At 59.6% G+C, this 115,343-nt stretch carries 96 protein-coding genes and 1 riboswitch (1 of these 97 running past the window's edge); of the genes, 85 read left to right on the forward strand and 11 right to left on the reverse strand.

Annotated elements, in window-relative coordinates; genetic code table 11:
* Nucleotides 1-618: 618 nt before the first annotated feature.
* Entirely contained in the window at nucleotides 619-1,812 is a 1,194-nt protein-coding gene (locus EXY20_RS16185) for an aminotransferase-like domain-containing protein (RefSeq protein WP_135552973.1), read from the reverse strand.
* Between the two features lie 288 nt (nucleotides 1,813-2,100).
* On the opposite strand from EXY20_RS16185, the gene leuB reads away from it, so the two are divergent.
* From leuB to gcvH, 9 genes are all read left to right on the forward strand, one after another.
* The gene (leuB, locus tag EXY20_RS16190; protein WP_135552975.1) at nucleotides 2,101-3,180 is read left to right on the forward strand and encodes a 3-isopropylmalate dehydrogenase; all 1,080 of its coding nucleotides are present in this window, start codon (nucleotides 2,101-2,103) and stop codon (nucleotides 3,178-3,180) included.
* Nucleotides 3,181-3,500: 320 nt separating this feature from the next.
* A complete protein-coding gene (locus EXY20_RS16195; protein WP_135552977.1) occupies nucleotides 3,501-4,433 on the forward strand; it encodes an ABC transporter permease in 933 nt (310 codons plus the stop codon).
* An 87-nt stretch (nucleotides 4,434-4,520) separates the two neighbouring features.
* Nucleotides 4,521-5,396 (forward strand): carbohydrate ABC transporter permease, encoded by an 876-nt coding sequence (locus tag EXY20_RS16200; RefSeq protein WP_135552979.1) that lies wholly within the window; start codon nucleotides 4,521-4,523, stop codon nucleotides 5,394-5,396.
* Between the two features lie 43 nt (nucleotides 5,397-5,439).
* Nucleotides 5,440-7,005: an extracellular solute-binding protein gene (locus tag EXY20_RS16205; RefSeq protein ID WP_135552981.1), complete on the forward strand. Its 1,566-nt coding sequence runs from the start codon at nucleotides 5,440-5,442 to the stop codon at nucleotides 7,003-7,005.
* A gap of 28 nt (nucleotides 7,006-7,033) precedes the next feature.
* Nucleotides 7,034-8,161 (forward strand): exo-alpha-sialidase, encoded by a 1,128-nt coding sequence (locus EXY20_RS16210; RefSeq protein ID WP_135552984.1) that lies wholly within the window; start codon nucleotides 7,034-7,036, stop codon nucleotides 8,159-8,161.
* 165 nt (nucleotides 8,162-8,326) lie between these two features.
* Nucleotides 8,327-10,666 (forward strand): helix-turn-helix domain-containing protein, encoded by a 2,340-nt coding sequence (locus EXY20_RS16215; RefSeq protein WP_167859283.1) that lies wholly within the window; start codon nucleotides 8,327-8,329, stop codon nucleotides 10,664-10,666.
* 55 nt (nucleotides 10,667-10,721) lie between these two features.
* Complete coding sequence (locus EXY20_RS16220; RefSeq protein WP_135552989.1) at nucleotides 10,722-11,609, forward strand: phytanoyl-CoA dioxygenase family protein; 888 nt, start codon at nucleotides 10,722-10,724, stop codon at nucleotides 11,607-11,609.
* Between the two features lie 29 nt (nucleotides 11,610-11,638).
* Nucleotides 11,639-12,541 (forward strand): phytanoyl-CoA dioxygenase family protein, encoded by a 903-nt coding sequence (locus EXY20_RS16225; protein WP_167859284.1) that lies wholly within the window; start codon nucleotides 11,639-11,641, stop codon nucleotides 12,539-12,541.
* Nucleotides 12,542-12,696: 155 nt separating this feature from the next.
* Nucleotides 12,697-13,080 (forward strand): glycine cleavage system protein GcvH, encoded by a 384-nt coding sequence (gcvH, locus tag EXY20_RS16230; RefSeq protein ID WP_135552993.1) that lies wholly within the window; start codon nucleotides 12,697-12,699, stop codon nucleotides 13,078-13,080.
* 81 nt (nucleotides 13,081-13,161) lie between these two features.
* Here gcvH and EXY20_RS16235 read toward each other — a convergent pair whose 3' ends face one another.
* A complete protein-coding gene (locus EXY20_RS16235; RefSeq protein ID WP_135552995.1) occupies nucleotides 13,162-15,162 on the reverse strand; it encodes a glycoside hydrolase family 15 protein in 2,001 nt (666 codons plus the stop codon).
* Nucleotides 15,163-15,356: 194 nt separating this feature from the next.
* Between EXY20_RS16235 and EXY20_RS16240 the strand changes: the two genes are divergently transcribed.
* The 5 genes from EXY20_RS16240 to EXY20_RS16260 all read left to right on the forward strand — a co-directional run bounded on the left by EXY20_RS16240 (nucleotide 15,357) and on the right by EXY20_RS16260 (nucleotide 19,819).
* Nucleotides 15,357-15,785: a hypothetical protein gene (locus tag EXY20_RS16240; RefSeq protein WP_135552997.1), complete on the forward strand. Its 429-nt coding sequence runs from the start codon at nucleotides 15,357-15,359 to the stop codon at nucleotides 15,783-15,785.
* A gap of 146 nt (nucleotides 15,786-15,931) precedes the next feature.
* The gene (locus EXY20_RS16245; protein WP_135552999.1) at nucleotides 15,932-16,219 is read left to right on the forward strand and encodes a hypothetical protein; all 288 of its coding nucleotides are present in this window, start codon (nucleotides 15,932-15,934) and stop codon (nucleotides 16,217-16,219) included.
* Nucleotides 16,220-16,295: 76 nt separating this feature from the next.
* Nucleotides 16,296-17,096 carry an RNA polymerase sigma factor SigI gene (gene sigI / locus EXY20_RS16250; protein ID WP_207671285.1) on the forward strand — a complete coding sequence of 267 codons (801 nt, stop codon included), beginning with the start codon at nucleotides 16,296-16,298 and terminating at the stop codon, nucleotides 17,094-17,096.
* Nucleotides 17,093-18,616: an anti-sigma factor domain-containing protein gene (locus EXY20_RS16255; protein ID WP_135553003.1), complete on the forward strand. Its 1,524-nt coding sequence runs from the start codon at nucleotides 17,093-17,095 to the stop codon at nucleotides 18,614-18,616. The genes sigI and EXY20_RS16255 overlap by 4 nt, the downstream gene beginning before the upstream one ends.
* 174 nt (nucleotides 18,617-18,790) lie before the next feature.
* On the forward strand, nucleotides 18,791-19,819 hold the full coding sequence (locus EXY20_RS16260; protein WP_135553005.1) for an aldo/keto reductase: 1,029 nt from the start codon (nucleotides 18,791-18,793) through the stop codon (nucleotides 19,817-19,819).
* Nucleotides 19,820-19,870: 51 nt separating this feature from the next.
* Here the strand turns inward: EXY20_RS16260 and EXY20_RS16265 are convergent, their stop codons facing one another.
* Nucleotides 19,871-20,431, reverse strand: coding sequence for a hypothetical protein (locus EXY20_RS16265; protein WP_135553007.1), 561 nt, complete (start codon nucleotides 20,429-20,431; stop codon nucleotides 19,871-19,873).
* A gap of 108 nt (nucleotides 20,432-20,539) precedes the next feature.
* Here EXY20_RS16265 and EXY20_RS16270 point away from each other — a divergent pair, with 108 nt between their 5' ends.
* Complete coding sequence (locus EXY20_RS16270; protein WP_167859285.1) at nucleotides 20,540-21,145, forward strand: sulfite oxidase-like oxidoreductase; 606 nt, start codon at nucleotides 20,540-20,542, stop codon at nucleotides 21,143-21,145.
* 77 nt (nucleotides 21,146-21,222) lie between these two features.
* Here EXY20_RS16270 and EXY20_RS16275 read toward each other — a convergent pair whose 3' ends face one another.
* Both EXY20_RS16275 and EXY20_RS16280 read right to left on the reverse strand, forming a co-directional pair.
* Nucleotides 21,223-21,597: a VOC family protein gene (locus EXY20_RS16275; protein ID WP_135553011.1), complete on the reverse strand. Its 375-nt coding sequence runs from the start codon at nucleotides 21,595-21,597 to the stop codon at nucleotides 21,223-21,225.
* Nucleotides 21,598-21,922: 325 nt separating this feature from the next.
* On the reverse strand, nucleotides 21,923-22,840 hold the full coding sequence (locus EXY20_RS16280; protein WP_135553013.1) for an aldo/keto reductase: 918 nt from the start codon (nucleotides 22,838-22,840) through the stop codon (nucleotides 21,923-21,925).
* 683 nt (nucleotides 22,841-23,523) lie between these two features.
* Between EXY20_RS16280 and EXY20_RS16285 the strand changes: the two genes are divergently transcribed.
* The 5 genes from EXY20_RS16285 (at nucleotide 23,524) to EXY20_RS16305 (ending at nucleotide 28,553) form a co-directional block, all read left to right on the forward strand.
* Nucleotides 23,524-24,657, forward strand: a complete 1,134-nt coding sequence (locus EXY20_RS16285; RefSeq protein WP_167859286.1) for a sensor histidine kinase — start codon at nucleotides 23,524-23,526, stop codon at nucleotides 24,655-24,657.
* Nucleotides 24,658-24,745: 88 nt separating this feature from the next.
* Entirely contained in the window at nucleotides 24,746-25,417 is a 672-nt protein-coding gene (locus EXY20_RS16290; RefSeq protein ID WP_135553018.1) for a response regulator transcription factor, read from the forward strand.
* 14 nt (nucleotides 25,418-25,431) lie between these two features.
* Nucleotides 25,432-26,721, forward strand: coding sequence for a sensor histidine kinase (locus EXY20_RS16295; RefSeq protein ID WP_135553020.1), 1,290 nt, complete (start codon nucleotides 25,432-25,434; stop codon nucleotides 26,719-26,721).
* A 164-nt stretch (nucleotides 26,722-26,885) separates the two neighbouring features.
* Nucleotides 26,886-27,098 (forward strand): DUF3973 domain-containing protein, encoded by a 213-nt coding sequence (locus tag EXY20_RS16300; RefSeq protein WP_135553022.1) that lies wholly within the window; start codon nucleotides 26,886-26,888, stop codon nucleotides 27,096-27,098.
* A gap of 96 nt (nucleotides 27,099-27,194) precedes the next feature.
* Nucleotides 27,195-28,553 carry a nucleotide sugar dehydrogenase gene (locus EXY20_RS16305; RefSeq protein ID WP_135553024.1) on the forward strand — a complete coding sequence of 453 codons (1,359 nt, stop codon included), beginning with the start codon at nucleotides 27,195-27,197 and terminating at the stop codon, nucleotides 28,551-28,553.
* Between the two features lie 27 nt (nucleotides 28,554-28,580).
* On the opposite strand, the gene EXY20_RS16310 is transcribed toward EXY20_RS16305, so the two are convergent.
* On the reverse strand, nucleotides 28,581-29,312 hold the full coding sequence (locus tag EXY20_RS16310; RefSeq protein ID WP_135553026.1) for a VOC family protein: 732 nt from the start codon (nucleotides 29,310-29,312) through the stop codon (nucleotides 28,581-28,583).
* Entirely contained in the window at nucleotides 29,312-30,094 is a 783-nt protein-coding gene (locus tag EXY20_RS16315; protein WP_207671286.1) for a MerR family transcriptional regulator, read from the reverse strand. Before EXY20_RS16315 ends, EXY20_RS16310 begins: the two co-directional genes overlap by 1 nt.
* Nucleotides 30,095-30,291: 197 nt before the next feature.
* Here EXY20_RS16315 and EXY20_RS16320 point away from each other — a divergent pair, with 197 nt between their 5' ends.
* The 7 genes from EXY20_RS16320 to EXY20_RS16350 all read left to right on the forward strand — a co-directional run bounded on the left by EXY20_RS16320 (nucleotide 30,292) and on the right by EXY20_RS16350 (nucleotide 38,824).
* On the forward strand, nucleotides 30,292-31,770 hold the full coding sequence (locus EXY20_RS16320; RefSeq protein WP_135553028.1) for an ABC transporter substrate-binding protein: 1,479 nt from the start codon (nucleotides 30,292-30,294) through the stop codon (nucleotides 31,768-31,770).
* A complete protein-coding gene (locus tag EXY20_RS16325) occupies nucleotides 31,771-32,550 on the forward strand; it encodes an ABC transporter ATP-binding protein (RefSeq protein ID WP_135553031.1) in 780 nt (259 codons plus the stop codon).
* Nucleotides 32,510-33,571, forward strand: a complete 1,062-nt coding sequence (locus tag EXY20_RS16330; RefSeq protein WP_135553033.1) for an efflux RND transporter periplasmic adaptor subunit — start codon at nucleotides 32,510-32,512, stop codon at nucleotides 33,569-33,571. Before EXY20_RS16325 ends, EXY20_RS16330 begins: the two co-directional genes overlap by 41 nt.
* 5 nt (nucleotides 33,572-33,576) lie before the next feature.
* A complete protein-coding gene (locus EXY20_RS16335) occupies nucleotides 33,577-36,348 on the forward strand; it encodes an ABC transporter permease (RefSeq protein ID WP_167859287.1) in 2,772 nt (923 codons plus the stop codon).
* 36 nt (nucleotides 36,349-36,384) lie between these two features.
* Complete coding sequence (locus EXY20_RS16340) at nucleotides 36,385-37,254, forward strand: ABC transporter ATP-binding protein (protein WP_135553368.1); 870 nt, start codon at nucleotides 36,385-36,387, stop codon at nucleotides 37,252-37,254.
* A gap of 316 nt (nucleotides 37,255-37,570) precedes the next feature.
* Nucleotides 37,571-38,191: a hypothetical protein gene (locus tag EXY20_RS16345; protein ID WP_135553037.1), complete on the forward strand. Its 621-nt coding sequence runs from the start codon at nucleotides 37,571-37,573 to the stop codon at nucleotides 38,189-38,191.
* 402 nt (nucleotides 38,192-38,593) lie between these two features.
* Nucleotides 38,594-38,824, forward strand: a complete 231-nt coding sequence (locus EXY20_RS16350; RefSeq protein ID WP_135553039.1) for a hypothetical protein — start codon at nucleotides 38,594-38,596, stop codon at nucleotides 38,822-38,824.
* A gap of 92 nt (nucleotides 38,825-38,916) precedes the next feature.
* On the opposite strand, the gene EXY20_RS16355 is transcribed toward EXY20_RS16350, so the two are convergent.
* The gene (locus EXY20_RS16355; protein WP_135553041.1) at nucleotides 38,917-39,291 is read right to left on the reverse strand and encodes a helix-turn-helix domain-containing protein; all 375 of its coding nucleotides are present in this window, start codon (nucleotides 39,289-39,291) and stop codon (nucleotides 38,917-38,919) included.
* A 524-nt stretch (nucleotides 39,292-39,815) separates the two neighbouring features.
* Between EXY20_RS16355 and EXY20_RS16360 the strand changes: the two genes are divergently transcribed.
* The 28 genes from EXY20_RS16360 (at nucleotide 39,816) to EXY20_RS16490 (ending at nucleotide 71,097) form a co-directional block, all read left to right on the forward strand.
* Nucleotides 39,816-40,271 (forward strand): hypothetical protein, encoded by a 456-nt coding sequence (locus EXY20_RS16360; RefSeq protein WP_135553043.1) that lies wholly within the window; start codon nucleotides 39,816-39,818, stop codon nucleotides 40,269-40,271.
* The gene (locus EXY20_RS16365; RefSeq protein WP_135553045.1) at nucleotides 40,268-41,572 is read left to right on the forward strand and encodes a glycosyltransferase family 4 protein; all 1,305 of its coding nucleotides are present in this window, start codon (nucleotides 40,268-40,270) and stop codon (nucleotides 41,570-41,572) included. The genes EXY20_RS16360 and EXY20_RS16365 overlap by 4 nt, the downstream gene beginning before the upstream one ends.
* A complete protein-coding gene (locus tag EXY20_RS16370) occupies nucleotides 41,572-41,877 on the forward strand; it encodes a helix-turn-helix domain-containing protein (protein WP_135553047.1) in 306 nt (101 codons plus the stop codon). Before EXY20_RS16365 ends, EXY20_RS16370 begins: the two co-directional genes overlap by 1 nt.
* 82 nt (nucleotides 41,878-41,959) lie before the next feature.
* Nucleotides 41,960-42,715, forward strand: a complete 756-nt coding sequence (locus tag EXY20_RS38990) for a hypothetical protein (protein WP_167859288.1) — start codon at nucleotides 41,960-41,962, stop codon at nucleotides 42,713-42,715.
* Nucleotides 42,712-43,017: a PqqD family protein gene (locus tag EXY20_RS38995; RefSeq protein WP_167859289.1), complete on the forward strand. Its 306-nt coding sequence runs from the start codon at nucleotides 42,712-42,714 to the stop codon at nucleotides 43,015-43,017. The genes EXY20_RS38990 and EXY20_RS38995 overlap by 4 nt, the downstream gene beginning before the upstream one ends.
* Before the next feature lie 96 nt (nucleotides 43,018-43,113).
* Complete coding sequence (locus EXY20_RS16380; RefSeq protein ID WP_135553049.1) at nucleotides 43,114-43,869, forward strand: YveK family protein; 756 nt, start codon at nucleotides 43,114-43,116, stop codon at nucleotides 43,867-43,869.
* The gene (locus EXY20_RS16385; protein ID WP_135553051.1) at nucleotides 43,847-44,527 is read left to right on the forward strand and encodes a CpsD/CapB family tyrosine-protein kinase; all 681 of its coding nucleotides are present in this window, start codon (nucleotides 43,847-43,849) and stop codon (nucleotides 44,525-44,527) included. The genes EXY20_RS16380 and EXY20_RS16385 overlap by 23 nt, the downstream gene beginning before the upstream one ends.
* Before the next feature lie 4 nt (nucleotides 44,528-44,531).
* On the forward strand, nucleotides 44,532-46,451 hold the full coding sequence (locus tag EXY20_RS16390; protein ID WP_135553053.1) for a polysaccharide biosynthesis protein: 1,920 nt from the start codon (nucleotides 44,532-44,534) through the stop codon (nucleotides 46,449-46,451).
* Nucleotides 46,448-47,509 (forward strand): Gfo/Idh/MocA family protein, encoded by a 1,062-nt coding sequence (locus tag EXY20_RS16395; protein ID WP_135553055.1) that lies wholly within the window; start codon nucleotides 46,448-46,450, stop codon nucleotides 47,507-47,509. The genes EXY20_RS16390 and EXY20_RS16395 overlap by 4 nt, the downstream gene beginning before the upstream one ends.
* 14 nt (nucleotides 47,510-47,523) lie before the next feature.
* Nucleotides 47,524-48,684 (forward strand): DegT/DnrJ/EryC1/StrS family aminotransferase, encoded by a 1,161-nt coding sequence (locus EXY20_RS16400; protein ID WP_135553370.1) that lies wholly within the window; start codon nucleotides 47,524-47,526, stop codon nucleotides 48,682-48,684.
* 53 nt (nucleotides 48,685-48,737) lie between these two features.
* Nucleotides 48,738-50,081 carry a nucleotide sugar dehydrogenase gene (locus EXY20_RS16405; RefSeq protein ID WP_407944919.1) on the forward strand — a complete coding sequence of 448 codons (1,344 nt, stop codon included), beginning with the start codon at nucleotides 48,738-48,740 and terminating at the stop codon, nucleotides 50,079-50,081.
* Nucleotides 50,078-51,418 carry an oligosaccharide flippase family protein gene (locus EXY20_RS16410; RefSeq protein WP_135553057.1) on the forward strand — a complete coding sequence of 447 codons (1,341 nt, stop codon included), beginning with the start codon at nucleotides 50,078-50,080 and terminating at the stop codon, nucleotides 51,416-51,418. Before EXY20_RS16405 ends, EXY20_RS16410 begins: the two co-directional genes overlap by 4 nt.
* A gap of 102 nt (nucleotides 51,419-51,520) precedes the next feature.
* Complete coding sequence (locus tag EXY20_RS16415; RefSeq protein WP_135553060.1) at nucleotides 51,521-52,846, forward strand: O-antigen ligase family protein; 1,326 nt, start codon at nucleotides 51,521-51,523, stop codon at nucleotides 52,844-52,846.
* On the forward strand, nucleotides 52,791-53,987 hold the full coding sequence (locus EXY20_RS16420) for a glycosyltransferase (RefSeq protein WP_135553062.1): 1,197 nt from the start codon (nucleotides 52,791-52,793) through the stop codon (nucleotides 53,985-53,987). Before EXY20_RS16415 ends, EXY20_RS16420 begins: the two co-directional genes overlap by 56 nt.
* Nucleotides 53,984-54,961, forward strand: coding sequence for an NAD-dependent epimerase/dehydratase family protein (locus tag EXY20_RS16425; protein WP_135553064.1), 978 nt, complete (start codon nucleotides 53,984-53,986; stop codon nucleotides 54,959-54,961). The genes EXY20_RS16420 and EXY20_RS16425 overlap by 4 nt, the downstream gene beginning before the upstream one ends.
* Nucleotides 54,951-56,138, forward strand: a complete 1,188-nt coding sequence (locus EXY20_RS16430) for a DegT/DnrJ/EryC1/StrS family aminotransferase (protein WP_328592545.1) — start codon at nucleotides 54,951-54,953, stop codon at nucleotides 56,136-56,138. Before EXY20_RS16425 ends, EXY20_RS16430 begins: the two co-directional genes overlap by 11 nt.
* Nucleotides 56,139-56,144: 6 nt before the next feature.
* Entirely contained in the window at nucleotides 56,145-56,813 is a 669-nt protein-coding gene (locus EXY20_RS16435) for a sugar transferase (RefSeq protein WP_135553066.1), read from the forward strand.
* Nucleotides 56,814-57,122: 309 nt separating this feature from the next.
* The gene (locus EXY20_RS16440; protein ID WP_135553068.1) at nucleotides 57,123-57,746 is read left to right on the forward strand and encodes a sugar transferase; all 624 of its coding nucleotides are present in this window, start codon (nucleotides 57,123-57,125) and stop codon (nucleotides 57,744-57,746) included.
* A gap of 12 nt (nucleotides 57,747-57,758) precedes the next feature.
* Entirely contained in the window at nucleotides 57,759-58,859 is a 1,101-nt protein-coding gene (locus tag EXY20_RS16445; RefSeq protein ID WP_167859291.1) for a lipid II:glycine glycyltransferase FemX, read from the forward strand.
* A 56-nt stretch (nucleotides 58,860-58,915) separates the two neighbouring features.
* Nucleotides 58,916-60,094 (forward strand): DegT/DnrJ/EryC1/StrS family aminotransferase, encoded by a 1,179-nt coding sequence (locus EXY20_RS16450; protein WP_328592550.1) that lies wholly within the window; start codon nucleotides 58,916-58,918, stop codon nucleotides 60,092-60,094.
* A gap of 11 nt (nucleotides 60,095-60,105) precedes the next feature.
* Nucleotides 60,106-60,285 carry a hypothetical protein gene (locus EXY20_RS16455; RefSeq protein WP_135553074.1) on the forward strand — a complete coding sequence of 60 codons (180 nt, stop codon included), beginning with the start codon at nucleotides 60,106-60,108 and terminating at the stop codon, nucleotides 60,283-60,285.
* A 19-nt stretch (nucleotides 60,286-60,304) separates the two neighbouring features.
* Nucleotides 60,305-61,432: an acyltransferase family protein gene (locus EXY20_RS16460; RefSeq protein ID WP_135553076.1), complete on the forward strand. Its 1,128-nt coding sequence runs from the start codon at nucleotides 60,305-60,307 to the stop codon at nucleotides 61,430-61,432.
* A gap of 39 nt (nucleotides 61,433-61,471) precedes the next feature.
* The gene (locus tag EXY20_RS39000; RefSeq protein WP_167859292.1) at nucleotides 61,472-63,745 is read left to right on the forward strand and encodes a glycosyltransferase; all 2,274 of its coding nucleotides are present in this window, start codon (nucleotides 61,472-61,474) and stop codon (nucleotides 63,743-63,745) included.
* 58 nt (nucleotides 63,746-63,803) lie between these two features.
* The gene (locus EXY20_RS16470; RefSeq protein ID WP_167859293.1) at nucleotides 63,804-64,865 is read left to right on the forward strand and encodes an acyltransferase family protein; all 1,062 of its coding nucleotides are present in this window, start codon (nucleotides 63,804-63,806) and stop codon (nucleotides 64,863-64,865) included.
* 5 nt (nucleotides 64,866-64,870) lie between these two features.
* A complete protein-coding gene (locus tag EXY20_RS16475) occupies nucleotides 64,871-65,677 on the forward strand; it encodes a polysaccharide deacetylase family protein (RefSeq protein WP_135553082.1) in 807 nt (268 codons plus the stop codon).
* 32 nt (nucleotides 65,678-65,709) lie between these two features.
* Complete coding sequence (locus tag EXY20_RS16480; protein ID WP_135553084.1) at nucleotides 65,710-68,919, forward strand: heparinase II/III domain-containing protein; 3,210 nt, start codon at nucleotides 65,710-65,712, stop codon at nucleotides 68,917-68,919.
* 59 nt (nucleotides 68,920-68,978) lie between these two features.
* Nucleotides 68,979-69,977, forward strand: coding sequence for a hypothetical protein (locus EXY20_RS16485; RefSeq protein WP_135553086.1), 999 nt, complete (start codon nucleotides 68,979-68,981; stop codon nucleotides 69,975-69,977).
* A gap of 304 nt (nucleotides 69,978-70,281) precedes the next feature.
* Complete coding sequence (locus tag EXY20_RS16490) at nucleotides 70,282-71,097, forward strand: GNAT family N-acetyltransferase (RefSeq protein ID WP_167859294.1); 816 nt, start codon at nucleotides 70,282-70,284, stop codon at nucleotides 71,095-71,097.
* Here the strand turns inward: EXY20_RS16490 and EXY20_RS16495 are convergent.
* Nucleotides 71,059-72,165: a GNAT family N-acetyltransferase gene (locus tag EXY20_RS16495; RefSeq protein WP_135553090.1), complete on the reverse strand. Its 1,107-nt coding sequence runs from the start codon at nucleotides 72,163-72,165 to the stop codon at nucleotides 71,059-71,061. The genes EXY20_RS16490 and EXY20_RS16495 overlap by 39 nt on opposite strands.
* A gap of 52 nt (nucleotides 72,166-72,217) precedes the next feature.
* Nucleotides 72,218-72,299, reverse strand: a riboswitch (ZMP/ZTP riboswitch).
* Nucleotides 72,300-72,582: 283 nt separating this feature from the next.
* Between EXY20_RS16495 and EXY20_RS16500 the strand changes: the two genes are divergently transcribed.
* Nucleotides 72,583-78,495, forward strand: coding sequence for an S-layer homology domain-containing protein (locus EXY20_RS16500; RefSeq protein WP_135553092.1), 5,913 nt, complete (start codon nucleotides 72,583-72,585; stop codon nucleotides 78,493-78,495).
* 144 nt (nucleotides 78,496-78,639) lie between these two features.
* Complete coding sequence (locus EXY20_RS16505) at nucleotides 78,640-79,032, forward strand: VOC family protein (RefSeq protein ID WP_135553094.1); 393 nt, start codon at nucleotides 78,640-78,642, stop codon at nucleotides 79,030-79,032.
* A gap of 317 nt (nucleotides 79,033-79,349) precedes the next feature.
* On the opposite strand, the gene EXY20_RS16510 is transcribed toward EXY20_RS16505, so the two are convergent.
* Nucleotides 79,350-80,249: a phosphotransferase gene (locus tag EXY20_RS16510; RefSeq protein WP_167859296.1), complete on the reverse strand. Its 900-nt coding sequence runs from the start codon at nucleotides 80,247-80,249 to the stop codon at nucleotides 79,350-79,352.
* Between the two features lie 922 nt (nucleotides 80,250-81,171).
* On the opposite strand from EXY20_RS16510, the gene EXY20_RS16515 reads away from it, so the two are divergent.
* The 22 genes from EXY20_RS16515 (at nucleotide 81,172) to EXY20_RS16620 (ending at nucleotide 105,721) form a co-directional block, all read left to right on the forward strand.
* Nucleotides 81,172-87,225 (forward strand): WIAG-tail domain, encoded by a 6,054-nt coding sequence (locus tag EXY20_RS16515; protein WP_135553098.1) that lies wholly within the window; start codon nucleotides 81,172-81,174, stop codon nucleotides 87,223-87,225.
* Nucleotides 87,226-87,426: 201 nt separating this feature from the next.
* A complete protein-coding gene (locus tag EXY20_RS16520) occupies nucleotides 87,427-88,176 on the forward strand; it encodes a glycosyltransferase family 2 protein (RefSeq protein WP_235886026.1) in 750 nt (249 codons plus the stop codon).
* A gap of 4 nt (nucleotides 88,177-88,180) precedes the next feature.
* Complete coding sequence (locus tag EXY20_RS16525) at nucleotides 88,181-89,326, forward strand: glycosyltransferase family A protein (RefSeq protein ID WP_135553100.1); 1,146 nt, start codon at nucleotides 88,181-88,183, stop codon at nucleotides 89,324-89,326.
* Nucleotides 89,323-90,072, forward strand: coding sequence for a glycosyltransferase family 2 protein (locus tag EXY20_RS16530; RefSeq protein WP_135553102.1), 750 nt, complete (start codon nucleotides 89,323-89,325; stop codon nucleotides 90,070-90,072). Before EXY20_RS16525 ends, EXY20_RS16530 begins: the two co-directional genes overlap by 4 nt.
* A gap of 38 nt (nucleotides 90,073-90,110) precedes the next feature.
* Nucleotides 90,111-90,854 carry a sugar phosphate nucleotidyltransferase gene (locus EXY20_RS16535; protein ID WP_135553104.1) on the forward strand — a complete coding sequence of 248 codons (744 nt, stop codon included), beginning with the start codon at nucleotides 90,111-90,113 and terminating at the stop codon, nucleotides 90,852-90,854.
* A complete protein-coding gene (locus tag EXY20_RS16540; protein WP_135553106.1) occupies nucleotides 90,839-91,942 on the forward strand; it encodes a CgeB family protein in 1,104 nt (367 codons plus the stop codon). Before EXY20_RS16535 ends, EXY20_RS16540 begins: the two co-directional genes overlap by 16 nt.
* Nucleotides 91,943-91,964: 22 nt before the next feature.
* Nucleotides 91,965-93,158 carry a CgeB family protein gene (locus EXY20_RS16545; RefSeq protein WP_135553108.1) on the forward strand — a complete coding sequence of 398 codons (1,194 nt, stop codon included), beginning with the start codon at nucleotides 91,965-91,967 and terminating at the stop codon, nucleotides 93,156-93,158.
* Nucleotides 93,155-93,499 carry a hypothetical protein gene (locus tag EXY20_RS16550; RefSeq protein ID WP_135553110.1) on the forward strand — a complete coding sequence of 115 codons (345 nt, stop codon included), beginning with the start codon at nucleotides 93,155-93,157 and terminating at the stop codon, nucleotides 93,497-93,499. The genes EXY20_RS16545 and EXY20_RS16550 overlap by 4 nt, the downstream gene beginning before the upstream one ends.
* A gap of 66 nt (nucleotides 93,500-93,565) precedes the next feature.
* Nucleotides 93,566-94,591: a mannose-1-phosphate guanylyltransferase gene (locus tag EXY20_RS16555; RefSeq protein ID WP_135553112.1), complete on the forward strand. Its 1,026-nt coding sequence runs from the start codon at nucleotides 93,566-93,568 to the stop codon at nucleotides 94,589-94,591.
* Nucleotides 94,592-94,610: 19 nt separating this feature from the next.
* Nucleotides 94,611-95,561, forward strand: coding sequence for a GDP-mannose 4,6-dehydratase (locus EXY20_RS16560; protein ID WP_135553114.1), 951 nt, complete (start codon nucleotides 94,611-94,613; stop codon nucleotides 95,559-95,561).
* Between the two features lie 30 nt (nucleotides 95,562-95,591).
* Nucleotides 95,592-97,040, forward strand: coding sequence for a glycosyltransferase (locus EXY20_RS16565; RefSeq protein WP_135553116.1), 1,449 nt, complete (start codon nucleotides 95,592-95,594; stop codon nucleotides 97,038-97,040).
* 104 nt (nucleotides 97,041-97,144) lie between these two features.
* Nucleotides 97,145-97,507, forward strand: coding sequence for a hypothetical protein (locus EXY20_RS16570; protein WP_135553118.1), 363 nt, complete (start codon nucleotides 97,145-97,147; stop codon nucleotides 97,505-97,507).
* A 171-nt stretch (nucleotides 97,508-97,678) separates the two neighbouring features.
* Nucleotides 97,679-98,014, forward strand: a complete 336-nt coding sequence (locus tag EXY20_RS16575) for a hypothetical protein (RefSeq protein WP_135553120.1) — start codon at nucleotides 97,679-97,681, stop codon at nucleotides 98,012-98,014.
* Nucleotides 97,992-98,300 carry a hypothetical protein gene (locus EXY20_RS16580; RefSeq protein ID WP_135553122.1) on the forward strand — a complete coding sequence of 103 codons (309 nt, stop codon included), beginning with the start codon at nucleotides 97,992-97,994 and terminating at the stop codon, nucleotides 98,298-98,300. Before EXY20_RS16575 ends, EXY20_RS16580 begins: the two co-directional genes overlap by 23 nt.
* A complete protein-coding gene (locus EXY20_RS16585) occupies nucleotides 98,290-100,260 on the forward strand; it encodes a motility associated factor glycosyltransferase family protein (RefSeq protein ID WP_135553124.1) in 1,971 nt (656 codons plus the stop codon). The genes EXY20_RS16580 and EXY20_RS16585 overlap by 11 nt, the downstream gene beginning before the upstream one ends.
* 4 nt (nucleotides 100,261-100,264) lie before the next feature.
* On the forward strand, nucleotides 100,265-101,326 hold the full coding sequence (locus tag EXY20_RS16590; RefSeq protein WP_135553126.1) for an N-acetylneuraminate synthase family protein: 1,062 nt from the start codon (nucleotides 100,265-100,267) through the stop codon (nucleotides 101,324-101,326).
* Complete coding sequence (gene neuC, locus EXY20_RS16595; RefSeq protein WP_135553128.1) at nucleotides 101,323-102,591, forward strand: UDP-N-acetylglucosamine 2-epimerase; 1,269 nt, start codon at nucleotides 101,323-101,325, stop codon at nucleotides 102,589-102,591. Before EXY20_RS16590 ends, neuC begins: the two co-directional genes overlap by 4 nt.
* 439 nt (nucleotides 102,592-103,030) lie before the next feature.
* Nucleotides 103,031-103,732, forward strand: a complete 702-nt coding sequence (locus EXY20_RS16600; RefSeq protein ID WP_135553130.1) for an acylneuraminate cytidylyltransferase family protein — start codon at nucleotides 103,031-103,033, stop codon at nucleotides 103,730-103,732.
* Complete coding sequence (locus EXY20_RS16605; protein WP_167859297.1) at nucleotides 103,723-104,655, forward strand: NAD(P)-dependent oxidoreductase; 933 nt, start codon at nucleotides 103,723-103,725, stop codon at nucleotides 104,653-104,655. The genes EXY20_RS16600 and EXY20_RS16605 overlap by 10 nt, the downstream gene beginning before the upstream one ends.
* Nucleotides 104,656-104,753: 98 nt before the next feature.
* On the forward strand, nucleotides 104,754-105,044 hold the full coding sequence (locus EXY20_RS16610; protein ID WP_135553134.1) for a nucleoside-diphosphate sugar epimerase: 291 nt from the start codon (nucleotides 104,754-104,756) through the stop codon (nucleotides 105,042-105,044).
* A 54-nt stretch (nucleotides 105,045-105,098) separates the two neighbouring features.
* Nucleotides 105,099-105,434 carry a restriction endonuclease subunit S gene (locus tag EXY20_RS16615; RefSeq protein WP_135553136.1) on the forward strand — a complete coding sequence of 112 codons (336 nt, stop codon included), beginning with the start codon at nucleotides 105,099-105,101 and terminating at the stop codon, nucleotides 105,432-105,434.
* The gene (locus EXY20_RS16620; RefSeq protein ID WP_135553138.1) at nucleotides 105,431-105,721 is read left to right on the forward strand and encodes a hypothetical protein; all 291 of its coding nucleotides are present in this window, start codon (nucleotides 105,431-105,433) and stop codon (nucleotides 105,719-105,721) included. The genes EXY20_RS16615 and EXY20_RS16620 overlap by 4 nt, the downstream gene beginning before the upstream one ends.
* Nucleotides 105,722-105,736: 15 nt before the next feature.
* Here EXY20_RS16620 and EXY20_RS16625 read toward each other — a convergent pair whose 3' ends face one another.
* Entirely contained in the window at nucleotides 105,737-106,714 is a 978-nt protein-coding gene (locus EXY20_RS16625; RefSeq protein ID WP_135553140.1) for a ketoacyl-ACP synthase III, read from the reverse strand.
* Between the two features lie 183 nt (nucleotides 106,715-106,897).
* Between EXY20_RS16625 and EXY20_RS16630 the strand changes: the two genes are divergently transcribed.
* The 6 genes from EXY20_RS16630 to EXY20_RS16660 form a co-directional block, all read left to right on the forward strand.
* Nucleotides 106,898-109,180, forward strand: a complete 2,283-nt coding sequence (locus EXY20_RS16630; RefSeq protein ID WP_135553142.1) for a helix-turn-helix domain-containing protein — start codon at nucleotides 106,898-106,900, stop codon at nucleotides 109,178-109,180.
* Nucleotides 109,181-109,388: 208 nt separating this feature from the next.
* Nucleotides 109,389-110,285, forward strand: coding sequence for an ABC transporter permease (locus tag EXY20_RS16640; protein WP_135553145.1), 897 nt, complete (start codon nucleotides 109,389-109,391; stop codon nucleotides 110,283-110,285).
* Nucleotides 110,286-110,299: 14 nt separating this feature from the next.
* Nucleotides 110,300-111,190: a carbohydrate ABC transporter permease gene (locus tag EXY20_RS16645; RefSeq protein ID WP_135553147.1), complete on the forward strand. Its 891-nt coding sequence runs from the start codon at nucleotides 110,300-110,302 to the stop codon at nucleotides 111,188-111,190.
* A gap of 31 nt (nucleotides 111,191-111,221) precedes the next feature.
* On the forward strand, nucleotides 111,222-112,934 hold the full coding sequence (locus EXY20_RS16650) for an extracellular solute-binding protein (RefSeq protein WP_167859298.1): 1,713 nt from the start codon (nucleotides 111,222-111,224) through the stop codon (nucleotides 112,932-112,934).
* A 25-nt stretch (nucleotides 112,935-112,959) separates the two neighbouring features.
* The gene (locus EXY20_RS16655; protein ID WP_167859299.1) at nucleotides 112,960-115,107 is read left to right on the forward strand and encodes an FG-GAP-like repeat-containing protein; all 2,148 of its coding nucleotides are present in this window, start codon (nucleotides 112,960-112,962) and stop codon (nucleotides 115,105-115,107) included.
* A gap of 30 nt (nucleotides 115,108-115,137) precedes the next feature.
* A protein-coding gene (locus EXY20_RS16660) for a sulfatase-like hydrolase/transferase (protein ID WP_135553153.1) crosses the window boundary here: on the forward strand, nucleotides 115,138-115,343 show its 5' end (the start). It continues 1,177 nt past the right edge of the window; 206 of the gene's 1,383 nt are visible here — the first part of the coding sequence; the start codon lies at nucleotides 115,138-115,140; its stop codon lies off the right edge, out of view.

Raw genomic sequence — 115,343 nt, forward strand, 5'->3', positions numbered from 1 at the left:
TTGATTACAATCGCACTCGCATCCATTCGTCAATTGGTTACCTCACCCCGCATTTATGCGAAAAAAGGTACTACGAGCAACAGCAGATCGCTTAAATTGTGTGTCTACTTTCTTGACAAAGGTACATTATTCCAATATAAAAGTGAATTGGGCGAATTTTAATGTATTTTTGCACTTAAAAATATCGAACGAGCCTTTCAGATGGCTGTTAAGTGTATTTTTGCGTTTAAGCTACTATCAACCCCCGCCGAGACGCCATTTTTTTGTGCTGGTGCGGAGTCTGGGAAACTGGCGAGCCCTTTCGCCAAATAGCCCATAAAAAATGGCTTATTTGCCCATTTCGGGACGCCGCATCGAAAATAGCCAGTGAAAACACTGGCTATTACGATCAAATAAGACCCATACCGGGCTTTTCAGCCAAATAGCCAGCGATTTCGCTGGCTATTTCCTTGCAGCCGGTCATTTTTGCCGCAATAGCCAACGAAACATGGCTTATTTTCGAAACAGACACGCGACACGGCAAGCGGCAGTGCATCGCGGCGCACCAAGCCAACAGCAAACAAACCCCCGCACCGGCGTCGCCGATCGAGGGCTTGTTTGCAATGCATTACGTTCGCGTTACGCGTTCTGCAGCACTTTCATCGCCGCTGCGAGGCGTTCGACGCCCAGCGTCAGCTGCTCGTCGTTCGCATGCGTGAAGTTGAGCCGCATCGCGTTGTGCTTCGGATTTTCGGCGAAGAAGGTCGCGCCGGGCACGAAAGCGACGCCGTGCTGCACCGCTTCCTTCATCAGCACGTCGGACCGCTGGTGCTCGGGCAGCTGCGCCCACAGGAACATGCCGCCTTTTGGCTCGTTCCAGCGCAGGCCTGCCGCGGCGAGCGGCTTTAGCAGCGTCGTCATCTTCTTCATGCGCGCGCCGTACTCGCGGCGGATGACGCGGATGTGGGCGTCAAGGTCGAAGTGGCTCAGCAGTTGATATAGCGCCAACTGGTCGATCGAGCTCGAATGCAAGTCGGCCGCTTGTTTGGCCCGGGCCATGTGTCGGATGATCGCAGGGTCGCCGATCGCCCAGCCGGTACGAAGAGCCGGAGCGACTGTCTTCGAGAATGTACTCGTATACACGACGGCGCTGCCGTGCGGATGCTCGTCAAGCGACAAAATCGAAGGGAAATGGTCGTCGGCCCCGTACTGCAGCTCGCCGTAAGGATCGTCCTCGATGATCAGCGCGTTGTGCTCGCGGCACAGCTTCAGCAACGACAGGCGGCGCTCCGTGCTCCAAACATAGCCGGTCGGGTTGGAGAACGTCGGCACGACATAGACGAATTTCGGCTGGTGCTGCTTCAATTTGGCGGCGAGGTCTTCCGGGTCCATGCCGTCTTCGTCGCCTTTGACCGAGTGCACAACGGCGCCGGCGGCCTGGAATACTTGCAGTGCGGCCAAATAGGTCGGCTCCTGCACGAGAATCCGGTCGCCCGGATCGATCATGACCCGCGTCAGCAAGTCGATCGCTTGTTGCGAACCGGTGGTGAGAATCATTTCGTTCGGCGTCAAGTTCATGCCTTTGCCGCGCATCCGTTCGCACAGCGCTTCGCGCAGCGGCGTGCAGCCTTCGGTCAGGCCGTACTGGAGCACGCCCTTGCCTTGCGCGAACACGCGGTCATACGCTTCCTGCACCGCTTCCAGCGGGAACAGCTCTTCGGCAGGCAAGCCGCCGGCGAACGAAATAATCGATTTGCCCTGAGTGAGCTTGAGAATGTCCCGGACCGCACTGGATTGAAATTTGTCCATCGCGCTCGAAAATAAATAGTTCACGGCTAACGTCTCCTTAAAACGCGGGCGGGAGCAGCAATAGTTGTCGTCTCGCAGGCGCATGCTGATGTTACTTCTGCCTTGTCTTCCGAATGGCAAGGTTCCGACAGGAGTTTTTCTTATGCCTCTATTGTAGGGCAACGGCGCTTCCGGGACAATGCGAGTTTGTCGATAATTGTTATAGCTTCAGCCTATGAAGGCGATAGATTTCATATCTTTGTGAAATATCGGCGATTGTGGTACAACAAGAGATAGGGATTTAGCCAAGAGCCAATCGGGGAGTGAACATTCATGTCGGAAGTGAAAAAGATAGCGGTAATCGCCGGGGACGGCATCGGACCGGAAGTGGTAGCGGAAGCGGAAAAGGTGTTGCGCAAGACGGAGGAAGTGTTCGGCTATAAATTCGAGACGGAGCACGGCTTGTTCGGAGGCATCGCCATCGATCAGAAAGGCACGCCGCTGCCGCAAGAAACGCTCGACATTTGCAAGCAAGCGGACGCCGTGCTGCTCGGCGCCGTTGGCGGTCCGAAATGGGACAGCAATCCGAAGGAAACGCGTCCGGAAACCGGCTTGCTCGGCATTCGCAAAGCGCTGGGGCTGTTTTCGAACATTCGCCCGGCTTCGATTTTCGATTGTTTGAAGGACGCTTCGACGCTGAAGCCGGAAGTGCTGGACGGCACGGACCTGATCGTCGTGCGCGAGCTGACGGGCGGCATTTACTTCGGCGAAAAGTTCCGTCGCGACGGGGCAAACGGCCAGGAAGCGGTCGATACGTGCGTCTACAATGTCATGGAAGTGGAACGCATCGTCCGTCAGGCGTTCGAAATCGCCCGCGGCCGGCGCAAGAAGCTGACTTCGGTCGACAAGGCGAACGTGCTGGAAACGTCCCGCCTGTGGCGCGAAACGGTCATCCGCATTGCTCCGGACTATCCGGACGTCGAGCTTGAGCACGTGCTCGTCGACAACTGCGCGATGCAGCTGCTGCGCCGTCCGTCGAGCTTCGACGTCATCGTCACCGAAAACATGTTCGGCGACATCCTGAGCGACGAAGCGGCCATGCTGACCGGCTCGATCGGCATGCTCTCCTCCGCGTCGCTGGGCGAAGGCAGCTTCGGCCTGTACGAGCCGGTGCACGGCTCCGCGCCGGACATCGCCGGTCAAGGCATCGCCAACCCGATCGCGACGATCCTCTCCGTCGCCTTGATGTTCCGCTTGACGTTCGGCTATAACGACGCCGCGGAAGCGATCGAACGCGCTGTTAAAGAAGTGCTTGACGCCGGTCACCGCACGGGCGACATCGCGGTCGACAAGAGCAAGGCGATCGGCACGACGGCAATGGGCGACTTGATTATCGCCGCCATCCGCAAGTAAGACGAACTCCCCGGCTGCCGAAGAAGCGCCGGGGAGTTTTTCTGAATTGAAGCATCCAGCGTGTTTGGGCTGCCATGGGGAACGGTGGAAGAAGGAGGGGAAGCAGCTTGTGCTGCACCAAAATGGAAGCGCTTCCAATCAATCTGTCTTAGGCTGGCATTTTTGTGGGAAAGTTGAGCCAAGGGGAAATTTGAGTCATCCTCGGCGAGGGGGAAAAGTGAGGCGTGATGTCGAGAGTTGAGCATTGTAGGCCGCTAACGCGGGTGATACAGTAAAATCGCTTGAACGAAGCTCAGCATAGAGCGAAAGGGGGAGAAGCAATGGCGCAGGCGGTCGTGCCGCATAGCAAAGCCAATCAAATCGGGAGGTCGATTCGCAGAAGCAAACATTATTATGTGATGTTTTTGCTGCCTTTTTTGTATTACGTCATCTTTCACTACGTACCGATGTACGGGGTGATCATCGCCTTTAAAGACTACAGCGTGTTTCAAGGCATCGTTGGCAGTCCCAATGTCGGAGTGAAATATTTTCACAGTTTTCTATCCGATCCTTACTTTTATCACATTTTCAAAAACACGCTCTTGATCGGCATTTACCACATCGTGTTTTCGTTTCCGGCACCGATTGTTCTGGCGCTGCTGTTTAACGAACTGACGCACACCGGAATCAAACGGTTCGTGCAGACGGTCAGCTATTTACCGCATTTTTTGTCCACGGTCGTCGTTGTCGGGATGATCGTCAACTTTCTCGCGTTTGGCGGGATCGTCAATAACGTGCTCGGCTTGATAGGCGTCGAGCCGACCCATTTTCTAATGATTCCCGAGTGGTTCCGCACGATTTATATCAGCTCGGAAATATGGCAAGGCATCGGCTGGGGGGCGATCATTTATTTGGCCGCGCTTACCGCCGTAGATTTGCAGCTGTACGAGGCGGCTACGATCGACGGAGCCAATCGTTGGAAGCAAATGTTGAACATTACGTTGCCCGGCATCGCGCCGACGATTATCATTATGTTCATCTTTAACGCCGGCGCCGTCATGTCGGTATCGTTCGAGAAAATATTGCTTCTTTACAACGGTTCCAATGCCGATACGTCAGATGTCATTCCGCTCTATGTTTACCGGCGCGGGCTCATCTCCAGCGATTTCAGCTATGCGACGGCCGTCGGGCTGTGTAATTCGATCATTGCGCTGTTGTTCCTCGTATCGGCGAACAAGCTGAGTCGCAAAGTAAGCGAAACGAGCCTATGGTAGGCGCATGCTTCCGATGTGAGGTTTTTTAGCTCGCGAAGAAGTCACATCGGGATGTATCGCTAAAAACTCTTAGGAGGAGAGCAACTTATGCACCGCAGAAGCTTCGGCTCGCGCATGTTCGACGGCCTCAATTACGCGTTTATGGCACTGCTCGTTTTCGTGACGCTGTATCCGATTTATTATTTGCTCGTCGTCTCGCTCAGCGACGGCATCGCCGTAAGCAAAGGCGGGGTTTACTTCTGGCCTGTCGGCGCCAATCTGGCGACATACAAGCTGCTGCTCGGCGATCCGTCGATTATAAGGGCTTATGCCAACACGCTGCTGTACACGTCGGTCGGCACGGCGATCAACATCGCTATGACGATATTGTGCGCCTACCCGCTGTCGAAAAAAAACTTTTACGGCCGGTCCGGGTTTACGATCATGATCGTGATCACGATGTTTTTCAGCGGCGGACTCATCCCGGGTTACTTGCTTATCTATAAGCTGGGAATGATCAACACGATGTGGGCGATCGTCGTCCCTGGAGCGATCAGCGCGTGGAACATGTTTATTATGCGCACGTCGTTTCAAGGTATCCCGGCGGAGCTGTTCGAATCGGCGACGATTGACGGGGCGAACGAATGGCGGACGCTGCTGCGCATCGTGATGCCGGTATCCGTGCCGATGATGGCGACGATCGCGATGTTCTACGCAGTGGGTCATTGGAACAGTTATTTCCCGGCGCTCATTTATTTGAACGAGAAGGTGAAGTTCCCGCTGCAAATTTTGCTGCGCAGCATGGTCATCGAAGGTGGCTTGACCACCCAGGCGCAAGAGCTTTCAGGCGCTTATGCGGCTGTGACGGCTACGAACATCAAGTACGCCGTCATCATCGTGGCGATTGCGCCGATTCTCGCCGTGTACCCGTTCATCCAGAAATATTTCGTCAAAGGCGTCATGATCGGTTCGTTAAAAGGGTAGTTGCACTCACATCCGCATGTACGTGTGAATCAGGAGGGGTACGATGAAAACGAAACGCAACTTGGTCATCGCAACGACGCTGCTGGCTTGCTTGGCAGCGACGCTAGTAAGCGGTTGCACCAAAAAAGAGGAAGGCAGATCAGATCAGGCAACGCCTGTGGCTAGCCAACCGACGGCAAAAAAAGAAATGACGCTCAAGCTGCTCCGTCCCGAGCACCAGGCGCAGGCGTTGAAAACCGATACGCCCGTTTTGCGGGAAATCGCGAATAAAACCGGCGTGAAGCTGCAGGTAGAATCGATTCCTTCGACCGGCTATAACGATAAGAAACGCGCTCTGATCGCCACCAACAATATACCCGATATCATTCAAGTGGAAAAGGTGGACTTGGACGAATTTTCCAAAAGCGGCATCTTCCTTGCGGTGTCCGACTATTTGGACCAGATGCCGAACCTCCAGAAGGTCATTACGGACAACCCGGAAATCAAGCGGCTCTATATCGACGGCAAACTGTACGGGTTTCCGATCGCCGTGCAAAATAACTTGCAGTATGCAAAAGCGCTGCTCATTCGCACGGATATTTTGCAAAAGCTGAATCTGGCCGTACCGACGACGTTCGACGAGCTGTATGCGGTGCTCAAGAAGATGAAGGAAGCGTATCCGGACTCGTATCCGTTCTCTTCGAGAGGCCTCGGGGCGTTTCTCGATGCATTCGCGTTCGGTATGGGGGGCGGCCTCGGCATTTATTACGATCCGGATGTTAAGGGCGGCCAGTACGTATACGGCACGAACAAGCCTGAGTTTAAAAAGGTGCTCACTTATTTAAACAAGCTGTATCAAGAGAAGCTGCTCGATCCCGATTTTGCCGTGCTGAACAACCAAACGTGGGGCGAGAAAAACAATACGGGCAAGGCATTTTTCTATTACGACAACAACAGCTTCGCGATCAATTTCAATCAGGCGCTGCAGAAGGATAATCCGCAGGCGAAATTCGATGTCATTCCGTATTTGAAAAACGACTCCGGCAAATCCAGAGGGTATTTGTACCCGCGCGGCTGGCTAACGTTCAATTATGCGATCAGCTCGAAGGTGAAAGATCCCGCCGCCGTAATGAAGTTTTACGATTGGTTGTACAGCCCGGAAGGCGCAGAAATTTCCAACTTCGGCATCCTTGGCGAAACGTACGAGAAGGTGAACGGGGAACCGCGCGTGCTCGATTCGATTATCGCAAAATACAAAAACGCCGCCGATCCGGTACGGACGATGCAGTCCGAGCTGGGCACCGGATATCTCGCGCTATCGCCGCTCGTCGACGAACGGCCGAATACGCAAATATCCGATCCGATTGTGATGAAATGGAGCGAGCAGTTGAAGAAGGATCCGGGCGCATTCGTTTGGCCAGGCGTGAATCCGGGCTTTACGAAGGAAGAAAGCGACAAGCTCAAGGAAATTCAGTCGAAAGTATCGCCAATCGAACAGGATGTGGTCAAGTTCATTATGGGCGCGAAGCAGCTTGGCGAGTTTGACGCGTTCGCCGCATCGTTGGACAAAGCGGGAGTAGCGGATATCGAAAAAATATATAACGACGCATTGGCGCGCGCTGGAAAATAGCGGCGAACGAACAGGAGTGAGGAAACGGGTGAACCGAAATTCGGCAATTGCGAATAGTTACCCGGAAGGCGAGTGGACGAAGCCCGACGTGGAACGAGCGATGATATTTCGTCCTGCGGACGAGCACGATTGGACGTATTCCCACCATGCGCATCTTGCGTTTTATTGCGGCCAATACTATGCGATGTGGTCTAACGGGCGGACAAACGAAGACGATGTCGGGCAACGCGTGCTGATGGCCACATCCGCCGATTTCGTCCGCTGGACGCCGGCGATTCCGCTCGTCGACACGACGATGGGAATTCATAACCCGCTCGTGCTGACCGCAGGAGGATTTCACCAGACAGCGGACAGATTGGTCGCATACGTCGGCCAATACGAATACGAATCCGATAAAGTGGAGAACGGCTCGCGCAAATTTGCGCAGGACACAGGGCATATGAATACTCGATTATTCGCCGTTACGACGACGGACGGGAAACGCTTCAGTGAACCGATCGATCTGGGATTGCCGATCGTACCGAATCACGGGCCGAGTCGTACGGCATCCGGCCGGCTGGTCATGAGCGGCAACATTTCGTATCCGTATACGGACGATCCAACCGGTTTGTCGGGCTGGACGATGGCGGGTATTTATGCGCCGGAACTGGCTGGCGGCATCGTCGACGATTCCGAGTCCATTCACACCGTGCAGAAGCAAATGGGATGGCCGGTCATGTTGTGCGAAGGATCTTACTATGAGACGGACGACCGGGTGCTTCATATGCTGCTGCGCAGCGGCGGCCAGAAGCTGTGGGTGACGGAAAGCCGCGACGACGGCGGGAGCTGGAGCGCGCCGTTCGAGACGCATTTTCCCGACAACAATGCGAAGTTCCACTTCGGCCGGCTCCCGGACGGGCGTTTCTATTATGTCGGCAACCCGGTTCCGAACAGCGGCCGCAATCCGCTCGTGTTATCCGTATCCGCGGACGGCGTCCGCTTCGACCGGCACTATGTGCTGTGCGACGAACGCTGCGAGCGAAAGTATGAAGGCATGTTCAAGGGCGGCGATTACGGGTACCCGCACACGCTCGTGCATGACGGTTATTTGCACGCGATATTCTCTGTGACCAAAGAAGAGATCAGGGCCGTTCGATTGCCGCTGTCCATGCTGTAGTGTGTGTACAAAAACCCGGCTTTTTGAACGACCTCTTGTAGCATCGGGGTTACGGCGCGGCGGGAGCGTGCGCAGGGCTGTGCACAGCCCCGGCGTACCTTCCGGTTGCAATCTTTCGGCCGTATAATGGAGCGTAAGAACGCGCAACCGACGGGGGTAGGCTGCATGGACAAGATGAAGCGTTTCGTTCGATTTATGCCGCGCCTGAAAATGAATAGCCTGTTCGTAAAAATATGGCTTTATTTTTTATCGTTGCTTATCCCGACAATAGTGATCGGGTTCGTCTTTTACTTCAATTTCGTTGACAAAGTCAAGCACGAGTTTGCCGGGAAAATCGCCATTCATCTGCAGTCCGCCGCAAACACGGTCGATATTCATCTGGGGACGATTCAAGGGGTCAATCAAAACTTGCTCGTGAACGAAGTGGTGAACCGGGTGCTCATCCCGAACAGTCAAATGACGATTCAAGAGAAGGCCGAGCTTGTGAAGTTGATCCAGGTCTTGAACAACGCCGGCTCGATCATGAACAATCTGATCGATTTTCTATTTGTTTACGTGGACGGCGAACGCGTCTATACGCCCACGAGCTCGGAGAAGTTTGCCAGTTTTTTTGCGACCAGCTACCGGTATGAACGGTATACTGCGGCAGATTGGCTCGAGAAGCTTCACTCCGAGCAAATGATCGAGATCGTTCCGCAATCGGCTGTCGAGTCTTACGGCGTTCCGCGGAAGCCGGTCGTTCCGTTTATTACGACAGGACTCATCCGGGGCAATAAAGCCGTCGCCGTGGCCAATATTTCCGTCGAGATGGTGCAGGGAGCCCTGCTCGGAAACGACATGTTTCCGGCAACGCGTTTTCTCGTTACGGATGCGGGCGACAACCTCATTATTGCGACAGGCGGTTTGAACGCCGACATTGCCGGAGAGCTGAAGCGCATCCATACGGACAAAGCTGCGGCGGTTGGAAAGGTCGAGATCGGCGGCCAAACGTACATGACGGCTTTTGACCAATCGAACATCTACGGCTGGCAATATTATGCGCTTACACCGGTGAGCGAATTCAACCGCCAGGCGGCGGGCGTTCTGAATCTGATCATCTTGATCTGTTCCGTTCTGCTCGTCATCGGCTTTGCGCTTTCGTTTATTTTTGCGTATCGCATTTACAATCCGATCAAGAAAATCCGCGACGTGCTCGTAGCAAACGAGGGGATGGAGGAAGGCGCCTTCCCGCATTCCGCGAAGAAGAACGCATTGATGGCGCTCGGTGACGGCGTTCATGAGTTGTACCGGGCGAACGAAACGTACCGCAGCAAGCTGACGATCGCAACGCTTAACCGGCTGGAGCATGCGCTGCTGCAACTGCTGCGCGGCAATCGCATCGAAGGCGAGCATGAAGTCGCTGCCCGGTTGAACGAGCATTTCGGCTTCCGCGCAGGCGAATACTTGGTGGGCGCGATTCTATTCGAATTTAAAGCCCCCTTTTACCGGGACATCCAGGACGTCGACCGCTTCGTCATTTTGGGCAAGTTGAAAAAGCTCATCACCGGACTGCTGCGGGAATTCGTCCCCGTATATGTGCTCGAATACGACCGGCAGCAATTCGCCTGCATCGTCAATATGGACGACAATGGCGACGCGGCGCTTACGCGGGCGCTCGACAATTTGATGCGTACGTTCGCGTACGACGCTTTGTTCTGCATTATCCACGTCGGCGTCGGCAGTCGATGCAGCAAGCTTTCCGGCATCGGCAAGTCCTATAATGAAGCGATGACCGCGCTGCACAACAGGGATCAGTCGCTCGATTTTCAAGTGATCGATGCGCAATCGCTCGAGATCGAGCACCGTTTCTACTATTCGTTCGCCGACGAAAACAAAATATGGCATCACTTGAAGAAAGGCGATTTCGCCGAAACGGAAGAAGCGATCCGCGAAGTGCTGCGGCGCAACGAAACGCGCAACGTCTCCCACCGCAACATACACATGCTGCTTGCCGAGTTGTACAATACGTCCTTGCGGTACGCAACCGAACGTGGGATGGACGATCTGTCGTTCGTCACGGAAGAGGAACATCATCTGCTGAGCGGCATTACCGGGCAGACGGCCGATGTCGAAACGAAATTGCAGCTGATTCTCAAGGTGTATCGGCAATTGTCCGGCCACCAGCTTCCGCCGCAAGACAACCGTACGGGGGCTACGGTGTCGTCCATCATTCATTACATTGAGGAAAATTTCGCCACTGATCTGTACCTGGAAAAAATCGCGATGGAAGTAGGTATTTCGTCCAAATACGTGTCGCGGATGTTTAAGGAAAAAACGGGCGTCAACTTGACGGACTACATTAGCATGTATCGCATGACGAAAGCGAAGGAACTGCTCGTGCAAACGAATTTGAGCATCAATGAAATTGCGGAACGAGTCGGTATTTTCAGCAGAGCGACCTTTTTGCGCATATTCAAAAAATTCGAAGGCGTTTCCCCCAACGAATTTCGCAAAAGCAACACGTAAGATCGGGAGAAGGCACGGACGCAATGGCGCGAGGTCGCGCGGAAGGAGGACGGGTATGACAACTATCAAGATCGGCAACAGCGAATTGGAGCTTGGCGGAGCATACGTTACGGAAATGAGGGATTCGAGCGGCGTCCTGCACGATACCAATGAACTGCATCGACGTATGGAGGAAGAGGGCTATTTATTGCTGCGCGGCTTCCATGACCGGAGGAAAGTGCTGGAGGCACGGATGCAAATATTGCGGCGGCTTGAGGAGCAAAACAACCTTGACCTTACCTTTCCGATCGAAGACGGGGTGATTTCCCTGGACAACGGCAATGCATCCTACCGTAAACATACCGCTGAGCTGACATCATTGCTTGAAATCGTAAACGGCGAACCGATCATGAAGTTTTTCGACCGATTTCTCGGCGGCAAGGCGATGACGCTCGATTTCAAATGGACGCGAGCTGTTGGTGCAGGAGAATTCACCGGCGCTCACTACGATGCGGTGTTTATGAGCCGCGGCACGAAAAATTTATATACGGTGTGGACGCCAATCGGGGATATTTCCTATCAAATAGGCGGCTTGTGCGTTTGTCCCGGCTCGCAGCGATGGGAGAAAGTGGTGCAAACGTATGGACAAATGGACTTGGACCGGGACAATATCGACAATGGTTGGTTTTCATCCGATCTTCTCGAAGTTGTAGATAAATATGGTGGAAAATGGGCAACGACCGAATACCGTGCAGGGGATGTGCTTATATTCGGCATGTACATGATGCATGGCTCCTTGACGAATCAAACGAATCAGTATCGGCTGAGCGTCGATACGCGGTATCAACTGGCTGCCGAACCAGTCGACGAACGATGGGTCGGAAACAATCCGATCGGACATACCGCGCCAAGAAGCTTGCCGCCGACCAGCATGGCGGAAGCGAGAAAACGATGGGGCGTGTAAGCATACAATCTATTAGGAGGAAGAAGGAAATGGAGGAAACCAGTAAACGGTTTTATGAGGAGAACGGCTACGTATTGATTAGGCAAGCGGCAACAGACAAAGAGCTGGGGCCGGTGCGCGAACAGATCGGGAAGGTGGTCGATCGCAAAATCAATGCGTTTTATCGGCAAGGGCTCATTACGAACAAGCATGAAGAACTGCCGCTAAGTACGCGCTGGTCCGAGATTAGCAAGCAGCATCCGTCCAAGGAACAGATGTGGGTGAGACAAGTATTCTCCAAAGCGATTTATGATCTGGGCATTCATGATCCTGTCCTCGACGCTGTCGAAACGTTAATCGGAAGCGAAATCAGGTTCAATGGCGATTATCACGTACGCCCGAAAATTCCTCATCATGATCTGACGACGGTGCCCTGGCATCAGGATGCCTACTATTATGGCGGGAAGGAAGCGGGAAATCCGGATTATCCGATTCTCAGCGTATGGATCCCGTTGATTGACGTTGACGAACACAACGGTTGTTTGCAGTTTGTGCCCGGAAGTCACAAATGGGGGTTAACCCCGGAGCTCAATCAAGCGCTGCCGCGTATCGGCGATAAACCGGTCGTTTCGGTCGAGCAGAAGCATGAATTGGATCACCGGGCGATCAGCTTGCGCATGAGCAAGGGTGATATGGTTATTTTCGATAAATTTACGTTCCATCGCTCGTTGCCCAATCTTTCCGACGAAATCCGGTGGAGTGTCGATCTGCGCTACAGTCCGGCAGACCAATCGTTCGCTTGGAGCGGAATGGGCGATGAAATCGACGTGAAATATCCGTCCTGCATCGTTCGCAGCCAAACTCAACCGGATCGGGTATCGAATTGGGAGCAATATGAGAACAAGTTTACATCCACCTGCGACCGATATGACGAGGATGGAGTCGCCAAGTAGAGCGGAATATGGAACATTGACTTCCGCATATCGGCGTGATACGATTTTGGCAGAAAGCTTCGTTCGTGATCCCTCCACCTGCTGTTGCGGGCAGGAGGGTTTTTGTTGCCTATGGAGCGTGATTGCATTTCGGGGATCAGAGAGGAGTCGTTGCGATGGAAACGCCTGTTGAGCTGAAATACAGCGAGCAGCATGTGTGGGTGCGGGTCGAGAACGGCCGCGCCGTGATCGGCGTCACCGATTTCGCCCAGGAGGAATTCGGCGACATCGTTTATGCCGAGCTGCCCGAGTTGAACGACGAGCTGCAGGCAGGCGAGCCGTTCGGCAGCGTCGAATCGATCAAGTCGGTCACCGAACTGTACGCGCCGGTATCCGGCACCGTCGTGCAGATCAACCGTGCGCTGCTGGACAACCCCGGCATCATCAATTTGTCGCCTTATGAGCGGGGCTGGATGGCAATCGTCGAGCTTGCTGCGCCGGAGCAGCTGAACGAGCTGTGGGACGCGCAGCGCTACAATGACAGCTACGGGCACGAATGATCGGTCGGGTCCGCAGGTTTGCCGCCAATAGGCAGGCCCCAAAAAATGCTCCGGCAATCACGCCGGAGCATTCGTTGTTTCTCATTTGACCAACCGGTCGTACTTCTCGACATACTTGCTGACGACAAGCACGAGCGTTGCGTGCGACCACGTCAGCGGCGCCACGGAAAGCGGGCCGCCGCTTTCCGGATCGAGCTGCTCCGGAAGAACGCCGCTTTCCATCGCGTGGCGCACGACCCATTCCAGCGTGCGGCGCGGCGCTGCCAGGTCGGCGCGCGATTTGGCCGCTTCGATCTGCCATTCCGCCACCCACAGCGTGCAGATGATCCACGGGTTGCCGGGAATGCGGTCGATGTCGTTCGAGCGCTGGAAGTAGTAGTCGTTGTGGTAGCGGGCGATGCCCCCGACGTCCGTGCGGATCGCCAGCCCCTCCTGGATCGCCGTCATCGTGCGCACGACGCGGTCGTCGTCGGCCGGCAGCACGCCGAAGGCGAACAAGCCGAACATGCTGCTCTCCAGCGTCATATCCTGTACCCACCGGCCGTCCTGCAAATGCAGGCCGCGCGCAAAACGTCCGATTTCTTCGTTCCATAAATGCTCGATCATGGATGCCTTGATGCTTTCCGCGACTTCCCGGTAGCGGCCGCTGCGCTCGTCGTCGCCGAACAGGCTGGAGAAATTGGCCGCTGCCATCAGCCCGCCATATACGGCGGAGCAGGTGAACGTATAAATGCCGTACCGTTCCTCCCACAAGTCGTAACTCGGCTGCGGCAGCCCCAGTTCGGGCACGATGTAGGTCATCATGAACCGCGCCGCCTGGCGAATGAGCGTGCGATACAACGACTGGGGCAGCTCGATCAGCCCGTGGCGGTCGAAGTCCTGCCACAACGCGAACAGTACGAGCGCCGTTTCGTCCTCCTGGATCGGCAACTGGCTTTGGCCCCCGGCAATATATGGGTGCCAGCTGGAACCGACCGTGCCGTCGGGATTGTATTTATGCTGCAGGTACCCGTCCGGCGTCAGCACGTTGGCGCAAAATTGAAAGAACGGAGCGATCATGCCCTGGTAGCCGGCCATCGACATGGCGTAGGCGATCAGGGCGCCGTCGCGGGGCCACATATAGCTGTAGTGGTCGCGGTTCGATTGCAGGATGTCGGTGTCGTTGGCGGCGATAATGGCGCCGCGGATGTCGGTTTGCGTGCGCACGATGAGCAGGCTGTGCTTGAACAGCGAGATAACCGCATCCGACAAGTCGGCGTAACGGCGCTCCGACTTGTTCACCCAACGCTGCCAATAAATGCGGATCCGGTTCAGCAGCTTCGCCGGATGGCTGTCGAGCACGTAGGAATTGAGCTTCTTCACGTCTTCGAGCGATTTGCCGACGGCCATCCAGTAATACATGGCCTGTTCGCCGCCTTGCGGCACGAGGACGCGGAAGCTGATCGTGCTGTCGACCGAACCTTGCGAGATCGGGTTGCCCATCAAATGGCCGTCCTCCGCGTCCCGCCACGTGCCTTCCGCCTGGTGGAACCGTTTGACGCCGATCGTATACTGGAACATGCCTTCCTGGCCGGACAGGCCGCTGAACATGAAGTAGCTGTCTTTTTTATAATGAAACACGGTATTGTTGTCGGGATAATAGGCGGCGGTATCGCCGACCTCGGACTCATTGATCATCAGGTCCTGGTGGAAAAAAACGCGCACCTCCCGCACGGGCGCAGGCGATTCGGCAGCTGTCTCCTGCGGCCGGCCCGCGCCGGACAAGTCGCGCACGGACACTTTCTTCAAATAAATGTCGTCCCGCTGGTGGATCGCGTCATTGATCGTCAGCTGCAGCTGCATGCCATCGTGGGTGGCGACGATTTCGGTCACCAGCGAGTCTTCCGCGTACGACAAGTCGAACCGCCATGCCGCGTCGCTGAGCCAACTGAACTTGTCCTCGGTCCAGACGCCTACCCGGCAAGGGAAGCCTCCCGCGTGATTGAGTTGCCCCACATAAGGAAAATAAATGTCGCGAATGAACGAATGCTCATCCAGGTTCACCAGAAACTTTCCGTTCCCGATTGCAAAATGGCGCGGCACAAGCAACACTCCCTTCCGTCACTATTCTCTCTACTTGGCGCCCGGGCTGGAAAGCCGCCCTCAGCCCAAACTTATAATATTCGCGCTATTCGCGCAAATCCCTGCCTTGACGAATCCATTAATTGCACGCCGGCGAAAGAGGAATTTCGCTGCCGGGGCGCGAATAAGGTTATGGAAAGAAGGAGGCGATGACGATGAGCTTTTGTTGCGGTGCCAGCATGATCGGGACTTCGGGGACGCTCAAGCATATCAGAACCTACATCCATAATGTGCCGATCCTCTTCTGCCCGGTATGCCACCGGGTGGAGGTACACTATTTGGCGCAGAACGAATACGACATCTTGGCCGATTATGCGCACGGCGACGGCGCCAGCGAAGTCGACTTCGGCGAGTACGTGGACGGCAAGGACAGCCAGGAATTGTACGAGAACTGCGTGAATCACGAGAACGAGGAGCCGCTCGACGTCGTGCATAACCAGATCGACATGGCGCTTGATTTGCTGGCGATTGCATCCGGGCTTGGCGACGAAGAATGGATAGCCCAGTTGAAGCGAAGGCTGCACGTGCTGAGCGAACGGCGCAACAAGCTGATGCACAAAAAAATTTCCGGCGGCGCCAAATAGCCCGCCCCCAAAATCCGCGGCTTCTCGACAAGAGAGCCGCGGATTCGCATTTCCCGCCGCGATGCGACATTCGGCTGTCGTATTGTGGTATAATGGAACCTGTCCCGCAGGGACAGTGTATACATAGCGCCTCTGGAGGGAATCCGATGCCGTTTGTCGCGAGGCAGAAAACGACGAAAGATGTGCTCGCCTGTTCGCAAATCAACCGGTATGACTTTGCGTACTTCGGCTTGAAAGTTTGGGAAGACGCCGAAGAAGCCGCGGCCGAATATGCTTCTTTGCTGCTGGAACAGGGTATGGATGATATATGGGAATGGGAAATTATTGAACTTGACGACAAGCAGATCAGACTCGGCAACGTGAAGCTGAACAACAATCCGCAGAGGCGGCTTAAATGGGACGAACCAGGCCGATGGACGCTCGTTTCGGTCTGAAATAAATCGGGATCGCTTGCGCGCATACCCCCGCAACAACAAGGGATAAAGCGAATCCTATGTGTGAGGTGGAATGGTGTTACTCGTACTGATCAAACGATTCTTGGGAAAAAGTCTGTCACGTGACAATTCCGCAGCCGCCACCCCGGAGTCAATCGTAGTTCGCATTCAGGAGGGCGACCTCCGGCTGCGCAACCAGTTCATCACCGACTATCAGCCATTCGTGGCGAAAGCGGCCAGCCGGTTTTGCCGGCGTTATGTCGATCCCGCGCGGGACGACGAATTCAGCATCGCCTTGTCCGCTTTCAACGAAGCGATCAGCCAGTTTTCGCTGAATGGCGGACGGTCGTTTCTCGGCTTCGCGGAGACGGTGATCCGCCGCCGGCTGATCGATCATTTGCGCAAGGAGCAGCGCTTCTCCGGCCAAGTGCCGTATAGCTCGTTCGACATTCCCGATGAAGAGGACAATATTGTCAATCCGGTCGAAATTCATCAGGCGATCGAGCATTACGAGAAGCAGCAAGGGCTGCAGGAGCGAATGAGCGAAATCGTCGATCTGAGCCGCGTGCTCGCCGAGTTCGATATCCAGTTCGCCGAAATGCCCGAAGTGTCGCCGAAGCATGCCGATTCGCGTTTGCTGCTGCTGACGATCGGCAAGCAGCTGGCGCAGGATGCGCAGCTTATGCGGCAATTGATCGCCAAACGGATGCTGCCGATAAGGGAGCTGCTGGATATGGTTGACGTCTCGCGGAAGACGCTGGAGCGCAACCGCAAATATTTGATTGTCGTGGCGCTTATTTGGCATGGCCCGTATCCGTATTTGCGCGAATATTTGCACCATGCCGATCAGACGGAAGGAAAGGGGGGAGCGCAATGAACAAAGGCATTGTAATGGATGTATCGGCCAAAGGAATCGTGGTGATGACGCCGGAAGGCGGATTCGAACGGATACCGCGCGAAGGCCGTTCGTGCGAGATCGGGGAAGAAATTATATTCGCTCCTCCTTCGGCAAGGCGATTCAAACGATCGACGCTGACGATCTTTTCATCGGCTGTGGCGGCTGTCGTGTTATGCCTCGTGCTGATTGCCGGCATGCCGGCTTCGCCTGCGGACGCGGAAGTCGTCGCTTATATCTCGATCGATATCAATCCGAGCGTTGAGCTTGGCATCGACAAGAACCGGATCGTTCGTGAAATGACCGGTCTCAATGCGGACGGCATCCAGTTGATCGCAAACGTCAAGTTCAAGGGCAAACCGATTGACGAAGTGACGGAAGAACTGCTGGCCGAAGCGGAGAAGACGGTACTCGCCAGCGGCGAGGGCGACATTGTGATTGCCAGCACAGTCGTCAGCGAGGCGGCCGCCGCCAAAGTCGACGACGTTACGCTCAGCGAGCAGTTGAAGCAGCAAGTGACGCAGCATTTGCAGAAGGAGCATCCGGACAATCCGCAGCAGTACGAAGTGACCGCGTTCGCCGCACCTTCCGAAGTGCGGAACGAAGCGAAGAGCCAGGGGCTGTCGACGGGCAAATACACGGTCTATCTGAACGCCAAGGACAACGGTCAGGATGTGAAGAAAGAAGATTTCGTCCGCTCCTCGATCCATTCGATCGCCAAAGACGCCGGCGGCATCGATAAGCTGATGGGTTCGGCGCAAGCGTCGAAAGACAAGATGAAGGAACTGCTGAAGGAAGAGAAGGACGGCACGCTCGACAAAAAACAGCAGCAGAAGCTGGACGAGAAAAAAGCCGACAACGCAAAGAAAAATTCGCCGAGTCCGAGCCGCACGCCGACACCGACGCCGAAGTCAACGCCCAAGGCGACGCCGGCGTCGAACAAGCCGACCGCGACGAAAACGCCGGACAAAACCAACAACGGCAAAAACGACGACAAGAACGACAATGGCAAAAACGACGACAAAAACAACGGCAAAAATGACGACAAGAACAACAATGGTAAGAATGACGACAAGAACAATAACGGCAAAAACGACGACAAGAACGACAATGGCAAAAACGACAACAAGAATGATAACGGCAAAAACGACAACGGCAAGAATGACGACGGCAAAAACGACAACGGCAAGAATGACGACGGCAAGAATGATAACGGTAAAAACGACAACGGCAAGAATGATAACGGTAAAAACGACAACGGCAAAAACGACGATGGCAAGCGGACTCCAACCCCGACGCCGAAATCCGGCGTCGGCGACAAGGACGACGACAAAAAACGCACGCCATCGCCAACACCCAAACCTAAAGTAAGCGACCGTGACGACCGGAACGACAGGAATGACAATCGCAATTCGACATCCGGCGCATCGTTCCAGCTTGGCGGTTTTGGGCAGACGAACGATTGGTTGTCCCGTTTTGACGGCGGAAATCGCCGCCAATAGTTACATAGGCTTGCCTGCAGGCGCTTCGTTAGCCTTCGGCAAGCCGTTTTTTTTCGCCGTCAGCAATTTGTATTCCTGCTTCGCCCGGACACTTTTCCATGCTTATGTGGTAAAATACGTGTAGGTTGCCGGACGGCGCCATGCTGTCGATCAAGCTTGCGGAGGGGAAAAAGCATGTTGGTTCGTCCATTGGGGAGACTGGAAGATAACGTGTCGTCGCTTGGCTTCGGCGCGATGAATTTGCCCGGCGTACCGCTGACTCAGGCGGGCGACGCGCTCAATTACGCGCTCGATCGCGGCATCAACTATATCGATACCGCTGCGGCGTACCGCAATAGCGAAGAAATTATCGGCGAAACGATTTCGCATCGCCGCAGGCAGTTTTTTCTCGCTACGAAAACGAACAAGCGCGATTACGAAAACGCCAAAGCCGAAATTGACCGCAGCCTGCAACGAATGCGTACGGATCAGATCGATTTGCTGCAAATCCATTATGTGAATTACGTAAAGGAGTTCCAGCAAATTATGGCACCGGGCGGCGCCTATGAAGCCGCATTGGAAGCGAAGCGCGAAGGGAAAATACGCTTTATCGGCATTTCCGGCCACCGGCCCGATCTGCTGACCCGATGGATCGCAAAAGGCCATTTCGATCAAGTGCTGTTTCACTTGAATCTGGCCCAGCCGTTTGCATTGGACGAGCTGATTCCGAAGATGCGCGAGATGAATATGGGGCGGGTGGCGATGAAGCCGTTGTCCGGCGGGTTCATCCAGCCGATCGACAAGGCCATTCGTTACCCGTTCAGCCAGGACATTCACGTGATGATATCCGGCATGGTCAGCGTGGATGAAGTGAAGGAAAACATCGCCATGCACGAGCAGCCTGTCGGGAATGGGGAGCGCGAGGAACTGGAGCGGCTGGCCGTTGAACTTGGCGGGCACAATTGCCGCCGCTGCAATTATTGTTCCTGCCCGGTCGGCATCGGAATTCCGGACGTGATGATTTCCAGCAAATTTCGCGAGAAGTTCGGCTTGCTGCCGCGGGGACAACAATTTTACGAGAAGAATCGGGACAAGCTGCTGTCCTGCGCCGACTACGAGCCTTGCCAGGAGCAGCCGCAATGCGAGAAGCTGTGTCCGTATCATCTGCCGATGCAGCAGGTTGTGCAGGAGTCGGCGGCTTATCTCGTCCGCAGCGGCGCATAATCGGCAACAGAAAAGCCGCAGCGAGTGCTGCGGCTTGGCGGGCGGTTTCGATCAGGCTTCCATATTGCGTGCGGGTGTTGCGGCCTGGAAGGTGACCGCTTCGCGAAGCTCCTGCAGGTCGGCGATGCGGATCACGAACCGGTCGATTTCTTTGGTCGTAAACGACAGCCCGGCGGTTCGTTCGACGATTTGCTGCAGCCGGATGCCGTATCGATTCGTTTTGCGGCGGGGGGCGATCAGGTCGTGCTTCAGCACGGAAACCGGTGCTCCTTCCGGCCGGTAAGACGGCAGCGTCTCGGTTGGCAGTTCGTTAAGCGTAAAATAAACGATGCCCTTGTGCCAGTTGATGACGCCGGGAATGAAACGAATGACGAGAAACTCCGGCTTCGTCTGGCCTTCCGGGTCCATGACGAACATACGAACGCTGTCGTCCTTGGCCGAAACGCGCAACGTTTGGCGCGAACGCAGATCGGGCAAAAAAGGCACAATAAAAATCGGCACCGCGCTGGCGGCATATATGAAGTACGCAGATTGTACGTACCAGGCGATCACTAGCAGCAGCCCGAACAGCAGCAGTCCGCCAAGGGCAATGAGCAAGTTTCGGATGGACATGTTCGTCGAGTTCCCCCATGTGATGAATAGGTGTATAACAGTACTATTTTAGCATATGCGACCGGTGGTTTTGTAGAGAGGGGAAACGTTTCGCAGGAAATAAAATATTTGTCAGGCGGAGGTGTACACAATTTGGACGCAAATACGACACAAAACAGAATACCGCCCGGGCAAAAATTGACGGCGGGGTTTCCGGTGCTGCATCACGGGGAAGTGCCGTATTACAACGACATGAGCAAATGGAATTTGCGTTTGTTCGGTCTTGTCGAGGAGGAAGCGACGATCGCCCATAAAGAATGGCTGTCGCTGCCGCGGCGGACGTTCACCAACGATATCCACTGCGTGACGACGTGGTCGAAGCTCGACAACGTGTGGGAAGGCGTTGCGGTGTCGACGGTGATGGACAAGGTCAAGCTGCTGCCGGAAGCGAAATTCGTCATGCTTCATGCGGAACATGGGTGGACGACGAATTTGCCGCTGGCTGATTTCCTGCGGGAGACGTCGTTTTTGGGCACGAAGCACAACGGCCAGCTGCTGACGCCGGAGCACGGTTACCCCGTGCGTATGGTCGTGCCGCACCTGTACTTCTGGAAAAGCGCCAAGTGGCTGCGCGGCATCGAGTTTATGGCCAAGGACAAGCCGGGCTTCTGGGAGCGAAACGGGTACCATATGTATGGCGATCCCTTTCGCGAAGAACGGTTCGATTACGATTGACGCCGGTTGGCTTGTTGGAAAGTTTCGGGCAGAAATAGACCGCTACCTTGAGCAGGGCGGTCTATTTCTTTGTGTCTTTACCGCCATTCCAGAAATTCAAGCCGGTTGCCGAACGGGTCGTGCAGGTAGAAGCGCTGCACGCCTTCTTCGGCGCGCGCATCATCGTCAATCACCGTTACGTTCCGCTGCAGCAAATAGTCGCGCAAGGAAGCGACTTGCTGCACATGAAAGGCGGGGTGAGCTTTTGTGGCAGCGACAAATTCGCGTTGAACGCCGATATGGACCTGGTGAATGCCGCATTGAAACCAAACGCCGCCGCGCTTGCGCAAATTTTCGGGTTTCGGGATCTCCGGCCATCCCAACAAATCGGCATAAAAAGTCCGGGCATCCTGCTCGCAGCCTTCGGGAGCCGCCAACTGGACATGATCGATTCCGTCAAAGATGAAAGACATACGATTCCTCCTGAGTTTCATTCTTTAAAACTCGGTTTCATTAATAGTGTAGAATAAAACGAATATAAAATCCAGTTTTAATGGCACGTTAAGGAGGGCGGAGGAAAGTCGGGGGCAATGGAGGAAACAAGGCGAAATCAGTCGATGTGGGCAAGCGATTCGCGGCTTCGCGAATAAGGACACGAAAGCGGTGGCGGACAACCGTTCGTCAAGCGATGCGGAGACAAGAATAACCTCCCGTGCCGTCGCTTGAGCCGCAGCCCCGCGGCCCCCGCAGGCTACCGCGGCACCGGCGGTTTTTCAACCGCCCGAGCCGCTGTACCGCTTACTTTCTCGCCTGAGGATGGCCGTCGCTGGCATAATCCGCCGCGAGCGCATTCGCTTGCACTTGCGCTTCGTTCTTGCATCCGGGTATGACGCAGGTGACCGCCTCGTGCCGCAGGCACCAGGACAGCGCCCACGTTGCCATGTCAAGGCCGGCCGGCACTTCGGCCGCCTGGATGCGCTCCACTTCCTTCAGCTTCGCATCGGTTGCCGCGCGGTCGTGATTGTTGCGCACGTCGGTCGAATCGAAGGTAGCGCCGGGTTTGTACTTGCCGCTCAAATAGCCGCTCGCCAGCGGCACGCGGGCCAGCACCCCGAGATGCTGCCGCTGGCAGGACGGGAACACCCGCTCTTCCGGTTTGCGATCGAGCCGATTGTAGACGACCTGGATCGCCTTCGAGCCGACACGCGTGGAGGCATCGGTTTGATGGATGTTGTCGTTCGAGCCGATCGAGGTGCCGAGGTGACGGATTTTGCCTGCTTGCACTTGTTTGTCCAGCATCGTCCACAGGTCGTCGTTGTCGAACTGTTCGTCGCTGCCGGAATGGAACTGGTACAGGTCGATATAGTCCGTCCGCAGCGATCGCAGCGAACCTTCCAGCTGCCGGAGCACGTCGCCCGGCGACCACAGTTGGTCGCGCTGAAACCGGTCCGTGAAGTGATGGCCGAACTTGGTGGCGACGATCCAATCCTCGCGGCGGTCCTGCTTCAGATAGGCGCCGATCAGCGACTCCGACAAATGATCGCCGTAGCATTCGGCCGTATCGATCAAGTTGATGCCAAGCTCCTTGGCGCGGCCAAGCAGCCGGTTCACTTCCGGCTGTTCGAACGTCATGCCCCATTCGCCGCCGAATTGCCAGGTGCCGATGCCGATAACGGAAACGTCAAGACCGGTGCTGCCGAGCGTCCGATACTTCATGAAATTCCCTCCTTGTATGCTCTTATTGTGTCCCCGCGTGCGAGTTGCTTGCGATGCGGCGCTAATCTTATCGTAAAAAAAGGAAGCCTCCGCGACAATACCGGGATTAAGGTGAGTTAGTTACGTCCGCGTAAGCGGTGCGACGTGTCGGCGCACAGAAATAACCCCACAAAGTGGAGCTTTTGCTCCGGAGCTTAAGCAAGTACTTTGCGGGGGCCCCGGAAATGAGAAAAAGACGGACCGCCCGGTCCGTCTTCGAACTTCGCTATGCCAACCTTCGTTTGCTCCTCTATGACCCGTAAGCCAAACGGAGTATCTCAAAACAACGAAAGCCCTGCCTCTCTTTCATCCTTGCGGCTCCAATGACCGCGCCAGTGTGAATCGAAATGCTCTTTCCAAATGCTGCCCTACTGCAATAAATCCCGTACCGGGAGTCGATTCGTATTCGGGTGGAACAAGGGAAGGTTATTACATGCGAACTAATTTATCATACCAGAAGAAAGCGGGCTCCGCAACTGCCTGCATTTGGCAGCATTGAACGGGAACGGATTTTGCGGCAGGTTTTCTCGCGAGGCAGGGAGGGATTTAGCCTTATCTTGCGAATTAATAGATAGCATGCGATTTTGTTGACCGCAACGAACTCGGACAGACCGCTCACTAAAGCCATGGGAGTGGAATCATTCATGAACGACAACGTCAAGCTGATGAACGAGGTGTTCCTGCATAAATCCGAACTGATCGGAACGTGGGTGCACGCCGTTCAAGACGCTCATCCCGAGATGAATAGCATCACCGATATGCCCGTTTACGGCGCTTTATTGTTCGATATAATCATGGACCCGACTTTGCCGGTCGAGCTGCATGCGTTATTTGCCGAATTTCCCGGCTGGTGCAAAACGTTTACCGAATCCGGCATTACGTTGTCCGCCGCGCTGCACGGCCATCATCTGTGGTGGGACGTCACCGACGCATTCGTGGAAACGGCAACGGGCGCTGCGGACAAGGAAAAGTACAATTTGCTGCGGCTCGTCACCTCCCGTCTGCATGCGATCGAACGATACGTAACCGATTTATTTTGCATGCAGGCGGAAATTGCTGACGGCGACAAGGAGCTTCGCATCGACGAGCTGAACGAGGAGCGGCTGAATGTCATCGGCAAAATGGCGGCCAGCATGGCGCATGAGGTGCGCAATCCGCTAACGGCGGTCGGCGGGTTTATCAAGCTGATCCGCTTTCATCTCCCCCCGGAAGCGCTGGAACGAGTGGGCAAATACATCACGTTCCTCGAAGAAGAATTCCACACGATCAACATGCAAATTACCGGCTTCCTCAGCTTGTCCAAAAAACCGGTAATCGAAGAAAACCCGGTTTTCATCTCCATTCAGCAATTGGTCGACTCGGCGCTCGTTTCCATTCGCCCCCGTCTGGAAAACGAAAATGTACACGTGTCCGCCAGTACGCCCAAATACATTCGGCTGCACGTACAGAAAATCGCCATCCAGCTCGTCTTGTCCAACTTGCTGCACAACAGCATCGACGCCCTGTCGAACACACAATCGCGCAAAGAAATTACGATCCGCGGCTTCGAGGACGATGCCTGCACGTACGTCCGCATCGCCAACAATGGGCCGGAAATTCCCGAAGAGCTCAAGGCCGGCTTGTTCTCGCCATTCGTCACCGGCAAAACGGACGGGACTGGCCTGGGACTTGCCATCTGCAAACAAATCATGAGCAAAAACGGCGGCAATATCACGTTTACGTCGAATAAGCGGGAGACGGCGTTTATCCTGTCCTTTGAGAAAAAGTCGATTTCGTAAAAAGCGGCGTTTCGACATTCTAACCAAATTTTAATGATGGCGTCTTATGATGGGGGGAACCTGAAGTTTGCCGGAAAAGAGGTGCCCCTTGAAAGTTCTCGTAGTCGAAGACAATGTTGCTCTGTTGCAAGCGATCGTTGCGATTTTTCGCGAGGCGGCGTATCAGGTCGATGAAGCGGATCACGGCGACGACGGCTGTTTCCGGGCGGAGCAAGGCATTTACGATTTGATCGTGCTCGATGTGATGCTGCCCGGATTGAGCGGTATTGACGTCATTCGCCGGCTGCGTGCGAGAGGCATCCGTACGCCGGCGCTGCTGCTCACGGCGCGCGATTCGGTGGAGGACCGGGTAGCCGGCCTCGATGCGGGCGCGGACGACTACGTGGTGAAACCGTTCGCCGTGCCGGAACTGCTCGCCCGGGCGAGAGCGCTGCTGCGGCGGCAGGGCGGGCTGGTGGAAGGCGAATTGGCGTTCGACCGCTTGACGCTGAAACCCAAGCTGCTGGAAGCGTTCTGGTGCGGCGAACCGCTGCGGCTCACGGCCAAAGAGTACGATGTGCTGGAATATTTGCTGCTGAACAAAGGGCAAATCGTCACCCGCGACATGCTGTTCGACCGGATCTGGGGCTTCGATTCGGACACCGGCAACGGCATTGTCGACTTGTATATACATTATTTGCGCAAGAAGCTGGCGCCATATGACGGCGCGCCTGCCGTCCAGACCGTCCGCGGCATCGGCTACATGCTGAAATTAGCGTAAGGGGAGAAGGCGCAATGTTTCATCGGACGAGCTTGCGGCTGACGGTGTTGAATGCGGTCGTTTTTTTCGTCATTTTGCTCGGATTTAGCGGCATCGTGTATGCGACGGTCCAGCACCATTTGCTGCGGAAGGTGGACGCGTCGCTGACCGGCAACATCGGGGCGAAGCCGGCGGTGTTTATCGAGAATCAGAAGCTAATCGGCAGCACGCAAGCGGTGATGAAGATCGCGCCGCTGCAAGCGGATGTGCGGATGATTACGCTATTCTGGAACGCCAGGGGCGAGCCGACGGGCGATTTGCCCTTCGATAAGGAAAGCACTACCGGGTTCGACTTCAACGCTTTTCGCGGCTTGCCCGAGGACGACAAGCCGCGCACCGTAGAGTCGTCGGGGCACAGCTACCGCGTGCTCACGCATCGCGTCAAAACTGTCAAGACCGGCGAGCCCGCGCCTTCGGACATTGTCGTGACGCAAACGATCATCAACATCGATCCCGAGCTCGGTATGATGCGCAGCCTGCTGTTTATCATGGGCATTGCCGTGATTGCCGGAGGAGGCGCGGCGGTTATGGCCGGTTCCTATTTGGCGCGGCGGGCGCTTGTGCCGATCCGCCTGTCGTGGGAGCGGCAGCAGCAGTTCGTCTCCGACGCCTCGCACGAGCTGCGTACGCCGCTGGCGGTCATACGGGCGAATACGGAGCTGCTGCTGCGCCATCCGGACGAGACGATCGAAACGCAGAGCGACACGATCTCGTCCATGCTGAAAGAGACGAAACGGCTCAGCAAGCTCGTTGCGTCGCTCTTGACGCTGGCGCGCAGCGATTCGAACCAGTTGGAGCTGGCGAAGAAACGGCTGGAGCTGACGAAGGTGCTGCACGACGCCGCGGCCAAGTTTGCGCCGCTTGCCGCGTTCAAAGGCATCGACATGTCGATCGACGTGGAGGAAGGGCTGCATGCCGTCGGCGACGAAGAGCGGCTGCAGCAGCTGTGCGTCATCTTCCTCGACAACGCGCTTAAATTTACCGAGGCGGGCGGTACGATCCGCTTCATCTGCAAACGTTGCAGCACCGCTGCGACGTTGGTGATCGAAGATACGGGGATGGGCATCGCCGGGTATGAGCTGCCGTACATTTTCGATCGTTTCTATCAAGGCAGCCGCTCGCGATCGCGAACCGACAGCGGCAGCGGACTGGGGCTGTCGATCGCCAAGTGGATCGTCGAGAAGCACGGCGGTACGATCCAGGCCGACAGCGAAGTCGGCAAAGGCACGCAGTTCGCCATTTCACTGCCGCTGGTGGCGGGGTGACCTGTCTGCGAATGGCAAGCGCACACAAGCCTGCCGGCAGCAGCCGACAGGTCGTTTTTTTTGATTGACACGAGACAATTTGTATCATAACATGGTGTTACAAGTTACATATCGTATCTAAAAATCAAACCCGCTGCCATCATGCGGAGAGGAGCCACATACCGATGGTCAATCGGATCGATACCCGCGTTTATTGTTTGAATTGCAATCGGCTAATAGCGCGCGACAAGGCGGACGTTGTGTTTAAAACCGGCTTCTATCAAACGGTTTATCCGCTCGCACTTTGCAGCAGCTGCGAAAACCCAAGCGCCCGGGAATCGGCGAGAGTCGGCGAACTGTATGCGACGGCGGAAATGTTGCCCCACGATCGGCTTTAACGCGGAAAAAGCCGGAAACAGGCGCGTGCGCAGCTGTTCGGATACACATTGTATCTTTCGTCTGCATATGGATAGGGGAGAAGGAAGTGATGGCGCATGGTGAAAAAGCTGTGTGTGCTCGGCATGGGTTATATCGGTCTCCCAACGGCGCTAGTGTTTGCCGATGCCGGCATCGAGGCGGTCGGCGTCGATACGAACGCGCGGATCGTGGCCGATTTGAACCGGGGCGAGGTCCAGCTTGAGGAAGCCGGTCTGGAGACCTTGTACCGCAGCGTACGCGCGCGGCATTCGTTCCGCGCCGGCTTGGCGCCGGAGCCGGCCGACGCATTTATCGTCGCCGTGCCGACGCCCGTGCACCCTGATCGGACCGCCGATCTCCGTTTCGTCGTCGCCGCGATTCGCTCGATTGTCCCCGTGCTGCGTCCCGGCAACCTGGTCATTGTGGAATCGACCGTTCCGCCGCGCACGACGGAAGACGTTGTGGCGCCGCTGCTGCAGCAAGCCGGGTACACGATCGGCGACGATCTGTTTCTCGCGTATTGTCCGGAGCGGGTGATGCCGGGCAATATGTTGCGCGAATTGGTCGCGAACAGCCGCATTATCGGCGGATACGACCCGGCCTCGGCGGCACGCGCCGCCGAATGGTACCGCGTTGTCGTCAAGGGGGAAATCGTCGAAACAACTGCCGTAACGGCGGAAACGACGAAACTGATGGAAAATACGTACCGCGACGTCAACATCGCGCTTGCCAACGAGCTGGCGATTGTGGCGGCGGCGATCGGCGTCGATGCGCTGGAAGCGATCCGCTGCGCGAACAAACATCCGCGGGTTCATCTCCATTCGCCAGGACCGGGAGTCGGGGGACACTGCATCGCCGTCGATCCTTACTTCATCATCGAACAGGCGCCGTTCCTGACGCCGCTTATCGCAACGGCGCGCCACGTCAATAACGGCATGCCCGAATTCGTAGTGGCGCAGGTGCTCAAATTGGCGGGCGACCGTGCCCGCAGAAGCTTATCTCCCGGTCCGGTTGCCGTGTTCGGGCTGACGTACAAGGGCAATGTCGGCGACATTCGCGAAAGCCCGGCGCTCGAGATCGTCCGACTGCTGGAAGAGGAAGGTTTTGCGGTCAAGGCGCATGACCCGCACGTGAAGCCGGCGGACGCTCCGTTCCCGCTGTACGGTGCAAGCGAGGCGCTGCGAGGCGCCTGGTGCCTGCTCGTGCTGGCGGATCATCGCGAATTCGCCGGGCTCGCCGCTGCGGCGCTGGACGGCATGGCCGACAAGTGCGTCATCGACACCAAACATTGCCTGCGGTTCGCGCCGGAGGACGGTGTGCGGCTGTATCACTACGGCAACCTGTTCGAGCTTCGCCAGTTCGAAGAGTCCGTCTGGGTGGAACCGCAAGTCGCCGCCGCAGACGAAGACGAAGACGAAGGCGAGACGAGCGCATAAGTTGTCGTCGGCAATGAACAGCCGCGATTACTCTTTTTCCTCCACCAGCCCCATTTCCCGTCCCTCCGGATCGATGAAGCTGAAGCCGAATCGGGTTTCGTCACGAACAAGCGGCGTTACCCGGACCCCTTTATCCAGCAAATAGTGGTAATCCGCCACGGCATCCCGCGTAGCAAAATCGCAAAACCGGTGATGGACCAGCCCCCCCGGGGATTCGAACAACGTAAAAGGAACGCCGCGAAGGCAACACATTCTGGCATGAGGCGACGAAGCCGTCTCGAGCGTAAAATCGTATTCGATTTCCGCTCCGAATACGTCGAGATACCACGCCAGCGATTGCTCGAGGCGAGTCGAGCCCATAAATATGCCGTCCATGCGAAAATAGTTGTTCGGGTGCGGCCGCCATCCCGGGTCGCTGATGACGGCGATCGGATTCCCGTCCGGGTCGAAAAAGTTGAAGTCGACATAATGGTGCCAATTCACCGGCTCCGTAGCCCGAACCGCTTGCCGTGTCAGTTCGCCATGCGCAAGGCGGGCGTCATTGCATTTGAAATGGAACGGACTGCTCTCGTAAACGTTTCTTTGCGATGTTTCGACCAGGACTACGGCTCCGCCTTCGGGGAGCTTTACGCTTGGAAAATCGCCGTACGGTACGCCCGTCATCCCGAAATGCCGTTCGAACCACGCCGCCGAGCGCCGGGCGTCCGACACGGTCAAATATACACCGCGCAGCGCCGTTACGTTTAACCGATGCGTCATCATCCTTCATCCCCTTTGCCCAGTCCCCGGCTCAAAACCGGGATCATCAGCGTATAGTCCGTTTCGTCCCGGAAGGCGATCTTCCGGAGCGGTTCGCCCACACTTTCGAACTGGAATCGTTTGATCGTTGCCAGCATCGGTTTGCAGGAGTTTGGCATCTCCCATGTGCAGGCCATCGTGGCAAACAGCGTGGGAGGAAACTTCTCCAGCCGCCCGCCTTCCGGACAACGAGTCGAATTCTCCCATATTAACCCGATTTCTGCTTCGGTCACCCGAGCCTCGTTTCCCGGGGAAGGGAAGCGCAAGTATGCTGCGCGTTCGACCGTTTCGTTCGGCGCGATCCTTTTCTCCTGGATGCGTTGCGCCGTTTGTGAGAAGGAAGCGCTTCCTCCGTCATCATCCCGCACCGGGAACCAAACCAGCGTGCGGCTGTTTTCCCAGTGCACGAGATGCATTCGTTTCGCTCGGGAATCGAAGCCCTGGAGAAACTGGTGGGCGATTTTCACCGACAGCAGCTTCGTTTCGGCCATGCTCCGCCACTCGGCAAGCAGCTCCTCTTTTCGTTCGGGCGTTGCCGCCAGAAACTCCCTGATCCCCGCCATGCTGACGTCGGCTTGCCGGAGACTGTGAATGAGCCGCGCCGTCTCCACCTGCGAATCGGCATACTGCCGATAGCCGTTTGCGCCCCTGTTGCCGGGAACGATCAGCCCAACTTCTTCGTAATAGCGCAATATTTTGGGCCGGAGCCCCGTTCGTTCGCTGAACTGGCTGATCGTCATCATACCCGGCTTCTCCTTGTGCGTTCGTCGGAACGTCCTGCTTCCAGTATAAAGGTTCCCGCTGCCGGAAGGTCAATACGTTTTTAGAATGAAAGGAGGCAAATCCCCCTATTACCGGTCACCGCCGAAGCAAAGCTTTTTCTAAGAAATCGTCCCTATACTGGTCCCTATGGCGAACAATCGATAGGAGGACGGTAGCGATGAAAAGGATTTGGAAAACGGCGGCGGCTGCGACACTGATCGCCGTGCTGGCGGCGGGCTGCGGCAGCGAGAGCGGAAGCGGGACGGGAAATACGTTCAAATCGTTCGATGCAAACGACAAGGCGACGATTAAGGTCGCGTACATGGACGCGGAAGCGTTCAACATGCAGTACGGCAATTTGTTCAAGATGAAGTTTCCGAACGTAACCGTCGAAGTTGTATCCACGCGCGAGACGATGGGACAGGGAGTGGATCCTGCGGAAGCGATGGAGGAATTGCTCGACAAAGAGAAGCCGGACCTGGTCATGCTGACGCCCGCGCAGTATGAGGCTTTGGCGGCGGACGGCAAGCTTGCCGAGCTGGAGGCGATGATGAAGCGCGACAAGTTCGATCTCGACGACTTCGTTCCCGCCGTCACCGACCTGCTCCGCGTCAAGGGCGGCGGCAAGCTGTACGGCATGGCGCCGACGTTTGGCGGCAAAGCGTTGTATTACAACAAGGATTTGTTCGACAAATACGGGGTACCGTATCCGACCGACCAGATGAGCTGGGAAGACGTGCTTCAGTTGGCGCGGCGGTTTCCGACCGACGGGCAGGGGGATGCGCGCATTTACGGGCTGCACCAGCCGTCCGGCGTGACGAATCCGTTCGAGCTGGCAACGTCGATCGGCATGGCCAAAGGGCTGGCGTTCGTCGATTACGACAACGCCAAGCTGTCGGTGAACACCGCCGACTGGAACAAGGTGGCGAAGCTCGTCGCCGACGCGTACAAATCGGGCAGCGTGTCGGTGCCATCCGCGCAAAATGCCGGCGGGCTGCCCGGAGGCGGCGGAGGAGGAGCGAGCGGCGGCAAAACGATTGTCATGATCGGCCCGGATACGTTCAAGAACGACGTGTTTTTGTCCGGGCGGGCGGCGATGATGGTCGACAGCGACAGCACGATCAATCTGATGGGCATGGCCGGCAAGGTGAAAGCGCCGTCCGACAGCAGCAAACCGCTCAATTGGGACGTCGTGACGATGCCGGTGGATGCGAGCAATCCCGATGTAAGCAGCGGCTTCACCGTCGGGCAAATTGTGGCGATACCGGCGCAGGCGGCGAATCCGTCCGCAGCGTGGGAGCTGTGGAAGTTCATCAACGGCGGCGAGCTGGCCAAGATGGGCTCGCAAGGCATCATGATCGGCGGAAACGGCACACTGCCGAGCCGCAAGTCGGCGCTGCAGGCGAAGTTTACCGACGGCCGCCATATGGAGGCGTTCTACAAGCTGAAGGCGGACGAGTCGTCGCTGGCGCAGAAGTATCCGGCCGGTTTCCTCGAGCAGTGGAACACGATTGCCGGCGAACAGATGAAGGCGGTCATCAGCGGCGGCAAAACGGTTGAAGACGCGCTCAAGACGATGCAGGACAAAGGGCAGGAGCAGCTGAGCAAAACCAAGCTCGAAGAGAAAAACAAGCAGGAACAGAAAGAGGCGAAGTAGATGCGTGCGCGGCTCAGATTGTGGGGGCGGTCGGACGGAGGCGCAAGCGCGAACGGTTCGGCGGCCGGCAAGGAGCCGGAAGCGTTGGCAAGCGCGCACGCGGAGCAGCCGCTGCTCGAAGCGGCGGGCGTTACGCGCAGCTTCGGCGTCGGCGGCGCCAGGCTGGACGTGCTGCGCGGCGTCGATATCGCCCTGATGCCGGGGCGGCTTGTGATGCTGCGCGGCCGGTCCGGCTCGGGCAAAACGACGCTGCTCAACCTGCTCGGCGGGCTCGACGTGCCGACCGGCGGCGAAATTCGTTTCCTCGGCGAGCCGCTTCATCGGCTGGGCGACGCCGAACGGACCCGCATCCGGCGCAAGCGGATCGGCTTCATTTTTCAGGCGTATGCGTTGATGCCGATGCTGTCGGCCTATGAGAACGTCGAGTTGTCGCTGCGGCTGGCCGGCGTGCCGCGGGCGGAGTGGAAGCGGCGCACGGCGCAATGCCTCGAGCTGGTCGGGCTCGGCAAACGCGCGTCGCACCGCCCGTTCGAGCTGTCCGGCGGCGAACAGCAGCGCGTTTGCATCGCCAAGGCGATCGCTCACAAGCCGCTGCTGCTCTTGGCGGACGAGCCGACGGCCGAGCTCGATTCGATCATGACCCGGCGGATGATCGACGTGTTTCGTGCGATTATTGCGGACGAAGGAGCGACGGTATGCATGACGACACACGACGCAACGATTGTGGAGGAAGCGGACCATGTTTATGAAATGGCGGACGGCGCGCTTGCTACCGGTTAGCGCCTATGCGCGGCGTCTTGCGCTTGCGGCTGCTGCGGTGTTCTTGCTTGCCGCTGTCGCCGGCTGCGGGCTGCTGCCGCAGGCAGAGGAAGCCGAAACGATACCGCCGGTCGTGCCGCCGAAAATATCGCAGAAGCCCGCGTACGAGGTGAAATCGGGCACGATCGAGCAGTTGACCAAAGGGACCGGCAAGCTGATGTCGCTCGCCGAGGAGGAGCTGTATTTTGTCGAAAGCGGGCGGCGCATCAGCGACTTGTTCGTCAAAAGCGGCGATACGGTCAAAGCCGGCGACCCGATTGCGCAGCTGGACATGGGCGACCTCGACGCGCAAATCCGGCAGAAGGAAATTCAGCTGCTGATGGCGCAGGAGGACGTCAAACAAACGATGCGCAGCGCCGGCAACGACGGCAGCGACGGCGCGCTGGCGACCCGAACGAAGCTCGATTACGAGCTGAAGCAGGAAGATTTGAACCGGCTGAAGGAAACGCTGCGGGAAGCGACGATTCGGGCGCCGTTCGACGGCACGATCGTTTCCGTGCACGCGAAAAAAGGCGACATGGCGAGCGCATACGGCAAAATCGCCGTCATCGCCGACTATTCCCGCCTGACGGTCGCCGCCCAATTCGGCAGCGACGACTTGAAGCGGCTGGCGGTCGGCATGAAGGCGACGGTCGAGATCAACACGGCCGGACGTTACGAGGGGACGATCGCGCAAATGCCGAGCGCCACGGCCGAAGCGGGCAGCGACACGATCGACAGCTATGTCGTCGTGCGTCTGGACAAGCTGCCGGACGGCGTCAGCCGCGGCACGCCGCTCACCGTCTCCGTCGTAACGCAGCGCAAGGAACAGGCGCTGATCGTGCCGTCCTCCGTCCTGCGCACGCATGCCGGACAAATGTACGTCGTGGTCGACGACAACGGCAGCAAGCATGAAGCGAACGTCGAAGTCGGCATCCAGACCGCAACGGAAGCGGAAATTGCGAGCGGATTGACGGCGGGACAGAAAGTGGTCGGGAAATAATGGCGATGCTGCGATTTGTGCTGCGCAAGATGCGCCAGACGGCCTGGCACACGTTCGCCGTCTGGGTTGGCCTGACGATTGCGGTCGCCGTAGCGGCAAGCGTGCCGATGTACGCGTCCGGCTCGCTGGCGCGTCTGACTGCGGATGCGCTGAAGCAAGCCGCCGGAGGATTGCCGGCCGGTTCGCTGTCGGTCCGGTATCAGCGCGCCGGCAACGAAGCCGTCGACCCGGCCAAGCTGGCGGCCGTCGACGAATATGTGCGCCTGCAGCTTCCCGCCCGGATCGGTTTGCCCGTGCTCGCGGCGTCGCTGGTTCGTTCGCTGCCGCCGGCGCGGCTGGCTCCCGTGGATCCGGGCGCTGCTGGCGACGGCAAAGTGCGGCAGATGGAGCTGGTTGATCGGCCCGAGCTTGCCGGACGCATCGAGCTGACGGCCGGCCGTTTGCCGGCGGCGAGCGGCGATGCCGTGGAAGCGATTGTGTACGAGGAAGCGTTGTATCGCGCCGGGATGCGCGTCGGCGACGAGTTCGCCTATACGGCGCCAAGCGACAAAGGCAATGTGCGGCTGACCGTACGCATCGTCGGCAGCTTCCGGCCGAAGGACGAGGCCGACCCGGTCTGGGGCGGCGGCGCCGACGAACTGATGAACGATCTTGTAGCCGATACCGGCGTGTTCGAGAAGGAGCTGATGCAGCAGAAGCGGCTGCGGCTGTTCGCCAGCGTCTGGTACGCGGCTTACGATCTCGGCGGCATGAACGACGCCCGCCTGTCGAGAGCCGCCGGCGCGCTCGACAGGCTCGACGCCGATCTGGAGAAGCTGCTGCCGCATACCCGCGCGGAGCTGACGTTTCTGCCGCTGCTGGCGGACATCAAGCGCAGCGGCGACAAGCTGCAGGCGATGCTGTTCGCACTGGCCGCGCCGCTGCTGGCGATGGTGCTGTACGCGATCGCGATGAACGCCCGGCAATCGATCGAGCGCCAGCTCGGCGACATCGCCGTGCTGCGCAGCCGGGGCGGCAGCAAGTGGCAGATTGCGCTTGTGTTCCTGCTCGAAGGGCTGCTGCTCGGCGCGCTTGCGCTGGCGGCCGGTCCCTGGCTCGGCATGCTGCTGGCCAAAGCGATCGGAGCGGCGAACGGCTTTCTCGCCTTCCAGGGACGAAAGGCGCTGCCGGTCGCCCTGTCGCCGCGCGCTTTCGGCTACGGCGCCACAGCTGTTGCGCTCGCGCTCGCCGCCGGTTTGCTGCCGGCGCTGGCGGCGGCCCGCCAGTCGATCGTCGGCTACAAACGCAAGCTGGCGCGCACGGAGCGCAAGCCGCTCTGGCACGTCGCTTACCTCGACGTGGCGATGCTCCTGCTGGCCGCGTACGGCTGGACGCTGCTGCGCAAGAGCGGGCTCGCCGCAATGGCCGCCGGCGGGGCGGCGGGCGAGCTGCAGCCGGCGCTGTTCGTGATGCCCGCGCTGGCGATTGCGGCGGCAGGACTGTTCTGCCTGCGCCTGTTCCCCTTGCTCGTGCGCGGGCTGCTTGCGGCGCTGCACAAGCGGATGAGCGTGCCGCTCTATTTGACGCTGACGCGCTTGTCCCGCTCGGCGCCCGCCTACTACCCGCTGATGCTGCTGCTCGTGCTGACGCTTGGGCTCGGCGTCTACAACGGTTCGGCGGCGCGCACGATCGACCGCGCCGACGTCGATCGCACCGCGTACCGGTACGGCGCCGATCTGGTGGTGAAGCCGATCTGGGAGAGCTACTCCGAGGAGGTGGCGGCGGAGGGCGAATCGCAGCAGGTGTCGTACACGGAGCCGCCGTTCGAGGCGTTCCGTTCGGCGCCCGGCGTCGCTGCGGCGGCGCGCGTGCTGCAGGCCGAAGCCAAGGCGGCGGCCGCCGGCAAGTCGCTCGGAGCGGCGCGGCTGTTCGGCATCGACAATGTCGATTTTGCTCAGACTGCCGTCTTTGCCGACAAGCTGCTGCCGCATCATCCGAACGTGTACCTGAACCTGCTGGCCGCTTACGAACAGGCGGCGCTGCTGTCCGCGCCGTTCGCCGAGCGGTACAACATCAAGCCGGGCGATACGGTAACCGTTTCGTACCAGCAGACCGACATCGAGTTCGTCGTCGCCGGCATCGTGCCGTACTGGCCGACGCTTGATCCGGACGACAAGCCGTTTCTTGTCGCCAATCTCGACTACATTTACAGCCAGGTGCCGCTCGCTCCGTACGACGTATGGCTGCATATGCAGGAAGGCGCGAAGGCGGCGCCGGTCATGCAGGCGCTCGAACGGGCGCAGATCGGCGTCGCCGGCGTATCGGACTTGCGCGGGGCGCTGATCGGATTGGCGAACGACCCGCAGCGCAGCGGCATGTTCGGCATTCTCAGCCTGGCATTTCTGGTGGCGGCACTTGTCACGTTTGCCGGCTATTTGCTCTATTGGACGTTCGCGTTGTCCGGCCGGCTCGTGCAATTCGGTTCGCTCCGGGCCGCAGGCCTGCGCAGCGGGCAACTGACCGTCATGCTGCTGCTCGAACAGCTGCTGACCGCGGGAACGGGCATGGCGCTCGGGCTGTACATCGGCCGAGCGGCCGTCCGGCTGTACTTGCCGTTTCTGCAAACGGGCGCGCCGGAGGCGCAGGCGCCGCCGCTGCGAATTATTTTTGAAGGCAGCGATACCGTGCGCATGTACGCGATTACCGGGACGATGATGGCAGTCGGCGCCACGCTTCTGGTGCTGCACATCCGCCGCATTCGCGTGCACCAGGCCGTCAAGCTGGGCGAGGAACGATAGGATGGGCCAACAAGGAGGCGCGCCGCCGTGAATCCGATGATCGAATGCGAGGAGCTTGTGAAAATATACAAAAGCGAGGCAACGGAAGTCGTTGCCCTGCAAGGGTTGTCGCTGCGCGTGGAAGCGGGCGAGCTGATGGCGATCATCGGCTCAAGCGGCAGCGGAAAGTCGACGCTGCTCAGCATTCTCGGCGGGCTCGATCGCCCTTCGGCGGGCAAGGTGCGCGTTGCCGAGCGGGACCTGCTGCGCGCGACGGAAATCGAGCTGGTGCGCTACAAGCGGCATGCGGTCGGCTTCGTCTGGCAGAACAACGCGCGCAATTTGCTGCCGTACCTGAGCGCGCTGGAGAACGTGGAAACCGCGATGATGCTCGCCGGCCGCGTCGACCGTGCTTATGCGCTGCAGCTGCTGGAGCGGGTCGGCCTCGGGCATCGCGTCCGCAGCAAGCTGCGGCAGCTGTCCGGCGGCGAGCAGCAGCGGGTAGCCATCGCCATAGCGCTGGCCAACCGGCCGCCGCTGCTGCTGGCCGACGAGCCGACCGGTTCGGTCGATTCGGCCACCTCCGATCTGATCATGCAGCTGTTTCGACGGTTGAACCGCGAGCTCGGCGTGACGATTGTCATCGTGACGCACGATTTGTCGCTGGCGCGCCAGGTCGACCGCGTTGTCGCCATTCGCGACGGCTTGACGAGCGCCGAACTGATCCGTCCGTCCGTGCGTCGGACAACCGGCGAGACTGCCTTGGCGGAAGCGGCTTCAGTATCGCACGACGAGTTCGTCGTGCTGGACCGCGTCGGCCGGCTGCAGGTGCCGGCGGCGATGCTGGAGGCGCTTGGCATAAGCGGCAAGGCGCATCTGGAGCTCGACGGCGACAAAATCGTCATTCGCCCGCCGAAGCGTCCATAACCGACTCCTTCCCCAGGCATAGGGAAATACAAATAGGCTGAAATAGGCCATGAAAAATGGCTTATTGGCCCCGTTTTGGCTGTCACGTCGTGAATAGCCAGTGAAAACACTGGCTATTTGGGCCAGATGGCTCCAATCGCGTCACATTTGCGCGAATAGCCAGCAAAAACACTGGCTATTTTGCTGCGACTGCCTTCTTTGTGCGAAATAGGCCAAAAAACATGGCTTATATCGCGAACCTCCCGCCCGGCAGGTGGCGGATCGTCTCCGCATGGTATACTAAAGCAGACCAACCATACCGGAAGGGGCTTTGTTCATGTCGATCGAAGATCAGCTGGCTTCGTCGCTTGGCGAGCGCGGGGAAGAGCCGAATATCGCGCTGGCCGAACGAATCGCCGCAAGCGGCGACGCCGCCGCCGTCGCCGAATTGATCGGCCTGCTGCGCGGCCGAACCAAACCGGCGCAAAGCGACAGCATCAAGGTACTGTACGAAATCGGCGAACGGGCGCCGCACATGATCGCCGGCGAAGCGGAGACGTTCCTCGCGCTGCTGGCAGGCAGCAACAACCGACTCGTCTGGGGCGCGATGACCGCGCTGGCGGCGATCGCCCGCGTGCGCCCGGAAGCGGTCGCACCCGCGCTCGATACGATCGCGGACGCCGCGCGCGACGGTTCCGTCATTACGCGCGACCAGGCGGTGCGCATCTTTGCGGCGCTGAGCGCGGACGCGGACGACCGCTATCCCGCGGCGTGGCGGCAGCTGCTCGTCCAGCTGCGCAGCTGTCCGCCGAACCAGCTGCCGATGTATGCCGAGCTGGCGCTGCCGGCGGTTCGCGCCGAACGGGCGGCAGCGTTCGCCGCCGCGCTGGCCGCACGGCTGGACGACGTGGCCGGCGCCAAACGACGGCGCGTGGAGAAAGTGCTAGGGCGTGTTTGAGAACCCCGAAGGAAGCAGATTGTGCCGAATTTTCGTTCCATGCAAGGAAGTTTTGCGCAGGCTTACCGTGGGTCAGTCCAGCAAAACTGACGCAGCAGGGGGCGAAAAGGCGGTGCAAGATGCCACTGAGCGGGTTTTCAAACACGCCCCACCAATTGGCAAAACGGAGCCAGTCATGATCGACAGGCGCCGTGTTGCTGTTGAAATTTGTATGCGCTTACACGTGGCGATGGCGAACAAACCTGCCGCAACCGAAACCGTTCGACAAAAATAGAACCGAAATTTCCGAAACTCGTCCCACCAATTGACATTAAATTCCGTGCGGTTTCGTTATAATACGAATTGCGATTGCAACAGGACAAGTCACGGAGTCGAGAATGAGATTGTGAGGGAGCGCTGTTAATGGGCAATGGAAACGGCAAAACGGTTTTGGACGTGCGTCGCGTATTATCCGAGCTAGGCATTCCGTTCGAACGGTTCGAACAATGGAACGGCAAGGCAAGCGCTCCTCGGCAACTCCCGCTGGCGGACCATTGTATCGATGAGCATAGGGCAGTTCCCTATTGGGCGGAGTCGGAGTCGGCGGCTTCGCGCGAAGAAGCGTTGCAGGCGGCGTCGCAAGCCGAACGATAACGCTTACACGTTGCCTGACAAAAAAACCTGCCGCTCTTCCCCGCGATTCGCGCGGAAGGGGCAGGTTTTTGACTGAAGAGGCGGAGGTTTTCTCATCCTTGGTTGATCGACCGGTCGGCGCGGATGAAGGCAAGGAAGCGTCGCGCTTCTTCCGGCGTCAGCGGCTGGCCGTCAATCGTAAACGAATATTTGTCGAGCAGCGCCTGATCGGAAAGCTCCAGCCGTTCGGCGAACGCGCGCGTCTCTGCGGTCTGGTCTATTTGCGGCTCGCTGCTGCGGCCGAGCAAATAGTCGACCGTCACTTTAAAATAATCGGCGATCTTCTGAATCGTGGCATAGTCCGGTTCGCGCCTGTTGTTCTCGTAATGGGATAAGGCGGCGCGCGTGATGCCGACGCGTACGGCCAACTCTTCCTGCGTCAAACGCCGTTCGTCCCGCAGATGTGCGATGCGATTGCCGTGTTTCATCGAAACGGATCCTCCTAATCCCGGACTGATGGTACGTAATGTCGCAGTGGGCATGTAAAATCATTATACAACAACTTGCCGCCCAAACGCGACAAGCATTTGCGAACGGCACGTTACGATTCACAGTTTCGTCCATTTCAACGCTTCGATAGTCCCGGGTCTTGAAGACACTTTGGAGCAATAGTGGAACCGACTTCCGCTAAGGCGTGTTGGAAGACCAATGTTGGAGGAATAGAGGAATCTTTTTCCGCTATTCGGTGCTTAACAGCCAACTTTGGAGCAATAACGGAATCTCCTTCCGCTATTCGGTGCGCAACAACCAACTTCGAAGCAATAACGGAACCTCCGTCCGCTATTTACATGGCACCGTGTCCCAGCAGCAGGGTGACTGTGAATAGTAACAACGGAACGCCGGCGGCGCGGAGGAAACGTACGATTTTTCTTGACAAGTTACAAAACGTATCTTATTGTGAGGGTATAATGATACATATCGTAACAGAAAGCGAGGAGCAGGTGATGAAACCATGCAGGTGGAACAATCGGGCAAAAGTTCGCATATCCCGTTGAAAAGCTGCGAATCACTATACGGCGAGCTGCGGATCGTGCGGATCGGCGACCGGCTGATTCGCACGGGCAAAGCGATTATCGACGTGGAAAAAATAAGCTTGAAAGGCATGCGTTTCGAGTGCGATTTCCGCTTTCCGGTCAATCCGCAAATCGGGTTCGCGTTTACGATCCGCATTATGGACGAGTTCGCCTACATGCCGGGTACACTCGTCTGGAGCGAAAAACAAGGCGTCCGCTTCGAATACGAAGCGGTGTTTCAAACCAGCGAGCCGATGCGCAAGCAACTGCTGCGGCTGTTGTACCAGCTGGCGATGCAATCGATTCCGGCGTATCGGCAGGCCGACTATTACTACCATTTCCTTGACGACTCGACGTTCGATTTGCGGCGCGGGCGGGTTCATTTCCTCGCATGACGACGACGATAACGAAACAAGTGTCGATCGTCGCACCGTTTACGCTGCTGCCGGGCGAAGCCGGGTTCAACCGGTTTCGCTACATTACGGAGCAACTGGTTCAACGCGGGCATGAAGTGACGCTTATCACGAGCAGCTTCAGCCACACGGAAAAAAAGCAGCGCGACCCGGTCAAACTGGCGCAAGCGGCGTCGGCGAACGGGTTTCGGCTTGTGCTGCTGCACGAGCCGGGGTATCGCACGAATGTCGGCCTCGCCCGCATCCGCAGCCATCGCGCGTTCGAGCGCGAAACGCGGCGTTATTTTGCCGCCCTGGACGCAAGCGGCAGCAGGCCCGACATCATTTACGCCGCTTACCCGCTGATGGGCGCTGCGCGGATCGCCGGCGAATATGCCAGACGGCGCGGCATCCCGTTCATTCTCGACATCCAGGACGTATGGCCGGAGTCGATCAATGCCGTGCTGCAGCTGCCGCTCCCGCTGCTCAAGCTTGTCGTGTACCCGCTCACGCTGTACGCGAACTATGTGTACCGGCTGGCCGATTACCTGGTCGCCGTTTCCGAAACGTATGCCGGTCGCGGCGTGTCCGCCAACCGGCGCGCCAAGGAAGCGCGGGCGGTATATATCGGCACGGACCGGCATTATTTCGATCGCTGCGCATCCGCACATACACTGTCGGACAAGCCGGACGACGAATTCTGGCTTACTTATATCGGCACGCTCAGCTTCAGCTACGATATGGAAACGGTGATCCGCGCGGTTGCGCTCGTAGCGGCGGAAGACCGTCAGCGCAAGCCCGAAGCGAAACGCGTCGTGTGCAAAATTTTTGGCGGCGGTCCGCATGAAAGCCGTTTGCGCGAGCTGGCGGTTTCGCTTGGGGCGCCGGTCGAGTTCATGGGCACGTTGCCTTACGAACGGCTCATTCCGTACTTGGTTCGTTCGGACGCGGCGGTCCATGCAATCAACGGCGGTTCCCAGGCCAGTCTGACGAACAAGCTTGGCGATTATTTGTTTGCCGGACTGCCGATTCTGAACAGCAGCCGGAACGAGGAAGTGCAGCGCCTGATCGGCGGGGAGCGCATCGGCTTCAACTATATGCCCGGGGATGCGAAAGCGCTTGCCCATTACATCCGCTTCCTGCGCGAGCAGCCGGAAACGGCGGCCGGCATGGGGCGGAGCGCAAGGCAAATCGCCGAACGCAGCTTCGACCGGTCGGTGACGTACGGGCACATCTTCCGCATGGTGGAGCAAGCGGCGCAACCGGCGCAACCGGCGCAACCGGCACGGGAGGTGACCGGCTGATGGGATTCGGCAGCAGAATCGCCTATCTGCGGGAAACGCGGCAGATGACGCAGGAGGAACTGGCGAATCGGATCGGCATTACGCGGGCGTCGTTGTCCCATTACGAAAACGACCGCCGGGAGCCCGATATCGAAACGATGCGGGCGATCGCCAGCTTTTTCCGCGTCAACGTCAATTATTTGTTCGGCGAAGAGAGCGGCGACAAAAGCAAACGCTGCCCGTCCGGCGAACAGCGGGCGGTCAAGCTGCTCGGCTATCATATCATCCATTTCCGTCATTGCGTCGTGCCCGGCCGCCTGCTGTAACGGCCGGGGTCGGCAAGCCATTATGCCCCACAGAAAGGAAGGGCCTATGTTCCGCTATTTCGCTATCATCGGTGAACATCGGGTGGTGATGACAACGTCGTCCGGCGGCATCTACACCCGGCTGTGCCAGCTGTTTCCGCCGCCTTCCGAAGGTGAAAGGCGCCAGGGCGCCGAGTTCCGGTTCGATATCGAAGTAGGCTACGGCGAACCGTTCGACCGTCACGACGTGCGGATTGCGGACGGCTCTGACGGCGGAGTCGTGTTTGCGCGCAGCGATTACCGCGTGAAGCTGGACGCCGGATTCGCCGTGGCCGACTTGCGTTTGCACGACGAACAGGCGCTGATGCACGCGATTGTCAATGCGTACGGCGCCATCCTGATTCACCGCGAATGGGGCTTCCTGCTGCAGGCTTCGTGCCTGGTCGACCGCAACCAGGGCTACTTGTTCGCCGGCAAGGCGGGAAGCGGGAAGTCCACGGTAGCCGATCTGTCGTTTCCCCGGCCGGTGCTGGCCGACGAAATTGCGCTGGTGCGCGTCAGGGGAGAAGCGATCGCCGTCGGCGATTCCCCGTTCCGCAGCGCCATCCGTTCGAAGGGAGACCCTGTCTTTTACCCGCTGCGCGCCTTGTATGTGCTGGAACCGTCGCTGCGGGTCGGGCAAGTGCAGCTGAAGCAGTCGGAAAGCATGCTGGCCGTACTCGATCATCTGTTCTTCTGGTCGCGCGACAACCGCGAAGCGCTCAAGCTGCTGCGGCTGTGCAAGGAACTGACCCGGAAAGTGCCGGTGCGGCGGCTTTATTTTCAAAAAAACAACTTATTCTGGGATGCGATACGATGAGCGGAATATACCGCAAGCACACGAATCTGGAATCGATTGCCGTCGGCGACGAATGGGTGGTGCTCCACCTCGGTCAAATGACGATTACCAAGTTGCACGGCCTGGTCAGCTTCATCTGGTCGCTGCTGGAGAACGGCAGCGGGGAGACGCTGGCCGATATTGTAAGGGCGGTAGACCGGCATTACGATTTGCCGGACCATGCGGCGGAAGCCGATGTGCGTGCGCTGCTCGGCGAGCTGATTGGGCTCGGCTTGCTGGAATACAGGAAGCCCGGAACCAAAGGGGTGAAAAAAAACGCTTGACACGATACATAACGTATCATAAATTAGAGCTATAATGATACATAATGTATCTGAATCAAAAGCACGATCATTCCCTTTCTGGAGGTTCGGATAGCCATGGAATTCGATATGAAACTGTTTCTCGCGCTGGTTCGCAAACGGCTGCTGCTTCTCATAGCGGTAACCGCCGGCGCCTGCATGCTGACGGCCTATTTGAGCACCTCCTTGCTGACGCCCAAATACGACGCCACCACGAAGCTGATGATCGGCACGGCGGCCGGCGGCGAGCGGAGCATCACCGACATCAACGAAGTGCAGGGCAATATCAAGCTGACGGAAACGTACAAGGAAATTTTGACGTCGCCCCCGGTGCTTGAGGCGGTTGCCTTGGCGCATCCCGAGTTCGGCCTTGACGCGGAGAAGCTGGGCAAGCTGATTACCGTGCATTCGGTGAACGAAACGCCGGTCATGATCGTGACGGCAAGAGCCGAAACTTATGCGCGCGCCGCCGACATCGTCAACGCGGTGGCCGCCGGATTCCGCAGCCATGTGCCCCTTGTCATGGGCGTCGACAATGTCAAAGTGTTGAACGAAGCTTCAATCATCGGAAAGCCTGAGCCAGCAAGCCCGAATGTGGAGCTGAATGTGATGATTGCGGCGATCGTTTCGCTGATGGTTATGCTGGCTGGCGTATTCCTGATGGAATATTTCAACGACAGTATTCGTTCGGAGGAAGATCTCGAGCGGTTCGCCGGCATCAAGACGCTCGCGGCTATCGGCAAAATCCGCAAAAAAGACGTCGCGGCCTCCGATTCGAAAAAAACGAACAAGAAAGTAGGCGACCCTACCAATGCCAATGTTTCGCTCCATTGACCGCTATCCGCTGGTGTCGCAATCGAACGCGGATTCGCCGCTGACCGAAATGTACCGGGCGCTGCGCACGAAGCTGCGGATTATCGGCAACGGGCAACCGGCGCAAGTGTTGGTCGTCACTTCGGCCACCGCCGGGGAAGGGAAATCGCTGACGACGGCCAACTTGGCCATCACGTTCGCACTCGAAGGCAAAAAAACGCTGATCGTCGATGCGGACATGCGGAAGCCGGCGCTGCATCAGGCGTTTCTGCGCGCGAACCGGGTCGGGCTTGCCAGCGTGCTGGATGAGTCGTGCACGGTATCCGAGGCGATTCGCACGACCGACATCGATCGCCTGCAGCTGGTGACGGCGGGCAATCCGCTGCTGAACCCGGCGGAGCTGATCGGTTCCGGGCGGATGCTGAAGGTGGTGGAAGAACTGCGCGGGATGTACGACGTCATCCTGATCGATTGTCCGCCTCTGCTGACGACTAGCGAAGCGCAGCTGCTGTCGCTGCTCGCCGACGGCGTGCTGCTTGTCGTGCGCAGCGGGAAAGTGAAACGGCGCGCGGTGGAGCGGGCGAAGAGCATGCTGGAACAATCCGGCGCGCGCTTGTTCGGCGCCGTGCTCAATCATGTCGGCAAACATCCCGGCGATGTTCGCTATTACGGAACGTAACGCCATGAGCTATCCGAAAAAACTGGTCTCTTTTCTCCTCATCGATATGGGGTTGGTCGTCGCGAGCGTTTATTCCAGCTATTTTCTTCGCTTCAACAGCTTTACGCCGGACGATTATTTGCAGCAGTGCATCCTGTATGCCGTCATTTCGGTCGCCGCCACGGCGGGCTGCATGCTGGCGTTCCGGCTGTACCAGCGGATCTGGCAATACGCCAGCGTAACGGAAGTCGTCGCGATTGTCAAAGCGATTGCGCTCAGCTGCGCCCTGTCCTACGCGCTGACCGCGCTGCTGAGCGGCAAGACGGTGCCGCTAACGGTGTTCGTGCGTACGTTCGAAACGATGCTGCTGCTGATCGGCGGCGCGCGTTTCGTCCTGAGGCTCATTCCGAGCGGCCAGGCCAAACGGCAGCACATGCAGAACGCGAGCGCGCAGCAGAACGCGATTATCGTCGGCGCCGGCGACTGCGGCACGCTTGTCGCGAAGAAGCTGATCGGCAACAAGGATGCGTTGATGACGCCGGTGGCGTTCATCGACGACGACAGGTCGAAACACCATCAGGTCGTGTGCGGCTTGCCCGTCTGGGGCGGCAAGGAGGCGATCGCATCGGCCGTCCGGCAATTTGAAGCGAGCCATATTATTATCGCCATGCCTTCCGGATCGCGGAAGCAAATCAGCGAAACGATCGCCATCTGCAAACAAACGCCGTGCATGCTGAAAATCATTCCGAAAATCGACGATCTCATTCACGGCAAGCTGTCGGTCAGCCAAATCCGCAACGTCGACGTGGAGGACCTGCTCGGACGCGATCCCGTCACGTTGGATACGGCCGGCATTGCCGGCTACATCAGCGGCAGAACGGTGCTCGTCACCGGTGCCGGCGGATCGATCGGCTCCGAGCTGAGCCGGCAGATCGCCCGGATCGGCCCCAAGCGGCTGCTGTTGCTCGGCAAAGGCGAAAACAGCATTTATGCGATTGAAATGGAACTGCGGCAGCAGTATCCCGCGCTGGCGCTCGAGACGGTGATCGCCGACATTCGCGACGCGGCGCGAGTCGACGATGTGTTCCGCCGCTTCTCGCCGCAGGTCGTGTTTCATGCCGCCGCCCACAAGCATGTGCCGCTGATGGAGCGCAACCCGGCGGAAGCGATCAAGAACAATGTGTTCGGCACGAAGCATGTCGCCGACTGCGCCGATCGTTACGGCACGGAGCGGTTCGTGATGATTTCGACCGACAAGGCGGTCAACCCGTCCAGCGTCATGGGCGCAACAAAACGGATTGCCGAAATGTACATTCAAAATCTGAATGGCACAAGCGAGACAAGATTCGCCACCGTCCGCTTCGGCAACGTGCTGGGCAGCAGAGGCAGCGTCATTCCGCGGTTCAAGCAGCAGATCGCTGCCGGCGGCCCGGTGACGGTGACGCATCCCGACATGATTCGCTATTTCATGACGATTCCGGAAGCGGTGCAGCTCGTCATCCAGGCGGGGGCGTTCGCCGAAGGCGGCGAAATATTCGTGCTCGACATGGGCAAGCCGGTGCGCATCGTCGATCTGGCGAGCGACTTGATCCGGCTGTCGGGCTTCGAGGCGGGCAAAGATATCGACATCGTCTACACCGGCATCCGCCCCGGGGAGAAGTTGTATGAAGAGCTGCTGCTCGACGACGAGGAACTGACGGCAACGAAGCACCAGCGCATCTTCGTCGGCCGGCTGTCGGGCGTGTCGCGCCCGGCGCTCGAGCTTGCGCTCAAGCGGCTGGAGAAGGCGGCGCTGGAGGACGATGCGTCGATTCGCGCTTCTCTGCGGCTTGTCGTACCGACCTACGAAGCGCCGGCGGAGCGGGCGACGGTCGAAATGGCCGCCGGCGCAGAGCCGACAGGCAATAACACGCGAAACGGGAATGCGGGAGGGACAAGCAAATGAAAGTTGCGATTATCGGCTGCGGCCATATCGCCCACAAACACGCGGAAGCGATCCGGCTGACGGAGGGGATGACGCTGTGTGCCGTATGTGATACGAATCGTATCACGGTCGAGGCGTTTGCCTTGCAATACGGGGCCGACGCTTACACGGATGCGGAAACGATGCTGGGCCGCAAGGATATCGAGCTGGTGTGCATCTGCACGCCGAGCGGCTTGCATGCGGGGTTGGCGGTGATGGCCGCCGAAGCGGGCAAACATCTTGTCGTCGAGAAGCCGATCGCGCTGACGCTGGCGGACGCCGACGCGATTGCGCTCGCTTGTCGCCGTCACGGCGTCAAATGCGCCGTCGTGCATCCGAACCGGTTCCGCCCGGCGATCGTGCAGCTGCGCCGGGCACTTGCGGAAGGACGGTTCGGCAAGCTGAGCCACATCAGCGCGAACGTGCGCTGGAACCGCAACCAGGCTTACTACGATCAGGCGTTCTGGCGCGGCACGAAAGCGTATGACGGCGGCGTGCTGATGAACCAGGCGATCCATCAACTCGACTTGATGCTGTGGCTGATGGGGCCTGTCGCTTCCGTGAAGGCGATGACGGCCACCCGTCTGCGCAAAATGGAGTGCGAGGATGTCGGCATCGCCGTCGTCGAGTTCGCCGGCGGCGCGCTCGGCGTCATCGAGGCGGCGGCTACGGTGTATCCGCGCAATTACGAAGAATCGCTTGCCGTGTTCGGCGAACGGGGGACGGCGGTGATCGGCGGCGCGACGGCGAACTGGATTCGCCACTGGTCGTTCGAGGATATGGAGCCGGAAGCGGCGCAACGTTTCCTCCAGGAAACGAACCGCGATCCGTTCGGCGTGCCCGGCCATCAATGCATCATCGCCGACATGAGGGACGCCGTGCGCGAAGACCGCGAGCCCGCCGTGACGGCCGAGGACGGCCGCCGGGCGCTGAAGCTTGTGCTCGACATTTGCCGCGGAGCGGGGGACGAGGCCGAAGCGGAAGCCGCTTCCGCCGCCGCTCCGGGCAGCGATAATCGATGGGAGGAAACCGCCATATGAATACGGCGCTGAACATGCTGAACCAATCGAACAACGGTCAGGCCGGCGGGCCGGAGTCGGCCCCGCGCGAAGTGCCGCTGCTCGACCCGTCCCTGCAGTACGAATCGCTGAAAGAACCGCTGCACGAAGCGATCCGCGGCGTGCTGGAGAGCGGCGTTTACATCATGGGGCCGGCCGTGGCCGGCTTCGAGGAAGCGGTCGCCGACTATTGCGGCGTCAAACACGCGATCGGCGTGGCGAACGGCACCGACGCGCTGCTGTTGACGCTGGACGCGCTCGGCGTCGGGCCCGGCGACGAAGTGATTACGACGCCGTTTACGTTCTTCGCGACCGCCGAAGTCGTGTCGCGGCTCGGCGCAACGCCGGTGTTCGTCGATATCGAGCCGGACACTTACAACATCGACGCGGCTCTGCTGGAGCAAGCGATCACCGCACGGACGAAAGCGATCCTGCCGGTACATCTGTTCGGCCAGCCGGCCGACATGGGCGCGATTATGGCGATCGCCGAACGGCACGGGCTGTTCGTCGTCGAGGACGCCTGCCAGGCGATCGGCTCGCGCTATCGCGGCCGGGCCGCCGGTTCGATCGGAACGGCGGGCTGCTTCTCCTTTTTCCCGACGAAAAATCTTGGCGGCAGCGGCGACGGCGGTCTGATCGTCACGAACGACGACGAACTGGCGCAGCGCATCCGCGTGCTGCGCGTACACGGCAGCAATCCGAAGTATTACCACGCCGTCGTCGGCTACAACAGCCGGCTCGACGCGCTGCAGGCGGCGATGCTCGCCGTGAAGCTGCCGCATCTCGACGCCTGGAACGCCGCGCGAAGGGAACGGGCGCTTGCGTACCACGAAACGTTGTGGGATTTGCCGATCCAGCTGCCGGCGGAAGCGGACGACCGCTACCCGGTGTACCACCTGTACATTATCCAGACCGACCGGCGCGACGAGCTGCTGCGCTACCTGGCTGAACGCGGCATCGCCTCAGGCGTGTATTATCCGGTGCCGCTGCATCTGCAGCGCGTGTACGAGCCGCTGGGCTACGGCATCGGCAGCTTGCCGGTTGCGGAGCGGGCCGCGCTTGGCACGATGGCGCTGCCGCTGTATCCGGAGATGAGCGACGAGCAGCAGGAATGCGTCATTATGGCCGTGCGCCAATTTTTCGCCGAACGCGGCTGAACCGGTCCCGTGCGCATACGGGCGGGCCTATTTAAGGAGAGGGGACTGAATTCATGAGCGTTACAGCGGCCAAAATGTCGTTTTCCCCGCTGGAAGAGCAATTGATGAACAAACTGCAATCGCGGCGCGCCGTCATCGGCGTCGTCGGGCTCGGATATGTCGGGCTGCCGCTGGCCGTGGAGAAAGCGAAAGCTGGCTTTCGCGTCATCGGCTTCGATGTGCAGGCGGGCAAGGTCGATATGGTCAACCAGGGGATCAACTATATCGGCGATGTCGTCGACGACGACTTGCGGCAGATGGTGAAAGCGAAACGGATCAAGGCGACCGCCGAATATTCGTTTCTCGCCGGCGTCGACGCCGTGGCGATCTGCGTGCCGACGCCGCTCGACATTTACCAGCAGCCGGATACGAGCTACGTTGAAATGTCGACGCGCGAAATCGCCAAGCATCTGCACCCGGGCATGTTGGTCGTGCTCGAAAGCACGACGTATCCGGGCACGACGGAGCAGCTCGTCAAGCCGATTCTCGAATCGTCCGGCCTGCGCTGCGGCATCGACTTCTTCCTGGCGTATTCGCCGGAGAGGATCGACCCCGGAAACAAGCAGTTCAAGACGAAGAACACGCCAAAGGTGGTCGGCGGTGTGACGCCCGTCTGCACGCGCGTCGCTTCGACGATGTACCGCGCCGTGCTCGACGGAGAAGTGCACGAAGTGGAAAGCCCGGCGGTGGCGGAGATGGAAAAAATTTTCGAAAACACGTTCCGCAACATCAACATCGCGCTGGCCAACGAGATGGCAATCCTGTGCAACCGGATGGGCATCAACGTGTGGGACGTGATCGACGCGGCCAAAACGAAGCCGTACGGCTTCATGGCGTTTTATCCCGGGCCGGGCCTGGGAGGTCACTGCATCCCGATCGATCCGTTTTACCTGACGTGGAAAGCGCGCGAATACAACTACCACACCCGGCTGATCGAGCTGGCCGGCGAAATCAACAATAGCATGCCGGAGTTTGTCGTCGAACGGATCGCCTTCATCCTGAACGAAGAGAAGAAGGCGATCAACGGTTCGCGCGTGCTGCTGCTCGGTCTCGCCTACAAGCGCGACATCGACGACATCCGCGAATCGCCCGTGCTGAAAATTATCGACGATTTGCTGCGGCGCGGAGCCGATTTCGCTTACCACGATCCGTTCGTTGCCCGCTGCCAGCACGGCGGCGCCGCGTACGAATCGCAGCCCTTGACGAAACAAACGCTGGAGGCGGCCGACATCGTCGTCATTACGACCGACCACTCCGACACCGACTACGAGCTTGTCCGCCATCATGCCGCCGTCCTGTTCGATACGCGCAACGCGATGAAAGGCCGGGCGGTGGCGGGCAAATATTACCGGCTATGACGACGGCGAAGCGGAAGATCGGCTTTGCCGGCAATAGCGCGCTCGTTGCGCTGCGGCAAGTGGCCGGAGTCGCGATCGGCTTCGCGGCCACTGTCGTTACCGCCCGCTACCTGGGCGCGGCCGGGCAAGGCACGTATGCGCTGGCGCTGCTTTTGCCGACGCTGCTTGCGACGTGTTTGACATGCGGCATCGATGCCGCAACGGTGTTCTACACCGGCAAGGACGCCTACAAGCCGGCGACCGTCTACAAGACGAATCTCGTTTCGGCGTTTGCGCTCAGCGCCTTGTCGCTGTTGATCGGCTGCCTGGTCGTACTGCTGTTCGGCCGCGAGCTGTTCGCCGGCGCGACCCGGCTGCAGCTGCTGCTGGCGCTGGCGGCGGTGCCGCAGCTGCTGTTCGGCACGCTGCTCGGCGGCATCCTCCAGGGCATGCAGGATTTCAAGCGGCTTGCCGGAGCCGCGTTCGCCAGCCAACTGCTCGGGCTGGCGCTGCTCCTCGCCGCGACCGCCTGGCTGCACTGGGGCGTTGCCGGCGCGATCGCCGCTTACGCGGGAGGACAGTGCGCGCTGTTCCTGCTCGTGCTTGCCGCCATACGCCGCGTTTACGGGCTGCGGATGAAGGACGGCAGCGTCGACCGCAAGCTGATGAAGCAATCGTTCATCTACGGCGGCAAGGAGCATGTCAGCAACATGCTGACGTTCCTCAATTACCGCGCCGATTTGTTCATGATCGCCTTTTTTATCGGCTCTTCGGCGGCCGGCGTGTACACGATCACCGTCGCCGTCGCCGAACAGCTCTGGTTCGTTTCGCGGGCGGTGTCGCTCGTGCTGTTCCCGCGCATCTCGGCGGCCGGCGGCGATGCGGAGCGCAACCTGCTGACGTCGGCCGTCGGCCGCATCGTGCTGGCGCTGACGCTTGCGTTCGCCGTCGTGACGGCCGTTCTGGCCAAGCCGTTCATCGGCTTCGCCTTCGGCCATGAATTTGCCGCCGGCGGGCTGGCGCTGCAATTGCTCTTGCCCGGCATCGTCGCCGGTTCGCTCGAGCGGGTGCTGTCGCACGACATTTCCGGCCGGGGCAAACCCGAAATCAGCATGTACGTGTCGATGGTGACGGTCGTATGCAACCTGGCGCTGAACGTGCTGCTGGTGCCGAAATACGGCATCGCCGGCGCGGCGGCGGCCACTTCGACGGCGTACATCGTCAGCTTCGCCGTCAAGATCGTCATTTTCAAACGGCTGACCGGCTTGCGTTACCACGAATTTATGGTTGTGCAGCGCGAAGACTGGCAGAAGGCGGCAGGCTTCATTCGCAGCCGCGTGCGGCCGGCCTTGAAATAACCCCACAAAGTGAGGCTTATGCTTCGAAGCATATTCAGGTACTTTGCGGGGGCCCCGAAAACCTAACAATCTTTGGATTTGAAGAAAGCGGAGGTGCCGGCCATGTTGGTGGCGGATCGGCGGGTATGGATAGGAACGGGAGGAGTGGCGGCGCTGCTGGCGGCGATTGCGGCAGCCACACTGGCGAACGCGCTGCCGCTGCTGGCGGTGCTGGCCGGCGCGGCGCTGCTGCTGCTGGCGGTCATGCGGGCGCCGATCGTGCTGCTGATGGCTTATGTGGCGGTCATTCCGCTGGAGGACGGATTTTATGTGAACGGCATCGGTTCGGTGACCAAAATTTTCGGGCTGCTGTTCGCCGGGTTTTATTTGCTCACCCAGCTCAGACGGCTGCAAGTGAACGTCATTCCCGCCGGGGTATGGATCTGGTACGGCTGGGAGCTGCTCAGCCTCGTCTGGTCGGCGAATACGCATACGTCGATTTATTCCGTCAGCATGCTGGCGCAGCAATTTCTGATGGTGCTGCTTTTCGCCAACGTCGTCGCGCAGAACCCGAGGGCGCTGATGATGCTGCTGTGGACGTTTGCGGCTTCGAACGCCGTCATGTCCGTCTTCGGGATCAAAAATTTTCTCGCCGACCTCGATTCGTTGCTGGACCCCGGTCGCTACAATGCGTATCCGGGGCAAAGCGTGGCCCATTTTGCGGCGGTCATCATTCCGGCGGTGTTGTTCCTGGTGAACCGGGTGATGCAAACCCGAACGCAATCGGTTCGCGTGGCGGCGCTGGCGCTGCTGGCCCTGTGCGGCATGGGCGTGCTCGTCTCCGGCACGCGCAGCGCCTGGATCGGTGTCGTCGTTGCCCTTGCGTACATGCTCATGCAGCGGTTCACGTTCAAAAAAGCCGTGATGTTTGCGGTCGTGCTCGCGATGCTGGCGATCAGCATGGTGTATGTGCCGAAGCTGAACCAGCTCGTGACCGAACGTTCGTCTACGGCGGTCGAGTCGGGCGGGGCGGGGCGAACGGGCATCTGGTATGCCGGCCTTCATGCGTACATGCAGAGGCCAGTGCTCGGCTGGGGCGTCGGCAACTTCCGCAACGCCAAGCCGTTCCCGGATGAAATGCAGCGCGGCTCGCACAACATTTATTTGGGCGAGGCGGTGTCGACAGGCACGATCGGCCTGCTGATTTTGCTGGGCATGCTCGTTTCGCTGTACCGCTGGCCGGACGGGCACCGCTACGCCGTCATCGTTCGTTCGATGCTGATCGCTTACGCGGTGGAAGGGTTTTTCCTCGATATCGTCAATCGCAAATATTTGTGGTTCGCCATCGCGCTGGTGATCGGGCTGGGAGCCGCACGGAGGAAGGAGGTGCAAGATGAATCGGCCATTGAACGTTCTCTGGCTCACACAGTCGTACCCGACCGAACATGAGCCGGTCGGCGGCATTTTTCACCGTACGCAGGCAAGGGAGCTTGCCAGGCTCGGCGTCCGCGTCGACGTGGTGGCGCCGGTGCCGTGGGTGCCGCCGCTGCTGGGCGCGATGCGCGGCAAGTGGGCCCGCTACAAGGAGACGCCGCAGCAGTATCAGGACGGCGCCATTACCGTTCACCGGCCGCGTTATCTCGTCGTGCCGCGTTCGGATCGGCTGCTCGTGCCGCATCATCTGCTGCTCGCGCAGCGGCTGCGGGCGCTGGGCCTGCCGGCGCCCGATATTGTTCATGCCCATTTTGCTTACCCGTACGGCATGGCGGCGCTGCACATGAACGAGCTGTGGCGGGCGCCGACCGTACTGACGCTGCACGGCAGCGACGTCAATGTGTTTCCCGACGTGAACGGCCTCTCGCGCAAGCGGTTCGTCCGCGCCGTCACTGGACCGGACGCGGTGCTTGCGGTGAGCGGCGCGCTCGCCCGGCGCACGAAGCTACTCACCGGGCGCGAGCCGCTTGTGCGGCCGGTAGGCATCAACCTGCAGCCGTACCGCGAGCTGCCGGGCCGAACGGCGGCGCGCCGCCTGCTCGGGCTGCCGGAATCGAAGCGGCTTGTCCTTTACGTCGGCAACCTGCTGGAAGCCAAAGGCATCCGCGATTTGCTCGCAGCGCTGCTGCGGCTCGATGCCGAATATACGCGCGCCGTATTCGTCGGCGGCGGCCCGCTGCAAGGCGAGGTGGAGCGATGCCCGCTGGCCGTCGCCGCAGGCGTACAACCGAACGAACGCATTCCGCTATATATGGCGGCGGCCGACGTGCTGGTGCTGCCTTCTTATCGCGAAGGGCTGCCCACCGTGCTCGTGGAAGCGGGCGCGGCCCGGCTGCCGGTCGTGGCGACAAATGTCGGCGGCATTCCCGAGCTGCTGGAAGGCGGTCGCGGCGCCTGCGTGCCGACCGGCTCGCCCGGCGAGCTGGCGGACGCGATCCGCACCGCGCTGCTCGAGGGCGGTCCCGCCGTCATGCAGGCGGCGCGCCTGCAGCGGTACGTCGAAACCCATTACGACGCCGAACGCAACGCGGCCGATCTGCTCGCGCTGTACGAGCGGGTGCAGCAAACCCATTACACCCGGGAGGTGCATTCATGAAAGTATTGGTAACCGGAGGCGCGGGCTTCATCGGCTCCCACGTCGTGGAGGAGTTGATCGCGCACGGCGTGGAGACGTCGGTCGTCGACAATTTGTCGACGCCGGGCGGGGCCGGCCGGCTGCATGCGGCCGCCGCATTTTATCACGCCGACTTGCTTGGCAGCGGGCTGCGCGAAGCGTTCATCCGCGAACGGCCCGAATGCGTGATCCATCTTGCCGCCCAGATCGACGTGCAGACGTCGCTGCGAAGACCCGATTACGACGCGGACGTGAACATTGTCGGCACGATCCGGCTGCTCCAGCTGTGCGCCGAATTCGGCGTGCGCAAAATCGTCTACGCCTCGTCGGCCGCCGTGTACGGCGCGCCGTCTTATCTGGCGATCGACGAGCATCACCCGCTGAGGCCGCTTTCCTTCTACGGCATATCGAAGATGGCGCCGGAGCTGTACATCCAGACGTTCAGCGCGATTTACGGGATGACCTATACCATCCTGCGCTACGCCAACGTTTACGGTCCGCGCCAAAGCGCCAGCGGCGAAGCCGGCGTCGTGGCGATCTTCGCCGACCGGCTGCTGCACGGCGAAACGCCGGTCGTGTACGGCAACGGCGAACAAACGCGCGATTTCATCTGCGTCAAGGACGTGGCGGCGGCCAACTATTTGGCCATCGGGCGCGGCGATGGGGAAATCGTCAACATCGGCTGCAACCGGCAAACGTCGGTCAACCAGCTGGCGCTGCTGCTCAGCATGTCGATGGGCCGGCCGGTGCAGCCGGTTTACCGCACCAAGCGGTCCGGCGACATCGTGCACAGCCGGCTGCACAACGGCAAGGCGAAGCGCGTGCTCGGCTTCGAGCCGAAGTGGAACCTGCTCGAAGGGCTCCGGCTGACGGTCGCCCATTACAAGGAAACCATTCACGACAAGATGGACATCATTCCGCTCGAAAGGAGAGTCGTCGGATCGCATGAAACCTAATGCCGTGCGCAAGCTTGCACCCGAAGGCATGAACATCCCGTACGCGCTGCCTTACATCGGCGACGACGAAATCACCGAAGCCGTCGCCGCGATCCGCTCCAACTGGCTCAGCCGCGGCCCCCGAACGGGGCAATTCGAAGCGCAGTTCGCCGCTTACGCCGGCAGCCCGCATGCGATCGGGCTCAATTCGTGCACGGCCGGGCTTCATCTGGCCCAGCTCGCTTACGGCATCGGTCCCGGCGACGAGGTCATCACAACGCCGTATACGTTTGTCGCCACGGCCAATACGATCGTGCATTGCGGCGCAACGCCGGTATTCGTCGATATCGATCCGGCGACGATGAATCTCGATCCGGGGTTGCTCGAAGCGGCGATTACGCCGCGCACGAAAGCGATCGTTCCGGTCCATTTTGCCGGATATCCGTGCGAAATGGACGCCATTCTGGCGATTGCCGAGAAGCACCGCCTGATCGTCATCGAAGACGCCGCACACGCGGTGCATACGACGTACGGCGGCCGGATGGTCGGCAGCATCGGCCACGCCACCTGCTTCAGCTTCTACGCGACGAAAAACTTGACGACCGGCGAAGGCGGCATGGTGACGACGGCGGACGAGCAGATCGCCGACCGCATTCGTGCGATGAGCTTGCACGGCATGAACAAAAACGCCTGGAACCGCTATTCGGACAAAGGCACCTGGTATTACGAGGTCGAATTTGCCGGCTACAAATACAACATGACCGACATCCAGGCGGCGCTTGGCATGGTGCAGCTGGCCAAGCTGGAGCGCATGCACGAGCTGCGCTCCCGGTATGCGGCGATGTACAACGCCGCCTTCGCCGATCAGCCGGCGATCGTGCTTCCCGCCGATGCCGCCGGACACCGCCACGCCTGGCATCTGTACGTCATTCGCCTGAATTCGTGGATGCTGCGCATCGACCGCGCCGAATTTATCGGCTTGCTGAAGGAAGCGGGCATCGGCACGAGCGTGCATTTTATTCCGGTGCCGATGCAGCCGTACTACCGGAGGCTGGGGTACCGGCCGGAAGATTACCCGGCGGCGATGGAAGCCTACCGCGGAGCCGTATCGCTTCCGCTGTATCCGGGCATGACGGAGGAGCAGGTGCATTATGTGTGCGACGCGGTGCGATCGATTCTTGTCGGCAACCGGAGGTGAAGGGAGATGAAAGTTGCTGCGGATGCCTCGCGCGGCCGGCCCCCTTTGCCGCAGGCGAAACCGCGGGGAGCGGCGGGGCGCGCCTTCGCCAAGAGGGCGTTCGATTTGTCCGCCGCCGCTCTCGGCTTGCTGCTGCTGCTGCCGGTATTTGCCGTCATCGCGGCGATGATCAAGCTCGATTCGCCGGGGCCGGTGTTGTTTCGCCAGGAGCGTGTCGGCTTGCGCGGACGAACGTTTCGCATCTGCAAGTTCCGCACGATGAAGGCGCGGCCGGAGCCGGGCGGCACGCTCATTACGATCGGCCGCGACTCGCGGATCACCCGGATCGGCGCCGTGCTGCGCAAGTACAAGTTCGACGAGCTGCCGCAGCTGATCAACATCGCGCTCGGCCAGATGAGCTTCGTTGGCCCGCGTCCGGAAGTGCCGTACTACGTGAACATGTACAGCGAGGAACAATTGCGCGTCCTCGACGTGCGCCCGGGCCTCACGGACGACGCCTCGATCAAGTACAGCGACGAAAACGCGCTGCTTGCCGGCGTCAGCCATCCCGAGCGCGTCTACATCGAGCAGATTATGCCGGACAAGCTGCGCATCAATTTGCAGTATGTGGCCGAACCGTCGCTGCGCAAGGATCTGGAGATTATTTGGAAAACACTGGTTAAGCTGGTTTCCTGAAAAGTAGCGGAGGTGCGCCGGCGTTGCGTGGAACGGGAGCGTGGGGGGAATAAGGCGGAGAAACCGGCTTAAATCGCCGAGGGCAGCCGGGTCGGAGCGAATAAGGCGGAAAAACCGGCTTAAATCGCCGACAGCAGCCGTATCGGAGGAAATAAGGCGGAAAACCCGGCTTAAATCGCCGACGGCAGCCGTAACGGAGTGAATAAGACGGAAAAACCGGCTTAAATCGCCGACAGCAGCCGTATCGGAGCGAATGAGGCGGAAAAACCGGCTTAAATCGATGTTGTTCCGATGGAGGGAGGTGGCTTTATGGCGAATGGCAAGCGATATGCCAAATGGAAGCGCGGGTTCGACATCGCGGCGGCGCTGCTGCTGCTGCTTGCGGCCAGCCCGCTCATGCTGGCGGCGGCGCTGCTGATTCGCGTCAAGCTCGGCTCGCCGGTGCTGTTCCGGCAAGTTCGTCCCGGCAAGGATGCGGCGCCGTTCCGGCTGTACAAGTTTCGTACGATGACGGACGAAACGGACGCGCTGGGCCAGCCGCTTCCGGACGAGCGGCGGCTGACGCCGTTCGGTCTGCTGCTGCGCAAGACCAGCGTCGACGAGCTGCCGCAGCTGTTCAATGTGCTGCGGGGCGATATGAGCATCGTCGGCCCGCGGCCGCTGCTGATGCGGTACTTGCCCTTCTACAGCGAGCGGGAGAAGCTGCGGTTCCGCGTGCGGCCGGGCATCACCGGCCTGGCGCAAATATCGGGGCGCAACTATTTGTCATGGGACGAACGGTTCGAGTTTGACGCGCACTATGTCGAGTCGCTGACGCTTGCGCTCGACGTCAAAATCGTCTGGCTGACGATATGCCGCGTGCTGGCGCGCAAACAGGTGGCCGAAGCGCCCAGCCTGCTTCGCAAGGATCTCGACATCGAACGAGGGTTATAGGGAGGAATGAACGTGACTTACCGTTATGCCGTTGTTGGATCGGCCGAGCCGGATCGTTGGGGAGAAGCGCTGGACCGCGTTTGCGCCCACGATGTTTACGCGACGTCGTCCTATTGCGACATCTACGAAAAGAACGGCGAAGGAAGCGCCAAGCTTTTCGTTTACGAACAGGAGGACCGGATCGTCGTGTACCCGTTTCTGCTGCGTCCGCTGGCCGGTTTGCCGGCGTACGAGCGGCTGGCGCCGGGGGAGATGTGGTACGACGCGTCGACGCCTTACGGGTACGGCGGTCCGCTTACGAACGAAACCGATCTGCAGCGGCGCAAGGAGCTGCTCCGCCAATTCGACGCCGCCTTCGACCGGTATTGCCGGGAAACGCGCATCGTCTCCGAATTCGTGCGGTTTCATCCGCTGCTGCCGGAAGGCCTCGACTACGAGGCGGTGCAGCCGGCGTTCGTGCGCAACACGATTGCGATCGACCTGCGGGGAAGCGAGGAGGACATTCTGGCGGCCTATTCGCGCGACAACCGCAACCGGATCCGCCGGGCGCTCAAGGAAGGGCTGGCCGTCGTCCGTTCCGATCCCCGCCGCATGGACAACTTGCTGGCGCTGTATTACGGCACGATGGACAAGAAGGAAGCCAGCGACTACTACTACTTCAGCGAAACGTTTTTTCGCAACACGGTCGATTTCCTCGCTGGCCGCATCGAGCTGTTCGAAGTGACGTGCGACGGGCGCACGATCGCCTCCGCGCTGTTCATGCACGGCAGCCCTTATGCCCATTATCATTTGATGGGATCGGACAAGGCCTATCTGCGGTTCGCTCCGATCAACCTGCTTATTCACACCGCCGCCATGTGGCTGAAGTCGATTGGCTGCACCCATCTGCATTTGGGCGGCGGTTATACCGGCAACGACAATTTGTACCGGTTCAAGCGCAGCTTCAACGAACGGGAAGCCGTGTCGTTCCACGTCGGCACCCGGGTGCGCGACGCGGATAAATACCGTCTGCTTGCGGCAAACGTTCCAGGCGCGGCGGCTGCGGCGGACGGCTACTTCCCGGCATATCGGCGGATTGCCGAGGTTCCGGCTGAACTGGCGGCATCCGAGTAAGCGTTTGGAACGGCCTCAACAAGCACCACAATATAAAAAGGATCAGGTGAATGACGGTGGACTACGAGAATCGGATCTATTTGTCGCCTCCCCACATCGGCAGCGACGAGCTGCTGCTCGTAGGCGATGCGATCGCCACGAACTGGATCGCCCCGCTCGGTCCGCATGTCGAAGCGTTCGAGGCGGAGGCGGCCGCATGCGTCGGCGCAACCGGCGCGGTTGCGCTCAGCTCGGGCACGGCGGCGATCCATTTGGCCCTGCGCATTCTCGGCATCGGCAGCGGCGATGTGGTGTTCTGCTCCTCGCTCACGTTCGTGGCGAGCGCGAATCCGATATTGTACCAGGGAGCGATGCCGGTATTTATCGATTCGGAGCCGGAATCGTGGAACATGTCGCCGCCCGCGCTGGAGCGGGCGCTGCGCGATTACGCCGCGCGGGGAATGGTGCCGAAAGCGATCGTTGCGGTCAATCTGTACGGGCAAAGCGCCGACTACGACCGGCTGCTTGCCATCGCCGGCCGTTACGGCGTGCCGGTCGTCGAAGACGCGGCGGAATCGCTCGGCGCCACCTATCGCGGCCAAATGTCGGGCACGCTCGGCACGCTCGGCGTGTATTCGTTCAACGGCAACAAAATCATTACGACGTCAGGCGGCGGCATGCTCGTTTCGGACGACCCGAAGCTGCTGCGGGAAGCGCGTTTCCTCGCGGCGCAGGCCCGCGACCCGGCGGTCCACTACCAGCACAGCATGCTCGGCTACAATTACCGGCTCAGCAACGTGCTGGCGGCCATCGGGCGGGGGCAGCTCCGGCAGCTGGATGACCGGATCGAACGCAGGCGGGCGATTCACCGCCGGTACGAAGCGGCGCTGTCGCGTTATCCGGGCGTCGCCTTCATGCCGGAAGCGGCTTACGGCCGGAGCAACCGCTGGCTGACGACGATCACCGTCGATCCGGCGATTGCCGGCATTACGCGCGACACGATATTGCGCGAACTGACGGCGCGCAATATCGAAGCGCGGCCGGTGTGGAAGCCGCTGCATCTGCAGCCGCTGTTTGCCGGCGCGCCCAGCTTCGATCACGGCCCCGAAGGCAACACGGCGGAGCGGCTGTTCGATTGCGGCCTGTGTCTGCCTTCCGGATCGGGCCTGACGCCGGAGGAGCAGCAGCGCGTCATCGACGGCATCGCTTGCTGCCTGAGCGGCGCCGGCGCAGGCCGACTGGCCAGGAGAGATTAGGGGGGCGCAAGGTGGCGAAACGGTTCAGCAAGCAACAGGAACGAAGCTTGTTTCGCGAGTTGGAGGAATTTGTCCGTATGGCGCAGACGAGCCGGGCCCGCGAGATCAGCCCGTTCGTCGCCGACTTGAAGGACCGGCTGCTGAAGCATCTGGGGCGGGAAACGACGAATCGTGCGGCAGCCGGCAAATAGCAGAGGAGATGATACTGGTATGGCCAAACCGAAGGTGCTGCTCGACGAGCTGTTCATGCTGCGGAGCGTCGCTTGCCTCAGCATCCTGCTGCTGCACTGCATCGACCGCATTTATGACGATGCGGGCTCCGGGCTGCATATGTTCACCGTGCTGCTCACATTCGGCACACCGACGTTCGTGCTGATCTCGGAACTGATTTTGTCCCGCTCCTATCCCGAACGGACACCCAAGCGCTTCTGGGCGAAACGGCTGCAGTTTCTGCTGCTGCCCTACGTGCTGTTCGGCGTCTTCTATGCCGCGATGAAAGCGGCTGAACAAAGCGTGTCGGACGGAACGGCGTTCGCTCCGCTGTTCCGCGATCTGGCGCTGAGGCACGTGCTGTTGGGCGATTATCACGGCTACTTCATTATCATTATTTTCCAATTTTACTTGCTGCATATGCTGTTCCAACGCGTGATCGCCAAGCTTCATCCGGCGTTCGTACTGATCGGCGCGCTGTTGATCCAGGAGCTGTACCTGGCATTTTTCAACTTTACTTCCCCGATGGATATACCGAACGCGGCTTACATCTGGGACAAAGGGTACTGGCTGCCGTGCCTCGGCTGGCTGTTTTATTTTACCGTCGCCTACTATTGCGGCCGGCAGTACGACAAGATCAAGGAGTGGCTGCGCAGCCGCACGCTGACGCTGGGGTTGCTGACGATTGCTGCGGCCGCGCTGCCGGCCGGATTGCTCGCGAACGGGACGCTGCTGGCGGAATCGTCCAAACGCTTCGACATGCTGCCGTTTACGCTCGTGGCCGCCGCTTTCGTGCTGTCCTTGGCGCTTCGCCTGAAGCGGGTGCCGTCGCCGTTCGTCTGGATCAGCCGGTATTCGTTCGGCATTTATTTGTTCCACCCGCTATATTTGGCATTCCTGATCGTGGCGGTCAAAAAAGTGCCGATACTCGCGCACAATGTCCTTGGCGTCGTGTTCCTGTTCGCCGTGACGCTGCCGCTGTCGGTATTTTCCCTTTATGTGCTGAACAAGGTGAGCTGGGGGCCGTATTTGGTCGGCAAAGTCGGCATTGGCAGAGACGGGGAGGAAAAGCGGAAGAAAATAGTTGACACGATACATAATGTATCATATGATAGCGGTAAGATTTGATACATAATGTAACAACGGTAAAGGAAAGGAGCCTTCGTCATGAAAATTTGCCACCTGACATCGGTGCACCATTATCCCGATCCGCGCATCTTTTTCAAGCAATGCCGTTCGCTAGCCGCATTTGGCCATGAGGTTCATCTGGTAACGACCGGCGCGGAAGACGGCGAGCGGGACGGGGTGCGCGTGCACGGGGTCGCGGCGGCGAAAGGCGGCAGGCTGTCGCGGTTCACCGGGACGATGCGGCGCGTATACCGCGAAGCGATCCGCATCGACGCCGACGCGTATCACTTTCACGATCCGGAGCTGATTCCGGTCGGGCTGCTGCTGAAGCGGCGGGGCAAAGCGGTGCTGTACGACGTGCACGAAGACGTTCCGCGCGACATCATGCTCAAGAAGTGGATTCCGCGGCCGATTCGCGGCCTTGTCAGCGCCGGCGTCGCCCGGCTGGAGGCGTTTGCGGCGCGGCGGTTCGACGCTATCGTGACGGCGACGCCGAAGATCAACGAGCGGTTCCAGACGTACAACCCGCGTTCGGTCAACCTCAACAATTTTCCGCTGCTGGAGGAGTTGAAGTTTACCGGCGAATTTTCCGACAAACGTGATGATACAATTTGTTACGTCGGATATATTACGGAAATCCGCGGTATTTTCCAGATGGTGGAAGCCGTGGGCAAAGCGGAGGCGCGGCTGCTGCTTGGCGGCAAGTTTTCGTATCCGGAAGAGCGGCGGCGCGCCGGCGAGCTGCCGGGCTGGGAGCGGGTCGAGTATATCGGCTGGCTCGGGCGCGACGAAGTGGCGCGGACATTGTCCGCAGCCAGCGCCGGGCTTGTCGTGCTGCACCCGACGGATACGTTCGTCGAATCGCTGCCGGTCAAGCTGTTCGAATACATGGCGGCCGGCATCCCGGTGATCGCCTCGCATTTTCCGCTCTGGAAACAAATCGTCGAAGGAAGCGACTGCGGCATTTGCGTCGATCCGCTGAACGCGGACGACATCGCCTGGGCGATCCGCCGCATCGTCGCCAATCCGGAAGAGGCGCGGCGGCTTGGGCGCAACGGCAGGGAAGCGGCCGAACGGCGGTACAACTGGGAACAGGAAGCGCTCAAGCTGCGGCGGCTGTACGACCATTTGCAGGCGCGGCTCGGCGGCGGCGCGGAAACGAGCGGCGAAGCCGAACGGGAAGTTGCGGCGGTGTCCGCTTCGGCGCTGGAGCCGGGCGCCGCAACGGCCGGGCCGGCTCCGGCCAGTCCCGCCGTTACGGTGACGATTCCCGTGTTTAATGAAGCGAAGCACATTCGCGCCGCCCTGACGAGCGTGGCCCTTCAGGACTACTCCGGCCCGATCGAAATGGTAGTCGTCGACGGGGCTTCCACCGACGGCACGGCGGACATCGTCCGGGAAATCGCCGCCAGCCTGCCGCCTTCGCGCACGTTGCGGCTATTGCGCAACGAAAGCCGCCATATCCCGGTTTCGCTCAACATGGCTTGTGCGGCCGCCGGCGCCGACTTGCTGCTGCGGCTCGACGGCCATTCGATTGCGCCGCCGGGCTGGGTGCGCGAAACGGTGGCGACGCTGGCGCGGTTCGACTACAAAGGCGTCTGCGGCGGCAGATGGCAAATCGAACCCGGCGCCGATACGACGCAAGCGGCGGCGATTGCGGCCGGGGTCAGCCATCGCTTCGGCATCGGCGGCGCGTTATACCGCGTGCACGACGGCGGGGACAACGCGCTGCAGCATGTCGACACGGTGCCGTTCGGCTGTTTTGCGGCGGACGTCTGGCGCAAGCTGAACGGCTACGACGAAACGCTGCTTGCCGACGAGGACACCGACTTCAATTTCCGCGCGCGGCAAAAAGGGCTTCCGATGACGCTCAACCCGGCGATCGTGTTCCGCTATTTTGCCCGGCCGACGCTGCGTGCGCTCGGGAAGCAGTACGGCCGCTACGGCTTCTGGTCGGCCAAGTCGCTGCTCAAGCACAAGCGGCCGCCTTCGCCGCGCAAGCTGGCGCCGATCGGCCTGATTGCCGCGCTTGCGGCATTGACCGCGCTCGATGTCCGGCTCGGCGCCGCGCTGCTGCTGCTGTACGCGGCGGCCGCGACCGGCGCGGCATGCGCGGAAGCCGCCGCGCGCGGCCGCGGACTCGTGTTTGCCTTGCGCCTGGCCTGCGTGTTCCCGGTGCTTCATTTCGCTTACGGGTTCGGCAATCTCGCCGGCTACTTGTCGGCCCTCCGCCCGCGGTTCGGACGCAAGTCCCGCATGCCGCATGCGGAAAGCGTCAGCGCGCGAGGTCGTTCCTCCGAAAGCAACCTGTAATGCGGTTCGCCTTCCTTTCGCAAGGCGGCGTCCGTTACATCTGTGGGAGGCGATATTCATGATTACGCCCGCAACGACCATGCAAAACCGCCTCGAAGAAATTGCGGCACTGCGCTGCATCGGCATCATTCTGGTCGTGCTCGGGCATTCGTTTCCGGTCGATCCCGGATCCGGTTCCGTCTGGATTTACCGCTATATCGGCAGCATCGATATGCCGCTGTTCATGTGCATTTCCGGCTACCTGTTCCGGTTTACCGGAGGAGCGAACCGCGATTTTCCGCACTTCGTCCGCAAGAAGGCGGTATTGCTGCTGATTCCCTACTTTGTGCTCAGCACGATCGCCTTCGTGCCGAAAGCGCTGCTCGGGGAACTGGCGCTGAGACCGGTTGCGATGAATGCGGAAGCGTACGCGCACAGCATGCTTTTCCCGCTCGACAATGCCGTCATCTACTTCTGGTACTTGCCGACGCTGTTCCTGATCTCGCTCTGCGGGCCGCTGTTGATTCGCACGCTGGCTTCGCGCCTTGCGATTGCGGCGATGACGGCCGCGCTGGTCTGGCTCGATCTCGCCCACCCGCTGGGAGGAGTCAAGCTGCTCGATCTGGCGGGCGTCGCCAGCTACCTGATTTTTTTCTGGATCGGCTGCGTGCTGGCCGCTTACCGCGAAACATGCGATTCCCTGTTCAAGCGCCGGCTGACGTTGGCCGTTTCGTTCGTTGCCATCTTGCTGCTCCACCTGATCCGGTCTTACTGGCACGCGGCCGCAGTCGATTTGCTGCTGTCGCTGTGCGGCATCGCGCTGGCGTTTGCGTTCGGCAAGTTATACGCGAGCAAAGGCTACAAGCTGTTCGCCTATCTGGACGGATTTACGTTTCAAATTTATTTGTTGTCCTGGTACTTCCAGTCGTTCGTTGAAGTGGCGCTTCACCGCGTTCTGCATGCGCCCGTCCCGGTCGTCATGCCGGCCATGTTTGTAGCCGGTTTGCTGCCTCCGGTATGGATCGCCAGATGGGTGGCGAAGCATAAGCCCGCGCTGGGCGTGCTGATCGGGATGAAAACGAAAGCCCGGGCGAAACCCGTATATGAACGGGCGATCCCTTTATTGTTGAAGAAGGAGTAGCGGCCATGTTGATTGCGCTGATGTATCACGACGTGCTTGCCGGCACGGAAACAAGCGGCTTTGCGGGTGCGGACGCCGACAGCTACAAGCTGACCGGCGCGTTGTTCCGGTCGCATCTTGCCGCGATCGGCCAGACGTCCGGAACGAAACCGCTGACCGCAACCGGCCGTTTGCTCCACAGCGGCGATTGGGCGGCCCATACGCGCGAAACCAGGCATCGCGTGTTGTTCACCTTCGACGACGGCGGCATTAGCGCGTATTCGCTTATCGCCGATCGGCTCGAGGAGAAAGGCTGGCGCGGCTGCTTCTTCGTCACGACCGATTATATCGGCCGACCCGGCTTTCTGACGAAGGCGCACATTCGCGAGCTGCATGTCCGCGGGCATACGATCGGCGCTCATTCCCGCTCGCATCCGGGCCGGTTCGCCGATTGCGGCGAGCAGCGGCTGCTGGCGGAGTGGGGCGGCAGCGCCGGGGCGCTGGCCGACATCGTCGGCGAAGCGGTGCTGGCGGCCTCGGTGCCCGGCGGCCATTACGCCCGCCGCGTGGCGATCGCCGCCGAAGCGTCGGGCATTCGCGCGCTGTTCACGTCCGAGCCGACGGTGTCGCTGACGCAAGTCGGCGCTTGTACGGTCATCGGCCGTTACGCGGTCAAACGGCAGACGTCGGCGGCCGAAGCGGCCGCCATCGCGGTCGGCCGGGAGCTGCCGCGACTGCGTCAGTACGCGCTGTGGAACGCCAAAAAAGTGCTCAAGCTGGCGTTCGGTCCCGTTTATCTGAAAGCGCGGAAAACGTTTCTGGCTTCCAAATAGCGCCGCCACCGCGGTAGAAAGCTGAGTGTCCCATGTGGGCGTTCCTTACCCAATACCGTTTGGCCGCGATGACGGCGGCAGCGGTTGCGGCGCTATTGGCGGCGCTGCTGATGAGCAAACATACGGACGGCGCCGTCCCAGCGGGCGAGCCGGTCAAATCGGCGAGCACCTTCTACACCGCCGCTAAAATAACGGCCGCCCGCGACAATATCGCCCAGTTCGCATGGGCCCGCAGCATGCGCGACGCCGCCGTCGCCAAGGCGGACCGGTACGCGGCGCTCGGCTACGAGTTTCTGTGGAGCGTCATTACGCCGCAGAGCGTGCCGCGCAGCTATGCCGTGAACGAGGAAGCGGGCAGCCCGGTCGCCGGGCACGACATCGACGCTTATGGCGACTATCCGTACCAGACCGACCCCGCCGGCAACCCGTGGAAAATCGTCGACCCGTCCAGCGGCTATCAATTTCCGACCAACGACTATGCGGCTTATTACCAAAGCGGTCTAAACGACAGCGGCCTGTTCGACCCCGCCCTGGCCGATCGCAGCTTGCTGGTCAATACGCTGTATCCGGACAAAGGAGCAGACTGGGGCGTCGACGACGGCAGCGGTTGGACCGACGGGGACGGCAACAAGTTCATGTTCGTCGCTTATTACAACCACTGGGGAGTCTGGCGCGATTTTGTCGAACCCGCGCTGACCAGCCTGCGCGACGCTTATTTGTACACCGGCAACGACAAATACGCCCAGGCCGGGCTCGTCATGCTCGACCGCATCGCCGATGTGTATCCGGCAATGGACGTGTCCGCTTACAAGTGGGAGGACGGGTACAAAAACTCGCACGGCTTGACCGGCCAGGGCAAAATTCTCGGCTCGATCTGGGAAGGGCTGTTCATTCGCGAAGTAATCGCCAGCTACGACGCGTTCTTCCCGGCGCTGCGCGACGATGCGGCGGCGGTCGCCTTCCTGAAGGCGAAGGCGCGCACGCTGCGCCTCGATTCGGCCAAGGCGGACGCTCGGCAGATCAAGCTCGATGTCGAAAACGGGCTGCTCCGGCAAATTTATCCCGCCGTGCAGAAGGCGCAAATTTACGGCAACGTCGGCTTTCATCAAAGCGCGCTGGCGATGGCCGCCGTCGTGCTGGACGATCCGGCGGAGAGCAAGAAGTGGATCGATTTTATTTTCCAGACGGGCGGGTTAAAAGGGGGCGGCAGAAGCGGCTACGTTGTGACGGGCGGAGGCCTGGCGCAGACGCTCGTCAGCGAAGTCGACCGCGACGGCTACGGCAGCGAGGCAAGCCCCGAATACAACTCGTATTGGCTGTCGAGCATCAAGGCGGTCGCCGACATTCTGGAAGGGTATAAACGGTACAAGGCCGTCGATTTGTACGGCCATCCGAAATTTCGCAAAATGTTCGGCGCCATGATCGACCTGATTATGGTCGGCCGGTTTACGGAGCAGATCGGCGACTCCGGATCGGTCGGCAATCCCGAATTGAAAATCGACAAGCAGCTGCTGGTCAAAGGGTTCGAAAAATACCGCGACCCGGTGCTGGCGCAGGCGGCATACTTTGCCAACGGCAACAAAACGAGCGGGCTGGTCAACGACATTTTCGCCTCCCGTCCGGACGAGCTGGAGCAAGCTATCGCGGCTGTCGTCAAGGAGCGCGGTTCGCTGAACTTGGCGAGCGTCAACCTGACCGGCTATGGCTTCGCCGCTTTGCGCGACGGCGCAACCGTATCGTCGCGCGACCGCAGCGCGGCCGGGGCAGATCGACAGCGCGACTTGTGGATGTACTTCGGCCGCAACGGCACCTCGCATGCGCACCGCGATTCGCTTAGCATCGGCTTGCATGCGTTTGGGCTCGATTTGGCCCCGGATATGGGGTATCCGTCTTATGCCGACAACAACGAGCTGTTGAAATATTGGGAAGGGAACACGATCAGCCACAATACCGTCGTCGTCAATCGTTCGCAGCAGCTTGGCAACCAGTGGACCGCGCTGCCGCAACACTACGACGATACGGGCATGGTGAAGCTGATCGATGTCGAAGCGCCGTCCGTTTACGCCGGCGTGTCGATGTACCGCCGCACGTCCGCGCTGATCCGGGTGGACGACGCGAACTCGTATGCGGTCGACTTCTTTCGCGTCCAGGGCGGCAGCGATCATCACTACAGCTTCCATGCCGCCGAAGCTTCCGCCGTGGCGACGGAGCATCTGTCGCTGACGAAGCAGGCGGGCGGCACCTATGCGGGAAGCGCCGTTCCTTATCGCGACCAGGCGTTCAACCGCGGTTCGACCAGCGGCTTCAACTACTTGACCCAGGTGCAGCGCGACAACGCGCCTTCGTCTTCGTTCAGCATCGACTGGACGATCAAGGACACGCGCGGCGTGCTGCTTAAAACGGCGGCGGACCCGGTTCATTTGCGCATGACGATGCTTGGCCCTGTCGACGACGTGGCGCTGGCGTCCGGCGAACCGCCGCAGAACAAGCCGGGCAACCCGGCCGGCCTGCCGTTCGTCATTGCGCATCGCGGAGGGACGAATGTGAGCAGCGCGTTTACGGCGGTGTTCGAGCCGTATCGCGGCAGCCGGTTCGTGCGCAGCGTTGCCGCCGCCGTTGTGAAGCGGGACGGCCGGCCGGTGGCGGATCTGGAAGCGCGGGCGGTCAAAGTGACGCTTGCCAGCGGCCGCGTCGATTATGTCGTCAGCGCGCTGCAGTCCGATGTTCTGTACACAATCGACGATAAAGTGCAATTCCAGGGCTCCTTCGGCGTTTATGCGGAAATGAACGGCAAACCGGCGTACGGCTACGTCGGCGACGGTACCCGGATCGGGCCGCTGGCGGCGCCGTATGTGACGACCGAAGCGCCGGCGCTGACCGGCACCGTTGTTGCTTTTACGAAGGAGCTGGCGACGAGCAACGCCGTGACGGTCGCCTTCGACCCGGCGCCCGGCGGCGCATCGCCGGAAAGCTTGCTGACGCGCAAGCCCGGCGTTTACGCTTCGCTCATCGTCGACAACGATCGGCAGCGCAACGCCGTTTATGCGGTTCGCGGCATGAAGGCGGCCGGCGAGGGCGGCGTGTATTCGCTCGATATCGGCGACGCGACGCTGGTTCGCGCCTGGCGCAACCCGGGCGATTTTGGCGCCGGATTCGTGTACGACATCGACGCCGGGGCGAAGCTTCGCCTGCCGCTGTCGGCCGAACGTTCGGCGCTGCCGGGCGGCGCCGGCGGCGAATAGCCGGCGGGCAAGGGTTAAGATAGGCGGCAACACCATCATTCGATCGCGGAGTTGATCCCATGACCATGCGGCGTTTAAAGAAATGGCTGCGGTACCGGCGCGACAGCCTGCAATGGACGTTTCGCAAAATGCGGCATTTCCGGCGGCGCTACCAGCCGCAGCTGACCCAGATCCCCACGTATGACGGTTCGGGGCAAACCGTACATCCTTGCGTGCTTTTTTTTCCGGAATCGTGGAAAGGGTATCGCTATTGGATGGCGTTTACGCCGTATCCGGACGGCAACGACCAGTTCGAAAATCCGTCCCTCGTCGTTTCGGGCGATGGCGTTCGTTGGTTCGTCCCTCCGGGCTTGCACAATCCGATCGTCGATACGCCGGGGGAGGCGGTCGACTTCCTGTCCGACCCGCATATTATGGTGCACGACGACGTCATGTACCTGATCTATCGCGAGCAGCTGCGCAGCGTGTCGCCGCCCGAAGAGCGCTGGTTCATGCTGACCTCGCGCGATGGCGTGTTGTGGGGAGAAAAGCGCGAGCTGTTTCGTTTTGAGAACAGCATCCATGTGTCGGCGTGTATGCTGCATGACGGCAAGCGGTTCGTGCTTTATTACGTCACTTACGGGCTGCGACGGTTCTATGCGATCGAGCGACGCACCTGCGCAGGCGATCCGACGGACGGCGCGAACTGGTCAGACCCGCAGCGGGTTGAGCTGGAGGGGCTGGAAAAAGGCGTCGATCCGTGGCATATCGAAGTGTTCCTGCAGCCGGAAGGGACGTGGGATATGCTGCTGACGACATGCACGGGCATCGGCGGCGTGGGCGGCCGGCTGCATTACGCCGCGAGCCGGGACGGTTTGTCGTGGCGCACCACGGAGCAGCCGTTTATCGAGCCGACGCATGCGTTCGACAGCCACTGGCATTACAAGGCGACCATGGTGCGCGTGCGCGAAGGCCGCTACAAGCTGTGGTATTCGGCCATGAGCGTACGAGGTACGTGGCACACGCTTTATTTGCAGGTTGTCAAACAAGGCAACTCGCTGGTGCCGGTGTCGAGGTGAGGGGGGAGTGAAATAAGCCATGTTTTATGGCTTATTTCGCTCCCAATGGGCAGTCGCTGCAAAATAGCCAGCGACTTCACTGGCTATTCGCGGCAATCTGCCCGGATTGCTGCCGTTTGGTCCCAATAGCCAGTGTTTTCGCTGGCTATTTCCGACGAGAGGGGCGAAATCGGGCAAATAAGCTATTTTTTATGGCCTATTTAGCCTTAGTCGCACGATGAGGCACGGTGAAGTGTTTGTGCGGCACGTTTTCCATGGCATGAAGCGTTGCCGCTGGAGTGTTTCGTGGAAGGGAGGGAGCCGTTTGGCGATTGGGATCATGCCGCTTGCGGAGGCGGATGTCGGCGGCGTGCAGCTAATGCTGCAGGCGTCGATCCGGCCGGAGGTGTTCCGGTATACGATTTATTCGTGCCCGGGCTATAGCGACTATTTGCGCGCGCAGACCCGGCTGCCGGCAGCGATGTCCGAAACACTGCTGTTCGGCGTTTACCGGGACGGCGCCTGTTGCGGCTTTGCCGAATGGCGGCGGAACGGCCGGTTGCTGCATTTGAACAACGTGTTCGTCGTAGAAGCGGCAAGAGGCGCGGGATACGGCGATTTGCTGCTGGCGCACGGCGTTCGGTTAGCCGGCGAGCTTGGCTGCGACGCGATGACATTGGACGTGTTCGCTTGGAACGAGACGGCGATCCGTTGGTATGCGAAGCGGGGATTCCGCTTGACCGGCGCGACATTCTGGCATGTAGCCGACAGCCGGTTTGCGCAGGAACGGGCTCAAGTGCGGGAGCCGCTGCCTTGGCGGATCGATGCGGCAGTGGTTGTGCGCGATTATGCGTTCGCGGAAGCGCAGCACCGTGCTTACGGTTTCTCCGCGTTTACCGCCGAGACGTCGTCCGGCCGCCACACGGTGGGACGAATCGGCAATAGCGTGTTCCGCATCCGTGCGGATTCGGATGAAGTCGACGAGCAGCTCGCCGGCGGGCTGGCCGCACTCGATCCGCGTCGCGAGCTGCTTGTGTTGTCGCCGGGCGAGAAGCTGCCCGGATGCGTATCGCTTGGCGCCAGTTATGCGATGCGTCGCGAGCTAGGGGAGCGAGTAGCCGGTAATCTCCCTTTCATATAAGTTTGCGCTCCAGAAGCCCGCGTCAAAGCGTCCCTGCAAGACGAATCCCAGACCGGCATAGTATGAATTCAGGCTAGGGTTGTCGGCCATGCAGTCGAGGCGAAGCCAGCTTTTTCCCTTGGCCTGCACATAACGTTCCGCGTGGCGAATGAGCTCGCAGCCGATTTTTTCTCCCTTGCGTTTGCGTGAGACGCATAACCGATGAACATGCCCTGCGTCCTCGTGAAATTGCTCGCCCCATATTTTCTCATAGGTCCAGTGGACGGAGAAGCAACCGACGAGTTCATCCCTCAGAGCCGCGACGAACACTTCATGATCTCGGACAAATGCTTCAACCATTTCGCGTTCGAAGCTTTCGACGCGCCATTGCCAGAAGCCATGCGCCGCATGGATCCATTGCGCCGCTTCAATAAGAAGGGAGCGGATACCGTCCACGTCTTCAACGGAAGCCTTGCGGATCACGAGCGATTCGGAAGGCTCCCGTCTCCAGTCATGCTCCAGCCTCGACGCAGTTTCAATCGCGCGCTCCTCCCCGTGAAGCTTTGCGACCAGATGCAGAGCTGCGTCAATGCCCGCCGTAACGCCGGCCGATGTAATGATTTTGCCATTGTCCACGTATCGGATGTTCTCGATCAGTGTCGCGCTCGCCGGTGCGGCCTCCATTAGCAAATTCATGGCCCGCATATTGGTGGTCGCACGTTTTCCTTCGAGCAGTCCTGCTTTGGCGAGCAGCAGTGCCCCCGTACAGACGGACAGCGTAAATGCGGCCCGCCGGGAAGTTTCGTTGATCCAGCCGGTTAACTTCTCATTATGCATTTCCTTGCGAGACCCCCAGCCTCCCGGAACGATCAGGATGTCCGGCGTCGGACACTCGGATGAAGCGAACGTCGGCACAATCGTCAAGCCGCTGATTGTCCTGATCGGCCTATTGGATTCCAGGGCGACCGTATAAACTCGAAAGTCTTGCCCCCAATTGCTCGCCACCGCGAACACATCGAATGGTCCCGTTACGTCCAAAGCATCCACTTGCTCATATACCAGCACCGCTACGTTTTTTGCTGCCCCCATCCGGGCACCCTCCTCGAAATATAGAAAAAGCATCTGGTTAACAATCAACCAAATGCTTTGCCCAGGCGAACGGCTTATGTGACGGATGCGCTCCCCCGTAGTTATCTACGTTCTCGCCAGTTACGCATCCCTTATATTTACTGCTTATTATATGACGATTGAACGATGGAGATCAACATCAATTTTCGGAATATTCGATTTTCAATCGAAATTCTGCTTTGCAGGTTGCCGTGGAGGGAGCTGTTGCGGTCTTCTTTGACGTTATCGTTCAACACAATAAGAATGGTAGAAATGTCCGGCTATCATCAAATTGGACATGAAAAGATCAGAGATGTAACAAGTGTATATATCTTCCACTATGAGCGCTGTCCTACAATAAATAGGCAAGCCTACATAATGAGAGGAGAATAGAAGACCTTGAGAAGACAACTGAGTTGGGTATTGGCAATCGTTTTGTTCCTCGGCATTTTGAATGCGGGGCTGCCCGGTTCGGGCGGCGGAGCTCGCACGGTCTACGCGGACGCCCCGGTGACCGCTGCGACGTATAAAATTCCCGTAACTCCGACAATGGTCAAGAACGAATCGGCTTATGGCGATCCATCTAAGCTGTTCGATCAACAGACCGTCGCCGGTGATCCGAAAGGCGGCACAGGCGGTGCGGCTGACAGCAGTTTTTGGTTCGGCTATTGGGGCGCGGCTACGGAATCTGTTTTCACCAATTATCCGGCTTATGCGTACATCGATCTCGGACAGACGTATAAGTTAACCGACGTCTATCTTCGGGATCGGGATACGAAGGGCGATTTTACCGTATATACCGGGACGCCGGCCGGCAGCGGCAACTGGACGGAGCAGTTCACAGACGATCTGTGCGATGTCAGTTGCAGTACATATAGCAGTTATGCATGGAAAGGCCACACGATCGACAATGTCGAAACCAGATATGTCCGGTTCAAGATGGCAAGCCGTGATTCTGCGGTATCCGAAATCGTGCTATACGGCATCCCGGTTCCAGCCAAAGTTCCGCTCTCACCCGCAATGGTGACGAACGAATCGGGTTACGGCGATGCGACGCGGCTGGTCGACGAGCAGGCAACCTCCGGCGACCCGCTGAACGGAGCGGGCGGCGCGCCGAACAAGTTCTGGTTCGGCGCATGGGAAGAATCGTACAACCCGGCCAGCACGTCGTACCCTGCGTACGCGTATATCGATCTTGGCCGCAGCTACAACTTGAGCCATATTTTCCTGTATGATTACAACGATCCCGGCGCTTGGGACAATGCGAGCGCTTCCTTCAATGTATATACCGGTTCTCCCGGCAGTTGGACCCTTGCGTTCGATGCGACGCATAGCGGCTCAAGCTCGGGCTGGTTGAGTCGAAGTCTGAACGGCGTCGTTACCCGCTACGTGCGCGTGGAAAGCTTGCGGCTGGCGGCGGTCATGTCTGAAATCGTATTATACGGCTCCCCCGCCGAGGCGGTGCTGCCGCCGCAAATTCCGCTTAACATCTCGATGGTGACCTACGACGTCGCAGGGGCGATGAACGCCTATACGCTTGTCGACGATCAGAGCGCCGTCGGAGACCCGCTGCGCGGATCGACCGTCAGCGACTGGAGCAAGCTGCACGCCTGGACCGACTGGAGCGGCAACGCATATATCAATCTGGGCCAGAATTATATGATCGACAATCTGTTTCTCGGAGACTACACGGGAACCGGCACCGTCAACATCTACACCGGCAGCGGCGATCCGGTCGTCTGGACGCAGGTTGATTCCGATATGCTGAACAGCTACGGCGCATGGAACAGGCATCGGATCGGCGTGACGGCGCAGCATCTGCGAATCCAGAAGCTCGGCGGCGGCCAAATCTCGGAAATCGTGCTATACGGCACGCCGGTTCCGAAGCCGATCCTGCTGTCGGACACGATGGTCCACAACATATCCGGCTATACCAATCCGACGCTGATGGTCAATCAGCAAGCGCAAGCCGGCGACCCGCTGAACGGCAGTCTGCCCGGTGCCGCAGACGCTGTGGCAGCGGCGAACGTAACGACGACTTCTTATCCGGCAGACGCCTATATCGATCTCGGATCTCCGTATGTGATTACGAATATCGCTTTGCTGGATGGAGACGACCTTGCCGCGAGCGGGCAGGGCGTACAAGTGTATGCCGGCACTTCTCCCGGCAGTTGGGATGCCCAGCCGCTGTTCACCGACCGGATGCTGAACCGCGCTCAATGGAATATGCACCCGGTGTCTGTCACTACGCAATATGTACGGGTTGTGAAAACGAGCAGCAAGGCGAATTTTTCCGAAATTGTCCTGTATGGCACCCGAGTCGGCGGCGCGTTGAAGGATGAAACGCCGCCGTCCGCCGTCACCGATCTGACAACGACCGCTGTCGGATCGATCGCGGCGACGCTGCAATGGACGGCGCCGGGCGACAGCGGCACGGCAGGCACGGCTGCATCGTACGAGGTGCGCTACAGCACGTCGAACATAACGGCCGACAACTTCTCCGGCGCCACGCTGGCCACGAACGCTCCCGCTCCGCTCGGCGCCGGCACGAAGCAAACGATGACGATCAGCGGGCTCACACCGGAGACAACCTACTATTTTGCGCTCAAAACGAAAGACGGCGCAGGCAACATATCCGCATTGTCGAACGTCCTCTCGAGGACAATGAATGCCGTGGATAACACCGCTCCCGGCGCTGTAACGAACTTGGCCGCAGCCTACGTATCGGGCAATGCGGTGCGCCTGACATGGACCGCTCCCGGCGATGACGGCGCGACGGGCACGGCGACAAGCTATGCGCTGCGCTACAGTACATCGGATATAACAACGGGCAGCTGGACTTCCGCGACCGTCGCCGGATTCGTGCCGATTCCCGCAGCCGCCGGCAAGCAGCAATCCGCCTGGGTGTACGGGCTCAATCCGTCCACGTCATACAAGTTCGCTATTCGGGCAACCGATGAAGCAGGCAATGTCGCGGATCTATCCAACACGGCAGATGCAACAACGACTGCGCTGGCGGCAAGCACGAAGCTGGACTTGTCGAATGTTCCGATTATTAACGAGGTCGCGCACGGCGACGCATCGAAGCTGTTCGATCAGCAGACAGCGTCCGGAGATCCGCGCGCCAGTATGGGTGGAGCCCTCGGCACAGACGATCCTTCGACACGGTGGGAGCTTGGCTCGAGCGATATCTACTTGCCTGCTTCGGCGGTGATCGATCTTGGCGTCGAGACGGAAATATCCGATATCTACGTGTACGACGGCAACGGCAGCAGCGTCACCAACGGACCGTTGACGCTGTCGGCGGGCGATCCGTTCAACTGGCAGCCACTGACCACAGACTCGCTGACCGGTTATCAACAGTGGAACAGCCACCCGGTGAAGGCGACTACGCGCTACCTGCAGGTGAAGCGCACGACGAAAGGCGCCGACGCCGTCGAAATCGTCATTTATGGCACGAGGCTCGGCACGCCGGAAGCGCAGCCCCAGCCGGCCGCTCAACCGCCACTTCCGACAATGGATCAGTTGATCGGTATCAATGCCTTTATTGACGATCGGAAAGACAGAATGCAAGTCGCCGGCTTCGTCCGCGAATATCACAATTGGGACTGGGACGAAGGCGATTTGGCGCACTGGGGTACCATTCATACCGATTATCCCGGGTATCCGAACAATTTGAACAAGTTCAATCCGACATATGCCAGCAGCGGAGGCTGGAATTTCGACGCTTATTATAACGACTTGAAAACTTTGGGCATTACCGTAAGTCCCGCAATCAAGGAAAGCGTAAGCTGGATGACGATTTCAAAGCACAACAAACCGATCGACTCCGGGCAGAGCGCGCTGGACCCGGCCTCATATGCGGCGCATGGCGATCACATGTTCCAATATGCAGCCCGTTACGGCAGCACGGCTGTCGCTGACAGCAAGCTGAAGCTGGCCGCAGATCAGCCTCGCAGCTCGGGGCTCGGCACGTTGCAGTACTTCGAGGACTGGAACGAGCAGGACAAATGGTGGGAAGGCCGCAATTCGTTTTTTACGCCTTATGAGTACGCAGCGATGGCCAGCGCGGACTATGACGGCGATCAGCGGCGAATGGGCGAAACGTTTGGCGTGAAAAACGCCGATCCGAACGCCAAGCTGGTTATGAGCGGACTTGCCGATCCGAACCTCGATTACATCAAGGCGCTCAAGTTCTGGTCGGACTGGAATCGCGGCGGCAGTGTGCCTTTCGACGTGATCAACATTCATCACTACAGCAACAACGGCACCGACCAGACAACCGGCACGGTGGGCATCAGCCCGGAGGCGGACAATCTGAAGACGCTCCTGCAGAAGTTCGTCGACTACCGCGATCGGTACATGCCGGGCAAGGAAGTATGGATTACCGAATTCGGCTACGATATTAACGCGATGTCCGTGCAGCGGGCGCCGGCGATCGGGAACAAATCCGCGCAGGAAGTGCAGGGCGAGTGGCTGGTCAGATCGTATCTGGCGGCATCCGCGGCCGGTATCGACAAAGCGTCCATGTACATGCTGCGCGATGTCAACCCAAACAGTACAACCAAGTTCGACAGCGCCGGGCTGACGAGCACCCTGGACACTCAAGAGGTGCCGAAAATTTCCTGGTATTACGTCTATACGCTCAAAAATCAACTGACCGGCATGCGTTACGATAGCGAAGTCGCATCCGACAACGGGAATGTGCGCATCTACAAATATGTGAATGACGCCAATAATAAGGATGTATACGTGCTTTGGGCGCCGACCAGCAACGACACCGTCGTGACGGATTACACGCTCGCACTGGAAAATGCGGGCACGAGCGTCAGCCTCGTCACTATGGAAGAGGGCGATACCGACGGCGTGACATCGGCGTTGACGGTCGCAGGTGGAGCCGTCAGCGTGGACGTTAGCGAACGCCCGGTTTTCGTCGTCGTCGACAAATCGTCCGCGAACAACGGCGGCAGCAACAACGGCGGCAGCAACAACGGCGGCAGCGACAATGGCGGCAGCGACAACGGCGGCAGCAACAACGGCGGCAGCAACAACGGCGGCAGCAACAACGGCGGCAGCAACAACGGAGGCAGCAACAACGGCGGCAACACGACTGAGAAAGTCGAAGCTGTGCCGACCGCTTCGTCTGCTGAACCGGTTGTGACCCACGGGTCCGTGCAATTGAAGCCGCAATCGAATGCTCAAGGCGCAGTCGCCGTCCAACTGACGGCGGACGAAATAGGCCGGGCGCTTGCCGGCGCGGCGGGCACGCTGACTGTCGGCGTAGCGCCTGTGGCGGACACCAGAAAGATCAGCATCTCGCTTCCAACAAACGCCTTGACTTCCTCGCCGCCTGCTGTGGCGTTCAATACCGGTCTGGCGGAGGTAACCTTTCCGGCCGCCGAATTGAAGCGAATGATCGGGGGCAGCGATAGTCATGCTGCGTTAGAGTTGACCGTGGAACAAATCGATCCTGCGTCGCTGCCCGCCGCAGCACGCGAACAGATCGGATCCCGCCCTGTTGTCGATCTGAAGTTGACGCTGGGCGGCACCCCGGTGTCCCGTTTCGGCGAAGAGGGCGGAAACGGCGTGCAAGTACGCATCCCGTATGTATTGCAGCCGGGCGAGGCGGCGCACAATGTCATCATTTACTATATCGCTAACGATGGCACGCTTTCGGTCGTCACGAACGGCCAGTTCGACGTGGCAACGGGAACTGTAACATTCGACGTGCGGCACTTCAGCTATTATGCCGTTGCGTATAGTGTCGCGATGTTCGACGATCTTGCCGGCGCGCCTTGGGCGCAGACTGCTATCGAGGCGCTCGCTGCGCGGGGCGTTGTCGAGGGCAAAGGCTCATCGCTATACGATCCGCAGGGCAGCGTTACTCGTGCGGAATTCGTGACGATGCTTGTCCGGACATACGGCTGGCAAGCCGGTTCTGATTCCGGACCAGACTTCTCGGATGTCACCCCCGGCGAATGGTATGCCGATGCGGTGAATACGGCTGCCGGCCTCCGTATCGTTCACGGGCGCGGGAATGGAACGTTCGGCGTGAATGACCCGATTACACGCGAAGAAATGGCGCTGCTGCTCGCAAGGGCGCTGCAGCTTGTACACGGCGGCGTGTCCGGCTCGTCAGGCGTTGCGGCGTTTGGCGATACCGCGGCCCTGTCCGCGGAATCCGCGAGCGCGATCGCAAGCGTTGCCAGCGCAGGGTTGATCAACGGTTTCCCGAACGGTCTGTTTGAGCCGGGCGAACATGCTACCCGTGCGCAAGCCGCAACCGTGCTTTACCGGGCATTGGGCAAGTAGTCCGCTATATTCATGGTGACCACCCAGCCCGCTTCTTTGTCGAAGCGGGCTGGGTACTGTTTAATCGAAATTCTGCTTTACAATCGAACGTATATTCGCTATATTGGTCTTGGGCATTATTTCCAAGGTGGGAGTGGTTACGTAGTGGCCGAAACAGTCAAAGCGAAAATTGAAAATTCCCTCACCGTTTTGTTAGTTTCCGATTTGGAGAAATCAATGAAATATTATGAAGAGGCTTTGGGATGCGAGGTCAATGAACATTGGGCCATTCGAGATCATTTCGGTTTAGGGTTTAAATTAGTGCAAGCCACGAACATTGAACATGTCAGACCCAACCATGGAACGTGGAATACATATGCTTATGTAAGAACCCATGATGAGCTGGATGCTTTATATCTTGAATTAACAACCAATGGCGCAATTATTGTGTCCGAACTCCAAATAACCGAACACGACTGGGGGACTTGGAAAGACTTTTCTGTTCGGGACCCGGACGGATACGTAATAGGCTTCGGCTCGGGAAATAAAACCAGCTGAAGCGACTGCTCATTTCCGTATCCTATTAGCAACTGTTGCTTAATCCGAATGGAAAGAGGCAGAGCCGAATCCGATAGCGGAACACTCGTTGAGCCTATAGAAGATTTTGGCGGATGCGGTTTGAAATTTTGGTTTAACGACCCTGATGGGAATAGGTTTCATATTTGGAAAGATCCGACTAAGATGAAGGGGACCTTCTGAACAAACGGCAACGATCTTATAAAAGGGGCAGTATTGCCGCGGCAGCTGATCATTTGGAATTAATGGTAAATATTAACAAAAAGAAGATTGCTAGCTAATATGAATGGCAAGAAGAGTTAAACAAGCTCCTGGTATAGATTTTCTGCATCTTTCAGCAGATCAGGTATCCAGGTTTCTGATCCGGGGATAATAGCTGTACCTCCGTAAACAAGCCAACGCAGTGTCTTAATCAGCCAACATAACCCCCCAATTCGCAATTGCCAGATCAGATGATCCAATGGAACATCCGTTACTTCGAGGAATGCTGCAACCATTTCTTCTCGGGAAAGGTTACTCCAAGCGTATGCTTCCGTGATCAAGCAGTACAGGTCACCAAGATGAGGGCTTAAATATGCAATGGACCAATCAATCGGCATGATGCCATTGTCTTGAATCAACAGGTTCTTTGCGTGATAGTCATGATGCACGATCGAGGATGGTACCATTCGATACAGTCTATCCAAATGGTGCGGAAACACTTTTTTGAGTTTGAATAAAACATTGGCTTCTGCCAACGGATTCGATTTCAACAGATCATCATGCAGTTCCAGAAAACTTTCCATTGAAACGGAGTAAGTGTCAACGACTTTTTTAGGGAGCCTCCATTCCAGGTTGGCAGTTGCGCGCATCCGTAGTCTTGCCAATTCCCTTGATGCCTCAAGAAAATGAGCGGGTTGCGGTTGCTGTTCCAAATTTTTATCCCCCGCATCCTCCATGATCATTACTGCGCTATCCTTCCGTCGAACAAATTCAACAATCCGTGGGGCTTTGATTTGTAAAGGATGCACTAAATCCCGGTAAATCTCTGCTTCTCCCGCCATCTCACTCCCGCCCCATTTCATTATGCGTGTTTCACCTGTTGCCAACTTTACTCTGTAAACTTCCGATAGAGCCCATTTCCTCAACAAAGACCATTCAGTAACCTCATTCAGCAAGGGGATCATGGAGCAATAATCCGAAAAGCGTGTTGGAAGCATTCCAGCATTCCTCCTCATACGATGTTCCTACGAAACACATTTTTACATATATGGTGAAAAAGATATAGACTTATAATTCTCCGTTTGGTATGATGTCAAATAAGGTCTTGAAAAATTTCAGGACTCTTTTTTTATGCGCAAACAGTGAAGGCCATCCCCCCAAAGGATGGCCTTCAAACTTACCGATAAGGATTGTGCGGTGAACCCTGAGCAGTGCGAAGAACGATAATCCCATACGAGTTTCCCCTTTCTCATTTTTGCTATATACACGATTTGCCCGGTGTGATAATGGATTTCTCTCACATGAGCAATCATTAAGTTAAGTGTTGTTGACTGGTTGTTTATTTGGCTATATGTAAGGGGCGGTTTGTCGAGAAAAGTCTCAAACTCCTTCTCTCTGTCTCTCGTGTCCGGTATTACCTCAATCGCAATATCCATGTGCACACCTCACATTTCCTCGTTCGGCTGGGGCGAATAGGCCATGAAAAGTGGCTTATTTGCTTCATTTCGGCCGTCTCCTCCAAAATAGCCAGTGAAAACACTGGTTATTTGGGCGAAACCGCGCCAATCCGGGCAGGTGGACACGAATAGCCAGTGAAATCACTGGCTATTTTGAGTCGACCGCCCATTTTTGACCCAATAGGCCATAAAAGATGGCCTATTTCGCAACCCCCTTGCACTTCCTGCTGTCAACCGCACCTCCATGCTCCCGGCCAAATGTGCAAATAAGCACATCTGCGCTTTCCATTTCGAACACTGCGCCGATACGCGCTGCGACTTCCACCCGACGCCGCAGCTCCTCGCGCGAACGCGAAACTTTTGCCGCTGCCCCGACTGTCCCTTTCGATTGTGCGGGTGACCGGCGACTGGGTTGTTGCATATGTTACAGATGACCAGGAAACTGCCTGAGAGGAGCAGCGTCATGAAAAAAAACAAAGGAGTTCCGCGAAAACGCCCTGCCGATAAAAACCGCCCCATCCGATATGATGCCAATACGCTGGAACTGCAATGGTTGGACCAGGAAGATGCCGACAAGGAAGCAAAAGCGTATAAAGGACAAGTCGGGCGGGAGCAAGATCCGGCAACCGCTGAGGAGCGCCAGCCGGAAGTGTCGCTGCATCGCGCGAATTCGACATCCCGGCGTTCGCCCGTTTATAAGCCGGCATTTCGCGTGGCCAAAACGGATCGTCGGTTTCAAGCCGAGCGGTTGCCGGCTTCCTTGCCGCTCGACAGAGTCGACCCGTTCCCGGAGACGCTGGGGCCGACGTCTGCGGAGGAGACGGAGCTTCTCGTCAAACTGATCGAGCAAGCGTCGGAACCGGAGCCGGAGCCGGAGTCGCAACAGCAGCATAGCGAGGAGCTCGCCAAGCTGCTGGAAGAGAGGGAGAAGGAGATCAAAGCGCCGGCGGTCGTGTTCACCGACGATCTTGCCGACGAAGGCATCACCACGGAAAAAATCGCCCCCGGCGCCGTAACGCGCGAGAAGCTGCGGCCGGGCAGCGTGGACACGGCGGCGCTGGCCGACTACGCGGTGGACGGCGACAAGCTGCGCAATCGTGCCGTGACCGGCGGCAAAATCGCCTGGCAGTCGGTGGAGGAACGGCATTTGCTGGACGGTTCGGTTACCGGCGAGAAGCTGCGCGACCGCTCCATTACGGGCGATAAACTGACGGACGGAAGCGTCACGTCGGAGAAGCTGGCCGACAAAACGATCGATGCAATGAAGATCGCCGATCAATCGATCCAGGCGAAACATTTGCAGCTTGGCATCATTACGACCGAACTGCTCGCCGATCAATCGATCACCTCGGAAAAAATCAAAAACGGCACGATTTCCGGCAACAGTCTCGTCAATCAGGTGATTACTTCGGCGAAAATTGCCGACGGGGCCGTGACCGGCGAAAAAATTCGCGAGCGCACGATCGGCGCCGACAAGCTGCAGGACGACAGCATAGGCGGCGACAAAATCGCCAAAGCCAGTATCGCCAGCTCTCATCTGGCCGCAGGAGCGGTCGATGCGACACATATTGCCCCCGGCGTCATTTCGGACGCTCATCTGGCCGAAGGAGTCGTCGGCCCTCGCCATATTCAAGAGCAAGCGGTGCTCGGGACGCATGTGGCGGGAGGTGCGATCGGGCCCAAACATGTGGCCGGCGGCGCCATCGCGTCGGAGCATATCGCCGAAATGAGCGTCGAGTCGAAGCATATCGTCTGGGAATCGATTCATGCCGCGCACATCCTGCCCCGGTCGATCGTGACCCAGCATTTGACCGCGTCTTTGGTGCAAGCGGATCATCTGGCCGGCGGCAGCGTGCAAACACAGCATTTGACGCCGCTGGCCGTACAAACCGATCATTTGGGCAAAGCGGTGGTCACTTCGGATAAACTGGCCAAACAGGCCGTGGGCGAACCGCATTTGGCGAAAGCGGCGGTGACGGCCGAGAAGCTGGCGGAACACGCGGTAACGAAAAAACACGTGGCTCCCGGCGCCGTCGGCTCGCATCATCTGCAGCCGCAATCGGTCACTGTCGACGCATTGGCGGATCATGCCGTTACCACTGCCAAGCTGGCCGGCAAATCGGTCCAGCAACTGCACCTGAACGATGCGATCGTTGCCTCCCGTCATCTTGCCGACGGCGCGGTGCTGACTTCGAAGCTGGCCGCCCAGAGCGTGGCAGCCGAGCAGTTGAAGGATGCCGCTGTAACGACGGACAAAATCAGGGACGAAAGCATTACGGCAGCCAAGCTGGCGAAGCTGTCGGTGAGCGGCGCGCACTTGCAGAAGCTGGCGGTAACCAAGGAGAAGCTGGCCGAGTTGGCCGTCGAAGCGGGACATGTGGCGGATGCCGCCATCGGGCAGCGGCATTTGCAGGAGAAAGCGGTATCCGCAGCGGCGCTGCAGGACGAAGCGGTGACCGCTTCCAAGCTGGCGGCCGGCAGCGTGGGGCGCCGGCATGTGCAGTCCGGTGCGGTGGATACCGAGCAGTTGAAGGACCATGCGGTGACGACGGTGAAATTGGCGGCGGAATCGGTATCGTCCGACAAGCTGACCGATGCCAGCGTCACTTCGGCGAAGCTGGCCGAGATGAGCGTCACCGCCAGCAAGCTGGCCGCAGGCGCCGTGGCCGGTGAGCATCTCGCCGCAGGCAGCGTCACCGGCGACAAGCTTGCGGCCGGCGCAGTAAGCGGCGACAAGCTGCCGGCGGAAACGATCGAGGCGACGCACATTCGCGCCGGCGCGGTACTCGGCGGACATATCGCGCCGGGCGAAATCGGAGCCGCGCATGTGCAGCCGGAAGCGATCGGCACCGAGCAACTGGCGGACAAAGCTGTCACATCGGGCAAACTTGCACCGGAAGCGATCGGCGGCGACCATATTCGGCCGGAATCGATTCGCGGCTTTCATTTGGCGCCGGGCAGCGTGCGCGCCAGCCACCTGGACGGCGGCGTGTTTACGAACGACAAGCTGTCTGCCGGCGCCGTCACCGGCGATAAACTGGCGGCTGGCGCCGTGGGAGCCGATCATTTGGCCGAAGGCGCCGTCGCCGGCTCGAAGCTGGCGGAGCAAGCGGTCGAAGGCCGCCACCTGGCGCAGCAAGCCGTCGGCACGGAGCATGTGGCGCTCGCCGCTATCGACGGCCGCCATTTGGCGGACGGATGCGTGGCGGAAACGCATCTGCGCAGCGGCGCCGTCACCGGCGACAAACTGGCGGACGGCAGCGTATCGCTCGGCAAACTCGGCGACTTCCAGCTCGGTGGCGACCGGCTGGCGGACGGTGCGATCACCGGCAAACAGCTGGCGGGCGAAGCGGTCGCCGGAGAGCATATCGAAGCGGCGGCCGTCGAATCCCGGCACCTTGCGCCGGAAGCGGTCGGCAAGGAGCATCTGCGCCCGCTGTCCGTGGCGACCGACATGCTCGAGCCGGGAAGCGTCAACGAAGAGAAGCTTGCGCCCGCAAGCATTTCCGGCGACAAGTTGAAGGCGGAATCCGTCGCTTCCAAACATATCAAGCCGGAATCGGTGCAAGGGTACCATTTGGCCGCCGGAGCGATTCGCACGTATCACGTCGACGACGGCACCGTGTCGGCCGAGAAGCTGGCCGACGGGGCGGTGACCGGTGCGAAGCTGGCCGACGGCAGCATCGGCGCGCGACATATCGGCGAAGCGGTGATCACGGGCGACAAGCTGGCCGAAGCAGGCGTGGACGGCTCCCGCATTGCGCCGCAATCGGTCGGAGCCCGGCACTTGCTGCCCGGCTCGGTCGGCGCCGTGCAACTGGCCGAGGGGTCCGTAACCGCGAAGCATGTGGCGCCTGCGGCAATCGGCGGCGAACAGCTTGCCGCCGGCGCGGTGCAGGCGCTGCATGTGGCGGCCCGTGCGGTCGGCCGCAGCCAGCTGCAGGAAGGCAGCGTTGCCGGCGAGCACCTGGCGCCCGGAAGCGTGACCGACGACAAGCTGGCAGCGGGGACGCTTGGCGGCGACAAGCTGCAGCAGGAAACGATCGGCGGCAAACACATCAAGCCGGAAACGATTCAAGGCTATCATTTGAAAGCCGGCACGATCCAGGCGACCCATCTTGACGAGCAATCGATCGGCTCGGTTCATATCCAGTCCGGCGCCATTGACGCGTTCCACTTGGCGGACGGCGCGGTTGGCAGCGAGCAGCTGCAGGAAGGAGCCGTAACGGGCGCCCATCTGGCGGACGGCGCGGTTGCCGCCGAGCATTTGACCGCGGGCGCTGTGCGAACCGCCCATCTGGCGAACGGCGCGGTCGGCCGCGAGCAACTTCAAGCGGAAGCTGTAGCCGGCGCGCATATTGCCCAAGGCGCGATCGACGCCGCTCATTTGACCGCAGGTGCGGTGTTGGCCGATCATGTGGCGGCCGGCGCGGTCGGCGCCGTTCATCTGGCCGATGCGGCCGTGGCGGCGAAGCATGTGGCGCCGGCGGCAATCGGCAGCGAGCAGCTCGCCGCCGGAGCGGTGCAGGCGCAGCATGTGGCAGCCGGCGCGGTCGGCCGCAGCCAGCTGCAGGAAGGCTGCGTCGCCGGCGAGCAGCTGGCGTCCGGCAGCGTCACCGGCGACAAAGTGGCGGCGGGCACGCTGGGCGGCGACAAGCTGCAGCCGGAAGCGATCGCCGGCAAACACATCAAGCCGGAAACGATTCAAGGCTATCACCTGAAAGCCGGCGCGATCCAGGCGATCCATCTTGACGACCGTATAGTAGGCACAATTCATCTTCAGCCAGGCGCCGTTACGGCCGCCCAGTTGTCCGCAGGTTCGGTTGGCGGCGAGCAGCTGCAGGCGGGTGCGGTAGCGGGCGAGCATATCGCGGACGGCGCGATTGCAGCCGCGCATCTTCAGCCCGGCGCGGTGCAAACCGGCCATCTGGCGCGCGGCGCGGTGGGCGGCGAACAACTGCAGGCGGGCGCCGTCGCGGGCATTCATATGGCGACCGGAGCAATCGCCGCTGCTCATTTGACCGCCGGGGCCGTTCAAACCGGCCATCTGGCCGCCGGGGCGGTTGGCGCGCTCCAGCTTGCCGAAGGCGTCGTAACGGCGAAGCATGTGGCGCCGGCGGCAATCGGCAGCGAGCATCTCGCCGCCGGCGCCGTGCAGGCGCAGCATCTTGCCGCCCGGGCGGTTGGCAGCAGCCAGTTGCAGGAAGGTTGCGTGACCGGCGAACAACTGGCGGAAGGCTGCGTCACCGACGACAAAGTGGCGGCCGGTGCTTTGAGCGGCGACAAGCTGCAGCCGGAAGCGATCGGCGGCAAACACATCCAGCCGGATACGATCCAGAGCTACCATTTAAAGGCCGGCATCGTCCAGACGGTTCATCTGGACGACGATGCCGTCGGCACCGATCATATCCAGCCCGGCGCCATTACCGGGTTCCATCTGTCCGCCGGCTCCGTTAGCGCGAGCCATGTGGCGTGGTCCGCCGTAGTCGGCGAACATATCGCGGCAGGCGTAATCGACGCCGCGCACCTGAAGGCCGGCGCGGTGCAGGAGGCGCACCTGTCCGCCGGTTCGGTCGGCAGCGAGCAGCTGCAGCCGAACGCCGTCGCCGGCGGGCATATCGCGGCAGGCGCAATCGCCGCCGGGCATGTGGCAGCCGGCGCGGTGCAAGAGGCGCACCTGTCCGCCGGTGCGGTCGGCAGCGTGCAATTGCAGCCGAACGCCGTCGCCGGCGGGCATATCGCGGCAGGCGCAATCGTCGCCGGGCATGTGGCAGCCGGCGCGGTGCAAGAGGCGCACCTGTCCGCCGGTGCGGTCGGCAGCGTGCAATTGCAGCCGAACGCCGTCACCGGCGGGCATATCGCGGCAGGCGCAATCGCCGCCGAACATGTGGCTGCGGGCGCGGTGCAAACCGCCCATTTGGCCGAAGGTGCGGTCGGCGGCGAACAATTGCAAGCCGGAGCGGTCCTGTCCGCGCATCTGACGCCCGGCGCGGTGGCGGCGGAGCATCTGGCGCCGGAATCGGTCGCCGGCTCGCACATCCGCCAGCGGAGCATCGCTTCCGAGCACGTGCAAACCGCCGCCGTGCAAGCCCGCCATCTGGCCGACGGAGCCGTTACGTCCGATAAGCTCGCGGAAGGAGCGGTCGGCGGCCGCCAGGTGGCGCAGCGCTGCATCGGCGACGACAAGCTGGCGTTTACGCCGGTGCAGGCGCCGGACAATGCGGGCCGCACGCTGCAGCAGTTCGGCATCGTACCGTTCGTCATCATGGAGCCGGAGCCCGCGGACGACCGTTTTGCCGCCGAAGCGACGATCGTGTTCTCCTCGCCTTTTGCCGATACGGAATATGCGCTGGTCGCCATGACGAATCATCCGGATTGCTACGCCGTCCTGCACGCCAAATCGCCGGAAAAAGCGGTCATCACCGTCGTAAGCGCGAAACGGCGCGCCGACATTTCCGGCATGGCGACCTGGATCGCGATTGGACGCAAGGCCGGCCGCCCAAATCCGAAAAGCTGATCCGCAAACAAAACCACAAACGGGAAACGCCTGCCTGCGGTAGGCGTTTTTCCCGTTTTCCCCGCTGCGCTTGCCGCTCTGTACAAGTGCCGTTGCACATATAGCCCCCGGTCATACAATGGGATGTAAACCAGGGTGTGTCTGGAACTCCGAGGATTAAGCCGGTTTCCAGGCACTTCCCAGCCCGAGGAGGGATCCCACTTGCGCGCTTCGATTGCCGGGCATCCGAAAGTATCCGTCGTCATACCGGTCATGAACGAACGACGGACGATCGCCGCCGTCATTCGCGAAGCAAGCCGCGTCCACCCGTCCACGGAAGTGATCGTTGTCGCCAATGGCTGCAAGGACGGCAGCGATCGTGTGGCCGAACGTCTCGGGGCCTGTGTCGTACGCTTTGAATCGCCACTCGGGCACGATGTCGGGCGCAGCATCGGTGCCAAAATCGCCAAAGGCGACATCCTGCTGTTTACCGATGCGGATATTGTCATTCCCGCCGCCAAGCTGTCGGCGTTCGTCAGCGCCGTCGACGGCGGCGTCGACGTTGCGCTTAACCGTTACCTCGGCCCCGCCTTGAAGCGGCGCGTTCACGGCGTTGTGCTGGCGAAACATGCCATGAATGCGATGATCGGGCAGGCCGAACTGAAGGGCGCTTCGATGACGACCATTCCGCACGCCGTCAGCCGCAGGGCGCTGGAGGCGATCGGCAGCGAAAATCTGGCCGTACCGCCCAAGGCGCTGGTTATCGCTTCCGCAAGCGGGCTTCTGGTCCGGCCCGTGCAATATGTCGAGGTGGGCAAATCCAACCCGCGCAAACGCCGCGCCGGCAAGGGCGATCCGCTCGAGCGGCTGATCGTGGGCGATCACCTGGAGGCGCTCCATTGGTTCATTGCCCAGCGGCCGCCCCGCGGCGGCTTGACGGATCTCGGAAGATTGCGGGACAGGGTGAGGTGAAACGATGAAGTCGATGGCTTATTATCGGCCCGGCACAAGCGCCGGTCTCCGGCGCAAGCGAGGCGCGGCGACGGGAGCCGGCCGCTCCGCACCGCGTCCGCGCGCTCGCGGCGTGTATCGTCCCCCCGCTGCGAGAGGAATGAGGAGGCGGTCCGGTTTATATGCCGGCGCCTTTACGGCCGGCGTTCGCTCGGGTATGGCGCTGCGCGGGACCGATCCGGCGGAAATGGCGAAACGGCTGAATGGCAGCTTCGCGCAGTGGATCTTGCCGCGCATGGGCCGCCATGTGTCATGGCCGGCGTATTGGGCGGCGCACCGCCGGTTCGTTCGCGGCGCCGGCAGCGTGCGGTCCGGGCTGGCGCTGCGGCGGGTGCTGCTGCCGACCTTGCGGCAGACGGCGGCTATCGTTTCGCCGCAGGCGCACAACGAAGAGGCAACGCTTGTTGGCGTATTGGACCAACTGGAACGGTTGCCGCTGGCGGAAATTGTCGTCGTGGTGGGGGGAGCGGCAAGCGGCAGCTTCAAGGCGGCACGCAATCATCCGGCGCGGCCGATCGTCGTCCATTGCGACAGCGAGCTGGGGCCGGATGTCGGCCGGGCAATCGGCGCGCAAATCGTGACGGCCGATATTGTGCTGTTTCTCGGCGGGGATGCCCCCGTTCAAGCGGAGAAGCTGGTGCCGTTCGTTTATGCGATCGAACGCGGCGCGGATGTGGCGCTCAACAACGTGAATCCGTTTATGCCCGTCTTCACCGCCCGGGACCCGGTATCCATGGTCAAAGAATTCGTCAACCGTACTTATGACCGCGGCGACCTTGGCGTCAATTCATTGGCGGCCCTTCCGTATGCTCTTTCGCGCAAAGCGCTGAAAACGATCGGCGCGACGAATTTGATCGTGCCGCCCAAGGCGCAAGCTATCGCGATGAAGGAGCGATTGAAAATCGTCGCTCCGGCGAGCGTCCGCGTTTCCCGATTCGGCCGGGGACGGGCGCAGCAGCTTCATCGCCGTTCGTCGCCCTTGGCAGAGGAAGCGGGCGTCGGCGATCATCTGGAGGCGCTGGACTACATGATGGCCATGAAGGGCGAACGGCTGCAGTTCAAGGACGCCTTGCGCAAACGCGACCAAACCGCAGCGAGGCCGACGCCATGAGTACAACCCTGAAAACAAGCATCGTCATTCCCACTTGCAATGGCAACGATTTGCTCGCGGAATGCATTGCCGCGATTCGCACCCATACGCATACGCCTTACGAGCTGATCGTCGTCGACAACGGGTCCTCCGACGGCACGACAGCCTGGTGCAGAACGCAGAAGCAGCTGACGCTCGTCTCGATGCCGTCGAACCGCGGCTTTCCGTCGGCATGCAACGCGGGGCTGCGGCTCGCTGTCGGCGATGTGCTGCTGCTCATGAACAACGACGTTGTCGTCGGCCGGAACTGGCTCGACAACCTGCTTCGGGCGCTTGCGAGCCGCGCCGACATCGGCATGGTCGGTCCGATGACCAACTACGTATCCGGCCGGCAGTTTCGGGAAGCGGACTACGAGTCGATGGCCCAATTCCAGCAGGCAGCCGAATCGTTCAATCGTTCGGATCCGCAGCGGTGGAGCGAAACGAAACGGCTGGTCGGTTTTTGTCTGGCGTTCAAACGCGAGCTGGCCGAACGTATCGGCTACCTGGACGAACGGTTTTCGCCCGGCCATTACGAAGACGACGATTATTGCTACCGGGCGCGGCGAACCGGCTATCGGCTGCTGATCGCAGGGGATACGATCGTTCATCACCACGGCAGCTCCAGTTTCCGCAAATTGGCTCCCGAACGGATCGTGAAGCTGATCGACAGCAATTGGCGGAAGTTTATGGACAAATGGGGGATCGACCCGCGGCAATATATTTGATCGGCTGCGGCGGAGGAGAAACGGAAGGAGGACGTACGATGAAAGGCATCATTCTCGCCGGCGGGCAGGGAACGCGGCTGTTTCCGCTGACGAAGCTCATCAACAAGCATCTGCTTCCGGTCGGCCGCTATCCGATGATTCACTATGCCATCGCCAAACTGTGCGAGGCGGACATCCGCGACATCATGATCGTCATCGGCAAGCAGTCGGCCGGCGTTTATATGGACTATTTGGGCAGCGGTCACGACTTTGGAGCGGAGTTGACGTTTCGGATCCAGGAAGAGGCAGGCGGCATCGCCGAGGCGTTGCTGCTGGCGGAATCGTTCATTCCTTCCGGGGACAAATTCGTAACGCTGCTCGGCGACAATTTATTCGAGGATTCGCTCGCCGGTCCGATCGCGGCGTTCGGACAGCAGCGGGGAGGCGCCAAGGTGATGCTGAAGACGGTCGAAGACGCGAGAAGATATGGCGTGCCGACATTCGAGCGCGGGCAAATCGCCGCGATCCAGGAGAAGCCGAAACAGCCGCCCACCAATTATTGCGTCACGGGCATCTACATGTACGATTCGAGCGTGTTTGGCGTCATCCGCGGCATCCAGCCCTCCGCGCGCGGAGAGCTGGAAATTACTGACGTCAACAACGTTTATGCGAGCCGGGGGACACTGACGTTTGACGTGCTCGGCGGCTGGTGGATCGATGCCGGCACGTTCGAATCGTTGGCGGAGGCGTCCCGATTAACGACGAAGAAGACAAGGAGGACAGAGGAGTGCACGGAGCGGTAGCGGCGGCGTATGGCGACGGGCAGGCGGCGGGATTCCGCGACGGTTATGCCGAAGGGAGGCGGCTTGGCTTATGCGAATCGGTTATCCGGCACATCGAATTGCCTCCGGAGAAACGGTACGACTTGCATGTGCTTTACGTGGAAGAAGGACTGTTTGCGCTGAACGAAGGCATCAAGGACGGATTGTCCGGCCTTGTGCGCCAATTGACATGCTGTCATCCGCGGCAAATTACGGCGGAGAAGATCGCCGAGATGAAACCCGATCTTGTGATTGTGCTGAACGGCATCCATGAATTTCCCGCCGAACAGGCGGCGCGCGTTCGCTCCTACGGCATTCCGACGGCCGTCTGGTTTGCGGACGATCCTTATTTCACCGACGTCACGGCAAATATTGCACGGCAGTACGATTTTGTCTTCACCCACGAGCTGAGCTGCATTCCGTTCTACAGGTCGGCCGGCTGCAAGCGCGTGTTCCATTTGCCGCTGGCCGCCGCGCCCGTCACGTTCCACCCGAAACGCACCGATCCGAAATACCGCTCCGACATATGCTTCATCGGCACCGCCTTCTGGAACCGGGTGCGCTTCTTCGACAAGCTGGCGCCTTATTTGATCGGCAAACGGCTCGTGATGGCCGGCGGACTATGGAACCGGCTCAAGCAGTACGACAGAATGGCCGGCAGCATTATCCTCGCAGGCGTTCCGCTTGCGGAGTCGGTGCATTATTACAATGGGGCCAAAATCGTCATCAACCTGCACCGCTCCACCGACGACGGCGAACATAACCGCAACAGCCTCGGCCTGCCGGGACTGTCGATCAATCCGCGAACATTCGAAATTTCGGCCTGCGGCACGCTGCAGCTGACCGATATACGCCCGGATTTGCGCGATTACTATACGCCCGGCTACGACATCGAGACCTATGAATCCGAAAGCGAGCTGATTAGCAAAATCGATTATTATTTGCAGCACGACGATCAGCGCCTGACGATTGCCGCCAGAGGGTTGCGGCAGACGCTTGGCGCGCATACGTATCACGGCCGGCTGATCCGTTTGCTCGATACCATGTTGCTAGAAGGAAATCGCGTGTAACGCGCGTGCGGGAGGGGACAGGATGAAGGGCGCCAAGCAACCGAAGCATCATGCGGCGCCGCCGCAAGCTGTAACCGATGCCGTACGGGCATCGCGGGCGGAGGCGTATGCGAACGGCCGCCTGGCTGGTTATGCGGCAGGAACGAAGCACGGCTTCCATTACGGCATGAGCCAATCCGTCATAAGCCGGTACCGGGCGGAGCCGGGCACGCCGAAGCACAGCGTACGCGTGCTTTACGTCACGACAGGCAAAGGGTTTCCTTATTCGCCGATCGACGAGGCGGTCATCGCTTCGCTGCAGGAAGGCGTGGCGGCTTTTTCGGCGACTCCGCCCGACAGCAATATTGCGGCGGCTGTCAAAAAATTCAAGCCCGATTTGCTGCTGGTGATGGAAGGCATGCGGCTGCCTGCCGAGCAGGCGATCGCCGTCCGGGAGAAAGGCGTTCGCACCGCGGTCTGGTTTACCGACGATCCGTATTATACGGATCACACCGCCGGCATCGCACCCTATTACGAGTTCGTGTTTACGCTGGAAATCAATTGCGTGCCGTTTTATTCCTCGCTTGGCTGCAAGAAGGTGTTTTATTTGCCGCTCGGCGCCAATCCGAACGTGTTCCAGCCGTACCGTGTCGACAACGGATATCGTCGGGACGTCAGCTTCATCGGGTCCGCTTATTGGAACCGGGTCGCTTTTTTCGATTCCATCGCTCCGGCGCTGATCGACAAACAGGCGTTCATTTCGGGTTTATGGTGGGATCGACTGAAAAGCTACCGGCAGCTGATGGACAAAATCGGGTTGAATCACTGGATGACGCCCGAAGAAACGGCCAAATATTATTTCGGCTCAAGCGTCGTCATCAATCTGCATCGCGCGCACGACGACGAATCCTACAACCATAACAGCCGCAAGCTGCCGGCGATGTCGGTCAATCCGCGCACTTTCGAAATTGCGGCCTCCGGCGCCTTCCAACTGACCGACGAGCGTCAGGATCTGCGCAATATGTACGAAATCGGCAAAGAAATCGTGACTTACGATTCCCCCGAGGACCTGCTCGCAAAAATGAACTACTACATGGAGCACGAGGAAGAGCGGCGGGAAATCGCCGTCCGCGGGTTGGCCAGAACGCTGCGCGACCATACGTATCGCAAGAGGCTCGATACGATGCTGAACATCGTATTCGGTCAATTCGAACAAGGAGGCGTACCCGAGGCATGAAGAGGAAGAAGCTGACGATTCGCAAACGGCGAATCCCGCGTTCGCGGACCCGACTTGGCCGTAGCCGCAAGCGTCTGCGGCAAGCTGTTCCGGCAAGCAGGCGCGGCGTCAAACGGCCTTTGCGCGAAGCGCGCAGACGGCGGTTGCGTCGGTTGCGCCTGCGGCGTTTGCATAGGCAACGTTTGGCGCGAGCAAAGCGTCTCAGGCCGGTCGCGGCGGAAGAGCAGCCGGCGGTCCGGCAGGATGAATACAGCGACTATTACAACCGCGGCTACAACGAAGCGTACGAGGAAGGATTCCAGCAAGGATACGCGGCGGGCTCCGCCGTCCAGCTGCCGTAGCGGCGGTCCGGCGGTCGAACCGCCGGCGTATAACGGATCCTGCTGCGAGGAAGGAAGGGAGCGGCATTGAATATCGTCATCATGGCGGGCGGCAAAGGAACGCGCTTCTGGCCGCGCAGCATCGAGGAGCGGCCCAAGCAATTTCTTGCCCTGACCTCGCAGGAAACGATGCTTCAGAGCACCTACGCCCGCTTTCGCCGGTGGCTGCCGGCGGAGAACATCCATATCGTCACATCGCAATCGTATTTGCCTCTCGTCCACGAGCAGCTTCCCGCGCTGGACGCGGCACAAACGATCGCCGAACCCGCCCAGCGCGACACGGCACCGTGCATCGCGCTTGCCGCCTGCCTGTTTCTGCGCAGCGGCAGCGACGACGTGATCGCAACCGTGCCTTCGGATCAATACATCCCGGACGACGATGCGCTGCGCGAAGCGCTGGAGCAAGCGGCGATTGCGGCGGCGGCCGAACCGGTCATCGTGACGCTCGGCATCGTGCCGACCCGGCCCGAATCGGGCTACGGCTACATCGAGCTGGATGCTCCTCACGCGATCGGCCGGATCGGCGCCGTCAAATCGTTTATCGAGAAGCCGGAGCAAGATCGGGCTGCCGAGCTGATTCGCAGCAAGCACGTGCTTTGGAACAGCGGCATCTATATTTGGAAGCCTTCGACCGTAGCTTCTTATATGAAGCGATTCGCGCCGGACATGTGGCGGCGCGTAGAGGCGTATGCCGACGACGAGGCAAACGCGCCGCTTTATTGCGGCATACCGAAACAGTCGATCGACTATGCCGTGATCGAAAAGGCCGAGCGGATTTATTCGATCCCGGTCGCTTTCGAATGGGACGACGTGGGCGCCTGGACGTCGCTGGAACGAATATTTGCTCCCGATGAAGCGGGCAATATTGCGCAAGGGGACGTCACGCTGCTAAACGCCGCGGACAATATCGTCTACAGCGAAGACCAGCGTACGATCGTCATCGGAGCCCGCGATCTGATCGTCGTGGCGACAAGACACGGCTTGCTCGTCTGCGACAAGAGCGAGGAGCAGAAGATCAAGCTTGCGCTCGAACGATTCGGCAAAAAAGAGTGATCCGGGAGGAGAAGCGAATATGAAAGCACTCATTACGGGAATAACCGGATTCGTCGGCAGCCATATGGCGGAATATTTGCTGCAGCGCGGCGTCGACGTTTACGGCACGATTCGCAACCGAAGCCGGATGGAGCATATCGCGGATATTGCCGACGACATCCAGCTGGCCGAATGCGAGCTGCGCGATCCGTATTCGGTTCAGCATCTGGTGGAGGAGATCAAGCCGGATCTGATTTTCCATCTGGCGGCGCAAAGCTTCGTCCCGACTTCCTGGAATTCGCCGATCGACACGATTCACAACAACGTGGCCGGACAGGTCAATATTATGGAAGCGATGCGCCGTTTCGACAACGGCTGCAAGCTGCAGATCGCATGCTCGAGCGAACAATACGGCTATGTCGAGCCGCATGAAACGCCGATCAAGGAAACGAATCCGCTGCGCCCGCTCAGCCCTTACGCGGTAAGCAAAGTGGCGCAGGAATATTTGGGCTATCAGTATTTCCGCAGCTACGGGCTTCATATCGTGCCGACCCGGACATTTAATCATACGGGGCCGAGGCGCGGGGAACATTTCGTCACGTCGAATTTCGCCAAACAAATCGCCGAAATCGAAAAGGGCCGCAAGCCTCCCGTGCTGTTCGTCGGCAATCTCGACGCGAAGCGCGATTTCACCGACGTGCGCGACGTGGTGCGCGCCTACTGGCTGGCGCTGGAGAAAGGGGAGGCGGGCGAAACGTACAATATCGCCTCCGGGACGTGCATCACGATTCGCGACATGCTGCAGATGCTCATTTCGCTCAGCACGGTCGATATCGAGGTGCAGCTCGATCCGAACCGGCTTCGTCCGTCCGACGTGGAAATTTTGTACGGGGATTACGGCAAGTTCCATGGGCAAACCGGCTGGCAGCCGGAAATTCCGTTCGCTCAGACGATGGAGGACCTGCTCGATTATTGGCGCCGGCATGACTGACGGCGCATCACAGCAAGGGAGGGAGCCGGAATGGCGAAATTAGCCGCAGCCGCCGAAACGAAACGTCGGCGGAAACGTACGCCGGCGCTTCGCCGTCTCCGCGCGGCCGCCGGCGCGCGTCCGAAACGGCGGAGTCGTAGATTGCCACATGGAGCGATTGCGGCCGGCAAGAAGAGGGTATCATCCAAGCTGCTTCGTCTCCGCCGGAAGAAGCGCCTGTCGCGCCGCTTGTTGCGGCGTGCCGGCAGACGGGTTCGCTTGCGCCGCTCCGCGTCGCTCGCCGCTGCAGCCCGAGCGGCGGCAGCCGCAGCGGGGCCGGCTGTCGAGCTTGCTCCCGTCCAGCCGGCCGCCAAACTGCTGCCGGACGGCGGCGTGAACCTGATCGGCTTCCTGCGTTCGGAGATCGGGCTCGGCGAGTCGGTGCGGCTTGCCGCCCGATCGCTGACGACAGCGAATGTACCGTTCGGCATTCTCGATTATAAGGAAGCGGTTTCCGAAGGCATGGGCGATACGAGCTGGGCGCACAAAGAAATCGCCGAACCGCTGTACCGCGCCAATGTGTTTCACATGAATGCGGACGCCATGCCGCACCTGCACCGCTTTTACGGTCATTCCTTGTGGCATGACCGGTACAACATCGGCGTCTGGCACTGGGAGCTGCCGGAGTTCCCGGTCGAATTTATGGACGGGTTCGATTACGTGCAAGAGCTGTGGGCTCCTTCCCGGTTCATCCAGCAGGTGATGGAGAAAGTGGCGGCCATTCCCGTCGTTTATGTGCCGCACGGCGTTGAGGTGACGATCGATCCGAACAAAAACCGGGATTATTTTGCGCTTCCCCATGACCGCTTCCTGTTCTATATGATGTACGACGCGCAAAGCCATACGCTGCGCAAAAACCCGCTAGGCGCGATTCAGGCGTTTACCGCCGCCTTCGGCAAAGACGATCCGAGCGTCGGCCTCGTGCTCAAGGTGAACAATCGCAATGTGTGGCCGCAGGATTTTGCGCCGATTGCGGCGCTTATCGAGGGAAGAAGCAACGTCTTCCTGATCGATCAGGTGATGCGGCGGATCGACGTCAACTCGCTGCTGAACGCTACCGACTGCTATGTGTCGTTGCACCGGGCCGAAGGCTTCGGGCTCGGTTTGGCGGAAGCCATGTATCTGGGCAAACCGGTTATTGGCACGAACTGGTCGGGCAACATCGACTTCATGAACGAACGCAACTCTTGTCCGGTTTCCTATCGGCTCGTTCCGGTTGGGCTCGATTGGGCGGCCTATCGCGCGCATCAAATTTGGGCCGAGCCGGATCTGGCGCAGGCGGCGGCGTACATGAAGAAACTGGTGCAGGACCGGCGATGGGCGCAGCAAATTGCGCTCGAAGGACAGCAGACGATTCGCACCGCCTTCTCGCCGGCTGTGTCGGGGGAACGGATGAAGCAGCGGCTGGCTGAACTCGGCTGCTTATATGCGGCGAGGTGAAGCGGGCATTCCGGCAATCATTTGCTTGTACGGTCGTTACGCCCTAGCAAACGGATGGCAACGAGCATTTACTAGAACAGAAGATTGAGAGGGGGTGACAACATATGGCAGTATTCGTATATAAGACAGGTTCAATCCGTGTCGGCGCGCTAACGTCCAATATTGCAATCGAGGTCAATACGAACAATGACGATTTGGGCACCAACAGCCAGAACATTCTGATCTGGAATACGCCGAACAACGCGACTAAAACGTTGCTTACTTCCGGAGCCCAAGCGGTGGCGCCGAACAACGCCGTACTGGCGAACTTCAGCATTTCCGCAATTACGGCCTTCGAGGTGGAGGTGCGTTATTCCAACCCGAATATGGTTCCTCGCGTCGTCGTGACCGGCGATGTAACCGGCAGTCCGCTAACGTTCGCACCCGGCACGCTGTTCCATGCGAGCAGCGAAACGCAGAACCCGTAATCGTGGCATTCGCGCATTCGGAAGACCGCTCGCGCAGCGGTCTTTTTTCTTTCGAGCCTGTCTTCACGAATTTATTGCGCGCAAGTAGGCCTCGGTCCCGGTCTGCCTGTACCCGAACCGGCGGCGCGCTCATATGGTAAACCAAATGCAAAGACGCGAGGGGGAACGAGGATGGGCGGCGAACAGCGGGAACGGGTACTGGCCATGATCGAGCGCGTCAGACAGACGGCGTTGGCGCTTCCGGATCAATTGTGGTTGCCCGAGCAGCTTCGGCAAATGCAGGAGGTGCTCGATACTTGGCGGCTGACGATGAACGATTATGCGGAGCGAACGAGTGAAAATTTGTGGTGGTACCGGGTGGCCGGCTGGAAATCGTTCGTGCCGGAGCAAACGGATATGGGGAGCGCCGGGAATGCAGCGGGCGGGAAGACTGGAAACGCCGGGAACGATAAAAACGCGGCGGCGGCAAAGGAGTCGGAAGACGATGACAGCGGAAACGGCGCTTGATTGGCAGATGCTTGCGCTCGATATGGCCGCTTGTGCGGAACGCTGGAGGGCCGACGACGACTGGAGCGGGTACGAGCTGCTGCTGCAGGCGCTGGAACGTCTGGCGCATGTGGCCGCTCTGCCGCAGCGGCGAGCGGACAGCTTCTGGGAGGAATTGGCCGGTTTGCTCTTCATGCTGGAGGGACGCATACGCGACGGCGACATCGTGGGAATCGCCGACACGCTCGAATTCGACTGGCTGCCGTTCGCAAACCGAATGAAGGAGGGGGAGCCTCATGCCGAATGAACCTGCGGCAGGCGTTGCCGCAAACGAACGGGAGCGGTTCCGCCGCCAGCTGTCGTTTCTCGGCAGCGAGCTGCAGCGCAGGCTGCTGCAGTATGAACGGGAGGATGCCGGAGCGGCGGCTGCCGCCTATGAAATCGGCCACACCGAAGACGGGCTGCCGACCTGCACTGGCATCGAGCCGGGGACCGGGCGCCGCCGCCGCATTGCCGGGGCCGATCCGCGGCGTCAGGCGGCTCTCTGGTGCGATCAGCTCCCGCTCGGCGGCATCACGTCGCTGTTCGTGTACGGATGCGGCTTCGGCTATCCGCTGCTGGAAATTGCCCGCCGCAAAGCGCCGGAGACGATTGTGCTCGTGTTCGAGCGGGACATTCGGCTGTTCGCGGCGATGCTGCGCCACATCGACCTGGAGCCGTTGTTTCGTACCGGCAAATTCGCCTTTTATGTCGGCCGTTTCGAGGAGTTCGAAGCGGAGCTGCAACAGACGATCGGCAGCGAAACCTTTTTTGCGCTGACGGCGCCGACGCTTGCGCTATCCGGCGAAACCCGCTGCCGCAAAGACGAATATATGCAGCTGCACCGCCAATTGCTGGAGCGGTTTGCCCTGCATGTGCGCAATATCGGCAACGACCATGCCGATACGCTTCAGGGGTTCCGCCATACGGTCCGCAACGCGGAACACGTGCTGAACAACCCCGGACTTGCGTCGGTGAAGGACCGGTATGCGGGGACACCCGCTTTTATCATCGCGGGCGGCCCGTCGCTGGACGGCAACATCCGCGAGCTGAAGCGGGCGCAAGGCAAGGCGCTCATTCTCAGCACCGATTCGGCCATCATCCCGCTGCTGCATCACGGCATCGTGCCGGATGCCATCTGCGTGCTGGAGCGCACGCCGGGGACGTATCGCTGGCATTTTGCCGGAAAGGCGTATCCGGACAGCATGGTGCTGATCGCGTCGACGGTAGCCGATCCGCGCGTATATGACGCGTTCGCGGGCAAGAAGCTGCCGGTGTTCCGCAGCTCGGACACGACAGGTTCGTTCGTCAACCGGATGGTTGGGGACGGCAGTTCGTTGTTCGGAGGCAAAAGCGTGGCACACTTCGCATTCGAGGCGGCGGCGTATATGGGCGCCGATCCGATCGTGCTGGTCGGGCAAGATTTGGCTTACGGCGCAGGCGGACTGACGCACAGCAAGCAGTCGATTTATGCGGCGGAGCGGCTCAAGCCGTACGTGGAGGACAAAATCAAATCGCAGTCGACGCGTTATGTCCCGTCCAATGCAGGCGGGCTCATCGCCACGAATGAGACATGGTACGCTTTCAAGCTGCTGTTCGAGCAGATGATCGCCGCCCTTTCCGGACGATTGGTCATCAACGCGACTGAAGGCGGTGCGGCGATCGCCGGCACGGCCGTCGCCCGATTGAGCGACGTGATCGACAGCTGCTGCGTCAAGTCGCTGCCGATCCGGCTGCACGAGCATTTGCAGGCCTGTATGTCCGCTGTCGATGCGGCGGAGACGGGGCGGAAGCGGCAGCGCCTGATCGCGGAATTGAAGCGTTACGCGGACATCTATCGCGAGCTGCGCCAAACCGCGCAGGAGCGGATGGACGCCTGCGAAGCGATGGTAGTCGCGCTTGAGACGTGCGAGGCGTTTGACGAAGCGCTGCGCGGCGAGTCCGGGAAATTGCAGCGGCGCAATGTGGCGGAGCTGCTGTATACGTTTCTGAATGCGCGGCTCCAGACGGTGTTCTTCCAGCAAGCGGTGCTGGCCGGCTTTCACCGGATGAACGAGCTCGGGCTTGGCCGCTCGCAGCAGCACGCGATTCGGCTGTTCCGGCTGCAGTTTGCCTTGTTCGAGCAGCTTGCGGTCGTTTGCGACAGTTTGACGTGCAATTATTTGGCGGCCGCCCGGGATTGCGAAGCATTCGCAGCAGCGGACAGTGCGGCGACGGGGGAGGGATGAGCGGATGGACGGGCTGCATTCGTTGATTCGGCGCAAAAGCTGTTTGCTCGTCGCCGAAGTGGCGCAGGCGCACGACGGCAGCCTCGGCACCGCCCATGCGTTCATCGATGCGATCGCCGACGCGGGAGCCGACGCCGTCAAGTTCCAGACGCATATTGCGGAGGAGGAGAGTACGCCGGATGAGCCGTGGCGGGTGGCGTTCAGCCGGCAGGACAAGACGCGGTTCGAATACTGGAAACGAATGGAATTTTCCGAAAGTCAATGGGCGGGACTGGCCGATCATGCCCGCGAGCGCGGGTTGTTGTTTTTCAGCTCGCCGTTTTCGGTTGCCGCTGTCGAGCTGCTCGAACGGCTGGAGGTGCCTTGCTGGAAAATTGCCTCCGGCGAAGTGGCCAACGCGCCGCTGATCGACCGGATCGCCGCCACCGGCAAGCCGGCGCTGCTGTCCGCTGGCCTGTGCACGCTGGAGGAGCTGGACGACTGCACAGGCCGCTTGCGCCGCGCCGGCAGCGAATGGCTGGTGCTGCAATGCACGACCAGCTACCCGTGTCCGCCGGAGCGGATCGGCCTGAATTTGCTGTCGTTTTATCGCGACCGCTACGGTTGTCCTGTTGGTCTGTCCGATCATTCCGGCACGATCTTTCCCGGCATTGCGGCGGCCATGCTGGGGGCGGCGATGGTAGAGGTGCATGTAACGATGTCGCCGCGCGCGTTCGGGCCTGACGTTTCGTCATCGCTGACGTTCGAGCAGCTTGGCGAGCTGAAGCAAGGCATCGACTTCGTCCGGAGGATGGCGGCCAGCCCGCTCGACAAGGAGCGGGAGGCGCAGCTTGCCGCGCCGCTGCGGGAGCTGTTCGGGCGCAGCCTTGTCGCGCGCCGCGCGCTTGCCGCGGGCACCGTGCTGGACGCCGGCATGATCGCGGCGAAGAAGCCGGGCGGCGGCATGCCGGCGCGGCAGCTGGAGCGGCTCGTCGGCATGGAGCTGCTGCGGCCGCTGGCGGCGAACGAACGCTTCTCGCCGCGCGATGTGGCGCCGCGGCCCGCCGCGGAGGGGGAGCCGCGATGAGCGCTAGCGACTTCGTCGAACCGCCGCCCGGGCCTGCGGCTTCGCCGCGCCGCGTCGCCGTTGTGCTTGTCGACCGCGCCAATTATGGCCGGCTGCGGCCGGTCATGGCCGAGCTGCGCCGGCGGCCGGAGCTGCGGCTGCAGGTCGTTTGCGCGGGCACGATGCTGCTCGAGCGATTCGGCCGCGCCGCGCGGATCGTCCGGGCCGACGGCTTCGGGATCGACGAGGAGGTGTATCTGGAGCTCGAAGGTTCGCTTCCCGCGACGATGACGCTATCGATCGGCCTCGGCGTCATCGCGTTCGCCGCGGCGTTCCGCCGGCTGGCTTCCGACTTCGTGCTTGTCGTCGGCGACCGGTACGAGGCGCTGGCGGCGGCTATCGCCGCGGTTTACCAGAACATTTGCCTGATTCACGTGCAAGGCGGCGAAGTGACCGGCTCGATCGACGAGTCGACCCGCCATGCGATCACGAAGCTGGCGCATTATCATTTTCCCGCGACGGAGCGGGCCGGCCATAATTTGGCGCGGATGGGCGAACGGGCGGACACGATATTCGCCTACGGCTGCCCGAGCGCGGATGTGGCCCGGGAAGCTTGCGCCGCGCCGTTTCCGGCTGCGGCGCTGGACCGCTCGGGCGTCGGCGCGGCGATCGACTGGGCGCAGCCGTATTTGCTGCTCGTGTTCCATCCGGTGACGACGCAGCATGCGCAAGCCGAGTCGCAGATGGAGCAGCTGCTTGCCGCCGCGGAGCAGAGCGGGTTGCAGCTTGTGCTGCTGTGGCCGAACATCGACGCCGGCGGAGACCGGGTATCGGCGGTCATCCGCCGCTTCCGCGAAGCTCGGCCGGATGCGCCGCTGCGCGCGTACAAAAACGTCGAGCCGGGCGTTTATTTGCCGCTGCTCGCCCGCGCCGCCTGCGCCGTCGGCAATTCCTCGAGCTTCGTGCGCGAGGCGTCCTTCGTCGGCACGCCGGTCGTACTCGTCGGCTCGCGGCAGGACGGGCGCGAGCGATGCGGCTCGGTGCGCCGCGTCGAGCCGGCGCAAGCCGACATCGCGGCCGCGGTCGCGGCGCAGCTGGCCGGCGGACGGCACGAACCGTGCCGGCTGTATGGCGTGCCCGGCGTGTCCGCGCGCATCGCCGGGATGATTGCGGGGCTGGCGCCGTACAGCCAGAAGCGGCTTGCTTATGCCGCTGGAGAACAGGCGAGCAGCGGCGGGGACAATGTTGTCAGGTTAAGCGATGGTAGCTGTCCCGGTCTACTGTAAGGCTGAAATCAGCCTTATTTCAACCGCCGCTCGCCGAAACGCCGCTGTAAGGCTGAAATCAGCCTTATTTCATCCGCCGCTTGCCGAAACGTCGCTGTAAGGCTGAAATCAGCCTTATTTCATCCGCCGCTCGTCGAAACGTCGCTGTAAGGCTGAAATCAGCCTTATTTCATCCGCCGCTCGTCGAAACGTCGCTGTAAGGCTGAAATCAGCCTTATTTCAACCGCCGCTTGCCGGAACGTCGCTGTAAGGCTGAGATCAGCCTTATTTCATCCGCCGCTCGCCGAAACGTCGCTGTAAGGCTGAAATCAGCCTTATTTCATCCGCCGCTCGTCGAAACGTCGCTGCAAGGCTGAAATCAGCCTTATTTCGCTAACATTCCAAGCAATGCAGACTTTTTACTTAAATTTATAAAATCAGTAAAAAGGAGGGTTACCCGATGGGCAATGATCGCATACTGGCCGTCATTCCGGCGCGCGGCGGGTCGAAAGGCATTCCGCGCAAGAACATCGCCGACGTCTGCGGCAAACCGCTGATCGCTTACACGATCGAACCGGCGCTTGCGGCGCATGCCGCCGGCTTGCTGAAGGAAGTCGTCGTGTCGACCGACGACGCGGAAATCGCCGCCGTCGCCCGCTGCTTCGGCGCGGCGGTGCCGTTTCTGCGCCCGGCCGGGCTGGCCGGCGACAAAGCCAGGTCGGCGGGCGTGCTGCTGCATGCGCTCGACTGGTTCGCCTGCGGCGGCGGCGACCGTTTCGACGCCGTGCTGCTGCTGCAGCCGACTTGTCCGCTGCGCACGCTCGCGGACATCGAAGCGGCGCTGCAGTTGTGGCCGGCCGGGCGGCCAGGAGCGGAATCGCTCATCTCCGTTTACCGCGAAGACTACGCGACGGAGCTGGTCATGTACCGCCGCGACGGCACGCCGCTGCATCCCGCGCACAACCGCGGCGTGCGGCGGCAGGAGCAGCAGCCGGTTTACGTTCGCAATGGCGCGCTGTATGTGACGGCGGCGCACTATTTGCGCAGGACCGGCTGGATCGTGTCGGACCGGCCGCTGCTGCATGAGATGCCCAAGCGTCGCTCGCTCAACATCGACACGGAGGAGGACTTGGCATTCGCACGACAACTGCTTTGCGAATAGGCATCGTCGAACCGGACGGCTTCGACCCGCAGACGCGGGCGCTGCTCGAAACGCTCGGACCGGTCGCCTGCTACGACGGCGGCGACTGGCACGCTTTTGCCGCGGACCGGGAAGCGTTGTTCGTCCGGCTGCGGCGCCGGATCGACCGTTCGTTCCTGGCACCGGCGCGGCAGCTGCGCTACCTCGTGTCGCCGACAACCGGGCATACGCACATCGACGAAGCGGAGTTGGCCGCTCGCGGCGTCCGGCTGCTGTCGCTTCGCGGCGAACGATCGTTTCTGGCCGGCGTGAGGGCGACGCCGGAGCATATCGTCGGGTTGACGCTGGCGCTGCTTCGCCGGTACAAGGACGCATTCCTGCACGCGGGCAACCCGGTCTGGGACCGGGACCGCTACCGCGGGCAGGAGCTGTGCGGCAGCCTCGTCGGCTTGATCGGGTTCGGCCGAATCGGCTCGCGGCTCGCGGCCTATTTGGCCGCTTTTGGCGCGGAGACGGCGTTTTACGATCCCGACTCTGCGGTGCAAGCATGTTGCGGCGCGCAGCGGGTCGATTCGCTGAGCGAATTGATCGCTTCCGCCGCAATTGTGATCGTCTGTGCATCGTACCGCGCCGGGGATGCGCCGCCGATCGGAGCCGATCTTCTTGCCGCCATGGCTGGCAAGTATTTGATTAACGCAGCGCGCGGCGAACTGATCGACGAAGAGGCGCTGATCGGGCTGCTGGAAAAGGGGCATTTTGCCGGAGTAGCGCTCGATGTGATTGCGGACGAAACCGGGCCGGACAACCGGCTGGCCCGGCTGCTTTCTCTGACGGCGACGACGAACCTGATCGTGACGCCGCATATCGGCGGCGCTACCGTGCAGTCGATGGCCGCTACCGAACGGTTCCTTGCCGCCAAATTGGCGGAAGCCTGGCGAGCCTGACGGGCTCGGCCGCCGCGGCGCGGGCGGAAATTGTGTTGGCGGTCCGGCTGTTTGCTGCATATCGTATCGTATACGTTCTATGCCGGGGAGGGATAACCGTGGACCAACAAATATCGGCCATCATTCATTACGTCGCCGATTCGCACCGGGAGCTTGCCCGCATTCTCGACTCGAAGCGGCACATCGTTGTCCATGCGACGCAGCTGATCCATGTGCTTCCCGAGATGGATCCGCATGACGGGGGAATCGAGCCGATTGTCGAACGTTCGCTCAAGCTGACCAAGGGGGTCATCTCGTATTTGCTCGGTTTGGCGGAGCTGGAAGACGCGCTGGCCGACAACCTGGAGACGGTAATGAAAGAATTGAAGGACGAGAACGGCGGCGAGTGACGGCAACCATCGCCGAATTCGGCACGGGACGAATGCGGAAGGAGGGAGATGCGGTTGAGCAGGGAAGCGAATTACATGCGCATCCTGGAGGCGACGGCGCGCGTGCAGGAGAACGTCGCCGCCATCCTGGAGGCCAAGGCGTTCGAGGCGGAGAAGTCGCGCTCCTGGATCACGCGCCAGGTTCATCATTCCCTCGTTCAAGGGCCGGAGGAGCTGTTCAAGCTGGCGGAAGAATTGCACGGGGCGATGCTGGAAGTGATCGAAGGCGTGACGAAGATGGAGCTTGGGCTGGCCCGCAACCTGAAGACGCTGCTGGACAAAAACGATCCGATGGACGGTTTCGGCGGCGGTTTCGGCGATTTCGACGGCATGGGCGGCGGCCGGACATGAGCCGGAGTCGATATGCCGCCGAACTCGGCGCCATCAAGCTGGATATGCTGCATTCGCTCGCCCGCAGCCAGCGCGCGCTGGCGCGTATGCTCGAATGCGCCGCAGATACGGCGGAGGCCGCCGCCCCGCTCGGGCGGGAGCTGCGGCACAACCTCGCGGCGATCGACCGCTGCCGGCACGCCCTGGCGGAGCATGTCGGCGTCATTCGTTGTCGCCGCGTCATCCGCGGCAAGCCGGGGGCGCTGTGGCTCGCCGCGCCGGTTTGCGCCGGCGAGCCTCGCCCGTGACGGGGCCGACGCCGGTTACGGCTGCCAGCTCACGAGCAGCGCGGCTTGCGACAACCCGCCGCCGAAGCCGTACAGCAGCAGCATGTCGCCGGGCTTGACGCTGCCGTTTGTTACCCCGCGCGCCAGCGAAAGCGGGATCGTCGCTGCCGACGTATTGCCATATTCGGCCATGCTCGTGAGCGTGCGCGACAGCGGGAAGCCGCTCTTCTCGCAGGCCGATTCGATGATTCTCATGTTGGCGCTGTGCGGGATGAACCAGTCGATGTCATCCGGCTTCATGCCGGCGCCTTCGAGCAGCCGGCTCATTCCTTCCGGAACGGCGCTGACGGCCCATTTGTACACTTCGCGCCCGTTCTGGACAAGCTTGCCGCCGCCGGCCATCGGTTCGCCGTCGATCGTGTCGGACAAGCCGAGGCGGTACAGGTGTTTTCCTTTTTCCCCGTCCGATGCGACATACGCGCCGCGAAACCCGCCTTCCTCGCGCCGTTCCACCAGTGCCGCCCCGGCGCCGTCGCCGAACAGGATACATGTCGAGCGGTCGGTGTAGTCGGTAATTTTGGACATGGCATCGGCGCCGATGACGAGCACCTTGCGGTGCAGCCCGGCGCTGATCAGCCCGTTCGCCACGTGCAGCCCGTAAGCGAAACCGGCGCAGGTGGCGTTCAGATCGAAGGCGCCGGCGTTCGTCAGCCCGAGCCGGTGCTGCACCAGATTGGAGACGCCGGGAAACGGGTAATCGGGCGTATGCGTGCAGGCGATGACGAGGTCGACGTCGTCGATCGGCTTCGCGAAGCGCTGCTGCAGATCGCGAACGGCCGCCACGCACATATGGCTCGTGAACTCGTCCTCGGCGGCGATGCGCCGCTCCTTCATGCCGGTCATTTTGACGATCCATTCGTCGTTCGTATCGACCAATTGCTCCAAATCGGCGTTGCTGAGGACACGCTGCGGCACATAGGCGCCGATGGCGGTCAACGCGGCGTGGCTAGTCATGGCGGGCACCTCCGGTAATTTTTTGATACTAAGTATTAGTATCTGGTACTAAAATTATAGCCGAGGGAGGGGCGGGGTGTCAATAACTTATCAATCGTCTGGCCGTTCGGGGCGAATTCGATTATACTACTTGTGCAACACTTTGTTATTGGCAATTTCGCGGGTAGAAGGCGGTTTTCGTTCATGAAGCATGCGCTCAGCCTGAAACAAAAAATTTGGTTCTCTTACTTTTTCGTGTTTGCCGTTCCGTTTCTCATTCTTGGAGGGATGGTCTATTTTAATGCCGTCATCGGCCTTCAACATGAAATTGAGCGTTCCAATATGCGCCAATTGGAGCTTGTTCGCGACGAAATCGACAGGCTGATGCAGGAGATGAACGACCTCGCCTCCCAGTTGTCGATCGACCCCACCCTTACGCCTTATATGGTGCATAGAAACGGATATGCTCAACTCGAATCCGTACGCGAGCTGGCGCGGTATCAATCGTACAACCCCTATCTGGAAGATATTTTGCTGCATTTTGAAAATGATGACATTATTTATTCGACGACCGGAACGATGTACATGACGACCTTGATGGGGGAGTTTTACCAATTTCCCGAAAAAGATATGGTCCAATGGCTTGACCAAACGGTTGCGACACGTTCCGAATTTACCCGCGCGGTTAACCTGAAGGGGCGAACGACGCGCGGCCGTGAATTGATCGCTTACTCTTCTCCCATCCCGAGGAACAACTCGCTCCATTACGGCAAAGTCATTTTGCTGCTGAACAGCGAGAGCCTGACGAACAAGATCGAAAATTTGCTCGGCGATTTGCGCGGCGGCATATTTGTTTTAAACGAGAAGAAACAAGTAATGGCTTTCCAGAACAGCGGGCTTCCGCTTGCTGAAACGATGCTCTCGGAGATTTGGCAAGAGAATTGGACGGAATCGTCAGGGTACAGGCAGGTGAAATGGGAAAATAATCGTTATTCGCTGGCCAGCGTCGATTCCGACGTTACCGGCTGGTCTTTCGTTACGTTGATGCCGACCGAACAGTTTCTTTCGCGTGTCATCAATATGAAGCTGCTCGTCGGATTTGTTTTGGCGACGCTGATCTGCCTTGGCGTTGTCGGCTCGTTGGCCATTTCAAGACGGCAGTACCGGCCGATCGGGCGGCTGTTTCAGAATGCCCTGCATATTTTGCCGCGTTCCGCCGAACAGCAGGTCGGCAATGAACTCGACTACATCGGCAGCACCCTCAGCACCACGTATCGCAGCAATCTTGCCCTGATCGAGCAGGTGGATCTGCAGAGCGAAATCGTCAAAGAAAAGTTTCTGCTTCGCCTGCTGCAAGGCAAGCTTGCGGCGGGGGAATGGGAGGAAGGCGCGTTGACCCATAGCTTGCAGGCCAAAGGGGCTTGCTATTTCGTCTTGATCGTCGATTTGGTGAACGGACCGGCCGGGTTGCTCTCCGCTCGGGACAAGGACGATATTTCCCAACTGTTCCGCCATTTCGTATTTGACGGCGGCGAAGCCTATGGAGTGCAGCTCGACTGGGAAGCCGGGATGGCGCTTGTCGTCGCCATGGAGCGAGATGAGGAAGACGCGAAGCTTATGCAGCTGAAGGTCGCAAAAGAACTGCAGCAACGGGCGGCAAGCCGGATTGACGGGCAGCTTACCGTAGCCGTGGGCCAGCCGTATACGGATCCGCGATCGGTCAACCATTCCTACATCGAAGCCGCGGGGGCGATGGAACACCGCATTCGGGAAGGAAGCGGCGGCGTGCTCTTTTTTGTTGATTTGCAGAAGATCAATCAGGATGATTTGTGGTATCCGGTGGAGGAGCAAGTCCGCTTTATTCAAAGCTTGAAGCAAGGGGACGCCGGAGTCGCAACGGAAACGCTGGGCAAAATGATGGCCGGCCTGGCAGAAAGAGTACAGTCGCTGTTCATGCTGCGGCTCATTTGCGCAGATCTGATCAATTCGGTGTTCAAATTGATGCGTGAAGTGCAGTTCGCAGACAGTCCGGAACAGATTCGGCTTGTGACCGAGTTTGCGTCGCTCGCCGACCTGGAGACGCGGCTCCGTCTGTTGGCGGAGGAGATATGCGACTACGTTGTCCGAAAGCGCGACAGCAACCATACGCGGCTTCAGCAAGAGGTGACCGCGCTGATTCAGGCCCGCTATCCATCCATCGACTTTTCGCTGGAGCAGCTTGCCGTGCATTTCCGCTTGTCCTCCTCTTATCTCAGCCGATTCATTAAAGAGCAGACAGGCATGACGTTTACGGAATACGTCCAGCAGCTCAGGCACGAGGAGGCGAAGCGGCTGCTTGTCGAAACGGATTGGCCGGTCAAGGACATTGTCGGAAGCGTCGGATATATCGGCGTGTCGAAATACATTGAGAAGTTTCGCAAGCAGGAAGGCATTACACCGGGAGAATACCGCAAGCTTTATCGCCGGAACGGCGAAACGAACGCATAGGGAGCGGCAATCGAGAGGGGGGCGAGCGCCCCTCTTCTTTTTTTGCCGCCAAACACGGGGCGCGCCGCTTGCTGTCATGCACGGAACATGGAGGTATTTGCCACATCATGATCGGAACATGCAAGCGATCATCGGAATATTTACGGTGCGGAAGGCGGCGGTTATACTTCGACTGTGCAAAGGCCCGTTGACAGAGGGGGTGAAACGAATGGCGGGGTCACGGTTGAAGCGGACATGGCCGCTATATGTGTTGGTGCTGCCGGCGATTGTTTATTATGTCCTATTCCAGTATGTACCGATGTACGGGGTGCAAATCGCTTTTAAGCAATATGTGGTCACGAAAGGAATATGGGGCAGCGATTGGGTGGGGTTCGATCAGTTCGTGCGGTTTTTTCAGTCGTATTACTTCGGACGACTGCTCCGCAACACATTGCTCATCAGCTTATTCCAGCTGGCATTGTTCCCGGTGTCCGTCCTGGTGGCGCTGTCGCTGAACGAGCTGGTGAACGGCAAGTATAAAAAATTCGTGCAGACGGTCACCTATGCCCCCCACTTCATCTCCACGGTTGTGATGAGCGGCATGATCATCGCTTTCCTGAGTCCGAGTACGGGGATTGTGAACAAATTCGTGTCATGGCTCGGCGGCGACCCGATTTCGTTCATGACCAAACCGGAGTGGTTCAAAAGCATTTTTGTACTCAGCGGCGAGTGGCAGAATCTCGGCTGGGGGGCTATCATTTATTTGGCAGCGCTGACCGGGATCAATCCGGAGCTTCACGAAGCGGCTACCGTCGATGGCGCCAGCCGGATGCAGCGCATCCGCCATATCAATCTTCCCGGCATCATGCCAACGATTACGATTCTGCTTATTCTTAATGCGGGCAGCTTCATGTCCATCGGCTTCGAGCGGGTCTATCTGCTGCAGAACACCTTGAACTTGCAAGCATCGGACGTCATTCAGACGTATGTGTATCGCAGCGGATTGATCGATGGGCAATATAGCTTCTCGAGTGCCGTAGGGCTGTTCAATTCGGCGGTCAATCTCGTCCTTCTGTTGATTGTCAATCAGACCGCGCGAAGATTCAGCAGCACCAGTCTGCTATAGGAAGGGGGGGCCGTATGAACCATCGCTTGTCGGATCGGGCGTTCGTCGCGATCAACTACGCTTTTACGGCGCTCATGCTGGTTGTGGTGCTGTACCCGCTCATCTACATCATCAGCGCTTCCGTCAGCAACCCGCTCTACGTCAATTCGGGCCACATGTGGTTATGGCCCGAGCAGGTAACGTTTGAAGGCTATAAGCGGGTTTTCCAAAACGCGGACATTTGGCGAGGGTATCGGAACACCATCGGTTATACGCTTCTAGGCACGGGCATCCATCTGGCGATTTTGCTGCCCTGCGCCTTTGCTCTATCCCGCAAGGAGATGCGCGGCAGAACCGCTATCATGGTGTTTATGCTGGCGACGATGTTTTTTAACGGCGGGCTCATCCCCAATTATTTGCTGGTCAAACAATTGGGCATGATGGATTCCTTGTGGGCGATTGTCGTGCCGAATGCAGTCGGCATTTGGGCGATCGTCGTGACCCGGACGTTTTTTGCGGCGAATGTCCCGCAGGAGCTGCAGGAAGCCGCGGAAATCGACGGGTGCCGGCTGTTCGGCGTTTTCTTCCGCATCGTGCTTCCGCTCTCCGGACCGATTATCGCCGTGATGTCGTTGTTCCATGCGGTGGGGCTCTGGAATCAATACTTTGCAGCCATGATGTATTTGTCCAATCGCGATTTATTTCCGCTGCAGCTCATTTTGCGGGAAATTCTCATTTTGCAGGAAATGAACACGACGATGCTGATGAGCGGCGACCAACTGGACAGTTTGTCGGAGCAAGCCAGAATCGCGGATATCCTGAAATACGCGGTGATGATCGTGTCCGCCTTGCCGTTGCTGATCGCCTACCCGTTTCTTCAGCGTTTTTTCGTGAAGGGCGTGTTGATCGGCTCGCTCAAAGGATAAGACGCATCGGATGCGCGCAAGGAAAGGGGGGATGCTGCGTAAGGCGGCGACAGGGCAGAAGAAGGGGAAGCAATACGATAACGATAAAGACGAGGTGACGGCATCAATGAAAAAGCACGTATGGACGACCGCCGTATTGACGACGGCGCTGGCGGCAACCGTCATAACGGGCTGCGAGTCCCGTTCGACCACGGAAAAGCCGGCGGAAACGACCAAAGCCGAACAGAAAAAGACGCCCGATAATTTAAATTTGAGCGGATTTCCGGTTGTAAGCTCGCCTATCACGCTGACGCTGATGGGTTCCAAAACTGCCAACCAATTGGCGTGGAACGACATGGTGTTTTTTCAGGAAATGGAGAAGCTGACCAACATCAAGTTCACGTTCGATACGCCGGCCGCCGAAAGCTACAAGGAAAAGCTTAATCTCCGCTTCGCAAGCGGCAACTTGCCGGATGTGCTGTTCGGTGCGAACTTGCAGCCGGCGGACGAAATCATGTTCGGCGGCCAGGGCCAACTGATTCCGCTGGAGAAGCTGATCGCGGACTATGCGCCAAACATCCGCAAGCTGCTTGATGACAATCCGGACATACGCCGCAATATAACGACTCCGGACGGACATATTTATTCGTTGCCCTTTATCGACACGCCGGACGCATTCGGCGTTTATCCGAAGCTGTGGATCAATGAAAGCTGGCTGAAGGCGCTGAATTTGCAGATGCCCAAAACGGTCGACGAGTTGATCGCGGTATTGCGGGCATTCAAAAATAACGATCCGAACAAAAACGGCAAACAAGACGAAATTCCGATGTCGTTCAACCTGGCTGCGGCAGGCGGCGTGCCCGATATTCAAAATGTTCTGCTGAACGCTTTCGGGTTTACCGGCCCGATGTCGGTCGACAAGGACAACGTGCGGTTTGCCCCGGCGGCGCCGGAATACAAAGCTTATCTTTCTTTCATGAATCAGCTGTATACCGAAGGGCTTCTGGACAAGGAAGGGTATTCGCAAACGGTCCAGCAAAAAAACGCCAAGGGCAATGCCGGCCGAATCGGCGTATTCGCGGCAGGCGGACCGTTCCAGGTCGTCGGCAACGATCAGGACAAAAACTACAGCATTTTGCCTCCGCTCACGTCGCAGGTAAACGCAACGCCGTTTTCGGTGCGCGCAAACAATTTGACGAAGGGCACGTTTGCCATCACGAAGAGCAATAAAAGTCCGGAAGCGACCATTCGTTGGGTGGACTATTTGTACAGCGCGGAAGGCGCCTTGCTCGCCGCCCAGGGGATCGAAGGCAAGCATTACGAATACGTCGACAACAAGCAGGGGCTGAAAGCGCTGGTTCCGGCCGGCGCCAATCCCGCCGAATTCCGCGGGACGATATCGCCGAACGCGGGTACGTTGATTCCCCGCATCCACGAGCCCGTGCAAAAGTTGAATAACTACAACCTGAAGGAAACGAATCCGCTGAACTACCACATCGAGCAGGAAACGAACAGCAAGCTCAGACCGGTGGCGAGGAACAGCTTCCCCTTGATTTATTTCTCGATGGATCAGCAGCAGCAGCTTAAGGTGCTGGAAACGGATATCACCACGTACGTGAACGAAATGTCGGGCAAATTTACGGTTGGCGATGTGGCGCTGGACAGCAAATGGAACGAGTACACGGCTACGCTCGACAAGATGAACGTGAAGCAGTATGTGAGCATTTACCAGCAAGCGTACAATCAGTGGGCGGGCAAAAAGTAAGATTACGCATGAAGGGGCGATGGGGATGAAAAAGAAGCTGCTGGCAAACGTGCTCGTGCTGTCGATCGCCTGCGGATCCACGGCGGGCGCTGCGCCCGTCACGGAAACGGTGAATTACAGCGGGTTTACCGGCTTTACATCGGTGACGTACACGAGTGAATTTTTGGGGTATCAAGCGGCGATGAACCGCGATTTCACCAACTACGGCTTCGATTTCGATTCCGCCAACGAAAAGGACGACGTCATGCCGATCGTTTGGAGTACCGCCGACATGCGATTCCGTCTGGCGGACGTAGACGGCGACGGCTTGGACGACGCGCTGTATTACAATGTGTCCAGCGGCAGCTTGAAATGGTTTCGTAGCGTAGGCGATGGCACGTTCGGAAGCGTGAATAACGTAACATGGAACGACGGCAAAAACAGCGGCTTCCTCGCAGCCGACTTTAACGGCGATGGGTACGCCGATTTGGGCGCCTTGAAGGTTGCCGGGTCCAGCGCCACGATTACGATCGCTTACGGCAACGGAGCAGGCGCGTTCAGCGGAACGACGGTTGCCACGGGTGTGGCGATTACCGGCGGGCAGCTTGAGGCCGCTGATGTGGACGGCGACAAGCACGCCGACATCATTGTTTATACAGGGTCAACCGGAGCTATCGACGTCTGGTTCGGTGACGGCGCAGGCGGCTTCCCGGCCACCCACAATTCGACCTGGTCCAACACCACAAACCCCGGCACGTTGGTAGTCGGCGATCTGAACCAGGATCGGCGAGCCGATATCGGGCTGTATGATAGCGACGCGAATATGTCAGGATTTGCGTTCCGGATGGGAACAGGCGATGGAGAATTCGGTCCGCTTCCGGGTGGCGAACCCCTCGCACAATACAACATGCAAGCGACGTACAACTGGGCCAATACGGTGAACCCGATCATTCCCCGAATCGGCCAAATAAACGCCGACGGAGCGGCGGACCTTGTCAAGTTCGTTACCAATAATTTACATTTTCGCACCCGATTTGCCTTCAACAAGCACATCGTAGCGAACGACCTGGATGCCTACGATTATTCGGTCCATCTGATCAAGGATGGCTCGGTCTACAAGATGTGGACCGGCGGCCGGTGGAGAACAGTGAAACAGAATGGCGACGAGTGGGTCGCCACTGATGCGGCCAATGCTGACCGTGCGAATCGTGCGTTCGATGGCGACCATATCCTGTACTCCAGTTCATCCGACGGACGGAATTGGTTCCGGCAAGTGAATCGACCGGTCTTCTACAACGGTATGGAAACCGGCTTCACCGGCTGGTGGACGGACAATACGCTGGAGCCCGAGGTCATCAAGGTCGACGGAACTTACTACATGTTCTGGCAATCGGAAATATTCGAAGGCCAGCAAGTAGATACGGGAGAAACGGTTCCGACGAATCCAAATCGTCTGACTCCGAACCATGCCGACCGCATCGGGCTGTCCACTTCCCAAGACGGCACTCACTGGACAAGAGCAAATCTCGACCCGAACAATCCCAATTACGACCCTCTCAATCCAACTGCTATCGACCGCGGCGTCGTCATTAATTTGCCGGCTGCGACCCGGGAGGCGCTGAAGCTGACGCACGAAGAAGTCGTGTATGTGCCGGACGATCCCGACGGCAAAGTGTGGTGGTTGTATGTGGCGACCATTTTGAATGGAGCGGAAAGCGGCCCACACGTGCGATTGCGCTCAAACAATCCATATACGTTCGATTGGAACGATAGGGAAGCTACGACGGGCATGGTCGATTTGGGCAACCAGATCGGCTACGCGGACGAGGCGCCGGGAGGCCGGGTATTTTTCCGCATCAGCTTCAGCAGAGTGCCGGGTCCTACGAAACCGTATGACACTTATCCTTCGATGCAAGTGTCGCGGGACGGCTTGAACTGGTCGATGCCTGGCTTTGTTGAAGGCGGGTTTTCCGCGCATCCGATTCTGGCGGGCAGCGACGGGCCGACCTCGAACAAAAACACGTATTTCCTCGGTATGTCGACGATCGACGGCACGGGGCGGCTGGAGTACGACAGCGCAACCGGTACTTACCATGCCTTTTATGCCGCCGCAACCTCGTACGGCACGCAGCCGACCACCGGCATCGTGAAGGCGGAGATCGGATTGGGCGAGCTGAGCTTTACGATCCAGTAAGCCAGGAATCGACGACGACGGAGGAGCAAGATGGAGAAGACGAATGTGCTGCTTATCGTGTCGGATCAGCTTCGGTATGATTGCATCGGGGCAAGCCGCAAATACCCCGTCCGCACCCCGAATCTGGATCGGCTGGCCGGCGAGGGAATATGGTTCGCCAACGCCTACACGCACATTCCCTTATGCTGTCCGGCACGGCAAAGCTTATTGAACGGCAGGCGACCCGAAACATTCGG

This window comes from Paenibacillus cymbidii (assembly GCF_004764705.1).
GTDB classification, from domain to species: Bacteria; Bacillota; Bacilli; order Paenibacillales; family NBRC-103111; genus Paenibacillus_AN; species Paenibacillus_AN cymbidii.

Excerpts from the sequence above, each read along its gene's own strand:
- leuB (WP_135552975.1), top strand. The coding sequence starts at position 2,101 with ATGTCGGAAGTGAAAAAGATAGCGGTAATCGCCGGGGACGGCATCGGA.
- EXY20_RS16195 (WP_135552977.1), top strand. The coding sequence starts at position 3,501 with ATGGCGCAGGCGGTCGTGCCGCATAGCAAAGCCAATCAAATCGGGAGG.
- EXY20_RS16200 (WP_135552979.1), top strand. The coding sequence starts at position 4,521 with ATGCACCGCAGAAGCTTCGGCTCGCGCATGTTCGACGGCCTCAATTAC.
- EXY20_RS16205 (WP_135552981.1), top strand. The coding sequence starts at position 5,440 with ATGAAAACGAAACGCAACTTGGTCATCGCAACGACGCTGCTGGCTTGC.
- EXY20_RS16215 (WP_167859283.1), top strand. The coding sequence starts at position 8,327 with ATGGACAAGATGAAGCGTTTCGTTCGATTTATGCCGCGCCTGAAAATG.
- EXY20_RS16220 (WP_135552989.1), top strand. The coding sequence starts at position 10,722 with ATGACAACTATCAAGATCGGCAACAGCGAATTGGAGCTTGGCGGAGCA.
- EXY20_RS16225 (WP_167859284.1), top strand. The coding sequence starts at position 11,639 with ATGGAGGAAACCAGTAAACGGTTTTATGAGGAGAACGGCTACGTATTG.
- gcvH (WP_135552993.1), top strand. The coding sequence starts at position 12,697 with ATGGAAACGCCTGTTGAGCTGAAATACAGCGAGCAGCATGTGTGGGTG.
- EXY20_RS16240 (WP_135552997.1), top strand. The coding sequence starts at position 15,357 with ATGAGCTTTTGTTGCGGTGCCAGCATGATCGGGACTTCGGGGACGCTC.
- EXY20_RS16245 (WP_135552999.1), top strand. The coding sequence starts at position 15,932 with ATGCCGTTTGTCGCGAGGCAGAAAACGACGAAAGATGTGCTCGCCTGT.
- EXY20_RS16255 (WP_135553003.1), top strand. The coding sequence starts at position 17,093 with ATGAACAAAGGCATTGTAATGGATGTATCGGCCAAAGGAATCGTGGTG.
- EXY20_RS16260 (WP_135553005.1), top strand. The coding sequence starts at position 18,791 with ATGTTGGTTCGTCCATTGGGGAGACTGGAAGATAACGTGTCGTCGCTT.
- EXY20_RS16265 (WP_135553007.1), bottom strand. The coding sequence starts at position 20,431 with ATGTCCATCCGAAACTTGCTCATTGCCCTTGGCGGACTGCTGCTGTTC.
- EXY20_RS16275 (WP_135553011.1), bottom strand. The coding sequence starts at position 21,597 with ATGTCTTTCATCTTTGACGGAATCGATCATGTCCAGTTGGCGGCTCCC.
- EXY20_RS16280 (WP_135553013.1), bottom strand. The coding sequence starts at position 22,840 with ATGAAGTATCGGACGCTCGGCAGCACCGGTCTTGACGTTTCCGTTATC.
- EXY20_RS16285 (WP_167859286.1), top strand. The coding sequence starts at position 23,524 with ATGAACGACAACGTCAAGCTGATGAACGAGGTGTTCCTGCATAAATCC.
- EXY20_RS16295 (WP_135553020.1), top strand. The coding sequence starts at position 25,432 with ATGTTTCATCGGACGAGCTTGCGGCTGACGGTGTTGAATGCGGTCGTT.
- EXY20_RS16300 (WP_135553022.1), top strand. The coding sequence starts at position 26,886 with ATGGTCAATCGGATCGATACCCGCGTTTATTGTTTGAATTGCAATCGG.
- EXY20_RS16305 (WP_135553024.1), top strand. The coding sequence starts at position 27,195 with ATGGTGAAAAAGCTGTGTGTGCTCGGCATGGGTTATATCGGTCTCCCA.
- EXY20_RS16310 (WP_135553026.1), bottom strand. The coding sequence starts at position 29,312 with ATGACGCATCGGTTAAACGTAACGGCGCTGCGCGGTGTATATTTGACC.
- EXY20_RS16315 (WP_207671286.1), bottom strand. The coding sequence starts at position 30,094 with ATGATGACGATCAGCCAGTTCAGCGAACGAACGGGGCTCCGGCCCAAA.
- EXY20_RS16320 (WP_135553028.1), top strand. The coding sequence starts at position 30,292 with ATGAAAAGGATTTGGAAAACGGCGGCGGCTGCGACACTGATCGCCGTG.
- EXY20_RS16325 (WP_135553031.1), top strand. The coding sequence starts at position 31,771 with ATGCGTGCGCGGCTCAGATTGTGGGGGCGGTCGGACGGAGGCGCAAGC.
- EXY20_RS16330 (WP_135553033.1), top strand. The coding sequence starts at position 32,510 with ATGTTTATGAAATGGCGGACGGCGCGCTTGCTACCGGTTAGCGCCTAT.
- EXY20_RS16335 (WP_167859287.1), top strand. The coding sequence starts at position 33,577 with ATGCTGCGATTTGTGCTGCGCAAGATGCGCCAGACGGCCTGGCACACG.
- EXY20_RS16340 (WP_135553368.1), top strand. The coding sequence starts at position 36,385 with ATGATCGAATGCGAGGAGCTTGTGAAAATATACAAAAGCGAGGCAACG.
- EXY20_RS16345 (WP_135553037.1), top strand. The coding sequence starts at position 37,571 with ATGTCGATCGAAGATCAGCTGGCTTCGTCGCTTGGCGAGCGCGGGGAA.
- EXY20_RS16350 (WP_135553039.1), top strand. The coding sequence starts at position 38,594 with ATGGGCAATGGAAACGGCAAAACGGTTTTGGACGTGCGTCGCGTATTA.
- EXY20_RS16355 (WP_135553041.1), bottom strand. The coding sequence starts at position 39,291 with ATGAAACACGGCAATCGCATCGCACATCTGCGGGACGAACGGCGTTTG.
- EXY20_RS16360 (WP_135553043.1), top strand. The coding sequence starts at position 39,816 with ATGCAGGTGGAACAATCGGGCAAAAGTTCGCATATCCCGTTGAAAAGC.
- EXY20_RS16365 (WP_135553045.1), top strand. The coding sequence starts at position 40,268 with ATGACGACGACGATAACGAAACAAGTGTCGATCGTCGCACCGTTTACG.
- EXY20_RS16370 (WP_135553047.1), top strand. The coding sequence starts at position 41,572 with ATGGGATTCGGCAGCAGAATCGCCTATCTGCGGGAAACGCGGCAGATG.
- EXY20_RS38995 (WP_167859289.1), top strand. The coding sequence starts at position 42,712 with ATGAGCGGAATATACCGCAAGCACACGAATCTGGAATCGATTGCCGTC.
- EXY20_RS16380 (WP_135553049.1), top strand. The coding sequence starts at position 43,114 with ATGGAATTCGATATGAAACTGTTTCTCGCGCTGGTTCGCAAACGGCTG.
- EXY20_RS16385 (WP_135553051.1), top strand. The coding sequence starts at position 43,847 with ATGCCAATGTTTCGCTCCATTGACCGCTATCCGCTGGTGTCGCAATCG.
- EXY20_RS16390 (WP_135553053.1), top strand. The coding sequence starts at position 44,532 with ATGAGCTATCCGAAAAAACTGGTCTCTTTTCTCCTCATCGATATGGGG.
- EXY20_RS16395 (WP_135553055.1), top strand. The coding sequence starts at position 46,448 with ATGAAAGTTGCGATTATCGGCTGCGGCCATATCGCCCACAAACACGCG.
- EXY20_RS16400 (WP_135553370.1), top strand. The coding sequence starts at position 47,524 with ATGCTGAACCAATCGAACAACGGTCAGGCCGGCGGGCCGGAGTCGGCC.
- EXY20_RS16405 (WP_407944919.1), top strand. The coding sequence starts at position 48,738 with ATGAGCGTTACAGCGGCCAAAATGTCGTTTTCCCCGCTGGAAGAGCAA.
- EXY20_RS16410 (WP_135553057.1), top strand. The coding sequence starts at position 50,078 with ATGACGACGGCGAAGCGGAAGATCGGCTTTGCCGGCAATAGCGCGCTC.
- EXY20_RS16415 (WP_135553060.1), top strand. The coding sequence starts at position 51,521 with ATGTTGGTGGCGGATCGGCGGGTATGGATAGGAACGGGAGGAGTGGCG.
- EXY20_RS16420 (WP_135553062.1), top strand. The coding sequence starts at position 52,791 with ATGAATCGGCCATTGAACGTTCTCTGGCTCACACAGTCGTACCCGACC.
- EXY20_RS16425 (WP_135553064.1), top strand. The coding sequence starts at position 53,984 with ATGAAAGTATTGGTAACCGGAGGCGCGGGCTTCATCGGCTCCCACGTC.
- EXY20_RS16430 (WP_328592545.1), top strand. The coding sequence starts at position 54,951 with ATGAAACCTAATGCCGTGCGCAAGCTTGCACCCGAAGGCATGAACATC.
- EXY20_RS16435 (WP_135553066.1), top strand. The coding sequence starts at position 56,145 with ATGAAAGTTGCTGCGGATGCCTCGCGCGGCCGGCCCCCTTTGCCGCAG.
- EXY20_RS16440 (WP_135553068.1), top strand. The coding sequence starts at position 57,123 with ATGGCGAATGGCAAGCGATATGCCAAATGGAAGCGCGGGTTCGACATC.
- EXY20_RS16460 (WP_135553076.1), top strand. The coding sequence starts at position 60,305 with ATGGCCAAACCGAAGGTGCTGCTCGACGAGCTGTTCATGCTGCGGAGC.
- EXY20_RS39000 (WP_167859292.1), top strand. The coding sequence starts at position 61,472 with ATGAAAATTTGCCACCTGACATCGGTGCACCATTATCCCGATCCGCGC.
- EXY20_RS16470 (WP_167859293.1), top strand. The coding sequence starts at position 63,804 with ATGATTACGCCCGCAACGACCATGCAAAACCGCCTCGAAGAAATTGCG.
- EXY20_RS16475 (WP_135553082.1), top strand. The coding sequence starts at position 64,871 with ATGTTGATTGCGCTGATGTATCACGACGTGCTTGCCGGCACGGAAACA.
- EXY20_RS16480 (WP_135553084.1), top strand. The coding sequence starts at position 65,710 with ATGTGGGCGTTCCTTACCCAATACCGTTTGGCCGCGATGACGGCGGCA.
- EXY20_RS16485 (WP_135553086.1), top strand. The coding sequence starts at position 68,979 with ATGACCATGCGGCGTTTAAAGAAATGGCTGCGGTACCGGCGCGACAGC.
- EXY20_RS16495 (WP_135553090.1), bottom strand. The coding sequence starts at position 72,165 with ATGGGGGCAGCAAAAAACGTAGCGGTGCTGGTATATGAGCAAGTGGAT.
- EXY20_RS16510 (WP_167859296.1), bottom strand. The coding sequence starts at position 80,249 with ATGCTTCCAACACGCTTTTCGGATTATTGCTCCATGATCCCCTTGCTG.
- EXY20_RS16515 (WP_135553098.1), top strand. The coding sequence starts at position 81,172 with ATGAAAAAAAACAAAGGAGTTCCGCGAAAACGCCCTGCCGATAAAAAC.
- EXY20_RS16525 (WP_135553100.1), top strand. The coding sequence starts at position 88,181 with ATGAAGTCGATGGCTTATTATCGGCCCGGCACAAGCGCCGGTCTCCGG.
- EXY20_RS16530 (WP_135553102.1), top strand. The coding sequence starts at position 89,323 with ATGAGTACAACCCTGAAAACAAGCATCGTCATTCCCACTTGCAATGGC.
- EXY20_RS16535 (WP_135553104.1), top strand. The coding sequence starts at position 90,111 with ATGAAAGGCATCATTCTCGCCGGCGGGCAGGGAACGCGGCTGTTTCCG.
- EXY20_RS16545 (WP_135553108.1), top strand. The coding sequence starts at position 91,965 with ATGAAGGGCGCCAAGCAACCGAAGCATCATGCGGCGCCGCCGCAAGCT.
- EXY20_RS16550 (WP_135553110.1), top strand. The coding sequence starts at position 93,155 with ATGAAGAGGAAGAAGCTGACGATTCGCAAACGGCGAATCCCGCGTTCG.
- EXY20_RS16560 (WP_135553114.1), top strand. The coding sequence starts at position 94,611 with ATGAAAGCACTCATTACGGGAATAACCGGATTCGTCGGCAGCCATATG.
- EXY20_RS16565 (WP_135553116.1), top strand. The coding sequence starts at position 95,592 with ATGGCGAAATTAGCCGCAGCCGCCGAAACGAAACGTCGGCGGAAACGT.
- EXY20_RS16570 (WP_135553118.1), top strand. The coding sequence starts at position 97,145 with ATGGCAGTATTCGTATATAAGACAGGTTCAATCCGTGTCGGCGCGCTA.
- EXY20_RS16575 (WP_135553120.1), top strand. The coding sequence starts at position 97,679 with ATGGGCGGCGAACAGCGGGAACGGGTACTGGCCATGATCGAGCGCGTC.
- EXY20_RS16580 (WP_135553122.1), top strand. The coding sequence starts at position 97,992 with ATGACAGCGGAAACGGCGCTTGATTGGCAGATGCTTGCGCTCGATATG.
- EXY20_RS16585 (WP_135553124.1), top strand. The coding sequence starts at position 98,290 with ATGCCGAATGAACCTGCGGCAGGCGTTGCCGCAAACGAACGGGAGCGG.
- EXY20_RS16590 (WP_135553126.1), top strand. The coding sequence starts at position 100,265 with ATGGACGGGCTGCATTCGTTGATTCGGCGCAAAAGCTGTTTGCTCGTC.
- neuC (WP_135553128.1), top strand. The coding sequence starts at position 101,323 with ATGAGCGCTAGCGACTTCGTCGAACCGCCGCCCGGGCCTGCGGCTTCG.
- EXY20_RS16600 (WP_135553130.1), top strand. The coding sequence starts at position 103,031 with ATGGGCAATGATCGCATACTGGCCGTCATTCCGGCGCGCGGCGGGTCG.
- EXY20_RS16620 (WP_135553138.1), top strand. The coding sequence starts at position 105,431 with ATGAGCCGGAGTCGATATGCCGCCGAACTCGGCGCCATCAAGCTGGAT.
- EXY20_RS16625 (WP_135553140.1), bottom strand. The coding sequence starts at position 106,714 with ATGACTAGCCACGCCGCGTTGACCGCCATCGGCGCCTATGTGCCGCAG.
- EXY20_RS16630 (WP_135553142.1), top strand. The coding sequence starts at position 106,898 with ATGAAGCATGCGCTCAGCCTGAAACAAAAAATTTGGTTCTCTTACTTT.
- EXY20_RS16640 (WP_135553145.1), top strand. The coding sequence starts at position 109,389 with ATGGCGGGGTCACGGTTGAAGCGGACATGGCCGCTATATGTGTTGGTG.
- EXY20_RS16645 (WP_135553147.1), top strand. The coding sequence starts at position 110,300 with ATGAACCATCGCTTGTCGGATCGGGCGTTCGTCGCGATCAACTACGCT.
- EXY20_RS16650 (WP_167859298.1), top strand. The coding sequence starts at position 111,222 with ATGCTGCGTAAGGCGGCGACAGGGCAGAAGAAGGGGAAGCAATACGAT.
- EXY20_RS16655 (WP_167859299.1), top strand. The coding sequence starts at position 112,960 with ATGAAAAAGAAGCTGCTGGCAAACGTGCTCGTGCTGTCGATCGCCTGC.